Here is a 115,343-nt window from a genome sequence, read left to right on the forward strand (position 1 = left end):
TTCTTCGGCGTCTCCGGGCTCACGAGCGTCCAGGTCACCGGGATCTCGCCCCGGACCGGCGGCGCGAGCTGGGCGAAGGCCTCCGCGCTGAGGTCGAGCTGACCCGGCCTGCACGGCGCGGGGCACAGGTTCGTGACCCGCACGGTGATCCGCTTCCCGCCCGACTCGACCAGCAGGTGCGCGCCGCAGGCGGCCGAGCCCTCGTAGTCCGTCTCGTTCATGGCGGCGGTCAGCGGGTCGGGACCGGGGTCGTAGGAACAGGCTCCGCCGCCGTCGGAGTCGTAGAACGTCGCCACCCCGCTGCGGGGCTCGCCGGGCTTGATCTTCCCGGCCGGCGGAGCCGGGGGAGTGGACGGGCTCGGGGTCGGGGGTGGGACAGTCGTGGTGACGGCAGTGGTGGGAACGGTCGTGGTGGTGCCGGGCGTGGTCGCAGCGGCGGCGGGAGTGCCCGCGACGCTCTCGCCGTCACGCAGCACCACCACGCCGACGACCGCGCCCACCAGGGCGACCAGCACGACCAGCAGCGGGAGGGTCCGTCTCACCGCCGAACCATAGTCCGCTGCACCGCGATGAACACCAGCAGCAGCACACCGATCACGATCTTCGTCCACCACGAGCTGAGCGTGCCCTGGAACGAGATCAGCGTCTGGATCGTGCCGAGCACCAGCACCCCGGCGAGGCCGCCGAGCACGTACCCGACCCCGCCCGCGAGCAACGTCCCGCCGATCACCACGGCGGCGATGGCGTCGAGTTCCATGCCCACCGCGTGCAGGCCGTACCCGGACAGCATGTAGAGGCTGAACAGCAGCCCGGCCAGGGACGAGCAGAGGCCGCTGATCACGTAGACGCCGACCTTCACGCGCGCGGCGGGCAGGCCCATGAGCAGCGCGGACGACTCGTTGCCGCCCACCGCGTAGACCGTGCGGCCGAAGCGGGTGCGGTGCAGCACGTACATCGCGGCGGCCACGACCAGCAACGCGATCACGACGTTGTAGGTGATGGTCACGCCGCCGGGCAGTTCGATGGCGGCCGTGGCGACGTCGCGGAACGTCCTGTCCTTGATGGACACCGACTCCACGCTGATCAGGAAGCACAGGCCGCGGGCGAGGAACATGCCGGCGAGCGTCACGATGAACGGCTGGACGTCGAACTTGTGGATCACCAGGCCCATCAGCAGCCCGAGCGTGGCGCCGATCAGCAGCACCGCGAGGACGACCAGCGGCACCGGCCAGCCCGCGCGCAGGCCCGAGGCGGTGACCATGGTCGACAGCGCGACGACCGAACCCACGGACAGGTCGATGCCGCCGCTGAGGATCACGAACGTCATGCCGGCGGCGAGCACGATCAGGAAGGCGTTGTCGATGAACAGGTTCGCGACGACCTGGCCGGACGCGAAGCCGTCGTAGCGGGCCGAACCGATGCCGAACGCCAGGACGAACAACCCGACGGTGGCCAGCACGGGCAGGAACCGCGACGGCGGGGCGAGAGTGGTCATGACACGGCCACCTTCCGGAAGCTGAACGCGGCGCGGGCTTTCGGCGCCTGGACCAGGCACACGGCGATGACGACGACGGCCTTGAACACCAGCGTCACCTCCGGGGCGACGCCGATCGTGTAGACGGTGGTGGTGAGGGTCTGGATGATCAACGCGCCGAGCAGCGTGCCGGTCAGCGAGTAGCGGCCGCCGGCGAGCGAGGTGCCCCCGATGACCACGGCGAGGATGGCGTCCATCTCGATCCACAGCCCGGCGTTGTTGGCGTCGGCCGCGCTGACGTTGGAGCTGATCATCAGACCGGCGATGCCCGCGCACACGGCGGCGAACACGTAGACGGTCCAGATGATCGTCCTGGTGCGCACCCCGGCCAGGCGCGACGCCTGGGGGTTCACGCCGACGGCCTCGATCAGCATCCCGAGCGCGGTCTTCCTGGTCGCGAGCGCCACCAGGCCGAGCACGAGCAGACTGATCAGGATCGCGGTCGGCAGCACCACGAACCCGGCACCGACCTGGCGGTACGCCGAGTTGTTGACCGTGACGATCTGGCCTTCGGTCACGAGCATCGCGATGCCCCGGCCGGCCGTCATCAGCACCAGGGTCGCGATGATCGGCTGGATGCCGAGCCCGGCCACCAGGAAGCCGTTCCACAGCCCGAGGACCGCGCACAGCACCAGTGCGAGCGCCATGCCGGCGAACGCCGTGCCCGCGCTCCCGGACCCTCCGATGTGGACGCACGTCACGGCGCCCGCGATGGCCGCCACCGCGCCGACGGACAGGTCGATGCCGCGGGTGGCGATGACGAGCGTCATGCCCAGCGCGATCAGGAGCGTCGGCGCGCCGTTCTTCAGCACGTCGACCAGGCCGCCGTAGAGGTGGCCGTCCTGCATCCGCAACGTGAAGAACGACGGGGTGAACACGAGGTTGAGCACCAGCAGGGCGCCGAGCGCGATCAGTGGCCACAGCAGCCGGTTCTTCACGAGACCACCTTCTCCGGTGCGGCTCCGCCCGCGATCAGTTCCACGACCTCGTCGATCCCGGTCGACCCGTCGAGTTCGGCGATCTTGCGGCGGTCGCGCAGCACGACGATCCGGTCCGCGATCCGCACGACCTCCTCCAGTTCCGCCGAGATGAACAGCACGGCGGTGCCCTCGGCGGCGAGCGTGGTGACGAGTTGCTGGATCTGCGCCTTCGCGCCGACGTCGATGCCCCTGGTCGGTTCGTCCAGGATCAGCAGCCGCGGTTCGGTGACGAGCCAGCGCGCCAGCAGCACCTTCTGCTGGTTGCCGCCGGAGAGCGTGCGCACCAGCGCGTCCGGGTTCGCGGGCCGGATGTCCAGTGCCTTCAGGTACTTCTCGACGAGCTGGTCCTTGGTGCGGCGCGGCAGCGGGCGGGTCCAGCCTCTGGCCGCCTGCATCGCGAGCACGAGGTTGTCGCGGATCGAGAGGTCCGCGACCAGGCCCTCGCCCTTGCGGTCCTCGGAGCTGAACGCGATGCCCGCCGCGATCGCCGACCTCGGTCCGCGGAGCTTGAGCTGCCTGCCGTCCACGAGGAGCCGGCCGGAGTCCGCGCGATCGGCGCCGAACAGCAGCCGCGCCAGTTCGGTGCGGCCGGAGCCCAGCAGACCGGCGAGGCCGACGACCTCGCCCGCGCGGACGTCGAGGTCGAACGGCTCGATCGCGCCGCGGCGTCCGAGGCCTTCCGCCTGCAGCAACACCGGGCCGTGGGACGTGCGTTGCTCCGCCGCGTCCTCGATCGCCTCCAGCGCGCCGAGGTCGCGGCCGATCATCTGCGCGATCAGGGTGCGCCGGTCGACGTCCGCGGTGAGGTGCTCGCCGACGAGGGCTCCGTTGCGCAGCACGGTCATCCGGTCGGAGATCTCGTAGACCTGGTCGAGGAAGTGCGACACGAACAGGATCGCGACGCCCTCGTCACGCAGCACCCGCATGATCCGGAACAGTTCCGCGACCTCGCCCGCGTCGAGGCTCGACGTCGGTTCGTCGAGCACGAGCACCCGGCAGTCGACCGCGATCGCGCGGGCGATCGCGACCAGCTGCTGCACCGCGATCGGGTGTTCGCCGAGGCTCGACGCCGGATCGACGTGCACGCCGATGCGCGCCAGCACCTCCGCGGCCCGCCGCCGCATCGCCGGGAAGTCGATGCCCCCGAACCGGCGGGGTTCGCGGCCCAGCAGGATGTTCTCCGCGACCGTGAGGTTCGCGCAGAGGTTGACCTCCTGGTACACCGTGCTGATCCCGGCGTGCTGGGCCTCGCCGGGGGAGGAGAACGCGACCTCCTCGCCCGCGAGCGCGACCTGCCCGGCGTCGGGGCGGTGCACGCCGGTCAGCGTCTTGATCAGGGTGGACTTCCCGGCGCCGTTCTCGCCCATGAGGGCGTGCACCTCACCGGGGAACAGCCGGAAGTCGACTTCCTGCAACGCCTTCACGCCGGGAAACGCGAGGCTGATGCCCCGCATCTCGACGACGGGCGGCGGCGACTCGGTCATGGGCCCTGGCTTTCGTCGCTGGGAACCGCGGGGCCCGTCACCCGGATGCGCGTCCATGACGGGTCCCGCGGGGCTTTGTGAGCTTGCTCAGTGCTGGTGGGTGCGGCTGCCGGAGGCTGCTGTGCCCACCAGCACTGACGCGGTTGGTTTGTAGGGATTGGCTCAGTGCTGGTGGGTGTAGCTGCCGGAGGCTGTGTGCCCGCCGGCACCGAGGCGGTTGGCTTGGAGGAGCCAACTCAGTGCCGGCGGGTGTGGCTGCCGGAAGCTGTCGCACCCACCAGCACTGATGCGGTTCGCGTGTGGGAGATCGGCTCAGTACTGGCGGGTCGGCAGCGCCGCCTTGGCCTGCTCCTGCGTGAACGTGCCCTCCTCGGTCACGACCCGCGCCGGCACGTCCTCGCCCGCCACGACCTTCTTCGCGAGGTCCATCAGCTGCTTGCCCAGCAACGGGTTGCACTCGACGATGAAGTTGATCTCGCCGTTCGCGAGCGCCTGCATGCCGTCCTTGACGGCGTCCACCGTGATGATCTTGATGTCCTTGCCGGGCACCTTGCCCGCGGCCTTGATCGCCTCGATCGCGCCCAGGCCCATGTCGTCGTTGTGCGCGTACACCACGTCGATCTTCGGCTGGGACTTGAGGAACGCCTCCATGACCTGCTTGCCGCCGGAGCGGGTGAAGTCACCGGACTGCGACGCGACGACCTTGATGTCGGGCTTGGAGGCGATCTTCTCCTCGAAGCCCTTCTTGCGGTCGATCGCGGGCGCCGCGCCCGTGGTTCCCTGCAGTTCCACCACGTTCGTCGGGCCGGTGGCGTTGGCCACCATCCAGTCGCCCGCCTTGCGGCCCTCCTCGACGAAGTCCGACCCGAGGAACGTCTTGTACAGCGACGTGTCGTCGGAGTCGATCGAGCGGTCGGTGAGGATCACGGGGATGTTGGCGCGCTTGGCCTCCAGCAGCACGGTGTCCCAGCCGGTCTCGACGACCGGGCTGAACGCGATCACCGACACCTTCTGCTGGATGTAGGAGCGGATCGCCTTGATCTGGTTCTCCTGCTTCTGCTGCGCGTCGGAGAACTTCAGGTCGATTCCGGCGGCCTTGGCCTCGTCCTGGACCGACTTGGTGTTGGCGGTGCGCCAGCCGCTCTCGGCGCCCACCTGGGCGAAGCCCATCGTGATGGTGTCACCGGACGAGCCGGTGCTCGCACCGCCGCCTCCCGAACCACACGCGGTGAGCGCGCTCAGCAGGACCACGCTGGCGACGGTCGTGATCTTCTTCAGCACTTGGGGTTCCTCCGGAGGGACGACGGTGTCTCGGAGCTCGACCGCGTGTCCGCGGCTGTCAGGTGGACAAGAGTGAACGCTCACAACTGCCGCGTCAAGGGGTTGCCCGTAACGAGTACGCAGCCCTATGTTAACGCTCACTTCCGAGCTTGGGAGGAACCTCTGTGTCCCGCAAGCACGTACTGCTGAGCGCTGCTCTCGCGGCAAGCCTCCTGGTCGCCGTTCCCGGCTCCGGCGCGGCCGCCGAGACCGACTACACCCTCAAGATCGACGCCACCGGACGTGGCCCTTCGATCGACGACTCGATGTACGGCGTCTTCTTCGAGGACATCAACCGGGCCGCGGACGGCGGCCTGTACGCCGAGCTGGTGCAGAACCGCTCGTTCGAGTACGACCCCGCCGACAACGCGAGTTACCACGGCCTGACCTCGTGGGCGCCGCACAGCGGCACGGTGGACGTCGTCGACGACGCCGGCCGCATGAACGAGCGCAACCGCCGGTACCTGCGGCTGGGCCTGCCCGCCGGAGTCATCAACTCCGGCTACAACAGCGGGATCGCGGTCCAGAGCGGCCAGCGCTACGACTTCTCGGTGTGGGCGCGCGCCGGCCAGGCGACGCAGCTCACCGCGACGATCACCGATCCCGCCGGTGCCGCGCTGGGCGATCCCGTCCGCGTCCAGGTCCGCGGCGACGGCTGGACCCGGTACACCGGCACGATCCGTGCCCGCCAGACCAGCACCACCGGCAGGCTCCTGGTGACCGGCGGCGGGACCGGGACCCTGAACCTCGACATGATCTCGCTGATGCCCCAGGACACGTTCCAGGGCCACGGCCTGCGACGCGACCTGGCCGAGAAGATCGCCGCGCTCAAGCCCGGCTTCGTCCGGTTCCCGGGCGGCTGCCTGGTCAACACCGGCAGCCACCACGGCTACGAGGCGCCGAACTTCGAGCGCCGCCGTTCGTACCAGTGGAAGGACACCATCGGACCGGTCGAGCAGCGCGCCACGAACTCGAACTTCTGGGGCTACAACCAGTCCTACGGGCTCGGCTACTTCGAGTACTTCCAGTTCTCCGAGGACATCGGCGCCATGCCGCTGCCCGTCGTGCCCGCGCTGGTCACCGGCTGCGGCCAGAACCGCGCCACCGACGACCCCGTGCTGCTGCAACGGCACATCCAGGACACGCTCGACCTGATCGAGTTCGCGAACGGTTCCGCCGACTCGACCTGGGGCCGCAAGCGTGCGGACATGGGCCACCCCAAGCCGTTCAAGCTCACCCACCTGGCCGTGGGCAACGAGGAGAACCTGCCCGACGAGTTCATGGTGCGCTTCGTCCGGTTCCGCGACGCGATCAACGCGAAGTACCCGGAGATCACCGTCGTCAGCAACTCGGGCCCCGACGACACCGGCGGCACGTTCGACCGGCTGTGGCAGCTCAACCGGCAGGCCGGCGTGAAGATGATCGACGAGCACTACTACAACAGCCCGAGCTGGTTCCTGGAGAACAACAACCGCTACGACAGCTACGACCGCAACGGTCCCAAGGTGTTCCTCGGCGAGTACGCCTCGCAGGACAACAGGTTCTACAACGCGTTGAGCGAGGCGGCGTTCATGACGGGCCTCGAACGCAACGCCGACGTCGTCAAGCTCGCGTCGTACGCGCCGTTGCTGGCCAACGAGGACTACGTGCAATGGCGCCCGGACATGATCTGGTTCAACAACCACGCGTCGTGGGGCTCGGCGAGCTACGAGACGCAGAAGCTCTTCATGACGAACGTGGGCGATCACGTGGTGCCGAGCACCGCGTCCGCCACGCCGTCGACGCAGGCACCCATCACCGGCGCGATCGGCCTCTCCACCTGGGCGACCGCCGCGAGCTACGACGATGTGAACGTGACCGACGCGGCCGGGCAGACGGTGTTCAGCGACGACTTCTCCGGCACCGATTCGAGGTGGACCAAGTCCGGTCGCGGCACCTGGAACGTCGTCGACGGCGCGTACGTCCAGTCCGACGCGGCCGCCGAGGACACCCTCGTCACCGCGGGGGACAGGACCTGGCGCGACTACACGCTGAACGTCAAGGCCACCAAGCAGTCCGGCCGCGAAGGCTTTCTCGTCGCGTTCGGCGTGCAGGACACCGGCAACTACTACTGGTGGAACCTCGGCGGCTGGAACAACACCCAGTCGGCGGTGGAGAAGGCCGTCGGCGGTGGCAAGAACACGTTGCTGACCAACGGCACCCGCATCGACACCGGCCGCACCTACGACGTGCGGGTCGAGGTGCGCGGCCGGCACGTCGCGCTGTTCCTCGACGGTCAGAAGTGGGGCGAGTTCACCGACGACAAGGCCGCCGAGCCGTTCCGCCAGGTCGTCACCCGCGACCTCGCCACCGGTGAGCTGATCGTCAAGGTGGTCAACGCCCAGCCCGACGCCGCTCGCACGCGGATCGACCTCGGCGTGCCGGTGGCCTCGACAGCGCGCGCGACCGTGCTGCAGGGCCGTCCCGACGACGTGAACACCGAGTTCACCCAGCCGATCCGCGCCGTCGCGTCGCAGGTCCGGGTCGCGAGCAGCTTCACGCACACGTTCCCGCCCCACTCCGTCACGTTCCTCCGGATCAGGAGCCGCTCGTGATCACCCGCCGAACCCTCCTGGCCTCCGGCGGCGTGCTCGCCGCCGGCACCGCCCTGACGTCCGCCGCGCCCGCTGCCGCCGCCGACACCCCGGTGGAGCTGCCGACCCGCAACCCCCTCGTCGAGCAACGCGCCGACCCGTTCATCACGCCACCGACCGACGGCATGTACTACCTGACCGGGTCCGTGCCCGAGTACGACCGGGTGGTGATCCGGGGAGCGTCCACACTGGACGGTCTGACGGCGGCGCGGGAACGCACCATCTGGCGGCGTCCCGAGTCCGGGCGGATGGGCGGCTACATCTGGGCGCCGGAACTGCACCGGATCGACGGCAGGTGGTACGTCTACTTCGCCGCCGGGGACAAGGACGAACCGTTCCGCATCCGCACCTACGTGCTGGAGTCGTCGAACGCCGACCCGCGCGAGAGCGGCTGGGTGCTGCGCGGGCAGATGGTGACGGCATGGGACACGTTCACACTGGACGCGACCACGTTCGCGCACCGCGGCAAGCGGTACTTCCTGTGGGCGCAGAGCGAACCCGGCATCGCCACGAACTCGAACCTCTACATCGCCGAGATGGCCTCACCGCTGGCGTTGAAGAGCGCGCCGGTGCGGATCGCCGTGCCGACGTTGTCCTGGGAGGTCCAGGGCTTCAAGGTGAACGAGGGACCGGCGGTGCTGATCCGCAACGGCCGGGTGTTCGTGACGTACTCCGCGAGCGCCACCGACGCGCGGTACTGCATGGGCCTGCTGACCGCCGATGAGAACGCGAACCTGCTGGACGCCCGGTCGTGGACCAAGTCGCCCGCGCCGGTGTTCACGACGTCCGCGGCGACGTCGCAGTACGGGCCGGGGCACAACTCGTTCACGACCGTGGGCTCGACGGACGTGCTCGTCTACCACGCGCGCGATTACCGCGACATCGTCGGTGATCCGCTGTTCGACCCGAACCGGCACACCCGCGTGCAGCGGCTGCACTGGAACGCGGACGGCACACCGTCGTTCGGCGTGCCGGTCGGCCACGGCGGACCGGTCACGCGGTTGTCGCCTTTGGACGCACCGTCACTCGTGGTACGACATTACGAGTACCGGTTGCGGGTGGACGGAGCCGTCCGCGAACTCGGTGACACGCAGTTCCGCTTCGTGCCTGGGTTCCTGGGCGCCAGCACGGTCGCGGTGCAGTCGGTGAACTTCCCCGACCGGTACGTGCGCGTGGACGGCGACGCCCTGCGCATCGACCCGTTCGAGGACACCGACGGCTACGGGCGCGCGGCGAGCTTCGTCCGCGTACCGGGACTGGCGGACGGCGCGGCGGTCTCGCTGCGTGTCGGAACGGACACATATCTCGCTCACGACAATGGCCGGATGGTGTTGTCACGGCCCGGGAATGACCGGGACGCGCGACGACGTGCCACATTCCGCCTCGAATGAGTGGAGAATGAGCACTGCATCGAAGCCGACCTGGTGTTATCGCTAACATCAGCGGCGCAGATCAAAGGATCGGAGACCGCTCGTGGAGAAGACCTCGCGTGACCCCGCGATGACCGATGTCGCACGACTCGCCGGGGTGTCGCACCAGACGGTCTCGCGTGTGCTCAACAACCACCCGAACGTCCGCGAGCAGACCAGGTTGCGCGTTCAGGCGGCCATCAAGGAACTCGATTACCGGCCCAACCGCGCTGCGCGTGCGCTCGTCACCGGCAAGTCGCAGCTCATCGGTGTGGTGGCGCAGAACTCGTCGCTCTACGGCCCGGCCTCGCTGCTGTCCGCCTTCGAGGAGGCGGCGGCACAGGCCGGGTTCGCGGTCAGCGTGGGCAGGGTGAAGGTGCTCGACCGCGACTCGATCGCCGCCGCCGTGGAACGGCACCGCGACCAGCGCGTGGCGGGCATCGTGGTGATCGCGCCGAACTCCTCGGCCGCCGACGCCCTGGCCGACGTGCCGGCGGGGGTCCCGCTGGTGACCGTGGACGGCGACCCGGACCGCCCGACCCCGCTCGTCACCGTCGACCAGGCCCTGGGCGCGTTCGAGGCGACGAAGCACCTGATCGCCTACGGGCACGAGACGGTCTGGCACGTGTCGGGACCTGCCGACTGGTTCGACGCCGCGGGCAGGGTGGAGGGCTGGAAGGCCGCCCTGGACACCGTCGGCGCCGAGCTCCCGCCCGTCGTGGCCGCCGACTGGAGCGCTGCCTCCGGGTTCCGGGCCGGGCAGATGCTGGCCAGGATGCCCGAGGTCACGGCCGTGTTCTGCTCCAACGACCACCTCGCACTGGGCGTGCTGCGGGCGATGAGCGAGCGCGGCAGGCGGGTGCCGCACGACGTCAGCGTGGTCGGCTTCGACGACGTGCCCGAGGCCGCGTACTTCATCCCGCCGCTCACGACCGTGCGCCCGGACTTCGCCGCGGTGGCGCACGAGACGCTCGGGTTGCTGCTCGAGCAGGTCAGCGACGGGGAGACCGCACAGCCGCAGCGCACGGTCGCGCCGACGCTGGTGAAGCGCGAGAGCGTCGGGCCGCCGCCCAAGTAGCCGCCGGGGGACCGGCACGTCACATCCCTGTGGGCCTCGCGCGGGCTGCCGCACGGGCCTCGTTGTCGTGCGCTCACCTCAGACACATTTCGCGCGCTCCCAACGAAATCACGATGTATCGGGCACATCTTGACTCGCGGAATGTTAGCGATAACACTCAGGTCGTGACTGACATGACGATCGACCGGGACGCGTGTGTGGTGGGTGTCGACTTCGGCACGCTGTCCGGTCGCGCCGTGGTCGTGCGGGTCCGCGACGGGGCCGAGCTGGGCACCGCTGTGCACGACTACCGCCACGGCGTGGTGGACCAGGTGCTGCCCACCACCGGCAGGCCGTTGCCGCCGGAGTGGGCGTTGCAGGTCCCGGCCGACTACGTCGACGTCCTGCGGACCGCCGTCCCGCAGGCGGTCGAGGCGGCCGGGATCCACGCCGGCCAGGTGATCGGTATCGGCACCGACTTCACCGCGTGCACGATGGTGCCGGTCACCGACGACGGCACGCCGTTGTGCGAGCTGGCGGAGTTCGCGCAGGAGCCCCACGCGTACGTGAAGCTCTGGCGCCACCACGCCGCCCAGCCGCAGGCGGACCGGATCAACGCGCTCGCCCGGCAGCGCAAGGAACCCTGGCTCGCGCGCTACGGCGGTCTCATCTCCTCGGAGTGGGAGTTCGCCAAGGGGTTGCAGCTGCTGGAGGAGGCACCCGAGGTCTACGCGGCCACCGCGCACTGGGTCGAGGCGGCCGACTGGATCATCTGGCAGCTCAGCGGCACGTACACCCGCAACGCCTGCACGGCCGGCTACAAGGGCATCCACCAGGACGGCGGCTACCCGAGCGAGGAGTTCCTCGCCGAGCTCAACCCGGCGTTCGCGAAGTTCGTCGCGGACAAGCTCGACCACCCGCTGTCCGCGCTGGGCGCCAAAGCGGGAACGCTCACGAAGCAGGCTGCCGAGTGGACCGGGCTGCCCGAAGGCATCGCGGTCGCGGTCGGCAACGTCGACGCGCACGTCACCGCGCCCGCCGCGCAGGCCGTCGAGCCCGGCCAGATGGTCGCGATCATGGGCACCTCCACCTGCCACGTGATGAGCGGCGCCGAGCTGAGCGAGGTGCCGGGCATGTGCGGCGTCGTCGACGGCGGCATCGTGCCGGGACTCTGGGGCTACGAGGCCGGGCAGAGCGGCGTCGGCGACATCTTCGCGTGGTTCCTGCGCAACCAGGTGCCGCCCGCCTACCACGAGCAGGCCCACGAACGCGGCATCGACGTGCACGAGCTGCTCTCGGAACTGGCCTCGGCCCAGGAGGTCGGCGAGCACGGGCTCGTCGCGCTCGACTGGCACAGCGGCAACAGGTCCGTGCTGGTCGACCACGAACTGTCCGGTGTCGTGGTCGGGCAGACCCTGGCCACCAAGGCCGAGGACGTCTACCGCGCGTTGCTGGAGGCAACGGCGTTCGGCACCCGCGTCATCGTGGACACGTTCACCAAGTCGGGTGTTCCGGTCACCGAGCTCGTGATCGCGGGAGGGCTCACCAAGAACGCCCTGCTCATGCAGATCTACGCCGACGTCGTGAACCTGCCGCTGTCGGTGATCGGCTCGGCGCAGGGGCCCGCGCTCGGGTCCGCGATGCACGCCGCCGTCGCCGCCGGTGCGCACGGGGACATCCGCGAGGCCGCCGCGGCGATGGGATCGGTGCGCCGCAACGTCTACCTGCCCCAGGAGAAGAACGTCGAGGCGTACCAACGGCTCTTCGCCGACTACCTGGAGCTGCACGACTACTTCGGTCGCGGTGCCAACGATGTCATGCACCGGCTGCGCGGCTACCGGCGTGCCGCCCTGGAGGGGAAGAGCTGATGTCACCCACGGCAGAGCTGCGCCGCACGGTCGCCGACCTGCACCGCGAGCTGACCCGCTACGAACTCGTGAGCTGGACCGCGGGCAACGTGTCGGCCAGGGTGCCCGGCCACGAGCTGATGGTGATCAAGCCCTCCGGGGTGTCCTACGACGAACTCGGGCCGCACGCCATGGTCGTGACGGACCTGCACGGCAAGCTCGTCGAAGGCGAACTCGCGCCGTCCAGCGACACGGCGGCGCACGCGTACGTGTACCGCCACATGCCCGACGTCGGCGGAGTCGTGCACACGCATTCTCCTTACGCCACAGCGTGGGCGGCGCGCGGTGAGCCGATCCCGTGCGTGCTCACGATGATCGCGGACGAGTTCGGCGGCGACATCCCCGTCGGCCCGTTCGCGCTGATCGGCGACGACTCGATCGGCAAGGGCATCGTCGACACCCTCAGCACCAGCAGGTCGAAGGCCGTGCTGATGCGCAACCACGGCCCGTTCACCGTCGGCGCGACCGCCGTCAAGGCGGTGAAGGCCGCGGTGCTGCTCGAGGACGTCGCCCGCACCGTCCACTTCGCACTCCAGCTCGGCACGCCCGACGTGATCGATCCGCAGCACGTCGACCGGCTCTACGAGCGCTACCAGAACGTTTACGGCCAGTGAGCCCAGAAGGAGAGCACATGCCGGACAAGCCCCAGATCTGGTTCCTCACCGGCAGCCAGCACCTCTACGGCCCCGAGACGCTCGACCAGGTCGCGGCCCAGTCCCAGCAGATCCGGCGGATGCTCGCCGATTCCGGCCGGATCAGCGCGGAGATCGTGTGGAAGCCGGTGCTGACCGACTCCGGCGCGATCCGCGGGGTCATGCAGGAGGCGAACACCGACCCGTCCTGCGTGGGCGTGATCGCGTGGATGCACACGTTCTCGCCGGCGAAGATGTGGATCACCGGCCTGGACCTGCTGCGCAAACCGTTGCTGCACCTGCACACGCAGCTCAACGAGGCGCTGCCGTGGTCCAGCATCGACATGGACTTCATGAACCTCAACCAGGCCGCGCACGGCGACCGCGAGTTCGCCTACGTGCAGACCCGCATCGGCGTGGCCCGCAAGACGGTCGCGGGCCACGCGAGCGACCCGGTGGTGGCGCAGCGCATCGACGGCTGGGCCCGTGCCGCCGCGGGTCTCGCCCACCTGCGGGGTCTGCGGCTCGCGCGGTTCGGCGACAACATGCGCGACGTCGCCGTGACCGAGGGCGACAAGGTGGAGGCGGAACTGCGGTTCGGCGTCTCGGTCAACACCTACGGCGTGAACGACCTGGTCGCCGTGGTCGACGCCGTGTCCGACGCCCGCATCGACCTGCTCGTCGCCGACTACGCCGACGCCTACCGGCTGTCCCCGGAGTTGGCGCGCGGGGGAGAGCGGCACGAGTCGTTGCGCTACGCCGCCCGCATCGAGATCGGCCTGCGGTCCTTCCTGGACGACGGCGGGTTCGGCGCCTTCACCACCAACTTCCAGGACCTGGGCGGCCTGCGGCAGTTGCCGGGGCTCGCCGTGCAACGCCTGATGGCCGACGGCTACGGCTTCGGCGGCGAGGGCGACTGGAAGACGTCCGCGCTGCTCGCGGCCGTGAAGGCGATGGGCACCGGCACGGGCCGCGGCACGTCGTTCATGGAGGACTACACCTACCACTTCGGCCCGGGCACGCCGAAGATCCTCGGCGCGCACATGCTGGAGGTGTGCCCGACGATCGCGGCCGACCAGCCGTCGTGCGAGATCCACCCGCTGGGCATCGGCGACCGCGAGGACCCGGTGCGCCTGGTGTTCGACGCGGCCCCCGGCCCGGCCGTGGTGGTGGGTCTCGCCGACATGGGCGACCGCTTCCGCCTGGTGGCCAACGAGGTCACGGTCGTGCCCCCGGACGAGCCGCTGCCGAAGCTACCGGTGGCACGGGCCGTGTGGCAGCCGGCGCCGTCGCTCTCGACGTCCGCGGAGTGCTGGCTGACCGCGGGCGGCCCGCACCACACGGTGATGACGCAGGCCGTCGGGGCCGAGGTGCTGCGGGACTTCGCGCAGATGGCCGCCACGGAGCTGGTGCTGATCGACTCCGCGACGACCCCGGCGTCGTTCGCGGACCGGCTGCGCTGGAACTCGGCCTACCACCGCCTGGCGGCCGGGATCAGCTGACGGGCGTGGAACTCCGCTATCTGGCGCCACATGGCGACCGGGTTGGAGTACATCGGGAGCTGGCCGCTGTGCGGGATCTCGGCCAGCTCCACCCCGTGCGCGTCCAGCGTCGGCAGGTAGGACAGGCTCGCGCACTGCTCGCCGTAGAGGTACATGCGCGGGCAGGGCAGCGACAGGAACTTCGGCAGCAGGTTGCCGTGGTCGGCGAGTTCGACCATGGAGCGGAACAGGGTCGGCATGGCGCCCCGGTGGACCTTGGTGGGCAGGTTCGCGGCGTACAGGCCGCCGCCGTAGCAAGGGGTTTCGCGGCTGCGTTCGGCCAGGGCGAAGACGTAGCCCGCCGGGTCGCGGTGGTGCAGTGCCTCCCTGCTCAGCACGCAGTCCTCTGGCGCCAGGATGCCCTTGATGTTCACGAAGCTCAGGACTCGGGCCGGTTCGGCGTGGGCGAGCAGGAGGGCGGTGAGGGCGCCGGTCAGATGGCCGACGACGTGGAACTGGCCGATGCCCGCCCGGTCGAGCAGGGCCCGCGCGGTGTCGGCGAGGAACGGCAGGTCCACCTGGCCGAGGTCAGCGCACTCGGTGGCACCCGCGCCCGGCGCGTCGTAGGCGAGGAACGAGCGGCCCGCGAAGTCGTGCCGCTGCAGGACGTCGAGGTAGTCCTCCTTGCTCGTGCCGAAGCCGTGCAGGAAGAGGACGGGGGCGTCGGTGCCCTCCCGGCGCTGCACCGCGGCGACCCGGAGGTTCACCCCCTGGACGCGCAGCGGGATCTGCTCGTGGACGACTCTGGCGGCCGTTGGCATGGCTGTTCCCCGGTTCTTCGCAGGTGCAGGGACTGCGGAATGAATCGAGAGCATGCCACTACGTGTGAACGCTCACAAGTAGTTGAACCTTTCACTTTCCCGGTACGTATCCCGGAATGCCGGCACAAACGTCCCCTAGTCGTGAGGTTCGAACATGTCGAGAGCTCATGCGCTACCCCAGCGGAACAAACGGGTGATCGTCGCCGGAATCGCCGTCGCCGCCACGCTGACGGCGGTCACCGCGGCTGTCGCGTTCGCCGGAGGGGAGACCGCGAGCGGTGCGATCGCGTGTCCCGCGCCGGTCGTCCCCGCCGTACCGGCGGCCGCGCAGGCCGAGGTGCAGCGGGAACTCGCCGGGCTCGACCGGCAGATCGCCGAGGCGAACGAGCGGTTGCGCACGTCGGCCGGTGAAGGTGGGCCGAACTTCGTGCAGAACGCGATCCTCGGTCCGCTTGCCAGCAAGCGGGTCGCGGCCCTGAACCGGATCGAGACCGCCATCGGCCGCGTGGCCGCGAAGCCCGAGGGACTGGAGAGGTTCGCCACCTGCGGCCTCGGCCAGGCTCCCGCGGTCTCGGCGCCGCCGTCCACGCGTCCGGCGCCCACGAGCGCGGGATCCACGCGACCGGCGCCCACGAGCGCGGCGGCCCAGGGCGTGATCGAGTGCCCGCTCCCGGTGCTGCAGAACGTTCCCGCGGCCGCGCGTGCCGAGGTCGACCGCGAGCTCGCCAACCTCGGCAAGCAGCTGGCCGAGGCGAACGAGCGGTTGCGCACGTCGGCCGGTCAGGGTGGGCCGAACTTCGTGCAGAACGCGATCCTGGGTCCGCTGGCGAGCAAGCGCACCGCCGCGCTCGACCGGATCGCGATCGCCATCGGCCGCGTGGACGCGCGGCCCCAGGGGCTGGAGCGCTTCGCCACCTGTTCGCTCAGGTAACTCTCCTCGGGGTTCGAGCGGGCAGGCCCGTCTCCTCGGGGGCGGGCGTTCCCAGAGTCCTGCCGGGCGGGCGCGCCCCCGTCCGGCAGGACCTTGACTCGTCAGTAGGTTGTCGATAGTTGTTAGCGTGAACATCGCCTGTTCAACGGAGAACCGATGGCCAGACTCGTTGCTCTGCTCGCCGCTTCGACGCTCGTGATCTCCACCGCGGCGCCCGCCACCGCCGCCGTCGAGACCGTCACGGTGAGACCGGATCCGACCTACCAGCAGGAGCCGTTCCAGGGCTGGGGCACGAGCCTGGTGTGGTTCGCCAACGCGACCGGCGGTTACCCGGACGCGATCCGGGACCAGCTGGCCGAGCTGCTGTTCGGCGAGGACGGGCTCAACCTGAACATCGCGCGCTACAACATCGGCGGCGGCAACGCCCCGGACGTGCCGCCGTACCTGCGGGCCGGCGCGGCGGTGCCCGGCTGGTGGAAGGCCCCGGCCGGCACCACGCGCACCGACACCGACTGGTGGAAGCCAGGTGACCCGCGCTTCTTCGACGCCTCGGCGGATCCCCGGCAGCGGTGGTGGGTCGACCGGATCAAGCGCGACGTGACGCGCTGGGAGGCGTTCAGCAACTCCCCGCCGTGGTTCCAGACCGTGAGCGGGTACGTCTCCGGCGGCTTCGACCCGAACGCCGACCAGTTGCGGGAGGACCGCATCGGCGACTTCACCGCCTACCTCGCCCAGGCCTCGGCCGAGCTGGAACGCTCACACGGCATCAGGTTCGCGACGGTCGACCCGTTCAACGAGCCCAACACCCCGTACTGGCGCACGACGCTCGGCCAGGACGGAAACCCGACTGGCGGGCGGCAGGAAGGCGCCCACCTGGGTCCCACGCTGCAGGCGAAGGTGGTGCCCGCGATGGCGGAGGCGTTGCGCGCCAACCGGGTCGGAGCAACCGTCTCCGCACCGGACGAGACCAACCCCGGCCTCTTCGCCGACGACTGGGCCGGGTATCCGGCGGCGGTGCGGGCTCAGGTCGGCCAGGTGAACGTGCACACCTACGGCACGGCCCGCCGGACCTCCGCCCGCGACATCGCCAAGGGCGCCGGCAAGCCGCTGTGGATGAGCGAGGTCGACGGGCACTGGGGGACGGGGCAGAGCTTCACCAGCATGGACCCCGGCCTTGGCATCGCCGAGCGCGTGATCGACGACCTGCGCGAGCTGGAGCCGCGCGCCTGGCTGCTGTGGCAGGCCGTGGAGGACTACGACAACATGAAGCCGGGCGCCGAGTCGCCGGACGGGATGAACTGGGGCGTCGTGCAGATCCCGTTCGACTGCGGGCCCCAGGACACGCCCGCGACGTGCCCGGCGCGCGTGAACACGAAGTTCCACACGCTGCGCAATTTCACCCACTACGTGAAGCCCGGCGACCGCCTGGTGAAGGTCGACACGACGACCGACGTGGCGGCGGTGCGCGGGAACGAGCTGAAGTCGTTGGTGCACTTGAACAAGAGTGCTCAGGCCCAGTCGGTGGTGCTGGACCTGTCCGCGTTCGCGTCGGTGCGGCCGGGCGCTTCCGTCCGTCCCGTGGTGACCGACGAGCACGGCGCTCTGGTGAAGGGTGCCCCGGTGCGCGTGCAGGACCGCAGGGCGACGCTGTCCGTGCCCGCGCGGTCGGTCACGACCTTCGAGGTGAGCGGTGTCGGCGGGGTGGACCGGGCGGCCGCGCTCGGCGGCGACTACCGCTTGACCGGGGTGCAGAGCGGCAAGTCCCTCGCCCCGTCCGGAACCTCGCTCGTGCAGCGGACCACGGCGCAGTCCGCCGACCAGGTGTGGCGGGTCGAACGCCGCGGCGGTGGCTACGACAGCCGCGCCCAGTTCTCGATCACGAACGCCGCCACCGGACAACGGATCGCGGCCGGCGGCGGTGACGTCGTGCTGAGCAACGCGGACGGGCCTGCCGCGCGGTGGGTGCTCTCGTCCACGGGGGACGGGACGTGGACGTTCGTCAACGCCCAGAGCGGAAGTCTGCTCGACGTGGTCGGGGAGTCGCGTGAGGACGGTGCCCGGATCGGGCTGTACCACGCCACTTCGGGGGCGAACCAGCGTTGGGCGGTGTCCGGTGCGCGCGGCTAGCGGGGTGCTGGTGGTGGTTCTGCTGACCGGGGCGTGCACGGCGGAACCGCCGGTCTCGTCCCCGGTCACCACCACGCCCTGGAAGCCGCCCACGTTGGTCAACGAGCAGGTGCCCTACGAGGGGGTGCTGCACGTCGTGCGGGACGTGGTCGACGGGCGGACCGTCGAGCTCGTGGACGGGCGGCGGGTGCAGATCGCGCAGGTGGCGGCGCCGGTGGGCTGTCAGGCGGAGCCGGCGCTCACCTTCGCGCGGACGACCCTGCTGGCCGGCACCGTGCGGATCAGCCCGGTGCGGTCCGGCGACGTGAGGCTGGAGCTGGAGGACGGCACGGACTACGCGGTGCTGGCGGTGCGGCAGGGCGTGCTGAAGGTGGAGGGCGTCGACGGTGGGCCGTTGCTGACCGCGGAGTCCGAGGCGGCCGCGGCGGGCAGGGGGGTGTGGGGGCCGGGCTGCGACATCCCCGGTTCCGGGAACGCCACCTCGGGCCAGTCCGTTCCCGGACCCACCGCACCCGGACGCACCTCTGCTGCTCCTGCCCCGCCGACCGTCCGTCCTCCGGCCCCCACGACCGCGGTGCCCCCCGCGCGGACCTGTGCGGTCTCCTACCGCGTCACCGGTCAGTGGCCGGATGGGTTCCAGGCCAATGTGAGCGTGCGCAACACCGGCACGGCCCCCGTGGACGGCTGGACGCTGCGGTGGAGTTTCGCGAACGGCCAGGTCGTCACCGAGATGTGGAACGCGCGGGCACGGCAGTCCGGCGCTGTTGTGAGCGCGCTCAACGCCGACTACAACCCGCGCATCGCCCCCGGCGGTGAGGTGGTGATCGGGTTCAACGGCTCCGCGCGGTCCGGGAACGCGGCGCCCGGCTCGTTCACGCTCAACGGCCAGGCCTGCTCGGCCGGATGATCAGGCGCTCTCCCGCACCACGAGCGAGGAAGGGTAGAACGTCGCCCCGGAGGTGTCGCGCCGGTCGAGGACCGAGCACGCCGCCGCCGTGGCGATCTCCTCGACCGGGTGCGTGCTGGTGGTGAGCGCGGGGCGGCTCAGACCGGCGAACGCGATGTCGTCGAACCCGGCCACCGCCACGTCGCCCGGCACGCGCACACCGAGCGAGTGCAGTCCATCGAGGACACCGAGCGCGGTCAGGTCGCTCAACGCGAACACGGCGTCGGTGTCGGGCCAGCGCGCCATGATCTCGACGGCCGCCTCGGCGCCGCGCACCGCCGTGAAGTCGCCGACGACGACCCGGGGCTGCGCGCCGCTGTCGTGCAGGACCTTGCGGTACGCCTCGACGGCGCGGTCGCCGCAGGGCAGCCACGACGGTCCGGTGACCATCGCGATGCGCTGCCGGCCGGTGTGCACGAGGTGCCGCACGACGCCGTCGGTGCCGGAGCGGTTGTCCACGTCGAACGACGGCACACCTCGCGCGCCGACCCCGACCGCGGCGACCCGGCCGCGCAGGGAGCGCGGCACGGTCTCGAGCGCGGGCCGCGTCGGGTTCACCACGACCAGCCCGCCGAGGCCGCGGCTGCCGGCGAGGCGCGCGAGTGAGCCGGGGTCGTTCAGGGGTAGCCAGTGCAGCGAGACGCCGACCTCGCGTTCAGCGGCGACGTGCGCGGCCGAGGTCAGCACGCGGCCGACGTACGGGTCGTCGAGGACGGCCGCCGTGTGCCCGATGACGGCGATCGCGAGGCGCGTGCCCGTGCGCGTGACCAACGCGCGGGCGGAGGCGTCCGGGACGTACCCGAGCGCGGCCACCGCCGCGGCGACCCGGTCCCTGGTGTGTTGTGATGCCGGTCCGTGTCCCGTGACGACGCGGGAGGCGGTCGCCCGGGACACGCCTGCGGCCCTGGCCACGTCGTCCAGTGTCGCGGTGCGTTCTGCCGTCATCTGAACAGTATTGCGGTGGAAGCGCTTCCATGTGTGGGCTGAGAACTTCAGTATCGAGAAAGGGAGGGACCGGGATGTCGGTCACGGTGCCGCGCAGTCAGATCCGAGCCGCCGCGGCGGGCGTCGCGGTCACGTTCGGCCTCAACGGCGTGGCGGTGGCGACCTGGTTCGCCCGCGTCCCCGCCGCCCGCGACGCGCTGGGCCTCACCCCGGCCGCACTCGGCCTGCTGCTGCTCTCGATGTCCGTCGGCGCCTGCCTGGCGATGCTCACCGCGGGCGAGGTCACCCACCGCCTGCGCCCACGCCGCACCGTCTCGCTCTCCGCCGTCACCGTCGCATGTGGTCTCGCACTCGCGGGCTTCGGCATCGGCGCGAGCCCGTCGGCGCTGCTCACGGCCATCGGCATCTTCACGCTCGGCTACGGCTCGGGCCTGTGCGACGTGGCGATGAACGTCGAGGCCGCCGAGGTGGAACGCGCACTCGACAAGACGGTGATGCCGCGCTTCCACGCCATGTGGAGCCTCGGCACCGTGGCCGCGGCCGGCCTGGCATCGTTCGCGGCCTGGGCGGTCCTGCCTGTTACCGCTCACCTCCTCGTGGTGGCCTTGGTGGTCGCGGTCGGCACGCTGTTCGCGGCCCGCACGTACCGGTTCGCGGGCACGTCCGAGGAACACGGCAGGGGCAGCGGCGTGCTGGCCGCGTGGCGCGAACCCCGCACGCTGCTGATCGGCCTGCTGGTGCTCGTGTTGGCGTTCACCGAGGGCACCGCGAACGACTGGGTGGCGGTGGCGTTCATCGACGGCCACGCGTTCGCCCCGGCGATGGGCGCGGTGGTGTTCGGCGTGTTCGTCACGACGATGACGTTCGGCCGCATCTTCGGCACCATCGCCCTGGACCGCTGGGGCCGGGTGCCGGCGATCCTCGTCTCCATGGTGCTGGCGGCGGGCGGCGTGACGATCGCGGTGTTCGCCGAGTCGCCCGCGGTCGCCGTGGCCGGGGTCGCGGTGTGGGGACTGGGCACCGCGCTGGGCTTCCCGGTCGGCATGAGCGCCGCCGCCGACGATCCGGCGCGGGCCGCCGCGCGGGTGAGCGTGGTGGCAGTGATCGGGTACACGGCGTTCCTCGCCGGGCCGCCGCTGGTCGGGTTCCTGGGCAACGAGGTGGGCGTGTTGAAGGGGCTGCTGGTGGTGCCGGTGTTGTTGCTGCCCGCGCTTCTGCTGGTGCCGATGTTGAGGCCCGTCAAGGACTGACGTTCGCGACCCGCTGGCCTTGTCACGCGACGGGGACGGGCACGGGAGCAGAGCTGATCGAGTGGAGCGGTGGAGCCTGAGGCGAAGGCGATGACCTCCCGTTCAACGCCGTCCGCGGACGCTGGACGTGCTGGTCGTCGCGATCGAAGTCGACACCGGCCGCGACCGCTGGCTGGATCACCGGCTCACCCCGGTCGAGCTCGCGCCACGGCTGCTCACACGCCTGCGCGAGCTCGACCGCACCGACTGATCAACGGCTGATCGAGTCACGCGCGCATTCGACGGCATTCGAATCGAAGGAACGTCGAATTCCGGCATCAATCGTCGATTGAATTCACTTCGTTGACGCGTGGCGAACACATTCGTATTCTCGGTTCACGATCGTGGACCGTGTTCAAGAATGTGAATCCTTTCCGAAGGGTATTTCGCCATGCGGTTTTTCGCCTGCGGGCTGGTTCTCGCCTGCGCGTTCACCGGTACAGCGCACGCCGGCCACGACCCGGCGAGGCAGGTGCTGCCCGCGGGTGACGGCTGGGCCTCGGCCGGACCCGGCACGACCGGGGGTTCGGCGGCTACCACCGTGCACGAGGTGCGCACGAGGGCCGAGCTCATCGCGGCCCTCGCGGCACCGGCGCCGAGGATCATCAAGGTCAGAGGCGTGATCGACGCGAACACCGCACCGGACGGCACACCGTTGCGGTGCACGGACTACGCCACCGGCGGGTACAGCCTCGAGGGCTACCTCGCCGCCTACGACCCGGCCACCTGGGGCTGGCAGAGAGAACCTGAAGGGCCCCTGGAGGAAGCGCGGAAGGCATCGGCGAAGAAACAGGAAGCCACGATCGCGCTGAACGTCGGCGACGACACCACGGTCATCGGGGTGGGCGAAGGCGCCGGGATCAACGGTGGCAGCCTGCGGATTCACGGCAGCCGCAACGTGATCGTGCGCAACCTGACCTTCCGCGACACCCACGACTGCTTCCCGCGGTGGGATCCGACGGACACGAGCCCCGGGGCGTCGCCGGGCAACTGGAACTCGCTCTACGACTCCATTTCGATCCAACGCTCCGAGCACGTCTGGGTCGACCGCAGCACGTTCACCGACGCGCCCAACCCGGACAGCCGCCAGCCGCTCCACTTCGGACGGCCCTACCAGGTGCACGACGGCCAGCTCGACATCACCAACGGCGCCGACCTCGTCACGGTGTCGCGCAACCGCTTCGAAGAGCACGGCAAGACCATGCTGATCGGCTCGTCGAACACCTCGACGACCGACCCCGGCAAGCTGCGGGTCTCGGTGCACCACAACGTGTTCCGCAACGTCCTCGAACGCGCGCCGCGAGTCCGGTTCGGGCAGGTGCACGTCTACAACAACCTCTACGAAGGCGCCCAGAGCTACAGCTGGGGTGTGGGCGTGCACTCGCGGATCTTCGCGCAGAACAACTACGTCAAGGGCATCGCCGCCGAGAAGGTCGTCTACAACTGGGGCGGCACGGCCATCACCGACCGGGGCAACCTGCTCAACGGCCGGCCGCACAGCTTCGTGCACGCTCACAACGCCGCCAACCCGGACAAGCAGCTCGCGACCGACGCCGGGTGGACGCCGACGCTGGACCGCGGCCTCGAGCCCGCCCACCGGATCAGGCACCTGAAGGCAGGCGCGTGAAGAGCCGTTGGGCGCCGTACGCCCTGATCGCCCCGACGCTCCTGCTGATGGTGGTGTTCCTGGTCTACCCCATCGCGAGCGTCGGGTGGTTCAGCCTCCGTCAGCACACGGTGACGCAGCCCTGGAAGAACGGCTTCATCGGGTTCGAGAACTTCCGGCGCATGCTCACTGAGGACCCGTTGTTCTGGCAGAGCCTCGTGTTCAGCGCCAAGTGGGTGGCGGTGGAGGTCGGGCTGCAACTCCTCCTGGGCCTCGTCCTTGCGTTGATCGTCAACGAGACGTTCGTCGGCCGCGCGGTGGCGCGAGCGCTGGTGTTCTCGCCGTGGGCGGTGTCGGGCGTGCTCACCACCGGCATCTGGATCCTGCTCTACAACCCGTCGACCGGGATCTTCCAGCAGCTCGCGCAGTGGGGGATCGGCGACCCCGGCACGTCGGTGCTCGGCAACCCGGACACCGTCTTCGAGGCCACCGTCGTCACGGAGCTGTGGCGTGGCGTGCCGTTCTTCGCGATCTTGCTGCTGGCGGACCTGCAGACCATCCCGAACGACCTGTACGAGGCCGCGTCCGTGGACGGGGCAGGGCGGTGGCGCAGGTTCCTCAGCGTCACGCTCCCGCACCTCAAGGACGCCATCGTGCTGTCGACGCTGCTCAGGGCGGTGTGGGAGTTCAACAACGTCGACCTCATCTACACGCTCACCGGCGGCGGACCGGCGAACCAGACCACGACGCTGCCGCTCTACGTGGCGCGCAAAGCCGTCGACTCGCACGACTTCGGCTACGGGTCGGCGCTCACGACGGCGGGCTTCGTGATCTTGCTGTTCTTCTCGATCCTCTACCTGAGGCTGTCCAAGTTCGGGAGCCGGGCATGACCCAGACCCTCAGCCGGATCTCGCGGCTGCACCTGCCGCTGGCGCTCTACCTGTTGTTCACGCTCATCCCGTTCTACTGGATGCTCGTCTTCGCTCTGAGACCGACGGGAAACACCTCGCTGGTGCCGTGGCCAATCACGTTCGAGCACTTCGACACCGTGTGGAACGGCATCGGGTTCGGCTTGTTCTTCCAGAACAGCCTGATCATCGGGATCGGCACGCTCGTCACCGTCACGGTCTTCGCGCTGATGGGCGGCTACGCCCTGGCGCGGTTCCGGTTCAAGGGCCAGCGGGTCTTCCTGCTGGCGTTGCTGTGCACGCAGTTCATCCCCGGCGCGATGATGCTGATCCCGCTGTTCGTGATCTTCAAGAACGCCGGCCTGCTGAACAGCCTCACCGGGCTGGTGATCGCGGACACCGCGTTCCAGCTGCCGCTCGCGCTGATCCTGATGAGCGGGTTCGTGCGCAACGTGCCGGTGGAGCTCGAAGAGGCCGCGATGGTCGACGGCTGCACGCGGCTGCGCGCGTTCTTCGCGGTGACGCTGCCGCAGCTCAGGCCCGCGCTGGTGGCCGTCGGGTCGTTCGCGTTCATCGGTGCCTGGAACAACTTCCTGTTCGCGCTCATGTTCGCGAGCAGGCAGGACAAGTTCACGTTGCCGGTCGGGCTCAGCTACGCGCTGGGGGAGTTCAACACCGACTTCGGCGCGCTCGCGGCGGGCGGGGTCGTCGCCGCCGTACCGGTCGTGCTGGTTTTCGCCGTCGTGCAGCGGTTCCTGGTGCAGGGACTCACCGCCGGCGCCGTCAAGGGATGAGGATGCGATGAAGAGACTGTTGATAGCGCTCACACTCGTGCTGAGCGCGTGTTCCGCCACACCGGACGGGCCCACGACGATCACCTTCTGGGACAACAACGGTGGCCCCGGCCGCACACCCGTCTACCAGGAGCTGATCAAGCGGTTCGAGGCGGCGAACCCCGGCATCAGGATCGAGTACGTCGGCATCCCCAGCTCGTCGGTGCAGCAGAAGTACGACACCGCGATCGCCGGGGGGTCCACGCCGGACGTCGGCGGCGTCACGACCTCGTACCTCGCGCACCTGGTCGGGCAGGACGCGCTCGAACCGGCCGACGACCGGATCGAGAACGGCGCGTTGAAGGGCAAGCTCCTCCCCAGCCTGCTGGAGACCGTGAAGCAGACCGCGCCCGACGGCAAGCTCTACGCCGTTCCCGCCTCGGGCAACATGGACGTGATCTGGTACCGCTCGGACCGGTTCGAGGAGCGCAAGATCGCCGAACCGTCCACCTGGGACGATCTGGCGAAGGCCGCCGCGCAACTCACCGACCCCGCCGCCAACCAGTACGGCTTCACGATCCGCGGTGGTGCCGGCTCGATCTTCCAGCTGCTCGCCGAGGCCTACTCCTACTCCGGCGTCGAGAAGTTCTACGACGGCGGCAGGAGCACCGTCGCGGACCCGCGCAACGCCGAGCTCGTGCGCAAGGTCGCCGAGCTGTACAAGAAGGCCACGCCCGAGGCCGACGTGAACAACAACTACACCCAGATGGTCGCCCAGTTCACCGGCGGCACGGTGTCGATGATGCACCACAACCTCGGCTCGACCGGCGACGTCATGAAGGCGCTGGGCCCGGAACGGGTGAACGCCATGCCGTTGCCGAAGGGCCCGTCGGGCAAGCGGACCGTGGTGCCGAACCCCACCGACGGCTTCGCGGTCTTCAAAGGGAGCGAGAACCGGGACGCGGCCTGGAAGTTCGTCGAGTTCCTGACCTCGGCGGAGAGCAACGGCTACTGGAACGAGAAGGTCGGCCAGATCCCGGCGAACACCGACGTCCGCGACGCGCAGTGGATCAAGGACAACCCCGCCGTCAAGATGGCGCTCGGCGTGCTGGAGGACCCGGCCACCGTGCTCGTGCCCGCGCCGGTCTACCTGCCCGAGTACTCGTCGATCACCAAGACCGACACCGAACCGCTGTACCAGAAGGTGTTGCTGGGCCAGATGTCCGCGCAGGAGTTCCTCGACCAGCTCGCGGCCAGGCTCACCACCGCCCAGCAGGACTGGGAGAAGCGCAAATGATCGAACGAGTGGTCGTGCGGACGTTCAAGACCACCGCGGCCACGTCCGTCGACGCGGAGGGCCACCGCCACCCGGCGCCGGAGCACGAAGTCGTCGAGGCACTGCTGGAGATCACCGACACCGACGGTGTCACCGGGTACTGCCAGGTCCAGCCCGATCAACTCAGGCCGGCCGTGCTGGACAGGCACGTCCGCCCGGTGGTGCTCGGCCAGGACCCGTGGGACCGCGAACGGCTGTGGCGCCTGCTGGCCAGGAGACAACGGGGCTCGCACGGCGGGTTCACCGACCGCGCGCTCGGGTTCGTCGACCAGGCGTTGTGGGACCTGGTGGCGCGCAGGGTGAACCTGCCCGCGTGGAAGCTCGCGGGCGGTGCGCGTGACCGGATACCCGCCTACGCCAGCACGATGTGCGGCGACACCGACGGCCTCGCGACCCCGGCCGACTACGGCGACTTCGCGCAGCACCTGGTGTCGCTGGGCTACCGGGCGATCAAGCTGCACACGTGGATGCCGCCGGTGCCGGGGGCGCCGAGCGTGGGCAAGGACGTCGAGGCCTGCCGGGCGGTGCGGGAGGCGGTCGGTCCGGACATCGCGCTGATGCTCGACGCGAGCCACTGGTACTCGCGGACCGAGGCGCTGCGGCTCGGCAGAGCGTTGCAGGAGCTGGACTTCTACTGGTTCGAGGAACCGATGGAGGAGGCGTCGGTCAGCTCCTACCGCTGGCTCGCCGACCAGCTCGACATCCCGGTCATCGGCCCGGAGGTGGCGTGGGGCAAGCACTTCACCCGCGCCGAGTGGATCACCTCGAACGCCTGCGACGTCCTGAGAGCCGGGCCGGCGGGCAGCGGCGGCATCACCCCGGTGTTCAAGACCGTGCACCTCGCGGAGGCGTTCAACGTGGACTGCGAGATCCACGGCAACGGTTCGGGCAGCCTCACCGTGCTCGGCGCGACCGACGCCGGCCGGTGGTACGAACGAGGCCTGCTGCACCCGCACGTCGACTTCGACCGCGTCCCGCCCCACCGCAACGCGATCGCCGACCCGCTCGACGACAACGGCGAAGTGCGGTTCCCGACCATTCCGGGAATCGGCGACGACTGGAATTTCGAACACATCGGAGTTCACACTCTTGAAGTGTGGTGAGAATTCAGGAACGAGCCAGTCGAATATCTTCGAATTGGTTGACCGCCCGTTTCCGTGCTGGTTTCGTTCGTGTTACCGCCGCTCACCCTGAAACGGGAGTGGGTAAATGATCGGAAAACGCACAGCATTGATTTCCGCCGTCGCGCTCGTCGTCGGCGCGGTGTCCGCACCCCAGGCGGCCGCCGCCCCGTTCGGGCTGGTCGGCTGGGCCACGCAGGGAGGTGGCACGACAGGGGGCGGCAGCGCCTCGCCGATCACCGTGACCACCGCGTCCGCGTTCGTCGCGGCCGCGAAGTCATCCAGCGCGGCCGTGATCCGGGTGTCCGGCACCATCTCGTTGCCGAGCATGACGAAGGTGGCGTCGAACAAGACGATCGAGGGCGTGGGCTCCTCCTCGGCGATCACCGGGCAGGGCCTGAACATCGCGAACGCCTCGAACGTGATCGTGCGCAACCTCAACTTCAGGAGCTGGGGGGACGACGCGATCAACGTGCAGTACTCGACCCGCGTGTGGATCGACCACAACACGTTCTCCAACGGCTACGACGGCGCGGTCGACGTCAAACGGGCATCGGACTACGTGACGGTGTCCTGGAACAAGTTCACCAGCCACAACAAGACGATGCTGCTGGGTCACAGCGACGACAACGGCTCGGAGGACCGCGGCAAGCTCCGGGTGACCTACCACCACAACTGGTTCGACGGAACGCAGCAGCGCCACCCGCGGGTGCGGTTCGGCAACCCGGTGCACGTCTACAACAACTATTACGGCGGCGTGACGTCCTACGGCGTCGCCTCCACCATGGAGGCCGGTGTCCTGGTCGAGGGCAACTACTTCGAGAACACCGAGGACCCGTTCCACCGCGGTGAGGGCAGTTCACCCGGCGGGTCGCTGGTCGCGCGGAGCAACCACTTCGTCAACTCGGGCAGCGGCGACCAGGGCGGTTCGGTCAAGAGCCTTCCCTATTCGTACCCGCTGGACGGCGCGAGCAGCGTGAAGAGCGTGGTCACGGCCGGTGCCGGAGCCGGACGGGGCTGACGAGATCAGGGGGCGCCCCCAGTGGCGGGGGCGCCCCCATCCGTTCCTGGGACCGCTCCCAGAATTCCACTCGAAGGGAGCAGTAAGAGGAACTGCGGGAGCAAGACCTCTTGCTGCACAAGGCTCAATGCCGAGGGCTGTACGGCCCTTCCCGGCTTGCGCCTGTGATCAGTTGGTCGCTGTGGGCCACGTTACAGTGCCGTGAACTCTGGGAGCGCTCCCAGTTGTCGAGAGGGCGGCGGCATGACTCGACGAACAACGGCGTTGCTGGCTGCGGCGGTGGTGCTGATCGGCGGGGTTCCCGCCGTCGCGGCACCACTGGCGGTGGCCTGCACCGTCACCTATCAGGTCACCAACGAGTGGAACACCGGATTCGGCGCGGCTGTGTCGATCCGCAACGACGGGGAGGCGCTGAACGGCTGGAACCTGACCTGGACGTTCCCCGACGGCCAGCGCGTGACGCAGGGCTGGAGCGGCAACTTCACGCAGAACGGCGCGGTGGTGAGCGTGACCAACCCGGCCTGGGCACCGACGTTGCCCAGCGGGGGCACCGCGCAGGTCGGCTTCAACGGCAGCAAGGGCTCGACGAACCGGCCCCCGACGGACTTCGCCGTGAACGGCGTGTCCTGCACCGGGCCCAACCAGGCCCCGTCGGTGGCGCTGACGGCACCGGCGAGCGGCAGCAGCTACACCCTGCCGGCGTCGATCCCGCTGGCGGCCACGGCGCAGGACACCGACGGCACGGTCGCCAAGGTCGACTTCTACGCCGGTGACACGCTGATCGCGACCGACACCAGTTCGCCGTTCACCGGCACCTGGACGTCGGCGGCCGCGGGCGACCACGTCATCACGGCACGGGCCACGGACAACCGCGGCGCCACCACGACCTCGGCCCCGGCAGGCGTCAAGGTGCTGTCCGGACCGGCGGTCCTCGCCTCACCGGCCACGGTCTCGGTGAAGCAGGGCCAGACGGCGACGTTCGACGTCTCCCTGGCCACGGCACCGAGTTCCCCGGTCACCGTCACGATCGCCCGCAGCGGCAGCACTGACCTGACCGCGAGCCCGGCCACGCTCACGTTCTCCGGCACCGCCAAGCAGACGGTGACGGTGACGTCGGCGAACAACGGCGGCGCGCTCGGCACGGCGACGTTCACCGCGTCAGCCACCGGGTACAGCCCGGCGAACGTGACGGTCAACGAGATCGATCCGTCCACATCGGACTTCAACAAGGCTTTCCTGGACCAGTACAACAAGATCAAGGACCCGGCGAACGGCTACTTCCGCAAGTTCGGCGACCTGCTCGTGCCGTACCACTCGGTCGAGACGCTGATGGTGGAGGCGCCGGACCACGGGCACCAGACGACGTCCGAGGCGTTCAGCTACTACCTGTGGCTGGAGGCGAGCTACGCCCGCGTCACGGGTGACTGGGCGCCGTTCAAGTCCGCGTTCGCGTCGATGGAGAAGTTCATCATCCCGGCAAAGGCCGACCAGCCGACGAACGACAAGTACGACCCGTCGAAGCCGGCGACCTACGCACCCGAACACCCGCGGATGAACCAGTACCCGTCGGTGCTCGACAGCACGGTGCCGGTGGGCCAGGACCCGCTCGCGGCGGAGCTCAAGACCGCGTACGGCAACTCGGACGTCTACGGCATGCACTGGCTGATCGACGTCGACAACACCTACGGCTTCGGCCGCTGCGGTGACGGCACGACGGCGCCCGCGTACATCAACACCTACCAGCGCGGTTCGTCGGAGTCGGTGTGGGAGACCATCCCGCAGCCCTCGTGCGACACGTTCAAGCACGGTGGCCCCAACGGCTTCCTGGACCTCTTCACCAAGGACTCTTCCTACGCCAAGCAGTGGAAGTACACCAACGCGCCGGACGCGGACGCCCGCGTGGTGCAGGTGGCGCTGCTCGCCCAGCAGTGGGCGACGGCGCAGGGCAAGGCCGGCGACATCGCGAGCGAGATCGGCAAGTCCGCGAAGATGGGCGACTACCTGCGGTACGCCATGTTCGACAAGTACTTCAAGCGCGTCGGCAACTGCAGCAGCCCCACGGCGTGCCCCGGCGCGACCGGCAAGAACAGCGCGCACTACCTGATGTCCTGGTACTACGCCTGGGGCGGCGCGACCGACACGTCCGCCGGCTGGGCGTGGCGCATCGGTGACGGTGCCTCGCACCAGGGCTACCAGAACCCGTTGGCGGCACACGCTCTCGCGAACGTGCCCGCGCTCAAGCCGTTGTCCGCCACCGGGCAGCAGGACTGGGCGACGTCGCTGAACCGCCAGCTGGAGATGCTGCAGTGGCTGCAGTCGGCCGACGGCGGTCTCGCCGGTGGCGTGACGAACAGCTGGGAGGGCCAGTACGGCACCCCGCCGTCCGGCACGCCCACGTTCTACGGCATGTACTACGACGCCCACCCGGTGTGGCGCGACCCGCCGAGCAACCGGTGGTTCGGCTTCCAGGTGTGGGGGATCGAGCGCACGGCCGCGCTGTACCGGCTGACCGGCGACGCGCGCGCCAAGAAGATCCTCGACAAGTGGGTGCCGTGGGCGATCGCGAACACCACGACGGGCACGAACTTCCAGATCCCGTCGGACCTCGAGTGGTCGGGCGCGCCGGACACGTGGAACGCGACGAACCCCGGTGCGAACGCCAACCTGCGGGTGCGCGTGCTCAACCACAGCCAGGACGTCGGTGTCGCGGCGTCGTACGCCAAGGTGCTGCTGAACTACGCGGCTCGGTCAGGCGACGCCTCGGCCAAGACCACGGGTGAGGCGCTCCTGACGTCGTTGCTGTCCAAGCAGGACAGCCTCGGCATCGCGACGCCGGAGACGCGCACGGACTACAGCCGGTTCGACGACGTCTACAACACCAGCACGCTCGAAGGCCCGTACGTGCCGAGCGGCTGGACCGGCCGGATGCCCAACGGTGACCAGATCGGGCAGGGCAGCTCGTTCCTGTCCATGCGGTCGATGTTCCGCAACGACCCGCAGTGGCCGAAGGTGCAGTCCTATCTGGACGGTGGACCGGCACCGACGTTCACCTACCACCGCTTCTGGGCGCAAGCCGAGATCGCGACGGCGTTCTCCCTGCACGCCGAGATCTACGGGTGAGGAGTCCCGACATGAGGAAACGGTTAGCTCTGCTGGCAGTCGCGGCCACGGTCGGCGCGGTGCTGGTGCACACCGGCGGCACGGCCGTCGCGCACGGGTCGATGGTGTGGCCCGGCAGCCGCACCTACCTCTGCTACGAGGACGGCCGCGCGGGCGGCGGTGGCGGCGATCTCAACCCCACCAACCCCGCGTGCGCCGCGGCCGTGGCCCAGGGCGGCAAGCAGCCGCTGTGGGACTGGTTCGGCAACCTGATCAGCAACGCGGCGGGCCGCCACCGGGAGATCATCCCGGACGGCAACCTGTGCGGTCCCACCACGAAGTACGCCGCCTACAACCTGACGCGGGCCGACTGGCCCACGACGCAGGTGCAGGCGAACAGCCAGGTCACCTTCCGGTACAACGCGTGGGCGCCGCACCCCGGCACCTGGGAGCAGTACGTCACCAAGGACGGCTTCGACCCCACGAAGCCGCTCAAGTGGTCCGACCTCGAGTCGGCGCCGTTCGACAAGGTGACGAACCCGCCGCTGGCAGGCGGTGAGTACGCCTGGCAGGCCCGGCTGCCCAACAAGTCGGGCCGGCACGTCATCTACTCGCTGTGGCAGCGCTCGGACAGCCCCGAGGCGTTCTACAGCTGCTCGGACGTCGTGTTCGGCGGGGGCACCGGCACGCCGGACACCACGGCGCCCTCGACGCCCGGCACCCCTGTCGCCTCCGGCATCACCGGCAGTTCGGTGAAGCTCGACTGGAGCGCGTCGACCGACAACGTCGGCGTGGCGTCCTACCGCGTGCTCAGCGGTGGCCAGGTGGTCGCGACCTCCAGCACCAACTCGGTGACGGTCACCGGGCTGAGCGCGGACACCTCGTACTCGTTCACCGTGGTGGCGGCGGACTCCGCGGGCAACGCGTCCACGGCGTCCTCCGCGGTCACCGTCAGGACCTCGACGGGCGGCGGTACCCCCACGGGTTCCTGCGCGGTGACGTACACGCGGCCGAGCACCTGGAGCGGCGGCTTCACGGCGAACGTGAGCGTCGCCAACACCGGCAGCAGCGCGATCAGCGCGTGGCAGCTCGCCTGGGCCTTCCCGTCCGGGCAGCAGCTGTCGCAGGCGTGGTCGTCGAACGTCACCGTCGCGAGTGGACAGGCCACGGCGAAGGGCGTGTCCTACAACGCGGACATCCCGGCTGGCGGCTCGGTGTCGTTCGGCTTCAACGCCACGACGACGTCGACACCGACCGACCCGACGGCCTTCACGCTCAACGGTTCGGCGTGCACCGTCCGGTGACGAGGGCACTGCTCGCCCTCCTGGTGGTGGGTTCGGTGACGTTCGCCCTCCTCGTGGGACGCGCCGAACCCACCCCGGACCTCAGCCGGGGCGTCGACGGCATCGCCGCCTGGCTGCACGACCTGACCGACGAGTGCTCGTCGGTCAGGCGCGGTGACGACTTCACGGACTTCGCCGGTCCGGTGCGGTCGAAGGTCTACGCGCCGTTCGTCGCGGAGTGGGGGACCTGCGCCAAGGCGCCGTACGGGCGGCTCGGGCTGCTGGTCCTGCGGCCCGGACTCGACCGGGCCTGGCTGACGGCGCTCGCGAACGGCGAGGTCCGGGGCGACCCGGACCTCGCCTTCGGGGACGGGTTCGCCCTGACCGGCTCGATCGGCATGGAGTACCTGGGCCTGAAAAGACTTGAGTGCACGCCCACCGCGTGTTCGCTCATGGAGATCAAACATCATTGAGAGACAGGAGATCCGGAGCAATGAAGCTCAACGGACAGAGGCGGTGGGCCGCGGCGGGAGTCGTGGTCGCCACTGCCGTGGCAACGTTCGGGGTGGCGATGAGCGCACCCGCGGGCGCAGCACCGGGCTGCCGCGTCGACTACTCGGCGAACGGTTGGGGAGGCGGCGGGTTCGGCGCCTCGGTGAAGATCACCAACCTCGGTGATGCGATCTCGGGCGGCTGGACCCTGAAGTTCTCGTTCCCCGGGAGCCAGCGCGTGGCCCAGGGCTGGAGCGCGAACTGGACGCAGTCGGGCAAGGACGTGACCGCGACGAGCATGTCGTGGAACGGCAACCTGGGCACGAACGCGTCCATCGACATCGGCTTCAACGGCAGCAACGCCGCGACCGGTGACGCGAACCCGTCGACGTTCACCCTGAACGGCACGACCTGCACCGGTCAGCCGGGGACGACGACCACCACGACCACGACCACCACGACGACGACCACGAGCAACAACCCCGACCCCGGCACCAAGGTCGACAACCCGTACGTGGGCGCGAAGCAGTACGTGAACCCGGACTGGGCGGCCAAGGCGAACGCGGAGCCGGGCGGCAGCCGGGTCGCGAACCAGCCCACCGGCGTGTGGCTGGACCGCATCGCGGCGATCGCGGGCACGGCCGACTCGCGCGGCCTGGCCGGGCACCTCGACGAGGCGGTGCGCCAGGCGGCGGGCTCACCGCTCGTCATCCAGCTGGTGATCTACAACCTGCCCGGTCGCGACTGCTCGGCGCTCGCGTCCAACGGTGAGCTCAAGGCGACCGAGATCGACCGCTACAAGACGGAGTACATCGACCCGATCGCGGCGATCCTCGCCCGGCCTGCGTACGCAGGCCTGCGGATCGTCACGACGGTCGAGATCGACTCGCTGCCGAACCTCATCACCAACGTGTCGCCGCGGCCGACCGCGGTGGCGGCGTGCGACACGATGAAGTCCAACGGCAACTACGTCACCGGCGTCGGCTACGCGCTCGCGAAGCTCGGCGCGGTCCCGAACGTCTACAACTACCTCGACATCGGCCACCACGGCTGGATCGGCTGGGACGACAACTTCGGTCCGACCGCCGAACTGCTCTTCCAGGCCGCCAACGCCTCCGGCAGCACGAAGGCCAACGTGCAGGGCTTCATCGCCAACACCGCGAACTACGGCGCCCTGAAGGAGCCGTACTTCAAGATCGAGGACTCGGTGAACGGCACGTCGGTGCGCCAGTCGAAGTGGGTGGACTGGAACCGCTACGTCGACGGGCTGTCCTACGCGCAGGCGTTCCGCAACCGCGCCGTCCAGGCCGGCTTCGACGCGAACGTCGGTGTGCTGATCGACACCAGCCGCAACGGCTGGGGCGGCAGCGCCCGTCCGACGGGCCCCGGCCCGACGACGAGCGTGGACGCCTACGTCAACGGCGGCAAGCTCGACCGCCGCATCCACCTCGGCAACTGGTGCAACCAGGCGGGTGCCGGTCTGGGCGAGCGGCCGAAGGCGGCCCCGGAGCCGGGCATCGACGCCTACGTGTGGATGAAGCCGCCGGGTGAGTCCGACGGCGCGAGCGAGGAGATCCCGAACAACGAGGGCAAGGGCTTCGACCGGATGTGCGACCCGACGTACACCGGAAACGTGCGCAACGGCAACAACATGTCCGGCGCGCTCGGCAACGCCCCGATCTCGGGCAAGTGGTTCTCGGCCCAGTTCCAGGAGCTCATGCGCAACGCCTACCCGGCGCTCTGAGCCGCGGGATGTGAGCGTGCCCATGCGGCCGGCCTGCAAGGCCAGGTCGCGCCGCGTGGGTGCGCTCTTCCGGCCTGCGCATTTTCCTTGATCGGGCAAGTTTCCAGACAATCGATAATTCGTCTGGACCACCCGAATTGCGCAATGTTAACGCACACATAACTCTTGATGTCATCAGAAGGTGCTCCCTATGGTGTCGGCACGCTCACTGAGCGCAAGCGCGAGAGGAGGCTGTGTGGTCACCATCGCGGACGTCGCAAGACACGCCGGGGTCGCCCCGAGCACGGTCTCCTACGTCCTCACGGGCAAGCGGTCGATCTCCGCGGACACGAAGTCGAGGGTCCGCGACAGCATCCGGGCGCTGGGCTACCAGCCCCACGCCTCCGACCGCACCACGTCGGCCGGCCGGACGAACGTGCTCGGCCTGGTCCTCCCGTTGCGTGCGGGCACCCACCTGCCCGCCGTGATGCGCTTCGTCACGGCGGCGGTGACGACAGCGCGGCGCTTCGAGATGGACCTGCTGCTCATGACCGCGGACGACGGCGCGGCGGGTCTGCGCCGGGCGGCGAACAGCGCGCAGGTCGACGGGTTCCTCGTGATGGACGTGGAGATGGACGACGAGCGCGTGCCCCTGCTCAGACAACTGTCCAAACCGTCCGTCCTCATCGGACACCCGGCGGCCGCGCGCGGTCTCACCTGCGTGGACCTCGACTTCGAGGCGGCGGGTGCGAAGTGCGTCGATCACCTGGCGGACCTGGGACACCGGTTCATCGGCTTCCTCGGCGCCCCCAGCGCCGTCTACCGGCGCAGCGGGGGGTTCGCCCACCGCACTATGAACGGGTTCAGCGCGGCGGCGATGCGCAGGGGAGTGGCGGCGACGGCGTTGTCCGTCGAGGGCGACCACGACTCGGTGCTCAGGGCGACCAAGGCGCTGATCCGGGCGCACCCGTCGATGACGGCGCTGGTCGTGCACAACGAGGCGGCGCTCGGCTGGATCACCCCGTGCCTGCGCGCGGCGGGCCGCCAGGTCCCCGCCGACGTCGCCGTGGTCGCGATCTGCCCCGACGAACTGGCTGAGCAGACGTCCCCCCTGCTCACCTCGGTGCGCCTGCCGGCGGAGGAGCTCGGCAGGCACGCCGTGGACCTGCTCGTGGCGAAGCTGGAGGGCAAACAGCCACCGCCCCTGGTGCTGCTGCCGCCGCGGTTGTCGCGCCGGGCCAGCACACCGGACCCGGTGCCCCACCGCGGGACGGCCTGACGGGCGCCGTCCTGTGCGAAAAGCGGCGGCACAGGACGGCGACCACCCGCAGAGACCGTCCGGAGGAGTGCGCGACCCCAACGGCGGAGCGTTCGTCGCGCACTCCTCCACCCCACGTCCGGACGTAGGCTGGACGGGTGGATCTGGCGGAAGCGGTGGCACGCGGTGTGGTGGTGCTCGACGGCGGCATGTCGACGGCCCTGGAACTGGCCGGGCACGACCTGTCCGACGAGCTGTGGTCCGCGCGGTTGTTGCTGACCGACCCGGACGCGGTGCGCGCCGCCCACCTCGCCTTCTACCGGGCGGGCGCCCGGGTCGCCATCACCGCGAGCTACCAGGCGAGCTTCGCCGGGTTCGCGCGCCGGGGCATCGACGACGCCGGGACGGTCCGCCTGCTGCGGTCCAGCGTGGCCCTCGCGCGCTCGGCCGCGTCCGATGTGGATGGACAGCGGTGGGTGGCCGCGTCGGTCGGGCCCTACGGGGCGGTGCTGGCGGACGGCTCGGAGTACCGGGGCCGCTACGGCCTGACTCGCCAGGAGCTGGTCCAGTTCCACCGCAGGCGCCTGGAGACGCTCTGCTCGGCGGAACCCGACGTGCTCGCCGTCGAGACGATCCCGGACGTCGACGAGGCCGAGGCGGTGCTGGACGTCGTGCGCGGCAGCGGTGTGCCGATGTGGCTCTCCTACAGCGTTCGCGACGGCAGGACGTGCGCCGGGCAGTCGTTGGAGGAGGCGTTCGCGGTCGTGTCCGATGTGGATGAGGTGATCGCGGTGGGGGTGAACTGCTGCGCGCCTTCGGACGTCGCGGAGGCGGTCGCCGTGGCGCGGCGGGTGACGGGGTTGCCGGTCGTCGTGTACCCGAACAGCGGGGAGACCTGGGACGCCGCCGGGCGGTCGTGGGCCGGCGGCGGGACTGGCTTCGCGGCGGGGGAGTGGGCCGACGGCGGTGCGCGGCTGGTCGGTGGGTGCTGCCGCACCGGCCCGGCGGCGATCGAGGTGCTGGCAGAGGAACTGGCGGCGAGGTCCTGAGACCCCGCCGCCCGTTCCCGTGATCACGCGGTCGTGCAGGTGTTCCCGTTGAGGCTGAACGAGGACGGCGCCCCCGCGTTGCCGGTGTGGGTGGCCTGGAACCCGATGGTGGTCGAGGCGCCGGGCGCGATGTCGCCGTTGTAGGAGACGTTGCGCGCGGTCACCTGGCCCGAGGTGGGCGAGTAGGTGGCGCTCCACCCGCCGGTGATCGTCTGACCGCCGGGCAGCGTGAAGACCAGTGACCAGCCGCTCACCGGCGTGGACCCGGTGTTGGTGATGGTGATGTTCGCGGTGAGGCCGTTGTTCCACGCGTTGACCGTGGTGCCGGTCCGGCAGGTCCCGCCACCCGGAGGCGGCGTGGTGGTGGTCGTGGTGGTTGTGGTGGTGGTCGTCGTGGGCTCGGTGCCACCACCGAACTGGGTGATGAACTTCCACGCCTCACCTGAGGTCCACGTGCGCCAGCCGTCGCCGCCGGAGTCGATCGGGCCGGGCGTGTGCCCGCCGTCGAACGCCGCCCACACCACGGGGTAGCCGGCTCGGCAGCCGCTGTAGGCGGTGACGATGTGCGTGCGGCTGCCCGCGCTCGGTTCCCTAGGGTTCTGCGGTGTGCAGCCGTTGTTGCGCACGAACGTGTCGCGCAGGCCGCGCCCCAGGCCGATGCCGAGCACGGAGTCGCTGATGCCGTGGATGCCCAGGTACCCGATGGGCTGGGTGCCGCCGTCGCAGCCGCTGAGCTGGGCACCCGCGTAGACGACCACCGCGCGGAAGACGTTCGCCCTGGCGCAGGCCACGGCGTAGGACATGCCGCCGCCGTAGCTGAAGCCGCCCGCGAAGCGCTGGGTCGTGTCGATGCACAGCGCGGAGTCGAGCAACGCCACCAGGTCGTCGACGAACCTCAGGTCCTGGCCGCCGGGGTTGGCCCAGCCGTTGTTGTTGCCCTGCGGTGCCACGAAGATCGTGCCGTTGTCCGCGGCGTCGGAGAGCCGGCGCAGGCCGTAGTAGGACCAGTTGTAGCCGTCACCGCCGCCGGAGTCGACGTCGTTCGCGGTGCCGCCGAGCCAGTGGAAGCCCACGAACAGCCGGTACTGGCGGTTGTTGTCGTAGTTCGGTGGGAGTCGCAGGATGTACGAGCGGCTCTGGCCACCGCTCGTGATGGTGCGCTGGCCGCTCGAGAGCGAGGGCGGCTTGCCGCAGCCGGCGGTGGCCGCCGTGGTGGTGACGTCGCCCGCCACCGGGCCGCCGAGCGCGATGCCCGCGGCGCCCAGGAACACCACGGCGCTCGCCGCGGCCGCCGCGAGCACGAACCTAGGACGGGACATGGCTCGTCCCCCTGTGCATGTGGAACATCGTCGTTCCTTCCGGTCGTCGCACTGGCCGGGGCCGGTGTGCGATCAGGCGACGGCGCACTGCACGCCGTTGAGGGTGAATCCGCCGGCGGCCGCGCTGTTGCCGGTGTGGGTCGCCTGGAAGCCGATCGAGATCTGGGCGGAGGGCGCGATCTGACCGTTGTAGGAGACGTTCGACGCGGTCACCTGGCCGCTGGCGGGGGAGTAGGTCGCGCTCCAGCCACCCGTGATCGTCTGTCCTCCCGGGAGCGTGAACTGCAGCTTCCAGCCGTTCACGGCCGTCGTCGACGTGTTGGTGATGGTGATGGTCTCGGTGAGGCCGTTGTTCCACGCGTTGACCGCGGCCTGGACCGAACAGCCCTGGGACGGCGGCGGGGTCGTGGTGGTGGTCGTGGTGGTCGTCGTCGTGCTGGTGGTGGGATCGGTGCCGGGACGGTCCAGGCCGAGGAACGTGATGGCGTGGCCCACCATCCCGGCGGTCGGCACGTCGTGACCGGTGCCCTGGGCGCTGATGCCCTCGACGACACCGTTCGTGCCGTAGCGCGTGCGGGTCCAGTTCGACTGCGGCTGGTCGGTCGACGCGGGCGTTCTGCTGACGCCGTGCACGTTCGTCCACTGGTCGAGCGCCTCACCGAAGTTCGGGTACGCGAGGGTGGTGTCGTTCGTGCCGTGCCACAGCTGGATGCGCGGATAGGTGCCGGTGTAGCCGGGGAACATGGCCCTGGCCTGGTCGCCCCACTGCTGCGGCGTCTTGTTGAGCGTGCCGCCCGAGCACTGGCTGTTCCACAGCGACCCGTCGGTCGTGGCGAAGCAGCCCGCGGGGACACCGGCGAACGCCGACGCGGCGCTGAACACGTCCGGGTACTGGGCGGCCAGCACGTTCGTCATCATCGCGCCGGACGAGATGCCGGAGACGACGATCCGCGACGGGTCGACGTTGTAGCGCTGGCGCGCGTGCGCCACCATCGACATGATGCCGGTGGAGTCGCTGCCTCCGTTGCGGCGCAACGCGTTCTGCGTGGAGACGTCGAAGCAGCGGCCCTCCCTGGTGGCCTCCGGGTAGACGATCACGTAGCCGTAGCGGTCCGCCGCGGTCACGTAGTCCCGGCCGCCCCCGTTGTGCACCGCGCTCGCGGTACCGGTGCAGTAGTGGATCATCAGGAGCAACGCCGGCCGGGCGGCGAGCCGGTCCGGCGCGTAGACGTACATGTTGAGGTTGGTGGGGTTGGTGCCGAAGCCCGTCACGCGCGTCAGGGACGCGGCGTGCGCCTGCTGCGGCACGGAGGAGAAGGCGACGGCGGCGACGACCGACAGCACCGCCGCGACGACGGCGATGACGCGGTACGCGGTCGTGTGCCGCTGGGTGGAGTTGCGGATGGTCACGATGACCTCGTTCCCTTTCTGGAGAAGGGAGTGCGTGGGATCAGGCCCTGAAACTGCCACCGGTGAGCGGGCGACCGGCTCCGCCGCGCGCCAGGGACCCGGGCACGCCGTTCCCGCTCGCCGGGTGAAGGTCGCGAGCTGATGGAGAGAACCGGCGGCGCGGAGGTGGTGCACGACGTGGCCGTCCACTCGTGCCGGGACGCTCACGGCGAGGAGCAGGCGCCGCGGAGGACGTCACGTCACTCCGCGGCGCCTGGCTGTGGGTGTGGTGCGGGCCGTCAGCGCGCCGTGCAGGACGGGTTCAGGCCCGACCCGTTGCCGCTGCCCTGGAAGCCGAACTCGGTGGACCCGCCGGCGGGCACGTTGGCGTTGTAGTCCACGTTGGTCCAGTTGACGGTGCCGCTGTTGCCGCTGCGGGTCGCGCTCCACGAGCCGGTGACGGTGCCGTTCGACAGCGTCGTCGAGACGGTCCAGCCCCTCAGCGCGGTCGAGCCCGCGGTCACCTTGATCGTGGCGACGAAGCCCTCGTTCCACTGGTTGAGCGACACGGTCGCCGAGCAGCCGCCGGTACCGGGGTCGTTGCTCGTCGTCGTGGTGGTGGTCGTGGTGGTGGTCGTCGTCGGACCGGGGCCGCCACCGGCGTTGAGCGCGTCCAAAGTGGAGTTGTACGCGGCCTTCTTGTTGCCGCTGCCGTCGAACAGCAGCGGGGTGCCGGACGCGCGCCACGAGTCGGTGTCGCGGATGCCCCACACCGTGATGCCGGTGCAGCGCGCGACCGCGAGACAGGCCTGGGTGACGCGCTGGTAGTTCTGGGCCTGCGTGCTGCCGGAGCCCTCGATGTCGAGCTCGGTGATCTGCACGTCGACGCCGAGGTTCGCGAAGTTCTGCAGCGTGGTCTGGTAGTTGGACGGCACCGGGCTCTGGCTGTTGAAGTGCGACTGCAGGCCGACGCAGTCGATCGGGACGCCGCGGGACTTGAAGTCCTGCACCATCCGGTACACGGCCTGGGTCTTGGCGTGCGACCAGTCGTCGGTGTTGTAGTCGTTGTAGCAGAGCTTCGCACCGGGGTCGGCCGTTCGCGCCGCGCGGAACGCGGCCTCGATCCAGTCGTTGCCGGTGCGCTGGAGGTTGGAGTCGCGCCGGGCGCCGCTGCTGCCGTCGGCGAAGGCCTCGTTGACGACGTCCCAGGCGTAGATCTTGCCGCGGTAGTAGGTGGCGACCTGGGTGACGTGGTTGAGCATCGCGTTGCGCAGTGCCGTGCCGGACATGTTCTGCATCCAGCCGGGCTGTTGCGAGTGCCACGCGAGAGCGTGTCCGCGGATGCGCTTGCCCTGGCTGCGGGCCTGGTTCACGATCCGGTCGGCGTTGCCGTAGCTGAACTGGTTCTGGTTCGGCTCGGTCGCGTCCATCTTCATCTCGTTCTCGGCCGTGACCATGTCGAACTCGCGGTTCAGGATCCCGGCGTACGTCGAATCGCTCAGCCTGCTCGCGGCCACCGCCGTGCCGAAGTACCGGCCGCTCTGCTGCGCGGCCGCGGCGAGCGTGGTCGCCGCGTTGGCGACGGGCGGGGCGATCAGGGTGGCGCCGATCGCGGCGGTCGCGACCGTGGCGATGATCGGAATCAGCGCCACTGACTTCGCTGTCAGTTTCATCTTCCACACTTCCCGGGGTTGTCCCGAATGCAGGGGATGGACAGGACAGAAGACCGGATCCGGTGCGCCATTGCCGGATCCCGCTGGAGTGTCGCAGTGGCCGGTCCGCACCTACAAGAAGTGTTCGTCGAATTCGACAGCAGGATGCCCCGAACGGCGTAGCGATGTGCGGGAGCGCTCCCAACTACCACGTCAAGGGGTTGATCGCAGTTCCTGAAAGCGTTTCGAAAACTCTCTCAGAAGTGTCGGCCAACTCTGCTCCCGGCGTTGACGATTCAGAGGACCGTGGTTACGTTGGCCGGAACTCGCATTCGCTTCTCGCCGATTCTCGGCCCTCGAAAGCAATGACTTCGCGAGAACCGAATCCCCTGCACCAGAGCGAACTGGAGACACGATGACACAGTGGAAGCGGGCCGTGTGCGCGCTGACGGGCGCGGTCGTCGCCGGGGCCACCACCCTGATCGTCAGCGCCGGCGCCACCGTCAACGCGGCCGAGTCGGCCTTCTACACGGACCCGCAGACCGGGGCCGCGAGGTGGGTGGCGGCCAACCCGGGTGACTCCCGCGCGGCCGTCATCCGCGACCGCATCGCGTCGGTCCCGCAACCGCGCTGGTACACCACCACCAACACCTCGACGGTGCGGTCGGAGGTCAGTTCCTTCGTGGGGGCGGCGGCCGCCGCCGGCAAGATCCCGATCCTGGTGGTCTACAACGTCCCCAACCGCGACTGCGGTGGTCCCAGCGGTGGGGGCGCGCCCTCCCACGAGGCCTATCGGGCGTGGGTGGACGAGGTCGCGGCGGGCCTCGCGGGCCGCCCGGCGACGATCGTGCTGGAACCCGACGTGCTGCCGTTGATGAGCAGCTGCCAGAGCACGGACCAGCAGAACCAGACCAAGGCGTCGATGGCCTACGCGGGCAAGAGGCTGAAGGCGGGTTCCGGTCAGGCCAAGGTGTACTTCGACATCGGGCACTCGGCGTGGCTGAACCCCTCCGAGGCCGCGAACCGGTTGCGCGGCGCGGACATCTCCAACAGCGCCGACGGCATCGCGACGAACGTGTCCAACTACCGGGCCACCTCCGACGAGGTCAACTTCGCGAAGAACGTGCTCAACGCGGTCGGCGACAGCCGCCTCAAGGCCGTGGTGGACACCAGCCGCAACGGCAACGGTCCCGCCGGCAGCGAGTGGTGCGACCCGGCGGGCCGCGCGATCGGCACCCCCAGCACCACCAACACCGGTGACTCGAGGATCGACGCGTTCCTGTGGGTCAAGCTGCCGGGCGAGTCGGACGGCTGCATCGCCCCCGCCGGTCAGTTCGTGCCCCAGCGGGCGTACGAGCTCGCGATGGCGGCGGGTCCGATCACGACGACGACCACGACGACCACGACGACCACGACCACGTCGGGTGGCGGCAACCCCGGTGGCGGCTGCACCGCGACCCACCGCGTGACGAGCCAGTGGCAGGGCGGTTACTCCGCCGAGGTCGTGATCGTGAACCGCGGCTCGGCGATCAACGGGTGGACGTTCTCCTTCTCGGCGCCCGGCGTCTCGGTGACCCAGGGCTGGAACGGCACGTGGACCGACCAGGGTGACCAGGTCCGGGTGACGAACGCCGCCTGGAACGGCTCGCTCGCCTCCGGCGCGCAGGTGAGCATCGGCTACAACGCGAACTACAACGGCACTCCGCCGTTCGCGTCGCCGGTGCTCAACGGTGTCGCCTGCTCCTGAGGTGGACCGGGGTCCCCGGCGCAGGCCGGGGACCCCGGCGTGCCCTTCCACCGGTGCGGCTGCTGACCGCGCGGGGGCCGCGGAACCTCCGGACCGCCCGGGCCGAGCCGTCGGAGCGGGAGGCGGACCTGCGGTGGGACGATCGCGCGTGACCCTGGCCGACGTGGCGGCGGCGAGCGGTGTGTCGGTCACGACCGCCTCCCTCGTCCTGACCGGGCGGGCACGCGAACTGCGCATCTCCGAGGCGGCCGAGCGGCGGGTCCGTGCCACCGCGCAGGAACTGGGGTACCGGCGCGGCACCCGCACGACCGGCCCGCGTACCGGCCTGTCGCGGACGATCGGCTTCGTGCTCGACACCGCCGAGTCGTCCGCCGAGACCGGCGAGGTCGTGAGGGGCGCGGTGGAGGCCGCTCACCGATGCGGCTACCTGCTGTTCGTCGGTGTGTCCGGCGGCGATCCGGTGGTGCGCGGAAGCCTGGCCGAGTCGATGCGCGACCGCGACGTCGACGGCATCGTGTTCGCGAAGGCCGACCTGCACGCCTCCTTCGACCTGGACGGCCTGCGACACGGGCCTGTCGTGCTGCTCAACGCCACCGTCGCGGGCCTTCCCTCGGTCGTTCCCGACGAGGTGCGGGGCGGACGCTCGGCTGCGCGCGTCCTGGTCGAGGCGGGACGTGTGCGCGGTGTGCACCTGATCGGTGCCGAACCCGATCGAACGGCCGGGGGTGCGGCACGGCTCGCCGGACTGCGCCAGGTGTTCGGCGCCGCGGGCGTCGAGGCGGACGTGCACGGCTGTCCGAAGTGGACGCCCGAGGCCGGGTACGACGTGACCAGGGAGCTGCTGCGCCGGCACCGGCCGGACGCGCTGGTGTGCCTCGACGACGGACTGGCCTTCGGGGCCTACCAGGCGCTCGCCGAGGCCGGGCTGTCGGTGCCGGGGGACGTGTCGGTGATCGGGTTCGGCGACCACGCGGCGGCCTCGTGGATGCGACCCCGGCTCACCGTCGTCGCGTTGCCGCACCGCGAGCTCGGTGCGCGGGCGGTGGAGGTGCTGGTGGGGATGGTCGACGGGCGGGGGCGTGGCGGTCGTGCCCCGCTGGTCCACCGGGTGCCGATGCCGGTACGGGTGGGTGGGTCGGTGGCGAGGGCGGGGCGGTGAGTCGGGGCCGTCGAGCCACGGCGTGCGGCCGCTGTGGTGCGAGTGCCCGTCACGTCGAAGTCACGCGTGGTTGTTCGCGTTAACAGAACTCAGGCCTCGCTCTTTCTGCCTTCTCTGTTCAGAAGGCGATCTGCTAAAAGTTAGCGCTCACATTTAGCTTTGACCCGCGAGTGAAACCGTCGTTACATTGCTGGAGCCGTCCCTGCCGTTGACCCTCGTCGACGAAAGGCTCCCCATGCCGAGCCCCTGGAAAGCGCTGTGCGGTGCGCTGGTCTCCGCCCAGTCCACTGTGGAAGGACAAGGCGTTCCCGCCGGGGTGAGGCCCTCAGGTGACTTCGTCTGCCGCCGAGGCTCGATCGGCGGAGATCGCCCCGGCCGGCGAGCGGGTGCACGTGGTCGACGCGTACCCGGCCGTGCCGGTCTCCGGCCCGTCGGACGGCATCCACCGGCGGGCCCCGCTCCGCGATGCCACGCGTGACCGGGCCGGGGGACCGGCAGCTCCCAGATCGAGTCCCTCGCCGGCCGCTCCGCCGCGCGTGACCGGGCACGCCACCGACGCCGCCCGCCACGGCGCGTCCGGGGCCGGTGCCCCGACGGCGGCCAGGCTTCCTGGCGCCCGGATGGAACGCGGTCCAGGTCCGCACCGCCGCCCGCGCCGCCGCGCGACTCCTCCCTCCACCGACGAAGGGTGATCATGTTCCTCGCACGGATGCTCACGTCCCGGCGCGCCCGGCTCACGGCCCTGGCCGTGGTCCCGCTCGTCGCGGTCACCGCGCTGACCGCGGTGGCCCACCAGCCCGCCTCCGCCGCACCGGGTTGCTCGGTCACCTACGCCGCACCGTCGCAATGGGACGGTGGGTTCACGGCGGCCGTCACCGTCACGAACCTCGGCGACGCCCTCAACGGCTGGACGCTCACCTGGAGCTTCGGCGCCGGGCAGCAGGTCCAGCAGGCCTGGAACGCCCAGGTGACCCAGTCCGGCGCCCAGGTGACCGCCCGCAACGTCTCCTACAACGCGACGATCCCCACCGGGGGCAAGGTCGAGTTCGGGTTCAACGGGTCCAGCAGCGGCTCCAACCCGAGCCCGACCGCGTTCAGCCTCAACGGGACCCTGTGCACCGGCGACGTCGGCCCAACCACCACCACGACGACGACCACCACGACCACGACCGGCAACCCGCCCGTGGGGAACCTGCCGTCGAGCTTCCGCTGGTCGTCGAGCGGGCAGCTGATCAGCCCGAAGCCGGACGCCACGCACGCGAACGTCGCGGTGAAGGACCCGAGCGTCGTGTACCACAACGGCAAGTACCACGTCTTCGCCTCGACTTACACCGACGGCTACAACCTGATGTACACGAGCTTCAGCGACTGGTCCCAGGCGTCGTCCGCGCCCCACTACTACCTCGACCGCTCCGGCATCGGCGGCGGCTACCGGGCCGCGCCGCAGGTCTTCTACTTCGCGCCGCAACGCCTCTGGTACCTCGTCTACCAGACCGGCTCGAACGCCTCGTACTCCACGACCAGCGACATCTCGAACCCGTCGTCGTGGTCCACGCCGAAGAACTTCTACGCGAACGGCATGCCGCAGATCATCCGCGACAACATCGGCAACGGCTACTGGGTCGACTTCTGGATGGTGTGCGACACCGCGAAGTGCTACCTGTTCTCCTCCGACGACAACGGCCACCTCTACCGGTCGGAGACCACCCTCGGGCAGTTCCCCAACGGCTTCACCAACACGGTGATCGCCATGCAGGACAGCAACCGCAACCGGCTCTTCGAGGCGTCCAACGTCTACAAGATCGCCGGTAAGAACCAGTGGCTGCTGGTGCACGAGGCGATCGGCTCCGACGGTCGCCGCTGGTTCCGCTCCTGGACCGCGCCCGCGATCACCGGGCCGTGGACGGCGCTCGCCGACAGCGAGTCGAACCCGTTCGCCCGCGCCAACAACGTGACGTTCCCAGGTGGACAGTGGACGCGCGACATCAGCCACGGCGAGATGGTGCGCACCAACGTCGACCAGACCATGGAGATCAGTCCCTGCAAGCTCAGCTACCTGTACCAGGGCATGGACCCCAACGCGGGCGGGGACTACAACCGGCTGCCCTGGCGGCTCGGCCTGCTGACCCAGACCAACTCGACCTGCTGAACCGACCCCGGGACCGGCGCCGCGGCACGCGCCTGCGGCGGCGCCGGTCCTGGGAGGAAGGGGCGACGATGCCCATCCGGTCCAGGAAACTCACCCACCTCGCACTCGCGGTGGTCGCCGCGGCAGCTGCCGCAGCGATTCCGGCCACCGCTGCCACCGCTGCCACCGCTGCGACCGCCGCGATGCCAGCCACCGCTGCCACTCCGGCCACCACTGCCACCGCTGCCACTGCCGCGTTCCGGGCCACGACACCGGCCGACCCCGCCGCCGCTGCTCCCGGCAGCCCGGCCCTCACCCCGCCGCTCGGCTGGAACAGCTGGAACAGCTTCGGCTGCGGCATCACCGAGGCCCAGGTCCGCCAGGCCGCCGACGCGATGGTGTCCTCGGGCATGCGCGACGCCGGCTACCAGTACGTGGTCGTCGACGACTGCTGGTTCGACCCGCAGCGCGACTCGTCCGGGAACCTGCGCGCACACCCGGCCAAGTTCGCGAGCGGCATGAAGGCGCTGGGCGACTACATCCACGCGCGTGGCCTGAAGTTCGGCATCTACCAGGCGCCGAACGAGAAGACCTGCGCGCAGGGCACCGGCGCGCACCCCGGTTCGACCGGCAGCAAGGGCCACGAGGTCCAGGACGCGCGCACGTTCGCGTCGTGGGGCGTCGACTACCTGAAGTACGACTGGTGCTCCGGGGCCGGCACCCGCGACGAGCAGGTCGCGAGGTTCTCGATCATGCGCGACGCCCTGCGCGCCACCGGCAGGCCGATCGTCTACAGCATCAACCCCAACAGCTTCCACGCGCCGACCGGCGACCGGTACGACTGGAGCGCGGTCGCGGACCTGTGGCGCACCACGGAGGACCTGCTCGACATCTGGCAGAACGGCAACACCAACAGCTACCCGATGGGCGTGGGCAACGTCGTCGACGTCACCGCGCCGCTCGCCGTCCAGTCGGGGCCGGGTCACTGGAACGACCCGGACATGCTGGTGGTCGGACGTCCCGGGCTCACCCTCACCGAGTCCCGCGCGCACTTCACCCTGTGGGCGTTGATGGCGGCGCCGCTGATGGCGGGCAACGACATCCGCACCATGTCCGCCGACGTGAGCGCGGTCCTGCGCAACCAGCGCCTGATCGCGGTGAACCAGGACGCCCTCGGGGCGGGCGGCCGCCGGGTGCGCGACGACGGCGCCACCGAGGTGTTCGCGAAGCCCCTGGCGGACGGCTCGGTCGCCGTCGGCCTGTTCAACCGGGGCGGTGGTGCGGCGACCATCAGCACCACGGCTGCCCAGATCGGCCTGTCGGGCAGCGGTTTCACGCTGACCGACCTCTGGACCGGTGCCACGTCGAGCACCTCCGGCACGATCTCCGCCACCGTCGCGGCGCACGGCGTCACCGCGTTCCGGGTGACGGGAGGAAGCCCGGTGCCGAGCACCACCTCGCGGCTGCGCGGGGAGGGGTCGAACCGCTGCCTCGACGTCGAGAACTCCTCGACCGCAGCCGGGGCCGCCGTGGTCGTCCAGGACTGCCTCACGCCCGCCTCGCAGCGGTGGACCTCCTGGCCCGGCGGCGAGATCCGGGTGTTCGGCGACAAGTGCCTCGACGCCTACGACCAGGGCACCGCCAACGGCACGCGCGTCATCACCTGGCAGTGCAACGGTCAGCAGAACCAGCGCTGGACCTTCCAGTCGGACGGGACGGTCCGCAACGTCAACGCGGGCCTGTGCCTCGACGTGGAACGGGCCTCCACCGCGAACGGGTCGAGGCTGGTGCTGTGGACCTGCAACGGCCAGTCCAACCAGAGGTGGGCGCGATCATGAGGCGGACTCCCGCCGCGGCGGCGCTCGCCGCGCTCACCCTGGTGGCCGCGGCACTCGCCGCGAGCACGGCCGCGCAGGCGGCTCCGGGCTGTTCGGTCACCTACACGAGAACCTCCGAGTGGCAGGGCGGCTTCGGCGCGTCCGTGTCGATCACCAACACCGGTGACGCGATCACGGGCTGGACCCTGGAGTGGACCTACGGCGCGGGCCAGCAGGTCGGGCAGCACTGGAACGCCGTGATCACGCAGAACGGCGGCGAGGTGAGCGCGCGCAACGCCTCCTACAACGGTTCCGTGCCGACCGGAGGCAAGGTGGAGTTCGGGTTCAACGCGACGTCCGGATCCACCAACCCCGACCCGGTCACGTTCCGCCTCAACGGCACCACCTGTGGCGACACCGGCAGCCCGACGACGACGACCACCACCACCACCACCACCACGCCCAGACCGTCGACGTTCACCAACCCGGTGCTGTGGCAGGACTTCGCGGACATCGACATCATCCGCGTCGGTGACGCGTACTACTACTCGGCCTCGACCATGCACTACTCGCCGGGTGCGCCGGTCCTGCGTTCCTACGACCTGGTGAACTGGGAGTTCGCCGGACACTCCGTGCCCCGCCTCGACTTCGGCTCCAAGTACGACCTCAACGGCGCCAGGGGTTACGTGCGCGGCATCTGGGCGTCGTTCCTCAACCACCGCAAGAGCAACAACACCTTCTACTGGGGCGGTTGCGTCGACTTCGCCCAGACGCACATCTACACGGCTCCCGCCGTGGACGCCCAGTGGTCCAAGCACGCCACGATCAACAAGTGCTACTACGACGCCGGCATGCTGGTCGACGACAACGACACGATGTACGTCGCCTACGGCAACACCACGATCAGCGTCGCGCAGCTCTCCGCGGACGGGAAGTCCGAGGTGCGCTCGCAGCAGGTGTTCCAGACCCCGTCGAACATCGGCACCCTCGAAGGAGCGCGGTTCTACAAGCGGAACGGCAGCTACTACATCTGGCTCACCAGGCCCGCGAACGGGCAGTACGTGCTCAAGGCGTCGAGCCCGTTCGGCCCGTACACGGTCCAGCAGGTGCTGCTGAACATGCCCGGCCCGATCCAGGGCGGGGGAGTGCCGCATCAGGGCGGCATGGTGCAGACGCAGAACGGCGACTGGTACTACATGGCGTTCGTGGACGCCTATCCCGGCGGCCGGGTGCCCGTGCTCGCCCCGATCACCTGGACCTCCGACGGCTGGCCGCGCATCACCACCGTCAACGGCGGCTGGGGCGTGAACTACCCGGTGCCGAACCTGCCGCAGCGCCCGGTGAGACCCATGACCGGCGTCGACACGTTCGACGGCACCGCGCTGAAACCCCAGTGGGAGTGGAACCACAACCCGGACACCACGAAGTACAGCGTGAACAACGGGCTGCGGTTGTCCACGGCGACGGTCACGAACGACCTCTACAACGCCCGCAACACCCTCACCCACCGGATCCAGGGGCCGACGTCGACCGGCACCGTCGCACTGGACCTGACGTCGATGCGCGACGGCGACCGCACGGGGCTCGCGATGCTGCGCGACTCCTCGGCGTGGATCGGCGTCAAGCGCGACAACGGCCGCAACCGGGTCGTCATGGTCAACGGCCTGACCATGGACAGCAACTGGAACACCACCGGCACCGGCACCGAGGTCGCGAGCGCGAACCTCACCGGAACCCGGATCTGGTTGCGCGCCAACGCCGACATCCGGCCGGGCAGCGGACGGCAGGCCCGGTTCTCCTACAGCACCGACGGCGTGAACTTCACGTCGCTGGGCACCGGCTTCACGCTGAAGAACGAGTGGCAGTTCTTCATGGGCTACCGGTTCGGCATCTTCAACCACGCCACGCAGGCGCTCGGAGGCTCGGTCGCGGTCGGGCGGTTCGAGCTCACGACTCCATGACGCCGTTCTCCTGCAGCGCCTTCCTGAACGCGTGCAGGCCCAGGTGCAGGCGGAACTTCACGACGGCTCGTGACAGTCCCAGCGCGGCGGAGAGTTCGGTCACGGACTCCCCGCCGTAGAAGGCCCGCACGACCACGACCCGGTGTTCGGGCTCGAGTGCCGACAGCGCGTCGGCGACGAGCCCGGCGCCGGGCGTGCGCGTTCCGCGCGTGGTCACGGGACGCCTCACTACGCGCGCAGGGCCGGGGAGCGCCGTCCGTCCAGACAGGACAGAAGTGCGCGGCGGTCGACCTTGCCGCGTTCGGTGGTCGGCAACGCGTCGAGCGGGACGATCAGCGTGGGCACGCAGTAGTGCGGCAACCGCTGCGAGACCGCGCGGCGGGCCACCTCCGGCACCGCCGTGCGGGGACTGATGAACCCGACGAGCCTCCCGTCGTGCACGAGGGTCGCGGCACGTTCGCAGTCGTCCGCGTGTTCCAGCGCGGCGGTGACGGTGTCCAGCTCGAACCGGTACCCCAGCACCTCCACCTGGTCGCCGGCCCGGCCGTGGTGCTCCAGCTCCCCGTCGGCCGTCCACCTGCCGAGCTCGCGCGTGCGGAACATCAGCCGGTCACCGCCGAGGAACGGGTCGGGGCGCAGGCGCAGCGACGTCAGGTCGAGGTCGCCCGCGTAACCCGGGGTGACCCCTGCTCCGCCCACCCACACCTCGCCGACCTCGCCGACCGGACGCGGCGACAGGTCGTCGCCGAGCACGTACGCGGTGGTGTTCGGCACGGGCCGTCCGACCGTGAGCGGCCCGGCGTCCGGCTCGTAGCGCTGCACCGTGCTGACGATCGTCGCCTCGGTGGGGCCCCAGGCGTGGTGGAAGGCGGTGCGACGGGCCCACGTGTCCGCCAGGGCCCGCGGGCAGCGTTCCCCGGCCACCACGACCGTGCGCACCCGCCGGCACGCGTCGGGGGACAGGGAGGCGAGCACTCCGGGAGTGGTGATCAGGACGTCCGCGGTGCTCGCCGCGTCCTCGGCGTCCTCCCCGCGCAGCACGAGCGTGCCGCCGTTGGCGAGGGTGCCGAGCACCTCCCACATCGCGAGGTCGGAGGAGATGTCCAGCAGTTGCGCCACCCTGGTCCCCGGCGTGACGCCGAGCGAGCCGGGGGCGGTGAGCAGGAGGTTGCACAGGCCGGCGTGGGACACCCGCACGCCGTGGGGGCCGGTGAACACGACGGCGGCGACGTCCGACTCGGCGGTGGTGACGGTGCGGCAGAACGTGCTCGCGCCGGGGAGGGCGTCGATCTCGACCACTGAGGCGAGGTCGCCGGGAACCGCGTCGGCGCTCGTGGTGAGCACGACGTCGATGCGCGCGGCGCGGACGACGCGCCGCAGCGTCGCCTCAGGGGTGGTGCTCACGTCCTGGGGCACGTAGGACGCGCCTGCCTTGAGCACCGCGAGAACGCCCACGACCATGGAGATCGACCGGGTGAGGAACAGTCCCACGTGGTCACCCGGCCGCACCCCGCCGCGCACCAGCACCTCGGCCAGCAGACCGGCTCTCGCGTCGAGCTCCGCGTACGTCAGCGACTCGCCGAGGTGTTCCACGGCCGTGGCGTGCGGACGTCGCGCGGCGTGCGCCTCGAAGGCGTGGTGGACGTGGTCGGAAGGAGGGGTGCGGCTCGGCCCTGATCCGTACGCCTGGACCAGCGCGCGGTCGGCGGCGGGCAGCTCCCACAGGGCGGATTCCAGGAACTCGGCGGTCACGGCAGGCCCTTCCCACAAGCGGTGTGCTTCCATCTTGAACGAGCCAGACCACCGGTGGTGAGAACCTGTCGATTCGCTGGTCGAATCGATAGAGTTGTTGTCGCGCTTCAGTTCTCGCGGTATTTCACGTTGCATCGGGTGTCACCCGTGTGGATGATCAATGGCTCGTCCGTTTGTTATCGCCGTCTGCGCACATGAGCATGTGTCGCATGACGACTGTCGAGCACGCTCCGGCGGAACTGCACCGCCACACGCACGGACCAGGCTGCGGCCACGACGCCGTCGTGCACCGCGACCACGTCGACTACCTGCACGACGGGCACCTGCACCGCGAACACGTCACGGACGGCGGTGTCCACTACGACGAGTGTGACAAGTGCAGGTGTGCCCACTGCGCGGATTCATGTGCGCAGTGCGACTGCTCGAACTGCGACTGCCCGACGTGCAACCACGCCCGGTGCGCGTGCGACGGGTGCGATGACGCGTGCGCGAACTGCACGTGCGCCGAGTGCTCCTGTCCCACCTGCTCGCACGCGGCGTGAATCAGTCCGCAGTGGACAGCCGGAACACCGTCTCCTGGTGGTAGACCTCGCCGGGGCGCAGCACCGTGCTGGGGAAGTCCGGCCGGTTGGGCGAGTCGGGGTGGTGCTGCGCCTCCAGGGCGAACCCCGCGCCGCGTCCGTACGGGCGGCCCCCGGTGCCGACCAGGTCCCCGGTCAGGAAGTTGCCCGAGTAGAACTGCAGGCCGGGTTCGGTGGTCCACATCGTCAGCAGGCGCCCGGAGGCCGGGTCGCAGGCCTGCGCGGCGAACGACGCCCCGGACGGGTCGAGCACCCAGTTGTGGTCGTAGCCGCCCGCGACGGCCAGCTGCGGGTGGTCGGCTCCGATGCGGGCGCCGATCGCCGTGGGCAGCCGGAAGTCGAACGGGCTCGCGTCGACCGGCACGGGGTTCCCGACCGGGATCAGGTCCTCGTCCACCGCGCAGAAGTGGCCGGCGTTCAGCATCAGCGACTGCCCGTAGACGTCGCCGCTGCCCTCGCCCGCCAGGTTCCAGTAGGTGTGGTTGGTCAGGTTGAGCACCGTGGGCGCGTCCGCGGTCGCACGGTAGGTGATGCTCAGCCGGTGGTCGCGGTCGAGCCGGTACGTCACCTGCGCGGTCACGGCGCCGGGGAAGCCGCCCTCGCCGGCCGGGCTCACCAGGTCGAGCCGCACGCCGACGCTGCCCGGCTCGCGCAGTTCGGTCGCGGCCCAGACCTTCGTGTCGAAACCCTCGGGTCCGCCGTGCAGGCTGTTCCGGCCGTTGTTGAGCGGCAGGCGGTGCACGACGTCGTCGAGGGTGAAGGTGCCACGCGCGATCCGGTTGGCGTACCGGCCGATCACGGCGCCGAAGAACACCCTGTTCTCGCCGGGCTGGTTGTTCTTGACGTACTCGTCGAGCGTGCCGAAGCCGAGCACCACGTTGGCGGGCACGCCGTCGCGGTCCGGCGCCTCCAGCGACTGGACGACACCGCCCAGGTCCAGCACCCGCACGGTGAGCCCGCCCGGCCAGGACAGGACGTACCGGTGCACGTCGGCGTCACCGGTGCGGCCGAACAGTTCCCGGTGGACCTCGGGCTGCGACATCGGACTCCTCAGTTGATCAGGGCCCGGCAGTGCTGCGGCCGGATCCGTTGGGGCGCGACGCTCTCCAGGGTGGGGACGACCGGGACGATCGAGCCGTCGCGGGCGAAGGTCATCCTGTCGATCGTGGTCTCGCGGTGCGTGCCGTCGCCTCCGGGCACGGCGAAGCGGTGGTAGGCGAGGTACCAGTCGTCGGTGCCCGGCACGCGCAGCATCGAGCTGTGCCCGGTGCCCTTGACGCCGAGCCTCGGGTCCTTGCGCAGGATCAGCCCGCGGTTCGTGAACGGGCCGGTGGGGCTCGGGGCGGTGGCGTAGGCGACCCGGTAGTCCTCGCTGCGGGTGTCGTCGACGGACCAGCTCAGGTAGTACGTGCCTCGACGTTCCACCATGAACAGGCCCTCCCGGAAGTCCGCGAGCCCGGTCAGCCGCGAGATCTTGGCCGGGTCGTAGGAGATCATGTCACCGTTGAGCGGAACGACGTAGGCCTCACCGTTGCCCCAATAGAGGTACGCCTGGCCGTCGCGGTCGGTGAACACCGCCGGGTCGATGGCCTGTCCGCCGCCCGGGTTGCGCGCCACCAGCGGCTGGCCCGTGTCGACGAACGGGCCGGTCGGCGAGTCGCTCACCGCCACGCCGATCTTCGCTTCGGCGCAGAAGTAGAAGTAGTACCTGCCGTCCCGCTCGGCGATCGTGGGCGCCCAGGCGTTGCGGTCGGCCCAGCTGACGTCCGGGCCGAGGTCGAGGACGACGCCCTCGTCCGTCCAGTCCACCAGGTTCTTCGACGACCACGCGGAGAACCTCGTACCGCTCCAGCCGTCGAAGCCGTCCGTGGTCGCGTAGATGTAGTAGGTGTCGCCGAACGCGACGATGTTCGGATCGGCGTTGAGGCCGGGTAGCACGGGACTGCGCAGCTCGTGGGCCTCGACCGTCCACACGCGACTCTCCCGGCCGGACCGCACCGTGAACTTCCGGGGTTCGCGCAGGTCCACCGGCTCGGCGGGGGTGATGGACGCGCCGGGCGGCAGGCCGAAGTCGAGCCGCACCCGGCGCAGGTCGGTGCCGGGCGCGACCGGCAGCACCACGCTGCCCGGCGTGATCACGGCGGGCGCTTTGAGCGACTCGTGCGCGACTGACCGGATCTGCGTGGCGTTGGACGGGAGCGCGGCGACCTCGTTGCCCGGCAGCGCGCGGTGGTACAGCCGCACGTTCTTCATCCTGCCCAGGAACGGCCTGTCGGCGGCGTACACCGACCGGCCCAGGTAGTTGGCCGTGGTGATGCCACCGCCGAGGTCGGACGGCCTGGTGGTGACGCCGGTGGTGCGCGCCACCTCGACGCCGTCCAGGTAGAGCGCTCCCACGCCGCCGCCCACGGTCAGCGTGACGTTCTTCCACACCCCGCGCGCCAGCGGCCGTCCGGAGTTCACTCCCTGCTCGGTCGTCCAGTTGCCCGTGGCGATCGCGCCGCGGTAGCCGTCCCCCGTGCTGAACAGGTAGCCGTCACCGACACCGTTGGCCGCGGTGTTGCCGAAGCCGTAGAGGAAGTACGGCGTCTGCTGGGCCGGGTCGACCAGCACGTCGGCGGAGACGGTGACCGCCGAAGCCCCGGTCAGCAGGTTGTCCGGCAACTGGACGTGCCCGCCGCGCAGCGAGAGCGACCCCTCGGAGAACGCCGTGTCGCCCGCGAGCACGCCGTCGTAGCCGTGACCGGTGGCGTCCGCGGCGGACGACGTGAGCGGCCAGTGTGCGACGAGCCCGTCGGCGGAGGTGCGCACCGGCGCGGGGGGAGCGGTGAGCCGGGCCAGTTCGGCCTTCGTCACCGGGAGCACCGTCCCGTGCCGGGGCGAGGCGGGCAGCCGCGCACCGGTCGACATCGTCCACTTGCCGGACGCCAGGTCCGTCGTCTCGAACGGCACGTAGCCGCGGCCGCCGTACTCGTCGATGAACAGGTACCACCTGTCCTCGGTGTTGGACTTGAACCCGGTCGGGCCCTCGCCGGCGGACAGGCCGGGACTCGTGGCGGTGGCCTTGCCGATGCACTCGGCGACGAAGTCGTACCTCGGGCTCAGCAGGTCCGCCGACTTCTCGGCGGTGATGTACTTGCTGCACGGTGAGGACGACGAGTTGTTCCGCTCGTCCTTGGTGTAGCGGTAGTAGGTGCCTGCGTGCTCGATGACGGTCGAGTCGATCACCGAGTACCCCGGGTCGATCCACACCTGCGCTGGGCTGAACGTCACGAAGTCGCGCGTGGTCGCGTACATCATCCGGTTGTAGCTGGCGCCGGTGTGCCCTGGATCGTTCTCCGCGTACAGCTTCGACGCCCAGTAGACGACGTAGGTGCCGCGCCGGGCGTCCCAGAACGCCTCGGGCGCCCAGGTGTTGCCCGCGGTCGGCGGCGAGACCTGGACGGCGCGCTGGCGTGACCAGTTCCGCAGGTCGGTCGACTCCCACACCATGATCGAGCGGCTGCCGGTGCGCTGCGCGGCGTCCCAGCCGCGGCCCCCGTTGATCTTCAGGTCGGTCGCCAGCAGGTAGAACCGGTCGCCGTCGGGGGAGCGCAGGATGAACGGGTCGCGCACGCCCAGTTCGCCGAGGCTCGACTTCAGGATCGGCCTGCCGCCGTTGACCTCGGAGAAGTCCAGCGGGTTGTTGCCGTTGGACGCGGCGGCGTAGATCTGCTCACCGATCGGGCTGCTCTCGCCGGTGAAGTAGAAGAAGCTGTAGCCCTCCAGGGGTTCCCGGACGGGCAACGGGACGACGGTGGCGGTCAGCGCGCGGGTCGTGCTCTGCTGCCCGCGGCTCACCTTCGCGGTCAGCACGACCTTGACGGGCCCGGCGCCCGCGGCCGGCCGGGTCACCTCACCGGTCGGGGTGATCACCTTGGCGTTGGCGGACTTCCAGCTGATCGTCGTGCCGTTGGCGCCGGTGGTGGGCAGGGCGAGGTGGCCGCGGACGTCGCCGAGGTTCGGCACTTCGAGAGCGGCCGCCGCCGAGCGCACGAGCGGTTCGGCGGCGGCCGGGGTGGCGGGCAGGAGTGCGGCCGTGAGGACCGCGATGAGACCGAGATGGCGCAGGGAAGCCATGATCGCCTTTCGGAACGGTCAGGCGCGTCGCTTGGTCCACACGTCGTAGGCGACGGCCGCGAGCAGGACGAGACCCTTCACGAGCATCACGCGTTCGCTGGGCGCGCCGATCAGCGACATACCGTTGTTGATCACGCCCATGATCAGGCCGCCGGTGATGGCGCCGACGACCTTGCCGACGCCGCCCTGCACCGCCGCGCCGCCGATGAAAGCGGCCGCGATGGCGTCGAGCTCGAACGACATGCCCGCGGTCGGACCGGCCTGGTTGAGGCGGCCCGCGAAGATCACGCCGGCGAGGCCCGCCAGCGCGCCCATGTTGACGAACACCCAGAACGTGACGGCCTTGACCTTCACACCGGATAGCGTGGCGGCCTGCAGGTTGCCGCCGATCGAGTAGATGTGCCGGCCGAACACGGAGTTGTTCGCCATCAACGAGTAGCCGAGCGTCAGCGCCGCCAGCAGCACCAGCACCCACGGCAGGTTGCGGAACCGGGCGAGCTGCACGACGACCGCCATCACGACGACGGCCACGCCCGCGATCTTGAGCACGAACACCGGCATCGGGTCGACGGTCTGGCCGTAGCCGAGCCTGGCCACGCGCTTGCGCCACTGCGACAGTGCGAACCCGGCCACGCACGCGAGCCCGGCGAGCAGGCTCACCAGGTCGGCGCCGCCGAGCGGACCGAGGCCGACGTTGCCGAGGTAGCCGCCGGTGAACCCGTTCGCGAGCGAGCGGATCTCGTCGGGGAACGGCCCGATGCCCTGGTTGCCCAGCGTGCTCATGGTGAGGGCCCGGAACACGAGCATGCCCGCCAGCGTGACGATGAACGCGGGAATGCCGAAGTACGCGATCCAGTAGCCCTGTGCGGCACCGATCAGCGCGCCCGCCAGCAACGTCAGCAGCACCGCCAGCGGCCACGGCAGTCCCCATTGGACGGTCAGCACCGCGCAGACCGCACCCGTCAGGGCCACCGTCGAACCGACCGAGAGGTCGATGTGCCCGCCGATGATCACCAGGATCATGCCGATCGCGAGGATCAGCACGTAGGAGTTCTGCACGACGATGTTCGAGATGTTCTGCGGCTGCAACAGGTCGCCGCCTGTCAGCACCGTGAACAACACGACGATCAAGGCGAACGCGACGTAGATGCCCGACTGTCGCAGGTTGATCGAGAGCCGCCGGGACTCCGCCGGCGACGCGGTGCCCCGGGCGGGCGCGGTCTTCGTGGTCATGAGCCCTGTCCTCGCGTCATGTACTGCATCAGGCGTTCCTGCGTGGCCTCTTCGCGGCTGACCTCACCGGTGACGCGGCCCTCGGACAGCGCGTACACGCGGTCGCACAGGCCGAGCAGCTCCGGCAGTTCCGAGGAGATCACCAGCACCGCGCGGCCCTGGGCGGCGAGGTCGTTGATGATCGAGTAGATCTCGTACTTGGCACCGACGTCGATGCCGCGCGTCGGTTCGTCGAGGATCAGCACGTCCGGGTCGGTGAACATCCACTTGGCCAGCACGACCTTCTGCTGGTTGCCGCCGGAGAGCGTGCCCGTCGGCGTCGACACGGTCCGCGTCCTGATGCCCATCGACCTGCGGAACCGCTCGGCGACCGAGTTCTCCTCGTTCTCGTTCACCCAGCCGCGGTTCGCGAGCTTGTCCAGGGCGGCGGCGGAGACGTTGCGCTGCACGTTCTCGATCAGGTTGAGCCCGTAGCGCTTGCGGTCCTCGCTCACGTACGCGAGGCCGTGGTCGATGGCGGCGCGCACGGTGCGCGTGTCGATCTCCCGGCCGTCCTTGACCACGCGCCCGGAGATCCCGACGCCGTAGGTGCGGCCGAACACGCTCATGGCGAGTTCGGTGCGGCCCGCGCCCATCAGGCCCGCGAGACCGACGATCTCGCCGCGCCGCAACGACAGCGTGGCGTCGTCGACGACCTTGCGGTCGGGCTGGGCTGGGCTGTGCACCGTCCAGTTCTCGATGCGCAGCACCTCCTCGCCGATGTCGGGCGTGCGCGGCGGGAACCGGTCGTCGAGGTCGCGGCCGACCATGCCCGCGATGATCCGTTCCTCGCTCAGCCCCTCGGCGGGCAGCGTCTCGATCGTCCTGCCGTCGCGCAGCACCGTGACGGTGTCGGCGATCCTCGTGACCTCGCCCAGCTTGTGGGAGATGATCACCGACGTCACGCCCTCCGACCGCAGCCCGTCGAGCAGGTCGAGCAGGTGCTGCGAGTCGTCGTCGTTGAGCGCGGCGGTCGGCTCGTCGAGGATGAGGAGGCGGACCTCCTTCGACAGCGCCTTGGCGATCTCGACCAGTTGCTGCTTGCCGACGCCCAGGTCGTTCACCGGGGTGGTCGGGCTCTCCCGCAGTCCCACCCGGTCGAGCAGCTGCTGGGCCTCGTGGTTGGTGCGGTTCCAGTCGACGAAGCCGCGCCGCGCCCTCTCGTTGCCCAGGAACAGGTTCTCGGCGACGGAGAGCTGGCCGCACAACGCCAGCTCCTGGTGGATGATCACGATGCCGCGCCGCTCGCTGTCGCGGACGCCCTGGAACGCGCACGGCTCGCCCTCGAAGAGGATGTCGCCCTCGTACGTGCCGTGCGGGTGCACCCCGGACAGCACCTTCATCAGCGTGGACTTGCCCGCGCCGTTCTCTCCGCAGATCGCGTGGATCTCACCGCGCCGCACGGTCAGCGAGACCTCGTGCAGCGCGGTGACCCCGGCGAACCTCTTGGTGATGTCGCGCATCACCAGGACTTCTTCGGACACGTGAACTACCTGAGCTGGTCGGCGGTGTAGTAGCCGGAGTCGACGAGTTCCTTCTGGTAGTTCGCCTTGTCCACCGGAACGGGCTGGAGCAGGAACGACGGGACGACCTTGACGCCGTTGTTGTAGTCGGTGGTGTTGTTGACCTCGGGCTTGGAGCCCTTGAGCAGCGAGTCGGCCATCTTCGACGCGACGTCGGTGAGCTGGCGGAGGTCCTTGAAGATCGTGGAGTACTGCTCACCCGCGATGATCGACTTCACCGAGGCGACCTGCGCGTCCTGGCCGGTCACGATCGGGAGCGCCTGGCCGTTCGTGCCGTAGCCGTTGCTCCGGAGCGCGGAGATGATGCCGATCGAGATGCCGTCGAACGGGGAGAGGACCCCGTCGACCTTGGCGCTGCCGTAGGTCGAGGTGATCAGGTCCTCCATGCGCTTCTGCGCGGTGGCCGGGTCCCAGCGCAGGATCGCGACGGTGTTGAAGTCCTTCTGGCCCGACTTCACGACGAGCTTGCCCTGGTCGATCAGCGGCTGGAGGACGGACATCGCGCCGTTGAAGAAGAACGTCGCGTTGTTGTCGTCGGACGACCCGGCGAACAGCTCGATGTTGAAGGGGCCCTCGCCCTTCGTCTTCAGCCCGGCCAGCAGCGAGTTCGCCTGCTGCACGCCGACCTTGAAGTTGTCGAACGTCGCGTAGTAGTCGACGTTCGGGGTGTTGAGGAGCAGACGGTCGTAGGAGATCACCGGGATCTTCGCGTCCGCGGCCTGCTGCAACTGCGAGCTGAGGGACTTGCCGTCGATCGAGGCGACGATCAGCAGCTTGACGCCCTTGGTGATCTGGTTCTCGATCTGGTTGGCCTGGGTGGGGATGCTGTCTTCTGCGTACTGCAGGTCGACCTTGTAGCCCTTGGCCTCGAGCGACTTCTTGAGGCTGTCGCCGTCGCGGACCCACCGCTCGGACGACCGGGTGGGCATGGTGACGCCGACCAGGGCGCCTTCCCCCGAGGTGGTCTGCTGGTCGACTGTCTTCTCCGTTGAACCGCACGCGGCGAGGGCGATGGCGAGTGCGGTGGTCGCCGCGATCCGGGCAAGCCTCATTGCTTCTCCTCGATGGCACCGACAGGCAACAGTGCTGTAGGCGGCGAGTGTTATCGCTAACAACTGGGCCGTCAAGTTCCATCTGGATAACGCCAGGTCGTACCTGTTAACGCTCACAGGGAGCGTTCCCGAACGGGAGCGGGGCGGTTGTTGCTGGAGGTGTGGTGCGTTTGTTGCCGCCTCGGGTGGTGGCGGGGTGGCTGTGGCTGGAGGTGTGGTGCGTCTGTCGCAACCCGAGGTGTTGGCGGGGTCGCTGTCGCCAGGGACGCTGCGGGTCTGCCGCTACTCCGGTTGACGGCGGGCCGCTGTGGCCGGAGGTGTGGTGCGCGTGTCGCAACCCGAAGTGTTAGCGGGGTCGCTGTCTCCGGGGACGCCGCGCGTCTGCCGTTACCTCGGGTGACGGCGGGCCGCTGTGGCCGCGAGCGCGGTGCGCTTGTCGCCACCTGAGGTGACGACGAGGCTGCTGTCACCAGAAACGCTGCGCGTCTGCCGCCACCTCGGGTGGCGACACGGCCGCTGTCGCCGGAAAAGCGGTGCGCCCGCCGCCACCTCAGGTGACGACGGGCGCACATCCCTGGTGCGGGTCAGACGGTCCGGCAGGTCTTCCCGTTGATCGCGAAGACGGCCGGATCGGCTCCGGAGCCCGATCCGTTGAATCCGATGTGGACCGACTTGCCGGGGTCCACCTTCCCGTTCCACGACATGCTGGCCGCCGTCACGTCCCGGCCGGTCTGCGCCCAGGTCGCGGACCACCCCGCGGTGACCCGTTGCGTGCCGGGCAGCGCGAACCCCAGTTGCCACGACGTCCACGCGGCCGCACCGGTGTTGGTGATCTTCACCTGCGCGGACAGGCCGTCGTTCCACCGGCCGGCGCTGAAGCTCACCTCGCAGTCGGACTTCGGCGTCGTGGTGGTGCCGGACTTCTCCGCCGCCCAGCCCGAGACCCAGGCGAGGGCGGAGTTCCAGTTGATCGCCACCTCGTTCACCGAGTAGGCGCCGATGTCGTCCACCCAGCACTTCTGCTGCGGGCAGCCCGTGAGCAGCCGCTGCGCCACTGGGTCCTGCAACGCGCTGTTCGGGCCGCCGGAGAGCGAACCGGGCGGCGCGATCGGCAGCGACGGGTCGTTCTGGCGCGCCCAGAAGCGGTGGTGGGCGTTGGTCATCGCCTGGTCGCCGTAACCCGCCACGTACGACGTGCTGAGCGGGTTGCGGCCGAGGACGTAGTGCAGCGCCTCGAACACGCCGTCGCGGTACTTCGCGGCACCGGTGAAGTCGTGGGCGAGCGCGATCACCTGGGCGTTGTTCAGGACCGTGGAGTTCGAGCCCCAGACGTACCCGGCGGTGCTGTTGTCGTACGGCGCCGCGTAGCCCATCGCCGCCATGGCCGTGAGGTGCTGGTCCGCCACGGCGGCGAACGCCGTCTTGATCGCCGAGACGTCCGCGGCGGGCAGGCCGTTCGGTGCCAGGGCGAGGGTGATGTCGCCCAGCGGAGCCGTGCCGCCCCAGTGGAAACCGCCGCGGTTGAGGCTCGCGGCCTTGTAGTGCGTGGAGCCGGTGACGTCGGTGCGGTAGGCGGCGTCCCCCGTCGTCGCGTACAGCTCCGAGGCGGCCCAGTAGAACTCGTCGCTCACCGTGTCGTCGCTGTAGGCGCCGCCACCGGTGCCGTCGTTCGGGTCGGCGAGCTTGGCCGGGTTCGCCTTCGCCGCCGTGTAGGCCTTGCGGGCCGACGCGAGCAACGTCGCCGAGTACGCCGGGTCGATGCCCTTCCACAGCCGGGACGCCTGCGCGGCCACGGCGGCGAGGTTCAGCGTCGCGGCCGTGCTGGTCGCGGAGAGCCGGCGCGGCTGGTCGTCCAGTTCGGGACGGGTGGGCAGCGCGGTCCAGTTCGCGTCGTGGACCTTGTGGTGCGCCATGCCGTCCGGCGCCTGCATCTTCAGCAGGAAGTCGACCTCCCAGCGGGCCTCGTCGAGCAGGTCCGGCACGCCGTTGGCCTTCTCCGGGATGTTCATCGACCCGTCGCGGTACGCGGTCGCGTCACCGACCCGCGACGCCCGTTCGTAGGCGTTCAGCAGCTGCCAGGTCGCGATGCCGCCGTTGACCACGTACTTGCCGTGGTCGCCCGCGTCGTACCAGCCGCCGCGCACGTCGAGCGTGTAGCCGCAGGCGAGGTCCGCGCGGCACGGCACGTTGTTGTCACCCTGGTTCGGCGCCACGTTCAGGTGTGCTGCCGGGCGTGCGTACTCCTCGCCGACGTACTGCGCGTCGATCGGCGTTCCGCTGCGCTGGTGGTAGAAGAACGCGAGCGAGTCGTAGCGCAGCCGCTTGACCGGGTCCGCGGAGATGTCGAACGGGAAGCTCGTGTCCTCGCCGACCGACAACGTGTAGCCGGTGCCCGCCGTGTCGAACGACGAGAAGTCGATCTGGTGCACCTGGTCGCCGGACGTCGCGTCGGCGCCCTTGGGCGTGCTCTGACCGGTGGCCACGGCCGTGCCCGCCGAGTTCTTCAGCGTCCAGGTCTGCGGGGTGGTGGCGGCGGACACGAGGGTCGCGCGCTTGGGCAGGCCCGGCACGTACGCCACGAGGTCGACCTGGACCTTCTTGGCGGGGTTGGGGTTCACGCCGCCGGGCGGCTTCACGCCGCCGACCACCGAGACGTTGTCGACGCAGATCGTGTTGTCGGCCGGCTGCCCACCGAGCTGGAACGCGACCTGGCCGTTGCCCGCGTCCGGGAAGTCCAAAGTGGATGTGAACGTGAACGAGAACCGCTGCTTGGTCGCGGAGAGCGTGAACTGCTGGCTCGCGATCCCGCGGTACGGGCTGACGCTCTCGCCGGCGGCGGCCGTGATCGGCTGCGCGGTCGTGGCGTGGGCGTCGAACGAGAAGGTGTAGGACTGGCCGGTCTCGAACGGGACGCCGTTCTGGCCGATCAGCGCGTCCCAGGGGTTCGTCGTGCCGCCGGTGACGGCCGCGCACAACTCCCCGCCGGTGACCCGGTTCGTCACGCCCGCGCCGGCCCACCAGGGATCGGCGCCGGTGTCGAACGTTCCGTTGAGCACGCGCTCGTAGTCCGCCGCCGCGGCCGAAGCGTGGAGCGAGGCCGCCGTGAGCGTCGCGAGCAGGGTCGCGGCGAGCAGGCGAGAGGGTTGCGATCTCATGGTCTTGAAGGTCTCCGTCCACGTCGACAGGGCTTCTGGGAGCGCTCCCAGGCGACCGTAGGACGACTCGGCCGAAGGCGGCAAGGCCTGTGCGTCGTTCGACGCAGGATTCGACTCGACGTGAACCGGGTGTCAGCCGAGAAGGCGGTCGAGGAGGTCGTGCCACCCGGCTTCGATCCGCTCCAGCGGCATGCCGTGCGTGCGGACGAGGTGGTCGGCCAGCACGACCTCCACCGACGCCAGCAGCGTGTGGGCGAGGAGGCCGGCGTCCGCGTCCGGGAGGACCTCGGTCAGCAGCAGTGCGACGTGCCGGTGCCGCAACCGGTTGGCGGGGACGGCGTAGCGGTGGTCGGGCGGCGGCTCGGCCGCGAGGTAGAGGTCGAGGTGCGCGTGCTCGTGGCGCAGCAGGGCCGGGCCGAACGCCCTGAGCCGCGCCGCCGCGTCCGCGCCGGGGCCGAGCGGAGGCGGTCCGCTCAGGAACGCCTGCTGGAACTGGATCTCGGCGTGGTCGAGCAACGCCCGGAGCAGCCCGTTGCGGTCGCCGAAGCGCCGCGACACCGTGCCCTTGCCGACGCCGGCCTCGGTCGCCACGGACTCCATCGTGATCGCCGCCGCGCCGCGGTCCGCCGCGATCCTGGCGGCCGCGTCCAGCAGCAACGCGCGGTTGCGCACCGCGTCGGCGCGCAGGCGCCCCTCGGGGCCGGCGAGGGGGATCGGTGTGCTGTCGATCACCTCCGCAGCCTAGCCGGAAGATAACCGGGCCGCGTCCCGTTTAGGGTGTATTCGTTCCACCACTGTCTGCACCTGGGAGTCACGTCATGGCCGTCCGCATCCTCACCCTCGTCGGCAGCCTCCGGTCGGGTTCGCACAACCGCAGGCTCGCCGAGGCCGCGGTCCAGATCTCCCCGGACCACGTCGAGATCGGGCTGTTCGAGGACCTGGGCACCATCCCGTTCTACAACGAGGACATCGACGCCGAGGGCACCGTCCCGGCCGCCGCCACGAAGCTGCGCGAGGCCGCGGCGGACGCGGACGCGCTGCTGCTCGTGTCGCCCGAGTACAACGGCACCATCCCCGCCGTGCTGAAGAACGCCATCGACTGGCTGTCGCGCCCCTACGGCGCGGGTGCCCTGTCGGGCAAGCCGGTGGCCGTCGTCGGCACCGCCTTCGGCCAGTACGGCGGCGTGTGGGCGCAGGACGAGGCCCGCAAGGCCGTCCGGATCGCCGGTGGCGTGCCCGCCGAGGACCTGACCCTGTCGATCCCCGGATCGGTCGTGCGCTTCGCCGAGCTGCACCCGGTCGACGACCCCGAGGTCACCGAGAAGCTGTCGGGCGTGATCGAGGGCCTGGCCGCCCGCGCGACCGCCGCGGTCTGACCGTCCGGCCAAGGGGCGTTGCCCTGAGCACTCGGCCAGAAGTCCTGTCGGCTTTCGCGAGCGCGCTTCACATTGCTGGAGTGCACGCGGGGAGCTTTTGTTCACGCTGAGCGCACGCGGGGCCCCCGCATGCGGCGGGGGAACGTGAAGCTGGCTCCGGTGGTGTGGACGGGACTTTTCGGTCAGGCGCTCGCGCGGCGCACCAGCGAGGTGGGCAGCAGCACGGACTGCGGCAGCTTCTCCTCGCCGGCGAGTTCCGCGAGCAGGCGCCAGGTCATGGTCCGGCCGAAGCCCTCCACGTCCTGGCGCACGGTGGTGAGCGGCGGCACGGCGGTGGAGGCGAGCACGGAGTCGTCGAACCCGACCACCGCCACGTCGCCGGGCACCCGGTAGCCGCGTTCCTGGAGCACCCGCAACGCCCCGAGCGCCATGATGTCCGCGGCCACGAACACCGCGTCGAGGTCGGGAGCCCGGCGCAGCAGCTGGAGCATCGCCAGCGCGCCGCTCTCGGGCGTGAAGTCGCCGCTGTGCGCGACGAGGTCGACGGCCATGCCGTGCTCGGCGAGCCCGCAGCGCCAGCCGCTCAGCCGGTCCATGCCGACGGCCATGTCGTGCGGCCCGGCGATGGTCGCGATCTTCTGGCGTCCCAATGAGATCAGGTACCGGACGGCTTCCAGCGCGCCGGTGAAGTTGTCGGCGTCGACGAACGGCACGGAGCCGCCCACGAGCGGACGGCCGCCCACCACGGTGGGCAGCCCCGTCTCGTGCAACGTCCTCGGCAGCGGGTCCTCGCCGTGCAGGCTCACGACGAGGGCGCCGTCGACGTGCCCGCCGGTGAGGTAGGCGATCTGGTCCTCACCGTCGAGCGGCTGGTTCATCATCACCAGGAGCTGCACGTGGTGCCCCGCCAGTTCGGCGTGCACCCCGCGCAGGACCCCGGCGAAGAACGGGTCGGCGAGCACCCTGCTGCCGAGCTCGGAGATCACCAGCGCGATCGCGTTGGCCTTGCTGCCCGCGAGGGTGCGCGCCGCGTGGTTGGGGGAGTACCCGAGCAGGGCGATCGCGCGGTGCACCGCCTGGCGCGACCGCTCGCTCACGTACTTCTCGCCGTTGATCACCCGCGAGACGGTGGACTTCGACACCCCGGCCACGCGTGCGACCTCCTCGATGCGTGGGCCGGGGCGCCGACTCCTGCCCTCCGTCATGAGACGGCGACCAGCGCGTTGTCCTTGGCCACCCTGCTGTACCACCTCGCACTCATCTTCGGCGTGCGGATCTGGGTGTCGTAGTCGACGTGGACGATGCCGAACCGCTTCGCGTACCCCTCTGCCCACTCGAAGTTGTCCAGCAGCGACCAGCAGAAGTAGCCGCGCAGGTCGACGCCCGCCTCGATCGCCGTGTGTGCGGCGCGGAGGTGGGAGGCGATGAAGCCGGTGCGGTCGACGTCGTCGATGGCACCGGTGCCGGAGAAGTCGTCGCGGAACGCGGCGCCGTTCTCCGTGATGTAGAGCGGAAGCCGCGGGTAGTCGTTGTGCACCCGCAGCAACACGGTGGTGAGCCCGTCCGGCCTGACCTCCCAGCCCATGTCGGTGATGGGGGCGTCCCTGGGCGGGAACGACGCGTGCTGCACACCGACCCACGGGGACGGACCGGCGTCGCCGTCGGGGGTCGAGCTGACGTAGTGCTCGGTGTAGTAGTTGACACCGAGCATGTCCAGCGGCGCGGAGATGATGTCCAGGTCGCCCGGCTTGACGTGGGCGCTGAACCCGAACGGCTCCAGGTCCTCGACGATGTCGGCCGGGTACTCCCCGCGCAGCAACGGGTCCAGGAAGATCCGCTGCTGCAGGCCGTCGAGCCGGCGCGCGACATCGATGTCACCCGGGTCGTCCGGGTTGACCGGGATGATCGGGTACATGTTGAGCGTGATGCCGACCTTGGCGTCCGGCTGGGCCGAACGGATCGTGTCCGTCGCGAGGCCGTGCGCGAGCAGCAGGTGGTGCACGGCGGCGACGGCGGCCTCCGGCTCGGTGCGGCCCGGCGCGTGGATCCCCCCGGCGTAGCCCAGGAAGGCCGAGCACCACGGTTCGTTCATCGTCGTCCAGGTGGAGACCCGGTCACCGAGCGCCTCGACGGTGGCGGCCGCGTAGTCGGCGAAGCGGAACGCGGTGTCGCGGTTCGCCCAGCCGCCGACCTCCTCCAGCTTCTGCGGCAGGTCCCAGTGGTAGAGCGTGGGCCACGGCGCGATGTCGTGCGCCAGCAACGAGTCGACGAGCCTCTTGTAGAAGTCGAGGCCCGCCTGGTTGACCTTCCCGCCGTCCGGCCGCACCCGCGGCCAGGCGATCGAGAAGCGGTAGGCCTTGAGCCCCAGGTCCGCCATCATGGCGACGTCCTGCTCGAAGCGCCGGTAGTGGTCGGCGGCGGGTTCACCGCAGTCGCCGCCCACCACCTTGCCGGGCTGCCGGCAGAACTCGTCCCAGATGGAGTCGGTGCGACCGTCCACGTCGGTCGCGCCCTCCACCTGGAACGCGGCGGTCGCGGCTCCCCACAGAAAACCCTGCGGGAAAACAATGTTCTCCATTTTCACCCCTTGACGGCGCCCTGCATGACACCGGCGACGATCTGCCGCCCGAGAACCAGGAACACGATGAGCACCGGAACCGTCGCGAGCGTGGTCCCGGCGAGGACGAGCGAGTAGTCGACGTAGTAACCGCTCTGGAGCTTCTCCAGGGCGACCTGCAGCGTCGGGTTGTCGGCGTTGAGCACCACCAACGGCCACAGGAAGTCGTTCCAGGACTGCATGAACGTGAACACGCCCAGCATCGCGGCGGCCGGCCGGGCGGCGGGCAGGGCCACGTGCCAGAACGCACGCCACAGGCTGCAGCCGTCCATCCGCGCCGCCTCGACGAGTTCGTCGGGGATGGCGTCGAGCAGGTACTGCCGCATCCAGAACACGCCGAACGCGGTGACGAGGTTCGGCACGATCACGGCCTCGAGCTCACCGGCCCAGCCGAACTCGGCCATCGCCATGTACAGCGGGATGATGCCGAGCTGCGTCGGCACCGCGAGCGTCGCCACCACGAACAGGAACAGCACGCCCCGGCCGCGGAACTTCAGCTTGGCGAAGGCGAACCCGGCGAGCGTCGACAGCAGCACCACCGAGAACGTCACCGTGCCGGACACGATGAAGCTGTTGCCCAGCGCCTTCCAGAACGGGACGGTGTCGAACACCCTGGTCGCGTTGGTCCAGAAGTTGCCGCCGGGGACCAGCGTGAAGTCGCCCGTCAGCACCGAGTTGTCGCGGCTCGCGACCAGGAACGACCAGTAGAACGGGAAAGCGGAGCCCAGCACGAACGCGGCGAGGAAGCCGTAGATCGCGAAGGACGGTCGTCGCATCACTTGACGGCCCTCCTGGTGAGGAAGAAGTTGAGGCCCGCCACGGCGATGACGACCAGGAACAGCACCCAGGCGATCGCGGAGGCGTACCCGAGGTCGAAGCCCTGGAACGCCGACTGGTACAGGTAGAGCACCACGGTCTGGTACTGGTGCTCCGTGCCACCGCCGCTGCCGCCGGACGGTTCGAACAGCTTGGGCTCGGTGAAGATCTGCAACCCGCCGATGGTCGACGTGACGATCACGAAGATCAGCGTCGGCTTCAGCATCGGGAGCGTGATGCTGAAGAACCTCCTGAGCGCGCTCGCGCCGTCCACCAGCGCGGCCTCGTAGACGTCCCGGGGGATCGCCTGCATGGCGGCGAGGATGATCAGCGCGTTGTAGCCCGTCCACCGCCAGTTGACCATCGACGCGATGGCGACGTGGCTGCCGAACGTGCTGGCCTGCCAGTCGATCGGGTCGATGCCGAGCAGCCCGAGCACGTCGTTCACCAGGCCGTACTGCGGGCCGAACAGGTTGCCGAAGATGATCGTCAACGCCACGAGGCTCGCCACGTACGGCAGCAGCACACCCATCCGCCACCCGGTGCGTGCCCGGAGGTTCGCGTTCAGCAGCGCCGCGATCAGCACCGCGACGACGATCTGCGGCGCGCTCGACAGCAGGAAGATGCTGAAGGTGTTGAAGAGCGCGTTCCAGAACTGGTCGTCCGTGAACAGCGTCCGGTAGTTCTCCAGGCCGACGAACGGCGGGTCGTCGTCGCCGATCTCCCAGTCGAACAGGGAGACGTAGGCCGTGTACAGCAACGGGAACAGCCCGATGGTGCCGAACAGCACGAAGAACGGTGCGACGAACAGGTAGGGCGAGTACTTGGCGTCGGCGTTGGAGAGCCGGTAGCGCCGCGGAGGCCGCGGGCGAGCCTCCTGCGCTCGCCCGCGGTCCACCTTGGAAAGCGTGGCCGTCACTACTTGGCCGCCTTCTGAGCGCCCTCGACGGCGGTCTTCCAGGCCTCGTCGGCGTTCTTGCCCTGCTCGACCGACTGCAGCGCCGGGCTGAACACCGTCTCCTGGATCTGGCCGTCGGCCGGACCCTTGTACTGCGCGGCCTTGATCTTCTTGGCCTGCGTGGCGAACAGCGCGCCGGCCTTGACGTCACCGAAGTAGGCGTTGGTCTGCTCGAGCAGCTCCGGCGCGTCGAGAGCCTTGTTCTGGCTCGGGAACGTGCCCTTGGCCTTGAACGCCTTGATCTGCTGCTCCGGCGCGGTCAGCCACGCGGCGAGCTCGGCGGCCTTCTGCGCGTTCTTGCTCTGCTTCGGCACCGTCAGGTACGAGCCACCCCAGTTGCCGCCACCGTTCGGGAACGCGTCGGTGACCGCCCACAGCCCCTTGTTCTCGGGACCGGCCTGCGACTCGACCACGCCGAGCATCCACGACGGGCAGGTCTTGGTCGCGAACTTGCCGAGCTTGAAGCCCGTGTTCCACTCGTTGCTGAACGCGCCGAGCCGTGCCGACTGTCCCTTCGCGACAGCCGCGGTCACGGTGTTCCAGTTCTTCTTGATGTCGGCGTTGGTGTCGACGACCAGCTTGTCCGACTTGTCGTAGTAGCCGGTCTCCAGCTGGTTGTGCATGGCGTTGTAGACCTGCGCGGCGCTGTCGAACCACGCGACGCCGGGAACCTTGGCGATGAACTGGTCACCGGCCGCGAAGTACGCGTCCCAGCTGGTGAAGAGCGCCTTGACGCCCTCGGGGTCGGACGGCAGACCGGCCTTCTCGAAGAGGTCCTTGCGGTAGCACATGGCCAGCGGACCGATGTCGGTCCCGTAGCCCATGAGCTTGCCGTCCTTGGTGGTGATCGCCTCGGTCTTCCACTTCAGCCACCGGTCGTCCTCGACCTTCGGGCCGATCTCCTTGAGGTCGTTGAACTGCCCGGCCTTCGACATGAACTGGCTGAGGTAGCCCTCCTCGACGCCCTCGATGTCGGCGAGACCGGAGCCCGCGCCCAGCTTGGTGAAGAGGTTCTGGTGGTGCGGCTGGCCCTGACCGGTCTTGCGCTGCGTGATCTTGATGTCCGGGTGAGCTGCCTCGTACTCCTTGAACAGCTCCTCGTAGCCGAACTCGTTGAACGTCGCGATCGTCAGCTCGGTCTTTCCGTCCGCGGTCTGGTTGGCCGCCCCGCCCGAGCCGCACGCTGCGGTGGCGGCGGCTGTGGTGGCGGCACAGATCAGCACGCTGATCCAACGGTGTCGCACGGGAGAACTCCTCTGGTCTCGGCGGCGGGTTCTGGGATTCTGGGAGCGCTCCCAGACGGGGAGGAGTGTCGTCCCGGCTTCGAACGTGTGTCAAGACACACTTCGGGCTGTGCCAGGGGTTTTCCTGGCTGTCGGGGCGGGTGACCTCGGGGTTCATGGGCTAGGTCACAGTTTTGAAACCTGGGAGCGTTCCCGGAAATGTGGCGGTTGGGTTAACTTTGGGTGCTCGTGTGGGCACTCGGCGCGTCCGGGCTCGGGGGCGGGTGCCGTCGCCCTGGTGCGGTGGTCCCGTCGGGGGTTCAGCCAGGACGGTGGCCTCGTGTTCGGCGTGGCGCCCAGGTCTTGGCGGGCTCGCCTGCGACGTCGTTCCCCTCGGGGCACTGCTCAGTTCTTGGCTGCCCGGCGCTCGGTGACCCGGCGCTCGGTGACCCGGCATCCCTGTGCTGGGCGCCCTTGCCCCTCAGGCGCTCGCCCTGCGCACCAGCGCGGTGGGGAGGAGCAGGGAAGGCGGAAGCCCGTCATCGCCCGCCAGTTCGCCCAGCAGGCGCCACGTCATCGTGCGGCCGAGTTGTTCGACGTCCTGCCGGACCGTGGTGAGAGGCGGGGTGGCGGTGGAGGCGAGGAGCGAGTCGTCGAAGCCCACCACGGCCACGTCCTCCGGTACGCGGCGGCCCCTGGCCTGCAGGACCTGCAGGGCTCCCAGGGCGATGATGTCGGCGGCGGCGAAGACCGCGTCGATGTCCGGGGTGCGGTCCAGCAGTTCGGACATGGCCCTGGCGCCGCTCTCCGGGGTGAAGTCGGCTTCGGCCACCAGGTCGGCGGGGAGCCTCGCCTCGCTGAGGCCTCGGCGCCAGCCGCTCAGGCGGTCCTGGCCCACCGCCATGTCCCTGGGGCCCGCGACGGTGGCGATCTTCGTGCGGCCCAGGGAGACCAGGTGCCGCACGGCGTCCAGGCCGCCGGTGAAGTTGTCGGAGTCCACGTAGGGGATCGAGGGGGTGCTCAGGGGGCGGCCGCCCGCCACCACCGGCAGGCCGATCTCCTGCAGGCGGTGGGGGAGGGGGTCGTCGCCGTGCAGGCTCACGAGGAGGGCGCCGTCCACGTGGCCCCCTGCCAGGTAGGCGATGAGGTCGTCGTGGTCCTCCGGGCGGCTGAGCATCAGGAGCAGTTGGACGTGCCGGCCGGAGAGTTCCGCGTGCACGCCGCGCAGGACGCCGGCGAAGAACGGGTCGCTCAGGACCCTGCTGCCCTGTTCGGAGACGATCAGGGCCACGGCGTTCGCCTTGCTGCCCGCCAGGGAGCGGGCCGCCTGGTTGGGGCTGTAGCGGAGGTGGGTGATGGCCGCGGCCACCGCCGCCCGGGACTTGGCGCTCACGTACTGCTCGCCGTTGACCACCCTGGAGACCGTCGACTTGGACACACCGGCCAGCCGCGCTACCTCCTCGATGCGCGGGCCTGGGCGTCGGTGCGTCTCCGTCATGAGCTCCATCGTAGGGCCGTGAGAGCGCTATCTCGGTGGTGGGAACGAGGCGGGACGCCTGTGCCGCGCAGAACGTCCCGCCTCGAGGTCTAGGGTTCGGTGCCCCACGCGAGCGTGTCGCCGGTGTGGGCGGTCACCCTGTCGAAATCGGTGAGGGCGTTGCTGGTTCGGTAGCTGTGGTCGTCGGACTGGTCGAAAGTGGACCAATCGGACTTCGCGACGCGCACCTGGATCTCGCCGGTGCTCGACCCGGCGGCGAGCGATCCCGAGGCGAACGACACCTCCAGGTACGCGTCGGCTCCCGGTCGGGCGGTGGCGAGTTTCACCACCCGTGTCCTGACGTTCGCGCAGCCGAGTTGGGACCAGTCGCACCACACCTGGTAGCCGGTGGAGGCGGTGTCGCCGGTGAACCAGTAGCGCAGCGAGGTGGTGGAGAGGGGCAGCGCGGACGTGCCGCGGTTGGACAGTTGGAGGACGGCGCCGAGCTGGTTGGAGGCGGGTGCGCCGGACCCCTTGTGTTGCACGGTCACGGCGCTCGCGGTGCCCGGAAGCGTGCGAATCGCGACAGAAGTGCTGGAAGCGGACACGTTGCCTGCGGCGTCCCTGGCGCGAACGGAGAACGAGTACGGCGTGTCCGGGGTGAGCCCGGTGAGGAGCAGGCCCGTGGTCGCCGAAGATCCCACGACGGTGCCGCCGCCGAGCACCTCGTAAGCGGTGACGCCGACGTTGTCGGTGGAGGCGGTCCAGGTGAGCTGCACGCTGGTGGCGCGCGCGTCGGACGCGGTCAGTCCACTCGGGACGGACGGCGGCTGGGAGTCCTCCGTGCCGCCGCCGGGCTCGGTGCCCCACACGACGCGGTCGGTGCGCAGCACCACGCGGTCGGTGCGCTGGACGGTGTTGCCGGAGCCCAGGCCGGTGTACGACCAGTCGTTCGCCGGGTCCCACGTGCCGGTGCTGGTGATGCGGAACTGGACCTCCTTGCGGTACGCGGACTGGCCGGCCGGAGCCACGCCGGTGCACGGTATCTCCACGTAGTAGGTCGAGCCGCGGTGCTGGACCGGGGCGCTCGCGGCGCCGCACTGGTTGTAGTTCGTGGTGACGGCGATCTGGTTCGGCGTGGTGGTGCCGTCGAGGGTGAAGTAGTAGCGCAGCGTGCCGTTGAAGGTCCGGGCCGGCCAGGCGCTGCGGTTCAGCACGAACGCCTTGACCTCGGTGAACTGGGCGGCGCTCTGGTTCACCGACGCCTCGACGGTGAGTTCCGGTCCGTCCGGGGTCTCGGCGACGGGGAACGACGCGAGCGGGGTGCCGCCGTACTCGCCGTACAGCCGCGCCAACGCCCCGGTGAAGCCGGCGTTGTAGTCGAGCGCCACCTCGTTCATGACGTAGTCGCTGCGGCTGTCGGTGTAGGCGTCGTTGTTGGTGCTGGGGCCGCCGACCAACGCGCCGTAGAGGACGTGACGGCTGGTCGCCGGTTCCTGGATGCTGTCGGCCCACGAGCCGTGCGCGCCCCGGTGGTGCGGGTTGCGCGGCGGGTTGACGCCGAAGCCGACGACGTAGCTCGCGCCGCGCGGGTTGTCGCCCAGGGCGTAGTTGATCTGCCGCACGCCGAAGTCGTGGTAGGTGCGGGCCCTGGCACTGTCGCGTGTGGACAGCCAGTCGGAGTAGGTGAGGGCGGCGAACGCCGTGTTGGCGGCGTAACGCAGCGAGCCCCAGCTGTCGAGCACGGCCTGGCCGCCGGGGGAGTAGCGGACGCGGTTGCCGTTGTAGCCGGTGGTCCAGAAGTCGAGCCAGCGGTTCGCGTCGGTGACGTAGGTCTGCTCGCCGGTGAGCTTCGCCATCAGGACGTAGGCGCCGTAGGACTTGTCGTCCCAGGCGATGGTCCACTTGTAGGAACGCTCGGAGCTCTGCGGTTCGGTGCCGAGCTTCGTGTACTCGGTCTTCGCCTTGGCCAGGTAGCTCGCGTCGCCGGTGGCGCGGTGCAGCCAGATCGCACCCCACACCAGCTCGTCCTGGTAGCCGCTCCACGAGTTGTAGAAGCTCGCGGCGTCGGTGATGCACGAGCTGTACTTGCCGCGGTAGGTGTCCGCGAACGTGTAGAGCTGCTTGGCGTGCGTGAGCAGGGTCGAGGCGTAGGAGGGATCGGTGTCCTTGAAGACCATGGACGCCGACGCCATCGCCGCCGCGTATTCACCCGCGAGGTCGGAGCCGGGGCATGAACTGTCCACTTTGTACGAGGGGCGCGCCATCGGCATCACTTCCGCCGAGCCCCACCAGGCGTGGTCGGGGTTGCCCGCGCCGACCTGCCCGTAGACGACGTTCGGCGACGGGTGCGCCTTGATGATCCAGTCGGTGCCGTGCCGCAGGTTCGCGAGGAGGTGCGGCAGCTGGCCCGAGTTCGCGTAGGCGGCCCGGTTCTCGACGGCGCCCCAGGCGAGCATCGACACGCTGAACGCGAACGGCAGCCCGAACTTCACGTGGTCGCCGGCGTCGTAGAACCCGCCGGACAGGTCGAGGCCGACGTCCGCACCGTCGCGCACCGCCGAGTCGCCGCGCCAGCTCACCCGGTTGGTCGACGGCAGCACGCCGGAGCGCTGGGCGTCGTAGAACCAGACCGACTTCTGCAGCGCCTCCCCGTAGTTGAACGCGGGCGCGGCCGAAGACGACGGCGACACCAGCGCCGTCCCCGCGAGCGCCGCGACGAGCACGGCTGTCACAGCTCTGAACATGCGTCCGCCTTCCCGCAAGCAGGATCTGGGAGCGCTCCCAGTCCGAGCGACTGTAACGGTCATGAAAGCGTTGTGGCGGAACGAGTTCGCATTCGACGTCGAATCGACGGCGCGGCTTCCCCGGCGCGGGCGGGCTGGCTACAGTGCGGCCGATCTGGGAACGCTCCCAGGTCAGGGAGGTGCGCTGTGCCCGGAGGGCGTTTCGCCGTGCTCGCAACGGCTCTCGTCGTCGCGACCGCAGGCTTGGTGGGGGGCGCGCCGGTCGCGGCGGCACCCGGTTGCAAGGTCGACTACGCGGTGCCGAGCCAGTGGTCGGGCGGGTTCAGCGCGAACGTCACGATCACCAACCTCGGCGAGCGCGTCGACGGCTGGCGGCTGACCTGGTCCTGGCCTTCCGGGCAGACGGTGACCCACGCCTGGAACGCCGCGGTCACGTCCTCGGGAGCCGACGTCACGGCCGTGAACGCGGGGTACAACGCCGTGATCGAACCGAACGCCGCGGTGTCCTTCGGCTTCAACGCCAGCTGGTCCGGCGCGAACACGGCCCCGCAGTCGTTCTCCCTCAACGGGGTCGCGTGCACCGGCGGCCCCGGCACCCCACCGGCGGGCGACGCGATGGCCCAGGTCGCGGCCATGCAACCGGGCTGGAACCTCGGCAACACCCTCGACTCGACCGGCGGCGACGAGACGTCGTGGGGCAACCCGCGCGTCACGGAAGCCTTGCTGGACAACGTGAAGGCGCAGGGCTTCAAGAGCATCCGCATCCCCGTCACCTGGGGCCAGCACCAGAACCCGGCGCACACCATCGACGCGGCGTACCTCGCCCGCGTGCGGGAGGTCGTCGGCTGGGCCCTCGCGGACGGCTTCCAGGTGATGATCAACATCCACCACGACTCGTGGCAGTGGATCTCGGCCATGCCGTCCGACCGGACCGGTGTGCTGGCCCGCTACAACGCCATCTGGACCCAGCTCGCGACGACCTTCAGGGACGCGCCGAAGCAGCTGGTGTTCGAGAGCGTCAACGAACCGCAGTTCACCGGCAGCTCGGGCGACGCCCAGAACGCCCAGCTGCTGCACGAGCTGAACTCGTCGTTCCGCACGATCGTGCGGGGATCGGGCGGCACCAACGCGACCCGCCTGCTGGTCCTGCCGACCCTGCACACCTCGTCGGAGCAGGCCCGGCTCGACGAGCTCGCGACGTCGATCAGCGGGTTCGGCGACCCGAACGTGGCCGCGACCGTGCACTACTACGGCTACTGGCCGTTCAGCGTGAACGTCGCCGGCGGCACCCGCTACGACGCGACCGCGCAGAAGGACCTGACCGACGCGTTCGACCGCGTGCACACCACCTTCGTCGCGCGCGGCGTGCCGGTGATCCTCGGCGAGTACGGCCTGCTCGGGTTCGACCGGCACACCGGGACGATCGAGCAGGGCGAGAAGCTGAAGTTCTTCGAGCACCTCGGGTACCACGCGCGCACCAAGAAGATCACCACCATGCTCTGGGGCAACGGCCAGCACCTCGGCCGCACGTCCTTCCAGTGGAGCGACCCCGAGCTGATCGCCCAGATCAGGTCGAGCTGGACCACCCGGTCCGGCACCGCGTCGACCGACCAGGTGTTCAGCGCGCGGTCCAGCGCCGTCGCGGCCAAGACGATCACGTTGAACGCCAACGGAACCACGTTCACCGGCCTGCGCCAGGGCACGGCGGACCTGGTGCGCGGCACCGACTACACCGTCTCCGGCGACCAGCTCACCCTGACCGCCGCGACCATGACCAGGCTGAGCGGGTCACGGAACTACGGCACGAACGCCGTGCTGACGGCCCACTTCTCGGCCGGCGTGCCGTGGCGGATCAATCTCGTCACCCACGACACGCCGGTGCTCACGAGCGCGACCGGCACCACGGCGGCGTTCGCGATCCCGACGAACTTCCGCGGTGACCTGCTCGCCACGATGGAGGCGAAGTACGCCGACGGGTCGAACGCCGGACCGCACAACTGGACGTCCTTCAAGGAGTTCGACCGGGCCTTCGCCCCGGACTACGCGGCGGGCACCACGACCCTGACCCCGGAGTTCTTCGCCGAGGTCGCCGACAACGCGCGGGTGACGCTGACGTTCCACTACTGGAGCGGCGCCACCGTCACCCACCACGTCACGAGGTCGGGCAGTGCGGTCACGGGGAGTTCGTGACCTTCAACCCGCGCCGCAACGCCTCGACCTCGTCCTCGAACATCCGCACCGAGATCGCCGCGCTCGCCACCAGCGACGAGCCGTGGAACGTGCCGGGGTAGAGGCGCAGCTCGGTCGGCACCCCGGCGTGCGAGAGACGGCGCGCGTACTCGACGCCCTCGTCGCGCAACGGGTCGAACTGGCAGGTCGACACGAACGTCGGCGGCAGACCGCTGAGGTCGGTCGCGCGGGCCGGGGCGGCGTACGGCGAGACGTCGTCCCCGCCCGGCTCGGTGCCGAGGTAGGCCGTCCAGCTGTAGATCGCGTTGGGGCGGTTCCAGATCGGCGTGTCGACGTAGTCCGTCATCGACTCGGTGGTCAGCCGGTCGTCGAGTTCGGGGATGCCGAGGAACTGGAAGCACAGCTCGGGGCCGCCGCGGTCGCGTGCCATCAGCACGGTGCCCGCGGTGAGACCACCACCCGCGCTCTCGCCGCCGATGCCGAGCCGGGCCGGGTCGATGCCGAGCTCGTCCGCCTTCTCGGCGGTCCACTTCAACGCCGCGTAGCAGTCCTCGACCGGGGCGGGGAAGGGGTGCTCGGGCGCGAGCCGGTAGTCCACCGACACGATGACGATGCCCAGTTCGTCGGCGATGCGCAGGATGTGGGCGTGGAACGTGTCGAGGTCGCCGAGGACGAACCCGCCGCCGTGGATGTAGACGAGGCCCGGCACCAGGCCCTCGCGGTTCGCCGGGCTGTAGATCCGCACCGGCACGTCGGGGGCGTCCGACGGGCCGGGCACCGTGACGTCCCTGATGTCGACGGGGTTCGTCGGCTCGTAGGCCGGCATCATGTCGGCGAGCTGGGACTGCTCGCCGCGGGCGGCCTGAAGGGCTTCGTAGTCGGGCAGGGCCACCTTCGGCAGCATGTCGAGCCAAGGCAGCAGTTCGGGATCGACGTCGTAGCTCATGCACTGATCCTCTGCTCGGAACGGCGGCGCGGACAGCCGACACGTGGCGGGCGTTCGAGCCCTCCGCGCAGCCACCTGTCGGGGCTATGGTGACGGGATGAGAGGCCTGCTGCTGAGGTTGTCCGGGCTGGACGCCGACGCCGAGAGCGCCGTGCGGGTGATCGGGTTCTTCGACCGCCTCATCACCGAGCGGGCGAGCCTGGACGCGTTGGTGCGCAGCACGTCCGAACTCGCCGGGTGTGCCGCCGGGCTGCACGCGCCCGGCCAGGGCCTCTCGCTGCGCGCCGACGGGGGTGGTCCCGTCACCGCGGGCCCGGTACCGGCGGGGGCCGCGGTCCGCGCGCTCGAAGGGGGAGTGGAGGTCTGGGTCTGCCGGCCCGGCCCGCCCGCGCCGCTCGACGACATGCTGCTCGAACGGTTCGCGATCGCCGCCGCCGTGCTGCTGGAGCACTCCAGCGTGCCGCTGCCCGAACTCGGCGACCCGGCGCTGATCGAGCTGGTGCTGTCGGAAAGCGTTGGCACGGCGGAACGTTCGCGTGCGCTGCACCTGCTCGGCATCGCCGCCACCGCGCCGTTGCGCGTGCTGGCGGTCCACGGCGACGTGCCCGGACGGTCGGCGCTCATCGGCGAGGTGCGCGCGGTGCTGACCGTGGACGTGCCGGAGGTCGCGGGACGGCTCGGGGTCGGGCCGCTGCTCCCGGCGATCGACGCGGTGAAGTCCTGGCGGGCGGCGAGGTCCGCGCTGAGGTTCACCTCGGACGGCGAACCCGTGGTGTGGTGGGAGAGGCTCGGCAGCCTCGGGATGCTCGCCGACAAGCTCGCCGTCGCGGACTTCGAGGCGTTGCCCGACGTGCGCGCGCTGGACCGGCTCGCGGCCGAACCCGGCATGATCACGATGCTGGACGCGTTGTGCGCCACGGGTTCCGTGCGCAAGGCGGCCGCGGCGCTGCACCGTCACCACAGCACCATGACCGTCCGGCTCGCCCGGGCCGAGGCCGCGCTCGGGTTCGGGCTGGACGAGGCGTCCGGACGCTTTCGGCTACACCTCGCGCTGATGCTGCGACGGTTGCGCGACAACGCCTAAGCTCGGTGCGGTGATCAATTTGACGGCGGAGTCCGTGGAACAGCTGACCGCGGGCTGGCACGCGATGGTGCTCGACCGCGACCCGAACGCCGACGTGCGCGACCTGCCCGGCGTCGCGGTGCGGTGGGCGGACTGCCTCTTCCCGTTCTGGAACTGCGTCACGGTCACGGAGACGAGTCCCGACCTGCTCCCGCAGCGGTTCGCCGAGGCGGCGGACGTCATGCGCGCCAAGCAGAACACCGGTTTCCTGTGGGTGTTCGAGGACCTGGCTCCCGGCGTCGACCTGGACGCACTGGCGGACGCCGCCGGGCTCGCGTACGCGTTCCCCGGTGTCGGCATGGCGGGCGACCTGCTGCCGATCCCGGAGCCCACGCACGCCGAGCTGACGTTCGAGCGCGTGACGACGGACGAGCAGCTGCTGGCGTACGCGGACATCAACTCCCGCGCGTACGGGTTCCCGCTGGAGGCGGGCCGGGACGGCATCGGCGGGTCGGCGCTGTGGAAGAACGGCGTGCACGCGTACCTGGGTCTCAAGGACGGCGTGCCGGTGACGTGCGCGGGCGCGGTCGAGACGGCTGGACGGCTGTTCGTGGTGCTGGTCGCGACCGAACCCGGCCACGAACGGCGCGGGTACGGCGAGGCGGTGACGCGCAAGGCGTTGTTCGAGGCGGGGCGCGCCACCGGCATCACCCGCGCCACCCTGCACGCCACGGTGGCCGGGGCACCGGTCTACCCGCGGATCGGGTTCGCGCCGAACTCGCCGATCCGGTTCTACGCGCTCAAGGGCTGACCGGGGCGCGCCACATGCCGAGCAGCGCGTCCACCAGGCCGGTCGCCGCGTCACCCCAGGTCGCGCGCGGGGTGGGCGTTCCGTCGGCCAGGGCGCGCTCCCGTTCGGCGATCATGTGCACGAGCAGCTGGCGGGCCATGTCGTGCCGTTCGGCGCGCACCTCGTCCGGCAGGTGGACGAGGCAGGCGTTCAGGCCGGCGACGATCCGCACCTGAGACGGGGACGAGCGGGTCTCCTCGACGATGATCGGCCGCAGCGTCGGGTCGGTCATCACCTGCGCGCCGAAGCGGGCGAACCAGGTCGGGCTGCCGACCGTGTCGAGGTGCACGGTGACCGGCCTGACCAGGCAGTCGAGCCAGTCGCGCAGGTCCGGGGACGGGCCGAGCTCCGCCACCATCCGCTGCCGGATCTCCTCGACGTGCGCGAGGTGCTTGCGCGCGATGGCCCGCACGAGGTCGGCCTTGGTCCCGAAGTGGTAGCCGACGGCGGTGTTGTTGCCCTGCCCCGCCGCCTCGCTGACCTGGCGGTTCGACACCGCCACCACGCCGTGCTCGGCGAAGAGCCGTTCGGCCGCGGTGAGGATCAGCTCACGGGTGGCGTGCGCGCGCTCCGCCCTGGACTGGCAGTCCACCTTGTTCATCGTCACTCCCGCATCGGACATCCGGGACATCCTTGCACCGCTCGATATTAAGTCAAGTGACTGACTTACGATGGGGCGCGTGCTCCTCGAAGAAACGCGTCCGGTGACGCGCCCGAACGTCGTCGTGGCCGTCCTGGCGCTCGGTGGCATCACGGTGTCGCTGATGCAGACCCTGGTCATCCCACTCCTGCCGAGGTTCCCCGCACTCCTCGACTCCGCACCCGGCGACACCGCCTGGGTGATCACGTCGACCCTGCTCGCGAGCGCCGTCGCGACGCCGGTGATCGGCCGCCTCGGCGACATGTTCGGCAAGCGCCGCATGCTGATCGTCAGCCTGCTCATGGTGGTCGTCGGCTCGGTGATCGCCGCGCTGAGCTACTCGCTGGTGCCGTTGATCGTCGGCCGCGTGGTGCAGGGCATGGCCGTCGGCGTGATTCCGCTCGGCATCAGCATCATGCGCGACGAGCTGCCGGTCGAACGGCTGGCGGGCGCGACGGCGTTGATGAGCGCCTCGCTCGGTGTCGGCGGCGCGCTGGGCCTGCCCGCCGCCGCGATCCTGGTCGAGCAGAGCGACTGGCACATGCTGTTCTGGACGTCGGCGGGCGTCGGAGCGCTGGTGCTGGCCGCCGTGCTCGTCTACGTGCCCGAGTCACCGGTGCGCGGCGGCGGCCGGTTCGACCTGCTCGGCGCGGTCGGCCTCTCGGTCGCGTTGATCTGCCTGCTGCTCGGCGTCTCGAAGGCCTCCGAGTGGAGCGGCGGGTCCGTGACCGGGCTCTTCGTCGCCGCGGCCGCGGTGCTCGGGGCGTGGGGCTGGTGGGAGCTGCGGACGCGCCAGCCGTTGGTCGACCTGCGCACCACGGTCCGCCGTCAGGTGCTGCTGACCAACATCTCGTCGCTGGTGTTCGCGTTCGCCATGTTCGCGCAGTCGCTGGTGCTGCCGCAGGTGCTCCAGCTGCCCGTCGCGACGGGCCACGGGCTCGGCCAGTCGTTGCTGGTCACCGGCCTGGTGCTGGTGCCGTCCGGCCTGGTGATGATGGCGACCGCCCCGGTGGCCGCCCGCATCTCGAACGCCCGCGGCCCGCGCGCGACGTTGATCCTCGGCGCCCTGGTCGTGGCGTTCGGGTACGGCATCGGCATCTTCATGCTGACGGCCGTGTGGCAGCTGGTCGTGATCTCGGCCGTCATCGGTGCCGGCATCGGCCTCGGCTACGGCGCGATGCCCGCACTGATCATGGGCGCGGTGCCGGCGTCGGAGACCGCCGCGGCCAACAGCCTCAACTCGCTGATGCGCGCGATCGGCACGTCGGTGTCGAGCGCGGTGGCGGGCGTGGTGCTCACGCAGGTGGGCGTGCCGTTCAGCTTCCAGCTGATCATGGGCCTGGGCGCCGCGACCGCGCTGCTGGCAGTCGTGGTCGCGGCGTTCATCCCCTCGGCACAACCGGTGCGCACGGTCAGCTGAAGAACCGCACGATCTCGCCGGTGACGAAGTCCGGCTGCTCCTCGCAGAGCCAGTGGCCGGACCCGTCGACGCGCACGACCTCGAACTGGTTCGCGAGGTTCGGCAGCGCGCCCAGGAACAGGTCGTAGGACGAGATCGACGCGAGCCCCAGCACCGGCGGGGCCAGCTTCGCGTACGTCTTGCCGTCCGCGATGTCCTGGTGGAACGCCTGGTACCAGCCGTTGCTCGCGCGGATGGCCTCGGCGGAGTCGTAGTTCTGCGCGTAGATCCGCCGCGAGCGCTCGTCGATGGCGGACGGCGTGAACGCGGTGTTGGCGAACAGCCAGTCGACCAGGTACCGGAACCGGCCGGCGAGCAGCTGCTCCGGCAGGCCCATGACCTGGTTGAACGCGAACCACCACACGCTGAACCCGCCCGGCGGCGGGAGCAGCGGGATCTGGTAGAAGCTCTCGTCGGGGTGCAGCACGTCCATGAACGCGACCTTCCTGGTGGCGTCCGGGAAGTTCGCGGCGAACGAGAACGCGACCATGCTGCCCAGGTCGTGGCCGACGACGTTGACCTTGTCGTAGCCGAGCTTCTTCACCAGCTCGTGCAGGTCCGTCGCCATGGTCTTCTTGTCGAACCCGCCCGCGGGCTTGTCCGACGCGCCCTGGCCGCGCATGTCGACCGCGATCACCCGGAACCTCCGGGCGAGCGCGGGCATGATCTTGTGGTACAGCCACCAGGTCTGCGGCCACCCCGGCAGCAGCAGGAGCGGCTCACCCCGGCCGCCGGTGACGTAGTGCAGGCGTACCCCGTTCACCTGGGCGTAGTTGTGCTTGAAACCGGGGAGGTTCGGCTCGGGCACCCTCCCGGAGTCGGCCTGGGCGGTGCCCGTGCTCGCGGCGAGCGCCGCGCCCGCACCCAGTGCGAACACCTTGCGCCTGTTCAGCTCCATCGTCCTGCGCCCCCTGTCTCGTTGCCCGGCGCGGACATCCGAACAAGCGGCGCTCGAGAGCGGGTGGAGATCAGGGCACGAGGTGGTACGCGACGGTCGGCCAGATCTCGCCCTTGACCTCGCGGTCCTCGTCGCGGGCGGGGTCGCGGACGAACCCGGCCCGTTCGGCGACCTTGCGCGAGCCCGTGTTGTCCCGGTGGGTCCACAGCCTCAGCTCGGCCGGCGCGTGGTGGGTGAGGATCCACGCCACGAACTCCGTGAGCGCTTTGGTCGCGAGACCCCTGCCCCGAGCCGGTGCGGCCACGAGGTACGACACGTGACCGATGCCGTCGGTGAAGTCGACGGCGACGTTGCCGCAGCGCTCACCGCCGTCCTCGATGCAGAACGAGGCAGCCGAAGGGTTCGACGGCAGCGCCGCGATCGCGGCGGCGACCTGATCCGCCGTGATCGTGGGCGGGTCGGTGGTGAAGCGCTGGACCTCGGGATCCCTGGTCGCCTCCGCGTACCAGGCCGCGTCCGCCTCGGTCCACTCGCGCAGCCTCACGCCAACTCGGCCGAGTCGGTGAGGTTCAGCTTGCGACGGGCTCGCTGGTAGAACGTCGTCATGCCGAGCCGCACCACGCGAGCGGCGGCGGCCCTGCCCCGCAACGACACGCGCTGGCCCGGTTCGAGGTAGCCCGCGACCATGCCGTCCACCTCGACGGCGAGACGGCCGCTCGACGGCAGCAGGTCGAGCTCCACCTCGTCGTTGACCGACAGCACCACGCCCCGGTTGTAGGCGGAGTGCGGGGAGGCCGGGGTGACGAGCAGCGCCTCGACGGACGGGCTGGTGATCGGGCCGCCCGCGGAGAAGCTGTAGGCGGTGGACCCGGTCGGGGTGGCGACGATGACGGCGTCGGAGGCGTAGCTGACGAACGGCTGACCCGCCACGTGCACGGCGACGCGCGCACTGCCCTCGCCGGGGATGCGGACCACGGCGATGTCGTTGAAGGCCGTGACCCGGTGTCCGGGGAACTCCGCGTCGATGGCGAGCCGGGGTTCGACGCTGAAGTCGCGGGCGTCGATCGCGCTCAGCGCGGCGGGCAGGTCCGGCACGTCTACCTCGGCGAGGAAGCCGAGTTTGCCCAGGTTGACGCCCAGGACCGGGGCCTTCTCGCCGTCGGCCAGGCGCATGGCGCGCAGCATCGTGCCGTCGCCGCCGAGGCTCACCACCAGGTCGGCCCTGCGGCCCAGTTCCTCGGCGGTGACGGGGGTCGCCTCGCAGCGCAGGCGCTGGATCTCGTCCTTGATGCCCAGGATCTCGACGCCCCGGTTGGTCGCCCAGCCGAGGATCGCCTCGACGGCGGGGGCGGAGTCTCGTCGCGGGTGCAGCACGATGCCGGCGGCGTGCACGTCAGATCGTCCTCAGTCGGGTCACGACGACAGTCTGCCGAAAAACGCGGCGGCGTGGGGGACCTCGTCCTAACGGCCGATGGGCACCGCGGCGAACCGGCCGTTCGGCGGGGCGGGGTGGCCTCCAGGAGGAGTCCGCAGTGGACGCGCGTTCCTAGGTTGGCTGCATGACCATCCTGCTAGCCGATCCGGTCGTGCGTGCCGTCCGGGTCCTCGACAACGGCGACCCGTTGGTACCACTGGACTTCGCGCCCGGCGTGCTGGTGCGGGAAGGCCTCGCGCGACGCCTCGACGTGGCCCGCGCGCTGCTTCCGTCCGGTGTGGACCTGCGGGTGGTCGAGGGGCACCGCGCCCTCGCCGACCAGAACGCGATCATCGAGCGGTACACGGCCGAACTGCGCGAACTGCACCCCGCGGCCGACGAGGTCGAGATCGGGCGGCTGTCGAGCCGGTTCGTGGCGCCGCTGGCCGTCGCGCCGCACGTCGCGGGCGCCGCGGTCGACCTCACGCTGGTCACGTCGTCCGGTGCCGAGCTGTGGATGGGCACGACCGTCGACGCGACGCCCGAGGAGAGCGACGGGCGCTGCTTCTTCGCCGCCGAGGTCGACGACGAGGCCCGGCGCAACCGGACGGTCCTCGCCGCCGCGCTGGGCGACGCGGGCCTGGTCAACTACCCGACCGAGTGGTGGCACTGGTCCTACGGCGACCGCTACTGGGCGTTGCTGACCGGCGCCGACCACGCCCTCTACGGACCGGTGGAGGTGCCTGCGTGGGCGCGAGTGTGACCACCCTCCGCCAGGCCGCCCTGACGCCGACGCTGCACGTCGACCTGACGGCGGTGGCCGAGAACACGAGGCGGTTCGTCTCGTGGGCGCGCGGGGACGTCATGGCCGTGGTGAAGGCGGACGGGTTCGGGCACGGGCTCGGCGACGTCGCGCGGACGGCGGTCGCGGCGGGGGCCCGCTGGATCGGCGTCACGTCGCTCGCCGAGGCGGTGGCCGTGCGCGGGTCCGGTGTGGACGTCCCGGTGCTGAGCTGGCTCAACCCGGTCGACGTGACCGTGCACACCGCCGTGCGGCACGGGATCGACCTCAGCGTGCCGAGCCTGGAACACCTCGCGGCACTGGACGGCGGGGTGCGCGTGCACCTCCAGCTCGACACGGGCATGGCACGCGACGGGGCCGCGCCGGAGACGTGGCTCGCGCTGATGTCCGCGGCGCGGCGGGCGGAACTGGCCGGACGGGTCAGGGTCGTCGGAGTGATGGGGCACCTGCCCTGCGCGGACGTGCCCGGTCTGAACGAACCGGGGCGCAAGGCCTTGCTGCGCGGGGTCGAGATGGCGCGCCAGGCGGGGTTGCGGCCGTCGGTGCGGCACCTCGCGGCCACGAGCGCGGCGTTGACGGACCCGAGCGCGCACCTCGACGTCGTCCGGATCGGGGCGGGGCTCGTCGGCATCGACCCGTCCGGGACCACCCGGCTGCGCTCCGCCCTGCGGCTGACGGCGCCGGTGGTCCAGGTGCGGCGGGTCGCCGCGGGCACGGGCGTCGGCTACGGGCATTCGTACGTGACGGACCGCGCGACCACGCTCGCGCTGCTGCCCGTCGGGTACGCGGACGGCTTGCCCCGCACCGCTTCCGGGCGGGCGGAGGTGCTGGTGGGCGGACGGCGGCGGCCGGTCGCCGGGGTGATCTCGATGGACCAGGTCGTGGTCGACGTGGGGGACGACGCGGTGGCGCCGGGGGAGGAAGCGGTGGTCTTCGGACCGGGGGACAGCGGTGAGCCGACGGTGGCGGACTGGGCTCGCTGGGCGGGCACGATCCCGCACGAGATCGTGACGGGCATCGGGGCGAGGGTGCGGAGGACTGTGCGATGAGGGGCATCCGCGTCGCCGTGATCGGCGGCGGGCAGAACTGCGAGCACGACGTCTCGGTGGCGTCGGCGGCGTCCGTGCGGGCGGCGCTCGACCCGGCGGAGTACGAGGCGGTAGCGCTCACCATCGGCCGTGACGGGCGCTGGCACGGTCCGGACGGACAGGTGCTGGACACGCTCACCTCGGGCAGCCTGGCCGCCGCGCTCGACGTGCTGGCGACGTGCGACGTGGTGTTGCCGCTGGTCCACGGGCCGTTGGGAGAGGACGGCACGCTGGCCGGGCTCTGCGAACTGGCGGGCGTGCCGTACGTCGGTTCGCCGCTGCGGGCCGGTGCGCTCGCGATGGACAAGTGGGCCACCAAGCTCGTCGCCGAGGCGGTCGGGGTGCGCACGGCGAAGGGCACGCTGGTCACCGACGCGTCCACCGTGGACTTCCGCGGTCCGGTCGTGGTGAAGCCCGTGGCGGCCGGGTCGAGCTTCGGGGTCGCCCTGGTGCGGCGGGAGGAGGACCTCGAACCAGCCGTGCGCAAGGCGTTGGCCCTCGACGACCGGGTGCTCGTCGAGGAGGTCCTGTCCGGCAGGGAGATCGACGTCGCCGTGCTGGACGACCCGGACGAGGGCCGCCGGACCGGGCCACCGCTGGAGATCCACGTGCCGGGACTCTTCGACACGACGGTGAAGTACGACGGCAGCGCGCGGTTCGTCATCCCCGCGCCGCTGGACGACACCGAGCTCAAGGCGTTGGAGGACGCGGCGCTGCGGGTCTACGAGGCGCTCGGTTGCCGCGGTCTCGCCCGCGTCGACTTCTTCCTGACCCCGGACGGGTTCGTGCTCAACGAGGTCAACACCATGCCGGGCATGACGGCGGAGTCCCAGGTGCCCAAGATGTTCGCGGCCGCCGGACTGTCCTATCCGGACCTGCTGGACAAGCTGATCAGGGGAGCGGTGCGGTGAGGCGCGTCGCCGGACTGGACGTGCTGCGCGGCGTCGCGATCCTGCTGGTGATGCTGCGCCACGCGTTCCCCGACGTGTTTCCCGGTGCCGGCGTGGTCGGCGTGGTCGTGTTCTTCACGCTCAGCGGCTACCTGATCACCGGTGTCCTGCAGCGCGAGTTGCAGACCAGGGGACGCATCGACTTCAAGCGCTTCTACGCGCGCCGGGCGCGCCGGCTGCTGCCGGCCCTGTTAGCGCTCATCCTGGTGTTCGTGCTGGTCACGCTGGTGTTCGACCCGCTGGGTGAGCGTGACAAACTGCTCAGGACCGTGCTCGTGCTGGTCACGTTCACCGGCAACCTGCCCGTCAGCGGGGTCAGCCCGGCGGCGTTCCACGGCTGGACGCTCGCCACCGAGGAGCAGTTCTACCTGCTGTGGCCCGCGTTGCTGGCGTTCGCCTGGGTGCGCAACCGGACCGGCGCGGTGCTGGTCGTCGTCGCGCTCGCGTCGCTGGCGGCGTGCACGGCGACGTTGGTCTGGCTGTGGCCGCACGCCGACAACGCCTACGCGCTGCCGACGTCGTGGTTCGTCTGCTTCGTGATCGGCGCGGCGACCCGGCTCAAGCTGACCAGCGCGCCGAGGTGGGGTGTGCCGGTCGCGCTGACCGGCCTGGCCGTGCTGTCGGTGGTGCCGTTGCGCGGCCACGTGGTGACGTACCTCGGCGCGGGCCCGGCGATCGCGGCCTGCACGGCGGTGCTGCTGCTCGTGTGGTCCGAGTGGGAACAGGTGGCGACGCCGGTCAGGCCGCTGGTCGCGCTCGGCACCCTGTCCTACGGCGCCTACCTCTGGAACTACCCGCTGACGCTGTGGCTGCGCCCGGACCTCGGCGCGGCGGCCGGGCCGGTCGCGGCCGTGCTCACGATCGTGGCGGCGGCGTTGTCGTGGCGGTACGTGGAGGAACCGGTCATGCGCTGGGCAGGACGTGCGAAACAACCCGCCGCACGATCCTGACGAGATTGCGCGGCCCCGCTCCCCGGGGCAAGAACCTGGGGCCTGCACCGAAGTCCGGTCTGCGACAGCCGGGCCCGAGGCGGCCCCCGGCGGCACGGCCGGACTCCGGTGTGCGGGCTGTCCGGCCGCACCGCCAGGAACCACCTCAGGCGCGACTCTCATCGCCCCGGCTTCGAGGCAGGCCCTGGCCCCCGTCCTGGTCGCAGAACGCGGTGATGGTGCCGGTCAGCACGTCGGTCAGCCGGTCGAGCGAGGCGAGGTCGACGTACTCCGTCGCGGCGTGGGCGCCCGCGCCGTCGACGCCGAACAGCAGGCAGGGGATGCCCGCCCGGTCGAGCAGCGCGCAGTCGGTCCAGAACGGCTCGGCGCGGATGACCGGCTCGGCGTCCAGGTTGGCGACGAGGGTCCTGACGATCTCGGCGTCCGGGTCGGCCTCGAACGGATCCCTGGCGAGGCCTCGGGTGAGCGTGGCCCGGAAGTCCGGGATCGTTGCGGTGAGGTGGTCGAGGACGGTCTGGAGTTCCTGGTGCGTCTGCTGTGGCGACTCGCCAGGGACGGTGCGGCGTTCGAGCGTGATCCGGCAGCTCGCCGGGTAGGTGGACGCCTCCTCTCCGCCGGTGATGAGCGAGGCGTGGACCGTGCCGGTGCCGAGCAGGTGGTGGCGCGGCCCGTTCGCGAGGTCTTCTTGGAGCTGCTCCAAGGCGACGAGGAAGTGGCCCGCCTTGGCGATGGCGTCGACGCCGAGCTCCGGGCGCGAGCCGTGTGCCGCCCTGCCCTCGACTTCGACCTCGAACCACACGAAACCCTTGTGCGCCAAGGTGACCTCGAGGTGGCTGGGTTCGGTGACGATGGCGGCGTCGGCGGTGAACGACTCCAGCACCTCTGCCGTGCCCGTGCTGCCGTGTTCCTCGTCGGCCACGCACGCGACGATGACATCGCCACGCAGCGGGCGTTCGGTGGCGCGCGCGGCGGCGACCATCATGGCCGCGATGCCACCCTTCATGTCGAACGTGCCCCGCCCGTGCATCCTGCCGTCCTCGGTCCTGGGCTCGAGCGGGTCGCCGGCGTAGCCCGCCAGGCCGACGGTGTCGAGGTGACCGTTGAGCATCAACGACCTCCCGCCGCCGGTGCCCTTCTTCACGGCGACGATCGACGGCCTGCCGGGGCGTCGTTCGAGGCGGTGGACCTCGAAGCCGTTGCGCTGGAACCAGGTGGTGCAGAAGTCGGCGATGTCCTTCTCGCCGTTGCCGCCGGGGACGAGGTCGGGGTTGACCGAGTCGATCGCGATCAGGCCGGCGAGGAGGTCACGGGGGTTCACGGGCGTCCTTCCGTGCTGATGAGGACGACGGTGCCGAGCTCGCCGAGGTCTGCCCGGGCGGTGCGGAGCCCGGCCAGGGACGCGGCGCCGCACGGTCCTGAGTGGACGTCGAGCGCGTGGAGGTCGCGCATGGCCTCGGCGCACTGCTCGTCGGAGATCGCGACGGCGCCGTCGAGGCCGTTGCTCAGGTAGGGCCAGGAGGTGGTGGACGGGGTGCCGCAGTTGAGCCCGGCCATGATCGTGGTGCCGGTGGGGACGGTGGTCAGTTCGCCCGCTCGGAGGCTGGTGAGGACGCAGGCGGCGGTGTCGGGCTCGACCGCGAGCAGCCGGGTGTTCGTCTCGCGGCTGCGGTAGTGCGTGATCACGGCTTGGGCGAACGAGCCGACGCCGACCGGGATGACGACCAGGTCGGGGTCTTCCCCGAGTTGCTCGTCGATCTCGTGGCAGAGAGTGGCGTAGCCCTCCACGATCCACGCCGGCACCTGCTCGTAGCCCGGCCGGCCCATGTCCTGCACGAGCACGCCCTCCGCGCGTGCGGCCTGCGCCACGGCGTCGTCGTACGTGCCGTCGACCACCGTGACCCGGGCGTTCTCCTGCCGGATCGCCTCGATGGCGTGAGGTGGAACCGCCGAGGGCACGAAGACGTGCGCCTGGTGGCCGTTCAGCCGGGCCATCCTGGCGACCGCGCGGCCGTGGTTGCCGTCGGTCGCGGTGGTGAGCGTGACCTGGCCTTGTGCTTGCTTGAGGACCTGGTGCACCGCCCAGGAGGCCCCGAGAGCCTTGAAAGCGGGCAGGCCGAGCCGGGAAGATTCGTCCTTGACGAACAGCCGGCCGGCGCCGAGCTCAGCGGCGAGGCCCGGGAGTTCGGTCAGCGGAGTGGGCGCGTGGTCGGGCAGCCCCGCGTGGAAGTCCCGCACCTCGGCGGGAGCGGGCGGGCACCTCCAGCTGCGGGCCTGGGGCCGCGAGAACTTCATGTCCGACAGCGTGCGGGTGGCGTGGATCGTCGGTCCAGCGCATGTTTTCGACGTGTATCGGTGGGAGAAACCGAAGGGTTGGGGTGCCGTGAGTGACGAGGAGCTGATCGTCGAGTTCGCGCTGACCCGCCTCGACAACCCGCGGCTCGACCTGGAGGAGGTCGCCGCGCTGGTGGTGCGGCGGGTCGGGCCGGAACGCATGGTCGAGTTCGCCGGGCAGACCCTGGTGCACCGCGACGAACTGCGCGGCGCCGTGTTCCCGGCCGCGGTCGAGCACGTGCTGCGCGTGGTGCTGACGTTGCGCGGCCCGCGCGACTAAAGGTCTTTCACGGCCCGCAGCGTCAGTTCGACGACCTTGGTGGCGAGCGGCGACAGGGTGCGGTTCGCCTGCCAGGCGAGGTAGATCTCCCGCGGCGTGAGTTCCTCGACCTCGTGCGTGGCCAGACCCGTTGTGTCGTCGAGGGCGAGTTGCGGCACCACGGCGAGGCCCATGCCGGCGCGGACCATCGAGAGCACGCCGCGGTTGTCGGCGGTGCGGAAGACGATCAGCGGGTCGATCCCGTGGTCGGCGTAGACGCGTTCGACGCGGGCCTGGTCGCAGATCGGGGGCTGGGCGACCATCGCCGTTCGGTGCAGCGCGCTGAGCGGGACCGGGCCCGGCGCGAACTGGCCTGGCCTGGTGACCAGCACGTACGGGTCGTCGAGGATCTTGGTCTGCTCGACGTCGCCGGTGAGCTTCCCGTCGAAGAAGACCAGGTCGAGGCCGTCGGCGGTGGGCTGGTCGGTCTCCTCCTCGAACAGCCTGATGTCGGCGTTCGGGTGGTCGTCGAGGAGCCTGCGCACGACGGTCGGGAGCAGGACGTTGGTGACGCTCTGGAACGTGCCGACGTCGACGCGGCCCTCGCCCGCCTTGAAGCGTTCGACGGCGTCCTCGGCGGCCCGGGCTCTGGCGAGCAGGTCGCGTCCGTGTTCCAGCACGACCTCGCCGAGCGGGGTGAGGCGGACCGGTTTCGGGCCTCCCGGGCGGTCGAACACCGCGCCGCCCATCGTCTTCTCCAGGGCCGCGACCTGCTGGCTCACCGCCGACTGGGTGTAGCCGAGGCGGTCGGCGGCGCGGCCGAAGGTGCCCTCGGTGGCGACGGCGTCGAGGGTGGCGAGGTGGCGGAGGTCGAGCATTTGATAAGCGTAGCTTCTTGCTTTGAGCAGTATCTATCGCTTTTGTTTATGCTCCTGCGTTCCTAGCGTTGGCCGTATGAACCCACGACGTGCGCTTTGGTTGCCGTTGTTCGACGTCCTCGCCGATCCCGCCCTGGTGGCCCGTCTCGCCGCCGAGGCGGAGGAGGCCGGCTGGGACGGGCTGTTCGTGTGGGACCACGTGCGGTGGCGCGAACCGGTGACGCACGTGGCCGATCCGTGGATCACGCTGACCGCCATCGCCTGCGCGACCTCGACGGTGCGGTTCGGGCCGATGGTCTCGGCGATCACCCGCCGCCGCCCGGTCAAGCTCGCCCGCGAGACGGCGTCGCTGGACCTGCTCTCCGGCGGACGGCTCGTGCTCGGCGTCGGCCTCGGCAGCGACCGGTTCGCCGGGGAGTTCTCGCGGACCGGCGAGGAGTGCGACGACCGGGTGCGCGGGCGGATGCTGGACGAGTCGCTGTCCGTGCTGCGCGCGGCGTGGTCCGGCGAGGTCGTGCGGCATCGCGGGTCGTGCTACACGGTGGACGGGGTGTCGTTCCTGCCCCGTCCTGTGCAACGGCCCGGGGTGCCGGTGTGGGCGGCCGGGTTCCCCGGCAACGCTCGGCCGATGAGGCGGGCGGCCGGGCTGGACGGGTTCTTCCCCGTCAACCTGTCGTCGGTCGCGGAGTTCGCGGATGCCGTCGGACAGGTGGAGGCGTTGCGGGTCGGCGATGGGCCGTTCGACTACGTCTGCGAGGTGGAGCCTGGTGCTGACGTTGATGCCTATGTCGCAGCTGGGGCCACTTGGTGCCTCACGGCGTTCGACCCTGCATCTCTCTCGTTGGATCACGTTCGGGGCGTGCTGCGCGATGGACCGGCGGTGAAGTGATGCTCGTCAACGGCGTTGAGTTGTGCGTGGAGACGTTCGGGTCCGCTGACGATCCGGCGGTGTTGCTGATTCATGGCGCGTGCGCGTCCATGCTGTGGTGGGAGACGGAGCTGTGCGTCTCTCTCGCGGCGCGTGGCCGGTTCGTCATCCGCTACGACAACCGTGACACCGGTCTGTCCGTGAGCTATCCGCCTGGTTCGCCCGGGTATGCGCTGTCCGACCTCGTGCTGGACGCCGTGGGCATCTTGGACGCGTTGGGGGTGCAGCGCGCGCACGTGGTCGGACGGTCCATGAGCGGGGCGATCGCGCTGGCGTTGGGCGTGGAGCACGCCGCGCGGGTGGCGTCGCTGACGTTCTTGGCGACCACGACCGGCGATCCCGGATTGCCCGAGATGACCCCTGAGTTCTTGGAGGCGTCGTCGTTGCAGGCCTCGTCTGACGTGGAAAACATCGTGTCGGCGCTACGGGCCTATGCGGGTGCATCGCCGTAGTTCGACGAGGACGCTGTGCGCGCGCTGGCCGTTCAGGACGTCGCACGGACCGTGAACATCCAGTCGGCCATGTCCAATCACTTCTGCATGGAGTTCGACGCGCCTCGTAGCGGTGGGTTCGGAGATGTGGTCGCACCGACGTTGGTGGTGCACGGCGCTATTGATCCCGTCTATCCGTTGGCGCATGGCCATGCGTTGCGCGACGCGGTGCCCGGTGCGTCATTGCTCGTGCTGGACTCGGTGGGGCATGACCTGCCGCGCGCCGTGTGGCCGTTGTTCGTGGACGCGCTTGTAGTGCACACGAGTACATGACTTCGTCGCGGCTGGTCCGTTCGGCCGATCGCCGGTTGCCGTTCGACGGCTCCAAACGACCTGTCGTCGTGCGCGGGCGGCGCGTGGGGGTGGCTTGCTGATCGACTCGGAGGCGTGGGGAACGTTCGAAGGCTGGACCGGACGATCGACGACCTCGAGGAGCACGCGCGGCAGATCTGGTGCGAGCTCACCCGGAATGGTGACCTCGAAGGGTTGTTGGCGTTCACGCCGTTGTCGCGCGACGTGATCGAGTTGCTGAGGGAGAGGGCGGACGCGGCCGCGGACCGCGCCGAGCTCGCGGCGGTCGTGCGGCGGTCGTTCACGCAACGGTCCGCGGTGTACTCGCTCAACCTCGTGCTGCTGCACGTCGTGCTGAGGCCGTTGTGCACCGCGCGCGAGATCGGGGTGGAGGACTGGCCCCGGCTGGCGGCGTTCTGGCGGTCGCAACTGTCCGATGCGGACTGGCGGGCGGTGGTCGGGCTGCTGTACGTGGGGTGGGACGAGTCGTCGCCGGTGCTGGGCATCAGCTCGGGGACCACTGTGGACGCGGCCGGGTTGCGCGAGGCGGTCGCGGAGGCCCGTTTCGTCGGGGACGCCGCCGGCAAGGCGTTGAGCTACCTGGCCGAGGCGTTGCCGGCAGCCCGTTACGACGTGCACTACGCACGGGCCGTGATGGAACTCGCGGCGTCGCCGGTGGAGCCGTGGGAGCGGGCCGCGCACTACCTCTGGTGGGCGGACCGGTTCCCGGACCTCGTGCTGGAGTGCCTGCGCCGGGACGTGACCGTGGGCGCGGAGACGTTGCGGGAGCTGGCGAAGACGTCGCTGGCGGAGAGCAGCGCGTTCGTCGTGCAACTGTGCGACCGGATCGGCAGGGGAGGGCGGGACGAGGACCTGCTCGACGTCTTCGACGGGCTCGGCACGCCGAGGATCGACCAGTGGTGCGAGATCGCGATGCTCGACGCGTGGCTGCGGTTGCACGAGCAGGGGTACCGGCACGCGCCGCACCGGCGGACGGACCTGGTGCGGGTGCTGCGGTCCGCCGACTTCGAGATGATCAGCCGGGTGCGGCCCGACCTGGTGTACCGGTGCGGGACCGTGGCGCACGAGATCGGCCTGTTCGGGTGAGTTCGAGCGGGACTCGAGCGGGCCTCCAGGCTCGACCGGCCGTTTTTGTCGGTGGTGCCGGGTAACGTCCCGTCCATGAGTGCTGCTGGGGATCGGATTCAGGAGCTCGCCGCCCGGATCGTCGAGCTGCGGGACGCGTACTACCAGGGTGAGCCGCTGGTGGCAGACGCGGAGTACGACGCGATCGAGGACGAGTTCCGCTCCCTGGTCGCCGAGCACCCTGAGCTGGCGCCGGAGGACAACCCGCTGGACCACGTGGGCGCGCCGTCGGTGCTGCACGCGCCGGTGCGGCACTCGCGGCCGATGCTGTCGCTGGAGAAGGCGAACAAGCCGGAGCAGGTCGAGTCGTTCTTCGCGCGGTTCCCCGGCCAGCCCGTGGTGGTGATGCCGAAGCTCGACGGGCTGTCCCTCGCGCTGGTGTACGAGAACGGCCGTCTCGCGCGCGCCGTGACGCGGGGCGACGGCACCACGGGCGACGACGTCACGTTCCTGACGCGCGCTCTGTGCGACGGGGTGCCGGACAAGGTGGACGCTCCCGGCCGCGTGGAGGTGCGCGGTGAGTGCGTGATGCTGCGGTCCACTTTCGACAAGTACAACGCGGCGCACCCGGACAAGCCGTTGATCAACCCGCGCAACGCGGCCGCGGGCACGTTGCGCGCGAAGGATCCGAAGGCCGTCGAGGGGCGGCGGATGCAGTTCTTCGCGTTCGACCTCACGACCGAGCCGGAGAGCGCCGACTCGGACCTCGACGCGGGCCTGCGCAAGCTCGGCTTCAGCGTGGCGGAGATGAAGCACTGCACCACCGCCGCCGAGGCGCAGGAACTCATCGGCGGCATCGAGCAGGCCCGCAACGCCCTCGACTACGACCTCGACGGCGCCGTGCTGCGCCTGGCGAACCGCGACGCGTTCGCCGCCGCCGGCACCCGTTCATCGTCGCCGCGCGGTGCCATCGCGTACAAGTTCGCGGCCGAGGAGAAGACGACGGTGCTGGTCGACGTCGTCTGGGACGTGGGCAAGACGGGCAAGATCGCGCCGGTCGCGTGGCTCGAGCCGGTCTTCGTCGGCGGCACCACCGTCACCCGCGCGACCCTGGCCAACCAGGAGGTCATCCGCTCGCGCGGCATCAAGATCGGCGACACGGTCCTGGTGCGCCGCGCGGGCGACGTGATCCCGTTCGTGGCGGGCGTCCTGGACGAGTCGAAGCGCACCGGCACCGAACGCGAGATCGTGCCACCGTCGACGTGCCCGTCGTGCGCGCAACCGCTGACCGAGCAGGGCAACAGCCGGGAGTTGTTCTGCACCAACGCGGTCTGCCCGGCCCAGACCGTGCGCCGCCTGATCCACTGGTCCTCCCGCGCCGCCGCCGACATCGACGCGATCGGCCAGGTCTGGATCGAACGCCTCGCCGAGACGGGCGACCTGGTGAACCCGTCCGACTTCTACACCCTCACCAAGGAACGCCTGCTGGAGTTCGACCGCGTGGGCGAGGTCTCCGCGACCCGCATGATCGAGTCCATCGACCGCAGCCGCTCCGTGGGCCTGCGCCGAGCCCTGATCGGCCTTTCGATCCCGATGGCCTCCGAAGGCACCGCCGCCCGCCTCTGCCGAGCGGGCTTCGGCTCCCTGGAAGAGGTGGCCGACGCAGGCGTCGACAAGCTGGTGGCGGTGGAGGACATCGGCCAGAAGGTGGCCGAGTCCCTCACCCAGCACCTGGCCCGCCTGCGCCCGGAGATCGAACGCCTGCGGGAACGCGGCGTCTCCCTGGAGGTCCGCGAGGAGGACCTGCCCCCGGTGGTGGTCGCCGGCGCGCCCCTGGAAGGCAAGGCGGTCGTCATCACGGGCTCCATCAGCGACCCGCGCTCCGGCGAGAAGGTGACCCGCCCGACGTTCCAGAAGATGTGCGAACGAGCGGGCGCCACCGCCGCCTCCTCCGTCTCGGCCACCACGGACCTGCTCATCACGGGCGAGGGCGTGGGCGCGAGCAAGTTGACGAAGGCGGAGAAGCTGGGCGTCGAGGTGGTGGACCAGGGCGAGATCTGGCAGAAGCTGATCGCGGCGGGCATCGCCTAGCCCGGCCGGCGCACCGGCCCCGGACCGCGGTGGGCACTTGGTGCGCGGCTGGGGCCGCGGTGGGCACCTGGTGCGCGGCTGGAGCCGGGGTGCGCGGCTGGGGCCAGGGTGGGCACCGGGTGCGCAGCTGGGGAACGAGCTGGCTGCTGAGCGTGCCGCCGATTCGTGGCTGAGAATGGGGCGGTGGCTGCCCGCCAAGTGTGCCGCCGCCAGCGGATTCGCGGTCGGGGTTCGGGGTGGCGGCGCGCCGAGCGTGTCGTCGGCAGCCGCTTCGCCGCGGGGGAGCGGCGATGGTTGCCCGCCGAAGGTGTTGCCGGCAGCCGATGTGTCACTGGCAACGGGCAGTGGCTGCCCGCCGAGCGTGCCGCCACCGGGCAGCCGCCACCGGGCAGCCGCCACCGGGCAGCCGCCACCGGGCAGCCGCCGATCGCCACCCGCCGGTCGCCACCAGCCAGCCGCCGGCCGCCACCAGCCAGCTGCTGCCCACTACCTGTCAGCCGTCGCCGCACAGCGGGTAGCTGCAATGCGGTCCTGCCGAGCGCGATCGCCGGCCCCAGCCGTCCGCTACCGGCCAGCCGTCGCCCGCCAGCCGCCCCGCGGTCCCGCCAACCTCGATCACCGACTTCCGCCACCAACCCCTACCCGCCACCCAGCGAGACGAGCACGGCGACCGCGTCGGCCCAGGGCGGTTTCCGGAAAAGAAGAAAGCCCCCATGCTGCCTGGGGGAGGCCGGCAGCCTGGGGGCGGCAGGCCGCCGAGCCGTTGGGGGGTGTGCGGCTCGGCGGCGAAGCGTGAGGTGGTCGGTGCGGCGGTCGCCTCTCGGCGAGTGGCTCGACGCGGCTCCGGTCGTACCGGTCTTCCGCGAAGGCTTTTGTGTGTGGGGCCCGGGGACTCGTTCCGCGCCGACCGTCTCGTACAACGGTGTGGGGTTCCGTTGTGTTTCCTGGTGATCTGTGTGCTCGCTCACCAGGAGTCTTGGTGGTGCAAGGGAATGCGGGTGGGAAGGCCCTCGAGCCGCCTGGGGGTGAACGGCTCGAGGGCGGAGCTGCTGGTCGGCACGGCGGTCGCCTCGCGGCGATGAGCACGACGCGGTTCCAGCCGGACGGTATTCCGCGAAGGCGTTTCCTAGTGGGGCCCGGGGACTCGTTCCGCGCCGACCAACCTGTACAACGGCGCGGGGTTCTGTTGTGTTCCAACGGGAACTGTGTGGCCGGTCACCACGGTGTGGCCGGAACATGTTCTCTTGCAAGAAGAAGTGGCCGGCGCGGCAGGAGAGGTCCGCGCCGGCCACGATCGCCCGCGAGCCGCCTGTCGGGGAGGATGACGGCTCGGGGGCGAGCTGGTGAGGCCGGTGCGATCGGTCGCCTCTCGGCGAAAAGCACTGCGCGGCACCAGGTTCCTCGGTCTTCCGCGGAGGCGTTGAGGTGAGGCCCGGGGGACACGGACCGCACCGACCAACCTGTACAACGGTTCTGGTGCCCCGCGTGTTTCGCTGGTGATCTGTGTGGTCGCTCACCGCGAGTAGTTCTACGCATCAGGGCTCAAGGTAGACGTCGAAACAACAGGAGTTCTCCTCGTCCTGTCACGCTGTCCGGCCGCGGGTGCCTGGTCGCGCCGCCGTCGCCGGCGCCAGGACGTGGCTCGCGAACCCGGCCAGCCCGGCCTGATCGAGGACGTCGCCGGCGAGGTGTGGTCGAGCCCGGCTCGGCGGAACGCCGGGGGAGGGGTCACCCGCGTCCGGAACCCTGCGGCACGACCAGGCCGGACTCGTAGGCGATCACGACGAGCTGTGCGCGGTCGCGGGCGTGCAGCTTCGTCATCGCGCGGTTGACGTGGGTCTTCGCCGTGAGCGGGCTGATCACCATGCTCGCCGCGATCTCGTCGTTCGACAGGCCGCGCGCGACCAGGGTGACCGCCTCGCGTTCGCGGTTGGTGAGGTGCGCGAGACTCGGGCTCGGACGCGGTGGGACGCTCACGTAGCGGTCGATGAGCCTGCGGGTGATCGACGGGGCGAGCAGCGCGTCACCGCGGGCCGCGACCCGGACGGCGTGCAGGAAGTCCTCCGGCAGCACGTCCTTGACGAGGAACCCCGCCGCACCCGCCTTCAGGGCGTGGAAGACGTACTCGTCGAGGCCGTAGTTGGTCAGGATGACGACGTGGGTGTGCGCCAGCACCGGGTCGGCGGCGATGCGGGTGGTCGCTTCGATGCCGTCCATCTCGGGCATCCGGACGTCGACCAGGGCGATGTCCGGCAGGTGCCTGCGCGCCTGGTCGAGGCCTTCGGCGCCGGTGGACGCCTCGGCGACGACCTCGATGTCGTCCTCGGCGTCGAGCAACGCGCGGAACCCGCTGCGGATCAACGGCTGGTCGTCGACCAGCAGCACGCGGATCACGGCTGTGCCACGGGGAGTTCGGCCTGCACGCGAAAGCCGCCCTCGCTGCGGGGTGCCGCCTGGAGCCTGCCGCCGAGCGCGGTGACGCGTTCGCGCATGCCGAGCAGCCCGACGCCGGGTTCGGGGGTGGGCCCGGTCGCCTTGCCGTCGTCGGCGACCTCGACGACCACCGCGTCCTGGCGGTAGCCGATGTGCACGTGCGCACTGGCCGCGGACGCGTGGCGGGCGACGTTCGTGAGCGACTCCTGCACGATCCGGTACGCCGTGCGCTCGACCGCCGCCGGCACGGCGTCGTGGCTGCCCTCGATCGTGAGCTGCGCGTCCAGGCCGGTCGAGCGCGCACGTTCGACGAGCGCCGGAACGTCGCTGATGCCGTGCGGCGGGCTCTTGTCGTCGTCCCGCAGGGCTTCGAGCGTGGCGCGGAGTTCCCTGGCGGCCTCGCGTCCGGCGTCGCGGATGGCGAGGAGCGGTTCGGGCACGGTCTCGCCCTTCTTCTGGGCGAGGTGGACGGCGACCTCGGCCTGGAGCTTGATCACCGAGATCTGGTGGGTGAGCGAGTCGTGCAGTTCGCGGGCGATGTGCAGCCGTTCCTCGTTCGCCCGCCGCCGCGCCGCTTCCTCCTTGGTGCGTTCGGCCTCGTCGGCGCGGCGCTCGGCCTGCCGCAGCGCCTCACCCGCGGCCGCGGCGGCGACCAGCCAGGCGATCTGCAGGACGTCCCTGGTCTGCGTGAACGCCTCGTAGGCGGTCAGGTCGCGGGGCGAGACCAGCGCTGCCAACGGGATCGTGGCGATCAGCAGCACCGATCCGGCGAGGGTGAAGAGGCGGTGGCCCGCCCTCATGGTCGCGTAGACGGCGAACAGGAACGCGATCACCGGGACGGCCGCGCCGGTGGCCTGGTAGCCGAGGGCGAGCAGGCCCGTCACCACGAGCACGGTCCTGGGTGCCGTCCGGCGGGCGGTGAGCGCCAGCCCGCTCGCCGCCAGCAGCACGTAGGCCGGTGCGGTGGCGGGATGAGCGGCCACGACGAGGCTCACCGCCACGCCCGCGGCGATCGCCCGGTCCAGCCAGCGCCTGGTCATGGGAGCACCCTAGATGGCCGCAGCCGCCGGCAGATCGTGCGCGGGGAGGATTCCCGGCTACCACGACCGCGGTAGTCGGGTGTTCGCCGAGGACGGAGCGTCAACGGGGGAGGGATGCTCGGCTACTGCGAACGTGGCACTCAAGAGTCTGCGCTCGCACGACGACCAGAACGGCGCGGCGGCCCAGGCTGGTGTCCATGGTGCTTTCCGCTGCATATGAAATGACCGCCGGCAGAGCGTGGTCCCTGGTCGGGATCGTTGTTGGTGCGCTTGGGTTGTTAGCGCTCACGCGACGCAAGGGCACGTGGGCTCTCGCGCTGGGAGCCGTCGGTGCGGTGATCGGTGTCGCGGTCGTGCTGATGGCCGAGGGCGGCCCCGGCACCGGCTACGGCATCGTCGGCGGCTGGGTGTCGCTCGTCGTGGGCGCGGTCGCCGTCGTGCTGGGCGGGGTGGTCACGCGAAGAGGCGCTCGGGCTGCTGCACGGCCCGGCGGGTGATCAGTCCCGCCGCGCCCCGCACCACCGCGAACTCGCCGAGCGGGGAGGCGACCAGCCGCGTGTGCCGTTCGCCGCCCGCGAGCACCCGGCTGTCCATTTCGGACCGGACGGCGTCGTGGAGGTGGTCGTACAGCACGGCGTAGCTGCCGCCGAGCACGACCGTCGGCACGTCGAAGAGGTTCGTCAGCGTCGCGATGCCGACGCCCAGCGCCTCGCCGGCGTGCCGCACGGCGTCCACGGCCTTGGAGTCGCCCGCCGAGAGGGCCCTGCGCAACGAGTCGAGCCGCCGCCGTCCCGCCTCGCGCAGGATGACGTCGAGGCCCGCGTACCGCTCGACGCACCCGCGGCTGCCGCAGGTGCAGGGGATGCCGTCGCGTTCGATCACGACGTGGCCGAGTTCCCCGGCGAACCCGCTGACCCCGCGGTACACCTCGCCGCCCAGCACCACGCCGGCGCCGATGCCGACGTCCGCCGTCACGTGCACGAAGTCCTCGCCCGCGAGGTGCCGCGGCCAGAGGTGGGCGAGCGCGGCGAGGTTCGCCTCGTTGTCCAGCGCGACCTCGACGCCGAGACGGCGGGAGAGGTCCAGCGCGAGGGGCTCGCCGACGAGTCGTGGCAGGTTCGGTGCCCTGACCACCACGCCGTCGTGCACCACACCGGGGATCGCGAGCCCGGCGCCGAGCAACGGGCGCGGGCCGGTCACCTCGCGGATCAGCGCGCACACCCGGTCCAGCACGTCCCGCGCGGACGCCTTGCGCAGATCGGCGGGCACGAGCCGGCGTTCCAGGGTCTCGCCATCGAGGCCGAGGGTCTCCACGGCCAGGTGGCTGACGTTGATCTCGGCGCCGACCGCCACCGGTCCGTCGGGGTGGAAGCGCAACGGCTTGGACGGCCTGCCCATGCCGGCGAGCGTGGCCGGTTCCTCGACGAGGATCCCGCCCGCCAGCAACGGTTCGGCGAGGTTGGACAGGGTCGCTTTGGTGAGGCCGGTGCGGGCCGCGAGGTCGGCCCGCGAGCCGGGGCGGTCGACGAGTGCGAGCAGCACCGTCCGCAGGTTGCCGAGGCGGACCTGCCTCAGGTGGTCGACGGTGGTCATCGCGGCCAGTATCGCGGTGCGCCGGCCCGCACGCGGACACCGGGTGCGGGCCGGGCCGTCATCGGCTCAGGTACTTCGTCGCCGCGTCCGCGTACCGCTCGCGGATCGACGGCACCGCGTCCGCCTCGTACCGCGTGCTGTCCGCGCCCGCCCACTCCGGCGGGGCCTCGCCGCCGGTGAGCGTCCACGCCGCCTGCCGGGCCGCACCGTCGGCCACGTACTCACCCGGCGCGGGCACCGTCACCGGCACACCGAACACGGAAGGTGCGATCTCCCGCACGGCACGAGAAGCCGCAGCTCCTCCGACGAGCCGCACGCCCGTGACGTCCGCACCCTGCGATGTCAACGCATCGAGGCCAACGGCCAGACCGCACAACATGCCTTCCACCGCCGCACGCGCGATGTTCGCGGGCGTGGCGTTGGTGAGCGTCAGGCCGTGCAACGCCCCGGTCGCGTCCGGCAGGTTCGGTGTCCGTTCACCTTCCAAGTAGGGAACCAACACCAGCCCTTCCGCACCGGGCCGGGCGGACAACGCGAGGTCGCTCAACGTGGCCAGGTCGACGCCCAGCATGCGGGCGGTCGCGTCCAGCACACGGGCGGCGTTCAGCGTGCACGCCAACGGCAGGTAGCGCCCCGTGGCGTCGGCGAACCCCGCCACGATGCCGGACGGGTCGGCGGCCCGCACGTCGGCCGTGGCCGTGACCACCCCGGACGTGCCGAGCGACACGACGACACCGCCGCCCACCCCGAGCATGGCCGCCGCGTTGTCCCCGGCACCCGCCCCGAGCCGCACGGGCCCGTCCACGTACGAGGAAGGCCCGAGCACCTGCGGCAGCACCACGTCGGACCGGCCGAGGGCCAGTTCGACGAGCGACGGCACGTAGGAGTTCGTCACCGAGTCGAAGTACCCGGTGCCGGACGCGTCCGAGCGGTCGGTCACGAGGTCGGACAGCACACCGGTACCGCGCAGCCGCCACGTCAGCCAGTCGTGCGGCAGGCAGACGGCGGCGGTGCGCTTGGCGTTGTCCGGCTCGTGCTGGGCGAGCCAGCGCAGCTTCGTGATCGTGAACGACGCCACCGGCACGAGCCCGATCCGCGCCGCCCACTCGTCCGCACCCAGCTCGTCGGTCAGCGAAGCGGCGGCCGCCGCGGAACGGGTGTCGTTCCACAGCAGCGCCTCCCGCACGACGGCGCCGTCCTCGTCGAGGCAGACCATGCCGTGCTGCTGGCCGGCGACGCTCAACGCCGCGACGTCGTCCAGCCCGCCGGCGTCGGCGAGCGCGGACTCCAGGGCCGACCACCAGTGCGAGGGGTGCACCTCGGTGCCGTCCGGGTGAGCCGCGCGGCCCTCCCGGACGAGCCTGCCCGTCTCCGCGTCGCGGACCACGACCTTGCACGACTGCGTCGAGGAGTCGACGCCGGCGACCAGCGTCATGTCAGCGCGCTCCGGTGAGGTGCTCGATCGCCAGCTGGTTGAGGCGCACGAACCCGTACCCGCGCTCGGCCGCCGCGTCCACGTCGAACCCGGTGTCGGCCAGCAGGTCGTCGTAGGACTCACCGGCGTTCAGCGTGGGCTGCCCCAGCTCGGCGACGCCCGCGGTCTGCAACGCCTCCTGCACCTCCGGGTCGGCCCGGAACGCCGCCGCGCGGTCGCGGAGCAGCAGGTAGGTGGCCATGTTCGCCTTGGCCGAGTCCCACACGCCGGTGATGTCCTCGGTGCGCGACGGCTTGTAGTCGAAGTGCCGCGGGCCGTCGTAGCCTGCCGTCTCCAGCAGGTCGACCAGCGCGAACGCGTTCATCAGGTCGCCGTGCCCGAACACCAGGTCCTGGTCGTACTTGATGCTGCGCTGGCCGTTGAGGTCGATGTGGAACAGCTTGCCGTGCCACAACGCCTGCGCGATGCCGTGCACGAAGTTCAGGCCCGCCATCTGCTCGTGCCCGACCTCGGGGTTCAGGCCGACCAGCTCGGGCTTGTCGAGCGAGGAGATGAACGCCAGCGCGTGGCCGACCGTCGGCAGCAGGATGTCGCCGCGCGGCTCGTTCGGCTTCGGCTCCAGTGCGAACCGGATGTCGTAGCCGCGGTCCGTGACGAACTGGGTCAGCAGGTTCATGCCCTCGCGGTAGCGGTCGAGCGCCGCCCGCACGTCCTTGGCCACGTCGTACTCGGAGCCCTCGCGGCCGCCCCACAGCACGAACGTCTTGGCGCCGAGTTCGGCGGCCAGCTCGATGTTGCGCAGCACCTTCTGCAGCGCGAACCGCCGCACGCCGCGGTCGTTGCTGGTGAAGCCGCCGTCCTTGAAGACGGGGTGGGCGAACAGGTTCGTCGTCACCATCGGGATGACGAGCCCGGTCTCCTTGAGCGCGTCCTGCAGGCGGCCGATCTGCTTCTCGCGGTGGGTCGCCTCGAAACCGAACAGGTCGTCGTCGTGGAACGTCAGGCCGTAGGCGCCCAGCTCGGCGAGCCGGTGCACCGCCTCGACCACGTCCAGTTCGGGGCGCGTGGCGTCGCCGAACGGGTCGCGGCCCTGCCAGCCCACGGTCCAGAGACCGAAGGAGAACTTGTCCGCCGGAGTGGGCGTGCTCATCATCCACCTCATTCGTTCAATGCTTGAACTTAGTCTGGACAGTACGACGCCACGCCCGTGATCGCAATCGGTCAGATCCGCGCGGCCACGGCCTCGACGGCGGGGGCCAGCGCCTCGGCGATCGCCCGGTAGCCCGCGGCGGACGGGTGGAAGCGGTCGCCGGCGAAGAGCGACGGGTCGGCGGCGAACCGGGGCGTCACGGCGCGTTCGACGTGGGCGACCACGCCGCCGGCGCGGATGACCGCCCGTTGCTGGACCTCGGCGTACTGGCGGCTCGCGGCCGACACGACGTCGCGCAACGCGGGCGGCACGTGCGCGACGACGCTCAGGTCCGGCGCCGTGGCGACGACGACCTCCGCGCCGGCGGCCTTCAGGTCGGCGACCGCGTCGTGCAGCTGCCGCGCGCCGACCGCCGGTGGAACGAACCTGGTCAGGTCGTTCGCTCCGATCACCACCACCGCGATGTCGACGGCGCCCGCGGACCGCACCTGCCCGCGCAGGTCCGCGGACTTGGCGCCGGGGAAGGCGCGCACTTGAAGATCGATCTGGTGACCTGCCGCCCTGAGGTGCTGGGCGAGCAACGGGCCGAGAGTGTCCTCGCGGCGGGTGCTGCCCACTCCGGCGGCGATCGAGTCACCGAGCAGACACAAACGCATGGTCGTTCAACGAAAGCCGGGGCTGTGGTGTTCCGGGGAACAAACCGTGCTGCCGTCCGGTTGGGAGAAATGGGTTCCGTCGGAGTGTTGATCTGTCTACACTCCACGATCATCACCGAGACGAGAGGAGACCGGCCGTGCGTACCGCCGTCGTCGTCCTCTCGTCCCGTTTCGACGTGATCCTCGTGTCCTCGCACCCCGGTCGCCCGCTGCGCGCCGGGCACCGGAGTGTCTGACGAACCCCTGAGAGCGGTTCGTCGGGTCATCGCGCTGACCCCGTAAGTCCTTGAACACGAAGGCAAAACCATCATGCGCACGATCACGTTGAACGCTGTCCGCAACCTCGGCATCCTCGCCCACGTCGACGCGGGCAAGACCACGCTCACCGAACGCTTCCTGTTCGCCACCGGCAGCACCTACAAGCGCGGCGAGGTCCACGACGGCACCACCGTCACCGACTTCGACCCGCAGGAGCGCGACCGCGGCATCACGATCTTCGCCGCCGCCGTGACCTGCACGTGGGACGGCCACCGCATCAACCTCATCGACACGCCGGGCCACGTCGACTTCGCCGACGAGGTCGAACGGTCCCTGCGCGTGCTCGACGGGGCGGTCGCGGTGTTCGACGGCGTCGCCGGGGTCGAGCCGCAGAGCGAATCGGTGTGGCGCCAGGCAGATCGGCACGGCGTGCCGCGGATCGCGTTCGTCAACAAGCTCGACCGGGCGGGCGCGGACCTCGACGCAGTCGTGGCGTCGATCCGCACGCGCCTGCACACCGCGCCGCTCGTCGTGCAGCTGCCGATCGGCGCGGAGGACGGGTTCCGCGGTGTCGTCGACCTGGTGCGCATGCGTGCGCTGGTCTGGGACGACGACCTCGCGGAAGGCCCTGTGCCGGAATCGTTGCTGGCAGAGGCGCGACGACGCCGTCGTCTCCTGGAGGAGGCGGTGGCCGAGCTGCACCCCGAGGCGTTGGAGGAGTTCTTCGAAGGAGGTCTGTCCGAGCGGACGCTGCGCAAGGCTCTGCGCGAGATCACGAGCCAGGGCACCGGAACCGTCGTGCTGTGCGGTAGCGCTTACCGCAACCGGGGCGTGGAACCGTTGCTGGACGCGGTGATCGCGTACCTGCCGTCCCCCGTGGACGTTCCGCCGGTGCGCGGCGTCGACGGGCAGGAACGCCTTCCCGATCCGGACGAGGAGTTCGCGGCGTTGGTGTTCAAGGTGAACGCCACCGCCACCGGGCGGCTCGCGTACGTCCGCGTCTACTCCGGCACCCTCCACAAGGGAGACTCGGTGCTGGTGGCGGGCCGCGCGGAACGCGTCGGGCGGATCCTGCGCGTCCAGGCCGACCGGCACACGCCGGTCGACGAGGCCGTCGCGGGTGACATCGTGGCGCTGGTCGGGCTGAAGTCGGCCCGCATCGGGGCGACGCTGTGCGCTCCGAACGCTCCGGTGCTGCTCGAACCCCCGGTGTCGGCGGAACCCGTCGTCTCGGTGGCCGTGGAGGCGCGCACCAGCGCCGACAACGCGCGGCTCGTCGAGGCGCTGGCGCACCTGGTCGACGAGGACCCGTCCCTGCGGTTCGGGACGGACCCCGAGAGCGGCCAGACGGTGCTGTCCGGCCAGGGCGAACTGCAGTTGGAGGTGGCGGTGCAGAAGGCACGGACGCTGCATCGCGTGGAGATCACGATGGGCCGTCCGCGCGTCTCGTACCGGGAGACGGTCGGCTCCGGGGTGCGCGGATTCGCGTACCGGCACGTGAAGCAGGACGGAGGGCAGGGCCAGTTCGCCCACGTCGTGATCGACACCGAACCGCTGGAGGACGGGTTCGAGTTCCGCTCGGCCGTCACCGGCGGCCGGGTGCCGCAGGAGTTCGTCCGCGCGGTCGAACAGGGCTGCCGGGACGCGCTCGCCGAAGGACCGCTCGGCCACCGGGTGGTCGGCCTGCGGGTGACGCTCACCGACGGGTCCACGCACGTCAAGGACTCGTCGGAGATGGCGTTCCGGACGGCGGGACGGCTCGGGCTGCGCGAGGCGCTGAAGGCCGGCGTCATGACGCTGCTCGAACCGATCGCCGAGGTCACGGTGACCGTGCCGGACTCCTACCTCGGCGGGGTGCTCGGTGACCTGGCGACGCGTCGCGGCCGGATCCTCGGCTCGGTGGCCAGGTCCGGTGCGACGGTGGTGACGGCGAGCGTGCCGATGGCCGAGATGTTCGGGTACGTGACGAGGTTGCGCAGCCGGACGCAGGGCCGCGGCAGCTTCACCAGCACGCCGACCGGCTACGCGCCCGCGTAGCGGTTCACCGGCAAGATCGCAGGCCCGGCTCTGTCGACCGACGACGGGGCCGGGCCTGTGTCATGATCGGCTGAATGGAGCCGTTGCGCGTCATGTCCTTCAACCTCAAGTTCGCCTCCACCGCCGAGCCGAACTCGTGGGCCACCCGGCGCCCGGTCGTGGCGCAGTTGCTGATGAACGAACTGCCGGCCCTCCTCGGCACCCAGGAGGGCCTGTACGGGCAGCTGGGCGACATCGCCCACGACCTCCCCGACCACTACGACTGGATCGGCCTCGGCCGGCTGGGCGGCAGCCACGACGAGTTCATGGCGATCTTCTTCGACACCCTCCGGCTCGAACCGCTGGAGTTCGACCACGAGTGGCTGTCGGACACCCCGAAGGTCGTGGGGTCGCGGTCCTGGGGCAACAACGTGGTCCGCATGGTCACGTGGATCCGGTTCGCGGACCGCCTGACCGGCAAGCAGTTCGTGGCCGTGAACACGCACTTCGACCACGAGTCCGCGCACGCCCGCCTGCGCAGCGCCGAGGTCGTGCGCGACCGCCTGCAGGCCCAGACGTTGCCGGTCGTCGTCACCGGAGACTTCAACGACGTCCCCGGCTCGCCGCCCCACGCCGCCCTCACGAGCCTGCTGGCCGACACCTGGCTGACCGGTCCGCGGCAGACGCCGGCCTACGGGACGTTCCACGGCTACGGCCCGCTGGTTCCCGACGGCCCGCGCATCGACTGGATCCTGACCCGCGGTGCCGCGGTCGAGTCCGTCGCGATGAACACCTACCAGCGAGATGGCCAGTACCCGTCCGACCACCTCGCCGTCCAGGCGTCGGTCACCTTCTAGGCGCCCACTCGGGTGGCAGGTCGTGCGAGCAGGTCGGGGCACCGGCCGCCCGCTGCTGCCGCTGGGTCAGGTACGGCCCGGCGATCTCGGTCCGGGGGACCGGTGCCAGCGCCGTGATCGCGTCACCGGCGGCCAGCACCTGGCGCCGCATCCGTTCGTGGTCGACGGCCTGCGCGCCGAACGCCGGTGCCCACAGCGTCCACGGCCCGGAGATCATCGCCATCGTCGGGACCAGGTGCGAGTGGAAGTGCGTGCCGATCCCGCCGAACGAGCACTGCGGCGGCACCCGGCCCGGCACCGGCAGGTCGCTGCCCGGCAGGACGAACGTGCGGTCGACCTCCCGCCCGGTCAGCGCGGCCTGGGCGGTGCCGGCGAGCACCGGGCTGCCCGCGAACCACCCGGAGAACTCGGCCTGGCCGGTGGGCTGCAGGGAACCGCCGACGGGCAGGAACTCCCGCGTGCCGAGGTGTTCCAGCACGAACGCGAACGCCACCGACCCCGAGTCGTACTCGGCGTCCAGCGCGCGGGCCTTGAACTCACTGCCCTCGGCGGGCCGGTGCAGGTGCCCCGTGGCGAAGACGAACTCGATCGTGCGCGGCCGGCACCGCAACGGCAGCCGCGCGAAGTGCTCCGCGAGCGCCAGCAACGCGACGGTGCCGTTCTCCTGCACCCAGCCCACGCCGTCGGTGTTGGTGTCGAGCACGATCCGTTCGCCGCTCACGCCCGGCAGCGTGGCGACCAGCGACCGGGTGACGGCCGGAACCCGTGCCGCCAGCACGCCGATCGTCGTGCGCGTGCCGGGAACCAGCCGCAGCGCCGCGTCCGAGCCGACGAACACGCCCGGCACGCGGTAGTGGGTGCCGAGGTGCGGGTCCCAGTAGCCCTTCACCTGCTCGTGCGGGAACGGGAAGGCGACCACCACCCCGGCCGCACCGGCCGTGCCCGCGTCCACCATGTCCTGGTCGAGCAGCGGTTCGGCGAGGTAGCCGCGGTCGAGGGCGGGGAACGCGCGCAGCACGACCTTGCCGCGGGCGTTCCCCGGCGTGATCGGGGTGCCGGCGGGCAGGTGCACGAGTTCACCGGAGCGCAGGCCGGGTTCCGAGTAGGGGATCGCGCCCGCGACCGGCACCGCGCCGCCGGAGAGCAGGAGGCCGGGGCCGGGCTGCCAGCGGGTGATCGTGAACGGTTCGGACCGCACGGACACACCCGGAAGGCGGCCGACCCTGCGTTCGAGCCACGAGATCAGGCGGTTGTGGTGGGGGCTGCCGGTCGCGCGGACGCCGAACCCGGCGACGGTCGCGTTGAGCGCGCGGAGTTGCCGGGCCGAGGCGAACGTCCGCTCGTCGATCGTGGGGCCGCAGCCCGTCGCGGCGATCGCGGGCGTGGTCAGTTGGAGGGCGAAAACCGTTACGACACCTATGAATGCAACGCATCTGGCGGGGCGCACGCGGCACACTGTGGTCTGGGTGAGCGGCGCTCACAATCCGCTGTCCGGGTAGCCAAACGAGACCCTGTCAACCGTCAACTGAAATGGTTTATACCAATTTCCGCTACGGTCCGCGAGATGCGCCTGAAATCGACGTTCGGCCGCGTCGCGGTGATCGCGTACGCGCTGTTGTTCACGCTCGGCTCCACGGGGGTGGCGAGCGCGTCGCACGGCAAGGAGTGCAGAACCCCGTCCATCGACCGGTTGCAGCAGTGGATCGCCAGCGGCGAGGGCGCCACGGAACCCGCGACCGGCAGCATCCTCGTGCCGAAGGGGCGGCACGGCCACACGGCGAAGATCAAGTTCCTGGCCGACGACTGGGCGGTCATGGTGGTGTGGCTGGGCAACAAGTTCGAGGCCCAGGCCGATCTGTCCACATCGCACGGTTTCTGGATGACCTACCGGGCCACGAACGACCTGTACGTCCAGTTGCGGCCGGCCGAGTTCTGGAGCGGTGGTGACAAGTGGGTCACCAAGATCCCGTCCACCGGCGGCGAGCTCGTCAAGCGGTTCTTCAGCTTCAAGACGAAGGACTGGACATATCTGCCGGCGCTCGGCAAGCCGTCCTACCCGCTCGCCGACGCCCTCGACGACGCCCGTGGCCTGGTGTTCGTCGGCAACACCAAGAACGACCTGGAGTTCACCAGCCTGAAGATCGACGGGTACCGGCCACCCTGCGTTCACTGAAAACCGGTTATCGTCCCGGGACGTGAGAGCGCTCCCGGTCTTCCTGGTCACTGTCCTCACCGCCGCACTGGCGACCCCCGCGAGCGCGGCGGTGAGAGACGACACCCGGTACGTCGACCCGTTGATCGGCTCGGCGGGCGGCGGCAACACCTACCCCGGCGCGGTCAGGCCGTTCGGGATGATCTCGTGGAGCCCCACCTCGACCCGCGGCGACCAGACGAACACCGGTGCCGCCAACGGCTACGCCTACGACGCGACGCGCGTGCGCGGGTTCAGTCTCACGCACGTCAACGGCGCGGGCTGCCACCCCGGCGCGGCCGGTGACATCCCGATCATGCCGCACGTCGGTGACATCACCTCGTCGCCGACCGCGGACATCAAGGACCAGATCTTCGCGAGCGACTTCTCGCACGCCGACGAGAAGGCCGAGGCGGGCCGGTACCGCGTGGGCCTCGCGTCCGGTGCCACGGCCGACCTGTCCGTGACGACCCGGGCGGGCATCGGCGAGTTCACGTTCCCGGTCAGCGGTTCACTGCTGTTCCGCACGTCGAACTCGTTGAACGGCAGCGAGGACGCCGACATCACGATCGACCCGGCCTCCGGCACCGTGTCGGGTTCGGTGCTCACCGGCGCGTTCTGCGGCCGCCGCGCCAACGGCGGCACCAACAACCAGAAGACCTACTACCGGCTGCACTTCACGGCGTCGTTCGACCGCCCGATCTCCGCCTACGGCACGTGGGTCGACGACTCGCTGCGGCCGGGCACCACGTCGGCCTCCGGCGGCGAGGGCTACCTGACCGGAAGCGCCCGCGCAGGCCGGGGTTCCGGCGGGTACGTGTCCTTTGCGGACAGTGCGGTGCGGATGCGCGTCGGCATCTCCTACACCAGCCTGGAAGCGGCGCGGCGCAACCTCGCCGCCGAGATCCCGCGCCGTGCCACGGTGTCCGACGTCGCACGCGAAGCCCGCAAGGAGTGGGCCAAGCGGTTGCGCGCGGTCGAGGTCGACGGCGGCACCACCGACGAGCGCACGATCTTCTACACCGCGCTCTACCACAGCTTCCTGCAGCCCAACGTGATCACCGACGTCGGAGCTCCCGCGCGATACGGCAACTTCTCCGGCTGGGACCAGTACCGCGCCCACACCCAGCTGCTGGCGTTGCTGGCGCCGGACGTCGCCGGCGCGTTCGCCCAGTCGCTGCTGGAGATCTCCCGCCAGAACGGCGACGTGTGGGACCGCTGGGTCCACATCACCGGCCCCACGCACGTCATGACCGGCGACCCGTCCGCCCCGGCCATCGCGGGCATGTACGCGATGGGAGCCCGCGACTTCGACGTCCGCGCTGCCTACGACTCACTGCTGCGCCAAGCCACCGTTCCGCACCCGGACGGCCTCTCCGACAAGGGCTGCCCCGGCCAGTGCGAGGGCCAGCGCCCCAACCTCGCCGAGCACCTGCGCCTCGGCTACGCACCGCACGACACGTGCCACTGCTGGGGCGGCGCCGCCGAGACGCTGGAAGACGCCGTAGCCGACCAGGCGCTGGCCGACCTGGGCCGTCGCCTCGGCCGCCCGAACGCCGACCTGGAGCAGCGCGCGGGCTGGTGGCGCAACACGTTCAACCCGGCCACCGGGTACCAGCAGGCCCGCCGCGCCGACGGCAGCTGGGTGACGCCGTTCAACCCGGCCTCGGACCAGGGCTTCGCCCAGGGCAGCAGCGCCACCTACACGTGGATGGTCCCGCACGACGCCGCCGGTCTGGCCTCCGCGATGGGCGGGTCCGACACCGCCGTGACGAGACTGGACGGCTTCTTCAAGCGCGCCGACGGCTCGTGGGCCACCGGCGGCGACCCCCTGCGCTACGACCCGACCAACGAACCCGGCATCCACACGCCGTGGCTGTACAACGAGTTCGGGCAGCCCCGCAAGACCCAGGAGACCGTCCGGGCGATGGCGCGGCTCGTGTACCGCACCGGGCCGTCCGGCCTGCCGGGCAACGACGACCTGGGCACGATGTCGGCCTGGTACGTCTTCGCCGCGCTCGGCCTCTACCCGCGCACGCCCAGCAGTGCCGAGTTGCACCTCTCCAGCCCGATGTTCCCGAAGGCGCGGATCGCCGGCCGGAACATCACGATCATCGCGACCGGCGCGCCGGGCGTGTACCTGCGGGAGACGCGGTGGAACGGGCGCGAGGTCGGCCGGCCGTGGCTGCCGGAGTCGTTCGTGCGGCGCGGGGGAGTGCTGGTCTCCCGTCTGGAGGGCTGAGCCACCACCCGGCGTCACCCCGTCCCGCTCTCCGGCGGCTGTCCGGGTGGTTTCCCAGCGCCCAACCAGGCGCTGGGTTGGTTGCCCATTGACAGGCCCGGAGTGCTCTCGACAGGCTGCACCTCCCTGTGATCGGAAGGTGGAGCTTGTCGTGAAACTCCGTTTCGTCTTACCGGTGCTCTCCCTGCTGCTCGGTGTCGTGGTCCTGCCGGGCACGGCGCACGCGGATCCCTCGGCGGCCGACGCCTGCTACACGTGGGGCCGCACCCTGTCGCAAGGCGCGTCGGGCGAGGACGTCCGGCAGTTGCAGATCCGCGTGGCCGGTTATCCCGGGTACGGCGCCGTGCTCGCCATCGACGGGCAGTTCGGGGCCGGTACGAAGGCGGCCGTCACCCGGTTCCAGCAGGCGTACGGGCTCGGCGCCGACGGCATCGCCGGGTCCGCGACGTTCTCGAAGATCTACGCGTTGCAGGACAACGACTGCACGCCGGTCAACTTCTCCTACGACGAGCTGAACAACTGCAACTCGGACTGGTCGGGCGGCAACGTCTCGGCGGCGACGGCCCGCGCCAACGCCCTGGTGTCGATGTGGAAGCTGCAGGCCATGCGGCACGCCCTGGGCGACCGGCCGATCGACGTCAACGGCGGCTTCCGCAGCGTCTCGTGCAACAACGCGGTCGGCGGCGCGGCGGGCAGTCGCCACCTGTACGGCGACGCGGTGGACCTGGGCGCCGGTGCGCAGGGCTTCTGCGCGCTGGCGAAGCAGGCGCGCAACCACGGCTTCAACGAGATCCTCGGGCCGGGGTACACGGGCCACAACGACCACGTCCACGTGGCGCACAAGTCGTCGCGCTTCTGGTCGGCCCCGAGCTGCGGCGTGTCCTGAGCACGATGGCGGGGCCGCGGCGACCGCGGCCCCGCCACCGTGGCAGTCGGTCCAGCCGGGCGCTCACGTCTTGAAGGGCGAGCCGGCTCCCTCGGCGCGGGTGTGGCTGCGGCGCGCGGTCGCCGACAGCGGCAGCGCGATGTCCTCGAGCGACTTGTTCTCCGCGTCCACCGCGAGGAACCGCGCGACCAGCCCGCCGCCGATCATGATCACCGCGCCGACCAGGTAGCCGACGAACAGCCGCACGGGCTGGTCGCCGGTGCCGATCAACGCGCCGTAGATCACCGGGCCGAGTGCGCCGAAGCACTGCGCGATGGCGAAGAAGACGCCGATCGCCTTCGCGCGCACCTCCAGCGGGAAGATCTCGCTGACCGTCAGGTACGCGGCGCTGGCGCCTGCCGAGGCGAAGAAGAAGATGACGCACCACGCGATGGTCTGCGTGACGGCGTTGAGGACGCCGCTGTAGAACAGGACGGCGGTGACGGCGAGCAGCGCGCCGGAGACGGCGTAGGTCAGGAACAGCATGCGGCGGCGGCCGATGGTGTCGAAGAGGTGGCCGATCGTGAACGGGCCGACGAGGTTGCCCACCGCGAACGCGATCAGGTAGAGCGGCGTCACCTCGGACGGCACGCCGTAGAACTTGCCCAGCACCAGCGTGTACGTGAAGAAGATGGCGTTGTAGAGGAACGACTGGGTGATCATCAGCGTCGCGCCGAGCACCGCGCGGCTCGGGTATTCGCGGAACAGCACGCGGGCCAGTGCCAGGTAGCCGATCTGTTCGGCCGGCTTGACCTCGATGGCCTTCTTCTCGTCGACCTGGGGAAGCGCGGAGCCGGATTCCTTCTCGACTTCTTCTTCGATGCCTTTGATCGTCTTTTCGGCTTCTTCGGTGCGGCCGTGCATGATCTGCCAGCGCGGGCTTTCCGGCAGGTGCCTGCGCACCACCAGGATCACCAGGCCGAGCACCGGCCCGATGAGGAAGCCGAGTCGCCAGCCGAGCGACAGCTCGACGTGGTTCAGCAGGATGTAGGAGCCGAGCGTGCCGAGCACCGCGCCCGCCCAGTAGGTGCCGTTGACGGCGATGTCGACGCGGCCCCGGTAGCGCGCGGGGATGAGTTCGTCGATGGCGGAGTTGATCGCCGCGTACTCGCCGCCGATGCCCATGCCGGCGATGAACCTGGTCAGGTACAGGAAGACCAGCCAGCCCGCGCCGTTGCCGAGGGTGAACGCGGTGAGGCCCGAGCCGACCAGGTAGACGCCCAGCGTGATCATGAACAGCTTGCGGCGGCCCAGCCGGTCGGACAGGTGCCCGAACCACAGGGCGCCGACGACCTCGCCGATCAGGTAGACGGTGGCGAGCAGGCCGACCGCGGTGGACGACAGCGCGAGCGTCTCGGGTTTGGTCAGCGTGTCGGCGATGGCGCTGGCGACCGTGATCTCCAGGCCGTCGAGGATCCACGCCACGCCGAGCGCGATGACCATTCGGGTGTGGAACGGCGACCAGGGCAACCGGTCGATTCTCGCCGGGATCAGCGTGCGCACGCCGTCAGCCATTTCTTTCACCGAACAGCGGTACCCGGCGCTTTGATTTCGAAACTCGCGCAATAAATGAGTGCTTTGTCCGTATTGGGATTAATCGCGGCTATTTCTGGGCGGGAATCGGACGTTCGGCCAGTGCGGTGGCGACGGCGTGCAGGTTCGCGGCCATCGTGCGGCCGGTGCTCTCCGACCACTCGTGACCCTCTTCGGTGTCGGCGTAGCTCGGACCGGGACCGGGACCTCGGTTCCAGTACGTCCAGGCCTGGCCGGGGATGGTGTAGCCGATGTCGCCCAGCCCGCCGCAGATCTCGCTGATGACGTGGTGCGCGCCGTCCTCGTTGCCGGTCACGACGACGCCCGCCACCCGGTTGTAGGCCACCGGGCGGTCCTGGTCGTCGGTCTCGGAGATCATCGCGTCCATGCGCTCCAGCGCGCGC

Annotated in this window: 94 protein-coding genes (2 of these 94 only partly in view); 51 read left to right on the forward strand and 43 right to left on the reverse strand. The window is 70.4% G+C overall.

Annotated elements, in window-relative coordinates:
* The 5 genes from QSK25_RS03505 to QSK25_RS03525 all read right to left on the reverse strand — a co-directional run.
* Positions 1-542 carry the 5' portion of an expansin EXLX1 family cellulose-binding protein gene (locus QSK25_RS03505; protein ID WP_285632476.1) on the reverse strand. Its footprint begins 280 nt before the window's first position, so the window shows 542 of its 822 coding nt (coding positions 1-542); the start codon lies at positions 540-542; its stop codon lies off the left edge, out of view.
* Positions 539-1,495, reverse strand: a complete 957-nt coding sequence (gene yjfF / locus QSK25_RS03510) for a galactofuranose ABC transporter, permease protein YjfF (RefSeq protein WP_285632479.1) — start codon at positions 1,493-1,495, stop codon at positions 539-541. Before yjfF ends, QSK25_RS03505 begins: the two co-directional genes overlap by 4 nt.
* Positions 1,492-2,472, reverse strand: coding sequence for an ABC transporter permease (locus tag QSK25_RS03515; RefSeq protein ID WP_285632483.1), 981 nt, complete (start codon positions 2,470-2,472; stop codon positions 1,492-1,494). The genes yjfF and QSK25_RS03515 overlap by 4 nt, the downstream gene beginning before the upstream one ends.
* On the reverse strand, positions 2,469-3,998 hold the full coding sequence (locus tag QSK25_RS03520; protein ID WP_285632486.1) for a sugar ABC transporter ATP-binding protein: 1,530 nt from the start codon (positions 3,996-3,998) through the stop codon (positions 2,469-2,471). The genes QSK25_RS03515 and QSK25_RS03520 overlap by 4 nt, the downstream gene beginning before the upstream one ends.
* A 312-nt stretch (positions 3,999-4,310) precedes the next feature.
* Positions 4,311-5,279: an ABC transporter substrate-binding protein gene (locus QSK25_RS03525; protein ID WP_285632489.1), complete on the reverse strand. Its 969-nt coding sequence runs from the start codon at positions 5,277-5,279 to the stop codon at positions 4,311-4,313.
* Between the two features lie 164 nt (positions 5,280-5,443).
* On the opposite strand from QSK25_RS03525, the gene QSK25_RS03530 reads away from it, so the two are divergent.
* The 6 genes from QSK25_RS03530 (at position 5,444) to araA (ending at position 14,458) form a co-directional block, all read left to right on the forward strand.
* Positions 5,444-7,912, forward strand: coding sequence for an alpha-L-arabinofuranosidase family protein (locus tag QSK25_RS03530; RefSeq protein WP_285632492.1), 2,469 nt, complete (start codon positions 5,444-5,446; stop codon positions 7,910-7,912).
* Entirely contained in the window at positions 7,909-9,342 is a 1,434-nt protein-coding gene (locus QSK25_RS03535) for a family 43 glycosylhydrolase (RefSeq protein WP_285632495.1), read from the forward strand. The genes QSK25_RS03530 and QSK25_RS03535 overlap by 4 nt, the downstream gene beginning before the upstream one ends.
* A gap of 109 nt (positions 9,343-9,451) precedes the next feature.
* Positions 9,452-10,438 carry a LacI family DNA-binding transcriptional regulator gene (locus QSK25_RS03540; RefSeq protein ID WP_502881802.1) on the forward strand — a complete coding sequence of 329 codons (987 nt, stop codon included), beginning with the start codon at positions 9,452-9,454 and terminating at the stop codon, positions 10,436-10,438.
* A gap of 173 nt (positions 10,439-10,611) precedes the next feature.
* Positions 10,612-12,285 (forward strand): ribulokinase, encoded by a 1,674-nt coding sequence (gene araB, locus QSK25_RS03545; RefSeq protein WP_285633005.1) that lies wholly within the window; start codon positions 10,612-10,614, stop codon positions 12,283-12,285.
* On the forward strand, positions 12,285-12,938 hold the full coding sequence (locus QSK25_RS03550; RefSeq protein ID WP_285632501.1) for an L-ribulose-5-phosphate 4-epimerase: 654 nt from the start codon (positions 12,285-12,287) through the stop codon (positions 12,936-12,938). Before araB ends, QSK25_RS03550 begins: the two co-directional genes overlap by 1 nt.
* A gap of 17 nt (positions 12,939-12,955) precedes the next feature.
* On the forward strand, positions 12,956-14,458 hold the full coding sequence (araA, locus tag QSK25_RS03555; RefSeq protein ID WP_285632504.1) for an L-arabinose isomerase: 1,503 nt from the start codon (positions 12,956-12,958) through the stop codon (positions 14,456-14,458).
* Here araA and QSK25_RS03560 read toward each other — a convergent pair.
* Positions 14,428-15,258: an alpha/beta fold hydrolase gene (locus QSK25_RS03560; protein ID WP_285632507.1), complete on the reverse strand. Its 831-nt coding sequence runs from the start codon at positions 15,256-15,258 to the stop codon at positions 14,428-14,430. The two genes, araA and QSK25_RS03560, sit on opposite strands and share 31 nt — an antisense overlap.
* 193 nt (positions 15,259-15,451) lie before the next feature.
* Here QSK25_RS03560 and QSK25_RS03565 point away from each other — a divergent pair, with 193 nt between their 5' ends.
* The 3 genes from QSK25_RS03565 (at position 15,452) to QSK25_RS03575 (ending at position 19,223) form a co-directional block, all read left to right on the forward strand.
* Positions 15,452-16,189 carry a hypothetical protein gene (locus QSK25_RS03565; RefSeq protein WP_285632510.1) on the forward strand — a complete coding sequence of 246 codons (738 nt, stop codon included), beginning with the start codon at positions 15,452-15,454 and terminating at the stop codon, positions 16,187-16,189.
* Between the two features lie 156 nt (positions 16,190-16,345).
* Positions 16,346-18,316 carry an RICIN domain-containing protein gene (locus QSK25_RS03570; protein ID WP_285632513.1) on the forward strand — a complete coding sequence of 657 codons (1,971 nt, stop codon included), beginning with the start codon at positions 16,346-16,348 and terminating at the stop codon, positions 18,314-18,316.
* Positions 18,317-18,329: 13 nt separating this feature from the next.
* Complete coding sequence (locus QSK25_RS03575) at positions 18,330-19,223, forward strand: cellulose-binding domain-containing protein (protein ID WP_285632516.1); 894 nt, start codon at positions 18,330-18,332, stop codon at positions 19,221-19,223.
* On the opposite strand, the gene QSK25_RS03580 is transcribed toward QSK25_RS03575, so the two are convergent.
* Positions 19,224-20,207, reverse strand: coding sequence for a LacI family DNA-binding transcriptional regulator (locus QSK25_RS03580; RefSeq protein ID WP_285632519.1), 984 nt, complete (start codon positions 20,205-20,207; stop codon positions 19,224-19,226).
* Between the two features lie 74 nt (positions 20,208-20,281).
* On the opposite strand from QSK25_RS03580, the gene QSK25_RS03585 reads away from it, so the two are divergent.
* The 14 genes from QSK25_RS03585 (at position 20,282) to mmuM (ending at position 37,165) form a co-directional block, all read left to right on the forward strand.
* The gene (locus tag QSK25_RS03585) at positions 20,282-21,457 is read left to right on the forward strand and encodes an MFS transporter (RefSeq protein WP_285632522.1); all 1,176 of its coding nucleotides are present in this window, start codon (positions 20,282-20,284) and stop codon (positions 21,455-21,457) included.
* Positions 21,458-21,584: 127 nt separating this feature from the next.
* A complete protein-coding gene (locus tag QSK25_RS03590) occupies positions 21,585-21,707 on the forward strand; it encodes a hypothetical protein (RefSeq protein WP_285632525.1) in 123 nt (40 codons plus the stop codon).
* A gap of 180 nt (positions 21,708-21,887) precedes the next feature.
* Entirely contained in the window at positions 21,888-23,123 is a 1,236-nt protein-coding gene (locus tag QSK25_RS03595; protein WP_285632528.1) for a pectate lyase family protein, read from the forward strand.
* Complete coding sequence (locus QSK25_RS03600; RefSeq protein ID WP_285632546.1) at positions 23,120-23,992, forward strand: carbohydrate ABC transporter permease; 873 nt, start codon at positions 23,120-23,122, stop codon at positions 23,990-23,992. Before QSK25_RS03595 ends, QSK25_RS03600 begins: the two co-directional genes overlap by 4 nt.
* On the forward strand, positions 23,989-24,804 hold the full coding sequence (locus tag QSK25_RS03605) for a carbohydrate ABC transporter permease (RefSeq protein WP_285632548.1): 816 nt from the start codon (positions 23,989-23,991) through the stop codon (positions 24,802-24,804). The genes QSK25_RS03600 and QSK25_RS03605 overlap by 4 nt, the downstream gene beginning before the upstream one ends.
* Before the next feature lie 7 nt (positions 24,805-24,811).
* Positions 24,812-26,080, forward strand: coding sequence for an ABC transporter substrate-binding protein (locus QSK25_RS03610; protein WP_285632550.1), 1,269 nt, complete (start codon positions 24,812-24,814; stop codon positions 26,078-26,080).
* Positions 26,077-27,222, forward strand: coding sequence for an enolase C-terminal domain-like protein (locus QSK25_RS03615; RefSeq protein WP_285632552.1), 1,146 nt, complete (start codon positions 26,077-26,079; stop codon positions 27,220-27,222). The genes QSK25_RS03610 and QSK25_RS03615 overlap by 4 nt, the downstream gene beginning before the upstream one ends.
* A 106-nt stretch (positions 27,223-27,328) precedes the next feature.
* The gene (locus QSK25_RS03620; protein ID WP_285632554.1) at positions 27,329-28,261 is read left to right on the forward strand and encodes a pectate lyase family protein; all 933 of its coding nucleotides are present in this window, start codon (positions 27,329-27,331) and stop codon (positions 28,259-28,261) included.
* A 243-nt stretch (positions 28,262-28,504) separates the two neighbouring features.
* The gene (locus QSK25_RS03625) at positions 28,505-31,381 is read left to right on the forward strand and encodes a glycoside hydrolase family 48 protein (RefSeq protein WP_285632556.1); all 2,877 of its coding nucleotides are present in this window, start codon (positions 28,505-28,507) and stop codon (positions 31,379-31,381) included.
* 11 nt (positions 31,382-31,392) lie between these two features.
* The gene (locus tag QSK25_RS03630; protein ID WP_285632558.1) at positions 31,393-32,664 is read left to right on the forward strand and encodes a lytic polysaccharide monooxygenase; all 1,272 of its coding nucleotides are present in this window, start codon (positions 31,393-31,395) and stop codon (positions 32,662-32,664) included.
* The gene (locus tag QSK25_RS03635) at positions 32,661-33,116 is read left to right on the forward strand and encodes a hypothetical protein (protein ID WP_285632560.1); all 456 of its coding nucleotides are present in this window, start codon (positions 32,661-32,663) and stop codon (positions 33,114-33,116) included. Before QSK25_RS03630 ends, QSK25_RS03635 begins: the two co-directional genes overlap by 4 nt.
* A 20-nt stretch (positions 33,117-33,136) precedes the next feature.
* Positions 33,137-34,879, forward strand: a complete 1,743-nt coding sequence (locus QSK25_RS03640; RefSeq protein WP_285632562.1) for a glycoside hydrolase family 6 protein — start codon at positions 33,137-33,139, stop codon at positions 34,877-34,879.
* 235 nt (positions 34,880-35,114) lie between these two features.
* Entirely contained in the window at positions 35,115-36,137 is a 1,023-nt protein-coding gene (locus tag QSK25_RS03645) for a LacI family DNA-binding transcriptional regulator (RefSeq protein ID WP_285632564.1), read from the forward strand.
* 137 nt (positions 36,138-36,274) lie between these two features.
* Positions 36,275-37,165, forward strand: a complete 891-nt coding sequence (mmuM, locus tag QSK25_RS03650) for a homocysteine S-methyltransferase (protein WP_285632566.1) — start codon at positions 36,275-36,277, stop codon at positions 37,163-37,165.
* 23 nt (positions 37,166-37,188) lie between these two features.
* Here the strand turns inward: mmuM and QSK25_RS03655 are convergent, their stop codons facing one another.
* The 3 genes from QSK25_RS03655 to QSK25_RS03665 form a co-directional block, all read right to left on the reverse strand.
* The gene (locus QSK25_RS03655) at positions 37,189-38,484 is read right to left on the reverse strand and encodes a CE1 family esterase (protein WP_285632568.1); all 1,296 of its coding nucleotides are present in this window, start codon (positions 38,482-38,484) and stop codon (positions 37,189-37,191) included.
* Positions 38,485-38,556: 72 nt separating this feature from the next.
* Positions 38,557-39,894: an extracellular catalytic domain type 1 short-chain-length polyhydroxyalkanoate depolymerase gene (locus tag QSK25_RS03660; RefSeq protein ID WP_285632570.1), complete on the reverse strand. Its 1,338-nt coding sequence runs from the start codon at positions 39,892-39,894 to the stop codon at positions 38,557-38,559.
* A gap of 278 nt (positions 39,895-40,172) precedes the next feature.
* Entirely contained in the window at positions 40,173-41,546 is a 1,374-nt protein-coding gene (locus QSK25_RS03665; protein WP_285632573.1) for an endo-1,4-beta-xylanase, read from the reverse strand.
* 394 nt (positions 41,547-41,940) lie between these two features.
* On the opposite strand from QSK25_RS03665, the gene QSK25_RS03670 reads away from it, so the two are divergent.
* The 6 genes from QSK25_RS03670 to QSK25_RS03695 all read left to right on the forward strand — a co-directional run bounded on the left by QSK25_RS03670 (position 41,941) and on the right by QSK25_RS03695 (position 50,337).
* On the forward strand, positions 41,941-43,272 hold the full coding sequence (locus tag QSK25_RS03670) for a glycoside hydrolase family 6 protein (RefSeq protein WP_285632577.1): 1,332 nt from the start codon (positions 41,941-41,943) through the stop codon (positions 43,270-43,272).
* A gap of 148 nt (positions 43,273-43,420) precedes the next feature.
* Complete coding sequence (locus QSK25_RS03675; RefSeq protein ID WP_285632580.1) at positions 43,421-44,431, forward strand: LacI family DNA-binding transcriptional regulator; 1,011 nt, start codon at positions 43,421-43,423, stop codon at positions 44,429-44,431.
* A 329-nt stretch (positions 44,432-44,760) separates the two neighbouring features.
* Positions 44,761-45,123 carry a hypothetical protein gene (locus tag QSK25_RS03680; RefSeq protein ID WP_285632583.1) on the forward strand — a complete coding sequence of 121 codons (363 nt, stop codon included), beginning with the start codon at positions 44,761-44,763 and terminating at the stop codon, positions 45,121-45,123.
* 2 nt (positions 45,124-45,125) lie between these two features.
* Positions 45,126-46,580 carry a glycoside hydrolase family 62 protein gene (locus QSK25_RS03685; RefSeq protein WP_285632586.1) on the forward strand — a complete coding sequence of 485 codons (1,455 nt, stop codon included), beginning with the start codon at positions 45,126-45,128 and terminating at the stop codon, positions 46,578-46,580.
* A gap of 182 nt (positions 46,581-46,762) precedes the next feature.
* Positions 46,763-48,397, forward strand: a complete 1,635-nt coding sequence (locus tag QSK25_RS03690; RefSeq protein WP_502881803.1) for a glycoside hydrolase family 27 protein — start codon at positions 46,763-46,765, stop codon at positions 48,395-48,397.
* Positions 48,394-50,337 carry a family 43 glycosylhydrolase gene (locus QSK25_RS03695; protein WP_285632592.1) on the forward strand — a complete coding sequence of 648 codons (1,944 nt, stop codon included), beginning with the start codon at positions 48,394-48,396 and terminating at the stop codon, positions 50,335-50,337. The genes QSK25_RS03690 and QSK25_RS03695 overlap by 4 nt, the downstream gene beginning before the upstream one ends.
* On the opposite strand, the gene QSK25_RS03700 is transcribed toward QSK25_RS03695, so the two are convergent.
* The gene (locus QSK25_RS03700; protein ID WP_285632595.1) at positions 50,324-50,554 is read right to left on the reverse strand and encodes a sigma factor-like helix-turn-helix DNA-binding protein; all 231 of its coding nucleotides are present in this window, start codon (positions 50,552-50,554) and stop codon (positions 50,324-50,326) included. The two genes, QSK25_RS03695 and QSK25_RS03700, sit on opposite strands and share 14 nt — an antisense overlap.
* An 11-nt stretch (positions 50,555-50,565) precedes the next feature.
* Positions 50,566-52,089 carry an AMP-binding protein gene (locus QSK25_RS03705; RefSeq protein WP_285632599.1) on the reverse strand — a complete coding sequence of 508 codons (1,524 nt, stop codon included), beginning with the start codon at positions 52,087-52,089 and terminating at the stop codon, positions 50,566-50,568.
* 209 nt (positions 52,090-52,298) lie between these two features.
* On the opposite strand from QSK25_RS03705, the gene QSK25_RS03710 reads away from it, so the two are divergent.
* Positions 52,299-52,631 (forward strand): hypothetical protein, encoded by a 333-nt coding sequence (locus QSK25_RS03710; RefSeq protein ID WP_285632602.1) that lies wholly within the window; start codon positions 52,299-52,301, stop codon positions 52,629-52,631.
* Between the two features lies 1 nt (position 52,632).
* On the opposite strand, the gene QSK25_RS03715 is transcribed toward QSK25_RS03710, so the two are convergent.
* The 7 genes from QSK25_RS03715 to QSK25_RS03745 all read right to left on the reverse strand — a co-directional run bounded on the left by QSK25_RS03715 (position 52,633) and on the right by QSK25_RS03745 (position 64,523).
* Positions 52,633-53,712 (reverse strand): aldose epimerase family protein, encoded by a 1,080-nt coding sequence (locus tag QSK25_RS03715; RefSeq protein ID WP_285632605.1) that lies wholly within the window; start codon positions 53,710-53,712, stop codon positions 52,633-52,635.
* Between the two features lie 8 nt (positions 53,713-53,720).
* Complete coding sequence (locus tag QSK25_RS03720; RefSeq protein WP_285632607.1) at positions 53,721-56,789, reverse strand: family 43 glycosylhydrolase; 3,069 nt, start codon at positions 56,787-56,789, stop codon at positions 53,721-53,723.
* 18 nt (positions 56,790-56,807) lie between these two features.
* Complete coding sequence (gene mmsB, locus QSK25_RS03725; RefSeq protein ID WP_285632609.1) at positions 56,808-58,022, reverse strand: multiple monosaccharide ABC transporter permease; 1,215 nt, start codon at positions 58,020-58,022, stop codon at positions 56,808-56,810.
* Positions 58,019-59,524, reverse strand: a complete 1,506-nt coding sequence (mmsA, locus tag QSK25_RS03730; RefSeq protein ID WP_502881804.1) for a multiple monosaccharide ABC transporter ATP-binding protein — start codon at positions 59,522-59,524, stop codon at positions 58,019-58,021. Before mmsA ends, mmsB begins: the two co-directional genes overlap by 4 nt.
* A gap of 26 nt (positions 59,525-59,550) precedes the next feature.
* Positions 59,551-60,636, reverse strand: coding sequence for a multiple monosaccharide ABC transporter substrate-binding protein (gene chvE / locus QSK25_RS03735; protein WP_285632615.1), 1,086 nt, complete (start codon positions 60,634-60,636; stop codon positions 59,551-59,553).
* Between the two features lie 584 nt (positions 60,637-61,220).
* Positions 61,221-63,791 (reverse strand): glycoside hydrolase family 9 protein, encoded by a 2,571-nt coding sequence (locus tag QSK25_RS03740; RefSeq protein ID WP_285632618.1) that lies wholly within the window; start codon positions 63,789-63,791, stop codon positions 61,221-61,223.
* A gap of 132 nt (positions 63,792-63,923) precedes the next feature.
* Positions 63,924-64,523 (reverse strand): TetR/AcrR family transcriptional regulator, encoded by a 600-nt coding sequence (locus tag QSK25_RS03745; RefSeq protein WP_285632621.1) that lies wholly within the window; start codon positions 64,521-64,523, stop codon positions 63,924-63,926.
* Positions 64,524-64,609: 86 nt separating this feature from the next.
* Here QSK25_RS03745 and QSK25_RS03750 point away from each other — a divergent pair, with 86 nt between their 5' ends.
* Positions 64,610-65,167, forward strand: a complete 558-nt coding sequence (locus QSK25_RS03750) for an NAD(P)H-dependent oxidoreductase (protein WP_285632624.1) — start codon at positions 64,610-64,612, stop codon at positions 65,165-65,167.
* Positions 65,168-65,349: 182 nt separating this feature from the next.
* Here the strand turns inward: QSK25_RS03750 and QSK25_RS03755 are convergent, their stop codons facing one another.
* The 7 genes from QSK25_RS03755 to QSK25_RS03785 all read right to left on the reverse strand — a co-directional run bounded on the left by QSK25_RS03755 (position 65,350) and on the right by QSK25_RS03785 (position 74,993).
* A complete protein-coding gene (locus QSK25_RS03755; RefSeq protein WP_285632627.1) occupies positions 65,350-66,372 on the reverse strand; it encodes a LacI family DNA-binding transcriptional regulator in 1,023 nt (340 codons plus the stop codon).
* Positions 66,369-67,745, reverse strand: a complete 1,377-nt coding sequence (locus QSK25_RS03760; RefSeq protein WP_285632630.1) for a GH1 family beta-glucosidase — start codon at positions 67,743-67,745, stop codon at positions 66,369-66,371. The genes QSK25_RS03755 and QSK25_RS03760 overlap by 4 nt, the downstream gene beginning before the upstream one ends.
* 2 nt (positions 67,746-67,747) lie before the next feature.
* Positions 67,748-68,560, reverse strand: a complete 813-nt coding sequence (locus QSK25_RS03765; protein WP_285632633.1) for a carbohydrate ABC transporter permease — start codon at positions 68,558-68,560, stop codon at positions 67,748-67,750.
* A complete protein-coding gene (locus QSK25_RS03770; protein WP_285632636.1) occupies positions 68,560-69,498 on the reverse strand; it encodes a carbohydrate ABC transporter permease in 939 nt (312 codons plus the stop codon). The genes QSK25_RS03765 and QSK25_RS03770 overlap by 1 nt, the downstream gene beginning before the upstream one ends.
* A gap of 20 nt (positions 69,499-69,518) precedes the next feature.
* A complete protein-coding gene (locus QSK25_RS03775; protein WP_285632639.1) occupies positions 69,519-70,802 on the reverse strand; it encodes an ABC transporter substrate-binding protein in 1,284 nt (427 codons plus the stop codon).
* A gap of 460 nt (positions 70,803-71,262) precedes the next feature.
* Positions 71,263-72,279 (reverse strand): LacI family DNA-binding transcriptional regulator, encoded by a 1,017-nt coding sequence (locus QSK25_RS03780; RefSeq protein WP_285632642.1) that lies wholly within the window; start codon positions 72,277-72,279, stop codon positions 71,263-71,265.
* Between the two features lie 89 nt (positions 72,280-72,368).
* Positions 72,369-74,993 (reverse strand): glycoside hydrolase family 9 protein, encoded by a 2,625-nt coding sequence (locus tag QSK25_RS03785; protein ID WP_285632645.1) that lies wholly within the window; start codon positions 74,991-74,993, stop codon positions 72,369-72,371.
* Between the two features lie 198 nt (positions 74,994-75,191).
* Here QSK25_RS03785 and QSK25_RS03790 point away from each other — a divergent pair, with 198 nt between their 5' ends.
* Entirely contained in the window at positions 75,192-77,195 is a 2,004-nt protein-coding gene (locus QSK25_RS03790) for a cellulase family glycosylhydrolase (protein WP_285632648.1), read from the forward strand.
* Here the strand turns inward: QSK25_RS03790 and QSK25_RS03795 are convergent.
* Positions 77,179-78,141: an alpha/beta hydrolase gene (locus QSK25_RS03795; RefSeq protein WP_285632651.1), complete on the reverse strand. Its 963-nt coding sequence runs from the start codon at positions 78,139-78,141 to the stop codon at positions 77,179-77,181. The genes QSK25_RS03790 and QSK25_RS03795 overlap by 17 nt on opposite strands.
* Positions 78,142-78,238: 97 nt before the next feature.
* Here QSK25_RS03795 and QSK25_RS03800 point away from each other — a divergent pair, with 97 nt between their 5' ends.
* Positions 78,239-79,225, forward strand: coding sequence for a helix-turn-helix domain-containing protein (locus tag QSK25_RS03800; RefSeq protein WP_285632653.1), 987 nt, complete (start codon positions 78,239-78,241; stop codon positions 79,223-79,225).
* Positions 79,226-79,235: 10 nt separating this feature from the next.
* On the forward strand, positions 79,236-80,015 hold the full coding sequence (locus QSK25_RS03805) for a GNAT family N-acetyltransferase (RefSeq protein WP_285632656.1): 780 nt from the start codon (positions 79,236-79,238) through the stop codon (positions 80,013-80,015).
* Here QSK25_RS03805 and QSK25_RS03810 read toward each other — a convergent pair.
* Positions 80,005-80,676: a TetR/AcrR family transcriptional regulator gene (locus QSK25_RS03810; protein ID WP_285632659.1), complete on the reverse strand. Its 672-nt coding sequence runs from the start codon at positions 80,674-80,676 to the stop codon at positions 80,005-80,007. The two genes, QSK25_RS03805 and QSK25_RS03810, sit on opposite strands and share 11 nt — an antisense overlap.
* A gap of 49 nt (positions 80,677-80,725) precedes the next feature.
* Between QSK25_RS03810 and QSK25_RS03815 the strand changes: the two genes are divergently transcribed.
* A complete protein-coding gene (locus QSK25_RS03815; protein WP_502881799.1) occupies positions 80,726-82,114 on the forward strand; it encodes an MFS transporter in 1,389 nt (462 codons plus the stop codon).
* On the opposite strand, the gene QSK25_RS03820 is transcribed toward QSK25_RS03815, so the two are convergent.
* The 3 genes from QSK25_RS03820 to QSK25_RS03830 all read right to left on the reverse strand — a co-directional run bounded on the left by QSK25_RS03820 (position 82,107) and on the right by QSK25_RS03830 (position 84,443).
* On the reverse strand, positions 82,107-83,051 hold the full coding sequence (locus QSK25_RS03820; protein ID WP_285632665.1) for an alpha/beta fold hydrolase: 945 nt from the start codon (positions 83,049-83,051) through the stop codon (positions 82,107-82,109). The two genes, QSK25_RS03815 and QSK25_RS03820, sit on opposite strands and share 8 nt — an antisense overlap.
* A gap of 70 nt (positions 83,052-83,121) precedes the next feature.
* A complete protein-coding gene (locus QSK25_RS03825) occupies positions 83,122-83,595 on the reverse strand; it encodes a GNAT family N-acetyltransferase (protein ID WP_285632668.1) in 474 nt (157 codons plus the stop codon).
* Positions 83,592-84,443 carry an NAD(+)/NADH kinase gene (locus tag QSK25_RS03830; RefSeq protein ID WP_285632671.1) on the reverse strand — a complete coding sequence of 284 codons (852 nt, stop codon included), beginning with the start codon at positions 84,441-84,443 and terminating at the stop codon, positions 83,592-83,594. Before QSK25_RS03830 ends, QSK25_RS03825 begins: the two co-directional genes overlap by 4 nt.
* A 167-nt stretch (positions 84,444-84,610) precedes the next feature.
* On the opposite strand from QSK25_RS03830, the gene QSK25_RS03835 reads away from it, so the two are divergent.
* From QSK25_RS03835 to QSK25_RS03850, 4 genes are read left to right on the forward strand one after another with little or no spacing between them, the layout of a single operon-like run.
* Positions 84,611-85,228 (forward strand): M15 family metallopeptidase, encoded by a 618-nt coding sequence (locus QSK25_RS03835; RefSeq protein WP_285632674.1) that lies wholly within the window; start codon positions 84,611-84,613, stop codon positions 85,226-85,228.
* Positions 85,213-86,316 (forward strand): alanine racemase, encoded by a 1,104-nt coding sequence (gene alr, locus QSK25_RS03840; RefSeq protein ID WP_285632680.1) that lies wholly within the window; start codon positions 85,213-85,215, stop codon positions 86,314-86,316. The genes QSK25_RS03835 and alr overlap by 16 nt, the downstream gene beginning before the upstream one ends.
* Positions 86,313-87,266 (forward strand): D-alanine--D-alanine ligase family protein, encoded by a 954-nt coding sequence (locus QSK25_RS03845; protein ID WP_285632687.1) that lies wholly within the window; start codon positions 86,313-86,315, stop codon positions 87,264-87,266. Before alr ends, QSK25_RS03845 begins: the two co-directional genes overlap by 4 nt.
* Positions 87,263-88,255, forward strand: coding sequence for an acyltransferase family protein (locus QSK25_RS03850; RefSeq protein WP_285632690.1), 993 nt, complete (start codon positions 87,263-87,265; stop codon positions 88,253-88,255). Before QSK25_RS03845 ends, QSK25_RS03850 begins: the two co-directional genes overlap by 4 nt.
* A gap of 145 nt (positions 88,256-88,400) precedes the next feature.
* On the opposite strand, the gene QSK25_RS03855 is transcribed toward QSK25_RS03850, so the two are convergent.
* Both QSK25_RS03855 and QSK25_RS03860 read right to left on the reverse strand, forming a co-directional pair.
* Positions 88,401-89,573, reverse strand: a complete 1,173-nt coding sequence (locus QSK25_RS03855) for an ArgE/DapE family deacylase (protein ID WP_285632694.1) — start codon at positions 89,571-89,573, stop codon at positions 88,401-88,403.
* On the reverse strand, positions 89,570-90,547 hold the full coding sequence (locus QSK25_RS03860; protein ID WP_285632698.1) for a pyridoxal-phosphate dependent enzyme: 978 nt from the start codon (positions 90,545-90,547) through the stop codon (positions 89,570-89,572). The genes QSK25_RS03855 and QSK25_RS03860 overlap by 4 nt, the downstream gene beginning before the upstream one ends.
* Before the next feature lie 88 nt (positions 90,548-90,635).
* On the opposite strand from QSK25_RS03860, the gene QSK25_RS03865 reads away from it, so the two are divergent.
* On the forward strand, positions 90,636-90,866 hold the full coding sequence (locus QSK25_RS03865; RefSeq protein WP_285632701.1) for a hypothetical protein: 231 nt from the start codon (positions 90,636-90,638) through the stop codon (positions 90,864-90,866).
* On the opposite strand, the gene QSK25_RS03870 is transcribed toward QSK25_RS03865, so the two are convergent.
* The gene (locus QSK25_RS03870; protein WP_285632704.1) at positions 90,863-91,723 is read right to left on the reverse strand and encodes a LysR family transcriptional regulator; all 861 of its coding nucleotides are present in this window, start codon (positions 91,721-91,723) and stop codon (positions 90,863-90,865) included. The two genes, QSK25_RS03865 and QSK25_RS03870, sit on opposite strands and share 4 nt — an antisense overlap.
* A gap of 76 nt (positions 91,724-91,799) precedes the next feature.
* On the opposite strand from QSK25_RS03870, the gene QSK25_RS03875 reads away from it, so the two are divergent.
* The 5 genes from QSK25_RS03875 (at position 91,800) to ligA (ending at position 96,610) form a co-directional block, all read left to right on the forward strand.
* A complete protein-coding gene (locus tag QSK25_RS03875; RefSeq protein ID WP_285632708.1) occupies positions 91,800-92,612 on the forward strand; it encodes an LLM class flavin-dependent oxidoreductase in 813 nt (270 codons plus the stop codon).
* The gene (locus QSK25_RS03880; RefSeq protein ID WP_285632711.1) at positions 92,612-93,103 is read left to right on the forward strand and encodes an alpha/beta fold hydrolase; all 492 of its coding nucleotides are present in this window, start codon (positions 92,612-92,614) and stop codon (positions 93,101-93,103) included. The genes QSK25_RS03875 and QSK25_RS03880 overlap by 1 nt, the downstream gene beginning before the upstream one ends.
* A gap of 15 nt (positions 93,104-93,118) precedes the next feature.
* On the forward strand, positions 93,119-93,415 hold the full coding sequence (locus QSK25_RS03885; RefSeq protein ID WP_285632715.1) for an alpha/beta fold hydrolase: 297 nt from the start codon (positions 93,119-93,121) through the stop codon (positions 93,413-93,415).
* A 114-nt stretch (positions 93,416-93,529) separates the two neighbouring features.
* A complete protein-coding gene (locus QSK25_RS03890; protein ID WP_285632718.1) occupies positions 93,530-94,540 on the forward strand; it encodes a hypothetical protein in 1,011 nt (336 codons plus the stop codon).
* 75 nt (positions 94,541-94,615) lie between these two features.
* Complete coding sequence (gene ligA / locus QSK25_RS03895) at positions 94,616-96,610, forward strand: NAD-dependent DNA ligase LigA (protein WP_285632721.1); 1,995 nt, start codon at positions 94,616-94,618, stop codon at positions 96,608-96,610.
* A 1,728-nt stretch (positions 96,611-98,338) separates the two neighbouring features.
* On the opposite strand, the gene QSK25_RS03900 is transcribed toward ligA, so the two are convergent.
* On the reverse strand, positions 98,339-99,004 hold the full coding sequence (locus tag QSK25_RS03900; RefSeq protein ID WP_285632724.1) for a response regulator: 666 nt from the start codon (positions 99,002-99,004) through the stop codon (positions 98,339-98,341).
* Positions 99,001-100,083, reverse strand: a complete 1,083-nt coding sequence (locus tag QSK25_RS03905; RefSeq protein WP_285632729.1) for a sensor histidine kinase — start codon at positions 100,081-100,083, stop codon at positions 99,001-99,003. The genes QSK25_RS03900 and QSK25_RS03905 overlap by 4 nt, the downstream gene beginning before the upstream one ends.
* 275 nt (positions 100,084-100,358) lie before the next feature.
* Here QSK25_RS03905 and QSK25_RS03910 point away from each other — a divergent pair, with 275 nt between their 5' ends.
* Positions 100,359-100,580, forward strand: a complete 222-nt coding sequence (locus tag QSK25_RS03910) for a DUF6223 family protein (protein ID WP_285632732.1) — start codon at positions 100,359-100,361, stop codon at positions 100,578-100,580.
* On the opposite strand, the gene QSK25_RS03915 is transcribed toward QSK25_RS03910, so the two are convergent.
* The 4 genes from QSK25_RS03915 to QSK25_RS03930 all read right to left on the reverse strand — a co-directional run bounded on the left by QSK25_RS03915 (position 100,537) and on the right by QSK25_RS03930 (position 104,917).
* Positions 100,537-101,676: an ROK family protein gene (locus QSK25_RS03915; RefSeq protein ID WP_285632735.1), complete on the reverse strand. Its 1,140-nt coding sequence runs from the start codon at positions 101,674-101,676 to the stop codon at positions 100,537-100,539. The two genes, QSK25_RS03910 and QSK25_RS03915, sit on opposite strands and share 44 nt — an antisense overlap.
* 58 nt (positions 101,677-101,734) lie before the next feature.
* Positions 101,735-103,111, reverse strand: a complete 1,377-nt coding sequence (xylB, locus tag QSK25_RS03920; RefSeq protein WP_285632738.1) for a xylulokinase — start codon at positions 103,109-103,111, stop codon at positions 101,735-101,737.
* Between the two features lies 1 nt (position 103,112).
* A complete protein-coding gene (gene xylA / locus QSK25_RS03925; RefSeq protein ID WP_285633008.1) occupies positions 103,113-104,264 on the reverse strand; it encodes a xylose isomerase in 1,152 nt (383 codons plus the stop codon).
* Between the two features lie 68 nt (positions 104,265-104,332).
* Positions 104,333-104,917, reverse strand: a complete 585-nt coding sequence (locus QSK25_RS03930; protein WP_285632741.1) for an SGNH/GDSL hydrolase family protein — start codon at positions 104,915-104,917, stop codon at positions 104,333-104,335.
* Between the two features lie 309 nt (positions 104,918-105,226).
* Here QSK25_RS03930 and fusA point away from each other — a divergent pair, with 309 nt between their 5' ends.
* Entirely contained in the window at positions 105,227-107,212 is a 1,986-nt protein-coding gene (gene fusA, locus QSK25_RS03935) for an elongation factor G (RefSeq protein WP_285632752.1), read from the forward strand.
* 74 nt (positions 107,213-107,286) lie between these two features.
* Positions 107,287-108,048 (forward strand): endonuclease/exonuclease/phosphatase family protein, encoded by a 762-nt coding sequence (locus tag QSK25_RS03940; RefSeq protein ID WP_285632755.1) that lies wholly within the window; start codon positions 107,287-107,289, stop codon positions 108,046-108,048.
* On the opposite strand, the gene QSK25_RS03945 is transcribed toward QSK25_RS03940, so the two are convergent.
* The gene (locus QSK25_RS03945; protein WP_285632758.1) at positions 108,038-109,495 is read right to left on the reverse strand and encodes a hypothetical protein; all 1,458 of its coding nucleotides are present in this window, start codon (positions 109,493-109,495) and stop codon (positions 108,038-108,040) included. The genes QSK25_RS03940 and QSK25_RS03945 overlap by 11 nt on opposite strands.
* Before the next feature lie 117 nt (positions 109,496-109,612).
* Between QSK25_RS03945 and QSK25_RS03950 the strand changes: the two genes are divergently transcribed.
* The 3 genes from QSK25_RS03950 to QSK25_RS03960 all read left to right on the forward strand — a co-directional run bounded on the left by QSK25_RS03950 (position 109,613) and on the right by QSK25_RS03960 (position 113,367).
* Positions 109,613-110,221 (forward strand): hypothetical protein, encoded by a 609-nt coding sequence (locus tag QSK25_RS03950; RefSeq protein WP_285632761.1) that lies wholly within the window; start codon positions 109,613-109,615, stop codon positions 110,219-110,221.
* A 22-nt stretch (positions 110,222-110,243) separates the two neighbouring features.
* Positions 110,244-112,481, forward strand: coding sequence for a GH92 family glycosyl hydrolase (locus QSK25_RS03955; RefSeq protein WP_285632764.1), 2,238 nt, complete (start codon positions 110,244-110,246; stop codon positions 112,479-112,481).
* A 151-nt stretch (positions 112,482-112,632) separates the two neighbouring features.
* Positions 112,633-113,367: a D-Ala-D-Ala carboxypeptidase family metallohydrolase gene (locus QSK25_RS03960; RefSeq protein ID WP_285632767.1), complete on the forward strand. Its 735-nt coding sequence runs from the start codon at positions 112,633-112,635 to the stop codon at positions 113,365-113,367.
* A gap of 63 nt (positions 113,368-113,430) precedes the next feature.
* Here QSK25_RS03960 and QSK25_RS03965 read toward each other — a convergent pair whose 3' ends face one another.
* Together QSK25_RS03965 and QSK25_RS03970 are read right to left on the reverse strand one after the other, a co-directional pair.
* Positions 113,431-114,921 carry an MFS transporter gene (locus QSK25_RS03965; RefSeq protein WP_285632770.1) on the reverse strand — a complete coding sequence of 497 codons (1,491 nt, stop codon included), beginning with the start codon at positions 114,919-114,921 and terminating at the stop codon, positions 113,431-113,433.
* Positions 114,922-115,009: 88 nt separating this feature from the next.
* Positions 115,010-115,343, reverse strand: the 3' portion of a protein-coding gene (locus tag QSK25_RS03970; RefSeq protein WP_285632773.1) for a flavodoxin family protein. It continues 269 nt past the right edge of the window; only the last 334 of its 603 coding nucleotides appear in the window; its start codon lies off the right edge, out of view; it ends in the stop codon at positions 115,010-115,012.

Origin of the sequence: Lentzea sp. NBRC 102530, assembly GCF_030269365.1 — a bacterium.
In the GTDB taxonomy this organism is placed as follows: domain Bacteria; phylum Actinomycetota; class Actinomycetes; order Mycobacteriales; family Pseudonocardiaceae; genus Lentzea.

Coding starts and splice junctions, on each gene's coding strand:
- QSK25_RS03665 (WP_285632573.1), bottom strand. CDS start 41,546: ATGAAACTGACAGCGAAGTCAGTGGCGCTGATTCCGATCATCGCCACG.
- QSK25_RS03750 (WP_285632624.1), top strand. CDS start 64,610: ATGGCCGTCCGCATCCTCACCCTCGTCGGCAGCCTCCGGTCGGGTTCG.
- QSK25_RS03720 (WP_285632607.1), bottom strand. CDS start 56,789: ATGGCTTCCCTGCGCCATCTCGGTCTCATCGCGGTCCTCACGGCCGCA.
- QSK25_RS03550 (WP_285632501.1), top strand. CDS start 12,285: ATGTCACCCACGGCAGAGCTGCGCCGCACGGTCGCCGACCTGCACCGC.
- QSK25_RS03880 (WP_285632711.1), top strand. CDS start 92,612: ATGCTCGTCAACGGCGTTGAGTTGTGCGTGGAGACGTTCGGGTCCGCT.
- QSK25_RS03570 (WP_285632513.1), top strand. CDS start 16,346: ATGGCCAGACTCGTTGCTCTGCTCGCCGCTTCGACGCTCGTGATCTCC.
- fusA (WP_285632752.1), top strand. CDS start 105,227: ATGCGCACGATCACGTTGAACGCTGTCCGCAACCTCGGCATCCTCGCC.
- QSK25_RS03560 (WP_285632507.1), bottom strand. CDS start 15,258: ATGCCAACGGCCGCCAGAGTCGTCCACGAGCAGATCCCGCTGCGCGTC.
- QSK25_RS03810 (WP_285632659.1), bottom strand. CDS start 80,676: ATGTCCGATGCGGGAGTGACGATGAACAAGGTGGACTGCCAGTCCAGG.
- QSK25_RS03540 (WP_502881802.1), top strand. CDS start 9,452: ATGACCGATGTCGCACGACTCGCCGGGGTGTCGCACCAGACGGTCTCG.
- QSK25_RS03715 (WP_285632605.1), bottom strand. CDS start 53,712: ATGTCGCAGCCCGAGGTCCACCGGGAACTGTTCGGCCGCACCGGTGAC.
- QSK25_RS03755 (WP_285632627.1), bottom strand. CDS start 66,372: ATGACGGAGGGCAGGAGTCGGCGCCCCGGCCCACGCATCGAGGAGGTC.
- QSK25_RS03795 (WP_285632651.1), bottom strand. CDS start 78,141: ATGAGCTACGACGTCGATCCCGAACTGCTGCCTTGGCTCGACATGCTG.
- QSK25_RS03870 (WP_285632704.1), bottom strand. CDS start 91,723: ATGCTCGACCTCCGCCACCTCGCCACCCTCGACGCCGTCGCCACCGAG.
- QSK25_RS03760 (WP_285632630.1), bottom strand. CDS start 67,745: ATGGAGAACATTGTTTTCCCGCAGGGTTTTCTGTGGGGAGCCGCGACC.
- araB (WP_285633005.1), top strand. CDS start 10,612: ATGACGATCGACCGGGACGCGTGTGTGGTGGGTGTCGACTTCGGCACG.
- QSK25_RS03690 (WP_502881803.1), top strand. CDS start 46,763: ATGCCAGCCACCGCTGCCACTCCGGCCACCACTGCCACCGCTGCCACT.
- chvE (WP_285632615.1), bottom strand. CDS start 60,636: ATGAGGCTTGCCCGGATCGCGGCGACCACCGCACTCGCCATCGCCCTC.
- QSK25_RS03640 (WP_285632562.1), top strand. CDS start 33,137: ATGAAGCTCAACGGACAGAGGCGGTGGGCCGCGGCGGGAGTCGTGGTC.
- QSK25_RS03655 (WP_285632568.1), bottom strand. CDS start 38,484: ATGTCCCGTCCTAGGTTCGTGCTCGCGGCGGCCGCGGCGAGCGCCGTG.
- QSK25_RS03630 (WP_285632558.1), top strand. CDS start 31,393: ATGAGGAAACGGTTAGCTCTGCTGGCAGTCGCGGCCACGGTCGGCGCG.
- QSK25_RS03740 (WP_285632618.1), bottom strand. CDS start 63,791: ATGAGATCGCAACCCTCTCGCCTGCTCGCCGCGACCCTGCTCGCGACG.
- yjfF (WP_285632479.1), bottom strand. CDS start 1,495: ATGACCACTCTCGCCCCGCCGTCGCGGTTCCTGCCCGTGCTGGCCACC.
- QSK25_RS03585 (WP_285632522.1), top strand. CDS start 20,282: ATGTCGGTCACGGTGCCGCGCAGTCAGATCCGAGCCGCCGCGGCGGGC.
- QSK25_RS03580 (WP_285632519.1), bottom strand. CDS start 20,207: ATGACGGCAGAACGCACCGCGACACTGGACGACGTGGCCAGGGCCGCA.
- mmsA (WP_502881804.1), bottom strand. CDS start 59,524: ATGCGCGACATCACCAAGAGGTTCGCCGGGGTCACCGCGCTGCACGAG.
- QSK25_RS03765 (WP_285632633.1), bottom strand. CDS start 68,560: ATGCGACGACCGTCCTTCGCGATCTACGGCTTCCTCGCCGCGTTCGTG.
- QSK25_RS03695 (WP_285632592.1), top strand. CDS start 48,394: ATGAGGCGGACTCCCGCCGCGGCGGCGCTCGCCGCGCTCACCCTGGTG.
- QSK25_RS03815 (WP_502881799.1), top strand. CDS start 80,726: ATGGGGCGCGTGCTCCTCGAAGAAACGCGTCCGGTGACGCGCCCGAAC.
- araA (WP_285632504.1), top strand. CDS start 12,956: ATGCCGGACAAGCCCCAGATCTGGTTCCTCACCGGCAGCCAGCACCTC.
- QSK25_RS03670 (WP_285632577.1), top strand. CDS start 41,941: ATGACACAGTGGAAGCGGGCCGTGTGCGCGCTGACGGGCGCGGTCGTC.
- mmsB (WP_285632609.1), bottom strand. CDS start 58,022: ATGACCACGAAGACCGCGCCCGCCCGGGGCACCGCGTCGCCGGCGGAG.
- QSK25_RS03915 (WP_285632735.1), bottom strand. CDS start 101,676: ATGACCACCGTCGACCACCTGAGGCAGGTCCGCCTCGGCAACCTGCGG.
- QSK25_RS03835 (WP_285632674.1), top strand. CDS start 84,611: ATGACCATCCTGCTAGCCGATCCGGTCGTGCGTGCCGTCCGGGTCCTC.
- QSK25_RS03605 (WP_285632548.1), top strand. CDS start 23,989: ATGACCCAGACCCTCAGCCGGATCTCGCGGCTGCACCTGCCGCTGGCG.
- QSK25_RS03875 (WP_285632708.1), top strand. CDS start 91,800: ATGAACCCACGACGTGCGCTTTGGTTGCCGTTGTTCGACGTCCTCGCC.
- QSK25_RS03780 (WP_285632642.1), bottom strand. CDS start 72,279: ATGACGGAGACGCACCGACGCCCAGGCCCGCGCATCGAGGAGGTAGCG.
- QSK25_RS03950 (WP_285632761.1), top strand. CDS start 109,613: ATGCGCCTGAAATCGACGTTCGGCCGCGTCGCGGTGATCGCGTACGCG.
- QSK25_RS03800 (WP_285632653.1), top strand. CDS start 78,239: ATGAGAGGCCTGCTGCTGAGGTTGTCCGGGCTGGACGCCGACGCCGAG.
- QSK25_RS03820 (WP_285632665.1), bottom strand. CDS start 83,051: ATGGAGCTGAACAGGCGCAAGGTGTTCGCACTGGGTGCGGGCGCGGCG.
- QSK25_RS03940 (WP_285632755.1), top strand. CDS start 107,287: ATGGAGCCGTTGCGCGTCATGTCCTTCAACCTCAAGTTCGCCTCCACC.
- xylB (WP_285632738.1), bottom strand. CDS start 103,111: ATGACGCTGGTCGCCGGCGTCGACTCCTCGACGCAGTCGTGCAAGGTC.
- QSK25_RS03965 (WP_285632770.1), bottom strand. CDS start 114,921: ATGGCTGACGGCGTGCGCACGCTGATCCCGGCGAGAATCGACCGGTTG.
- QSK25_RS03845 (WP_285632687.1), top strand. CDS start 86,313: ATGAGGGGCATCCGCGTCGCCGTGATCGGCGGCGGGCAGAACTGCGAG.
- QSK25_RS03620 (WP_285632554.1), top strand. CDS start 27,329: ATGATCGGAAAACGCACAGCATTGATTTCCGCCGTCGCGCTCGTCGTC.
- QSK25_RS03625 (WP_285632556.1), top strand. CDS start 28,505: ATGACTCGACGAACAACGGCGTTGCTGGCTGCGGCGGTGGTGCTGATC.
- QSK25_RS03905 (WP_285632729.1), bottom strand. CDS start 100,083: ATGACCAGGCGCTGGCTGGACCGGGCGATCGCCGCGGGCGTGGCGGTG.
- QSK25_RS03930 (WP_285632741.1), bottom strand. CDS start 104,917: ATGCGTTTGTGTCTGCTCGGTGACTCGATCGCCGCCGGAGTGGGCAGC.
- QSK25_RS03610 (WP_285632550.1), top strand. CDS start 24,812: ATGAAGAGACTGTTGATAGCGCTCACACTCGTGCTGAGCGCGTGTTCC.
- QSK25_RS03520 (WP_285632486.1), bottom strand. CDS start 3,998: ATGACCGAGTCGCCGCCGCCCGTCGTCGAGATGCGGGGCATCAGCCTC.
- QSK25_RS03615 (WP_285632552.1), top strand. CDS start 26,077: ATGATCGAACGAGTGGTCGTGCGGACGTTCAAGACCACCGCGGCCACG.
- QSK25_RS03860 (WP_285632698.1), bottom strand. CDS start 90,547: ATGAAGTTCTCGCGGCCCCAGGCCCGCAGCTGGAGGTGCCCGCCCGCT.
- QSK25_RS03685 (WP_285632586.1), top strand. CDS start 45,126: ATGTTCCTCGCACGGATGCTCACGTCCCGGCGCGCCCGGCTCACGGCC.
- QSK25_RS03710 (WP_285632602.1), top strand. CDS start 52,299: ATGACGACTGTCGAGCACGCTCCGGCGGAACTGCACCGCCACACGCAC.
- ligA (WP_285632721.1), top strand. CDS start 94,616: ATGAGTGCTGCTGGGGATCGGATTCAGGAGCTCGCCGCCCGGATCGTC.
- xylA (WP_285633008.1), bottom strand. CDS start 104,264: ATGATGAGCACGCCCACTCCGGCGGACAAGTTCTCCTTCGGTCTCTGG.
- QSK25_RS03595 (WP_285632528.1), top strand. CDS start 21,888: ATGCGGTTTTTCGCCTGCGGGCTGGTTCTCGCCTGCGCGTTCACCGGT.